Raw genomic sequence first — 113,037 nt, 5'->3', positions numbered from 1 at the left:
GGCTATCGCCACGGCCGCCGAGGCTGATGTGGTGATCACGTCGCATCACCGTCACCACCATCGCGCCGTTGTCTATAATGACGAGGGAGGTCGGCTCCATCATCGCCATCATGGGCATGTCGCATTCTATGACAATGGCGAGCGTGCGTGGCGCCACCGCCATCACCGCCGGGATACGGTCATCGTGACGATGGGTCACCGTCGCCATCACCATCGACATGTCGTCATCGATCAGGGCAACGACTAGGCCGCGTGCGTGCCCGGCTCCGCTATATTGAAAGGCTCGAGCCGGGCGCACCGCAATCTGCCGGGCTTTCTTCTCGCTGGCTTTGTGGCTAAAAACTACTGACCCATCCCGAACTTGTAGGTCAGCCTAGCCATCACGGCATCAACTTTTGCGTCGGTGCGATAGGTCTCAGGATTAGCACCGAGGCTGCCGTTATCGAACACGTTGTTGCCCGTGCTCGTCTTATGACCGAGGTCAATGTGGGTGTAGTCCACGCCGAGCGAGAGGTTGTTCGTAACGGCGTAGTCGATGCCGGCGCCAAGCGCATAGCCGTTCTGCCACTCTTTTTTCTCGTAGGTCACGAGAGCGTCGTTGTCTCGGGCTCGGAAATCCACCTTGCCGCCAGCATAACCCGCCTTCGCGTAAATGAGCACGCGATCGAAGGCATAGCCGACGCGGCCAACGACCGTTGCGTAATTCGAGATTTTGGCGGTCTCGGTGTCACTGTCCGGGAAATAGGGACTGGTGATGGTTTTGCGGATGCCCGTGGCAGTCCAAGTCGCCTCGCCTCCCAGCACGAATTGCCCCCACTGCCATTGCGCGCCTGCATGAATACCTCCAGCGACGCCGGCTTTGTTGAAGTCAAAGCCTTCCGTGCCGGCCGGAACCGCGTCGGTGAAAAAACCACCGTTCGGCTCCGTTACGTCCGTCGCCGTGATGTCACCATTGGCAACGCCGAGGTGGCCGCCGACATAGAAACCGCTCCAGTCGTAGGCCGACCCAGCGATCGGCGCCACCATGTCGGCTGCTGAGGCTGTGCTTGCCGACAAGGCTGCAAAGGCGACAACTGCTAAGAATCTATTCACGATTTTCTCCCAACCCAAGACAATCCCTCACATATAGTAATAGCCGGGTCCGTCCTAAAAGTGTGTGATGTTTTTGCCACAAACACATATTAGTTGCCACCATTAGGCTAGCGGCATTTCGAGGTTGGGTATCACTCCGGCACTTGCGAAAGGCAAGGTGATGCCAAGTATAGCCTGGTGGTCGCCGCTCTTGCCGAGGATCCGCAGGCAGGCCATGTCGACCTTATGTTGGGCGATGGCGACTATCCTTGGGCATGTACGTTTTGGCGTCGACCGGCAGCCAGCGAAGGCAAACGGCATCACCAGCGCCGAAATCGAGGAAGAGACCGGAGGCGTCTATGAAATAGTGCTCGCACGTGACTGCTCTGCCGTCAGGTTTCGCCCCTCACGTAGCTGCTGCCGACCAACAGCGGACAGGGCGGAAGATATAGACGGCGAAATCATCGTGCTGAACGAGGCCGGCCTGTCGGACTTCGGCGCGCTACGCAAAGCCATCACCACCCGGCAACATGACCTTTATTTCGTCGCCTTTGATCTCCTGCATATCAACGGCCATTATCTTCGCGACATGCCGCTGGAGGAGCGTCGCGAGATTCTTTCCGAGATGATCCTCGAGGGCCAGCGCATCCCAGCTCAGCCAGCGGTGTTGGGGTAGCTTCAGCGTGCCCGCTGTCATGAATGCGTTTGCCAAGGCGCACTGATCAGGGCTGAAGGGGAACCCCGCCCGGTGTTGATCAGGCTAGTTGATCCCAGCACAACTCCAGAAGGACTGCCCGTTGCCGGAAGGTGGCGGGCATTTTGTTTTAGCCTGTGCTACAATGCTATTGTCCAACGAGGCTGGCGCCTATGCGGCTTTTGCTGTTTTCAATGGTGGTGCTGCTCTTCATGGGCAGCGGCTTTTGGCTGGCGGCCGAACTTGTGGTCGGGGGCGGTTGACAAGAATTGTCGACGTAATGCAGTTTCTCGCCGAGGGTAAAGCGAGGAGCGCCACTATGAAGAGAGCCTATGAGAAGCCCGCGCTGATTAAGCGCGAGCGCCTGTCGGTTGTGACAGCCGCCCCAAGTCTGTCAGTTCCGCCGCCGCCTCCGCCGCCATGAGTTCTGCCTGACTTTCTATCAAAGCCCGCTTGCCCTGACCGGCAGGCGGGCCTTTCTTATTTTGATCGAGGGAAACTGAGGATTGTCGCGGGCACTGTCTCCAATGGCTCATGGCCAGGAACTTCATGCCACATGACTTGGCGCAAATTGCGCTGATCGACCTTCTGGCCGCAGTTCGGGCATTTGTAGAAATGGTCCGCTTCAGGAATGACGCCGCCTCCGTGCAGTGTGCCGGCGATCGGTGGACCAAGGTCCGAAGGCGTCGTCAATTCCGTGACGTCTGGACGCTGGTCAGGTCCGACGAGGCTGTACTCGTATACGGCCGCCTGCTCTTCATTGACCACGCGGAACCAATGATCCTGCATCGCTCTTGGCGATACTTGTTGTCCGGCCACGACCTCGGCGGCCTTCATCGGATCGTCCTCCAAGACCACGCCAGCTGACACCACCGCGTCGGCGTAAATCTCTTCCACCACGTACTTCGTCGTCGGGTCCTTTAGCTCCACAGATGGGTGGCAACGTTGATTGTCCCCCCTTTGTTGCACTGGCGCACACGAATGGAGTTTGGAGTTTTGGAACCATTTAGATAAAGCTAATTGAATCGCCGGTCGCGAGTGCCGTGTATGCGTTTGAAGTTCATTGAACCGCTGATGCCGACCTTGGTTAACAAACCTCCCGAGGGCGACGCTTGGATTCACGAAGTCAAGTTCGACGGCTACCGCTCTCAGATCATCAAGGATGAAACCGGCGTTCGCGTCTTCACCCGCCGCGGGCTGGACTGGACGGGCAAATACCGAGACCTCGCCAAGGCGGCCGGCGACCTCGAGGTGGAAAGTGCGATCATTGACGGCGAAATCATCGTGTTGAACGACGCCGGGCTTTCTGACTACGGGGCACTGCGCAAGGCGATCACCAGCCGGCAACATGACCTCTATTTCGTCGCCTTCGATCTTCTGCACATCAACGGCCACCATATTCGCGACATGCCGCTGGAAGACCGGCGCGAGATCCTGGCCGAGATGATCCCTGACGGGCAGCGCATCCAGTTCAGCCAGGCGCTCGCGGGCGAGGCCAGCGCCATCTTCCACCTGATCGACCAGGCCGGCATGGAAGGCATGGTCTCGAAAAGGCGCGACAGCAAATATCGCTCCGGCCCGTCAACGAACTGGCTCAAGGCGAAATGCTATACGGTCGAGGAATACGAGCTGTTAGGCGTCGAGCGAGAGCCCGGAAAGCCGGCCTTTGCCTTGATGGCGGATCGGACGACCGGGCGCTATGTCGGTTCGGCCTTCATCAATTCCAGCCGCGCGATCCGCGAGCGCCTGTGGGAGCGCGTCCAAGAGCACGCCGGGCCGGCGCCCAAGGGGATGAAGCGGCCGGCGACGCAATGGGTGAAGCCGGGGATCATCGGGCGCGTGAAGCACTTGCGCGGCGAGGAGGATTTGCGGCACGCTTCGCTGCAGGATTTTCGCGAGGAAGATTGACCCCTGGAGACTCATGCTGGAGCACGGATATGACCCTCGCGCTTAAGAAAGCAAAACCCTATCCGTCAGGTGTCGATCCTACGCAAATCAGTGCCAACAATCGGAGCGTCGAACGACAAGCCGGCTCCCCGTAGTGGAAAGGCGTGAGGAAATCGGCACGCATAAAACCCTCAGTCCCGATAGGCACTACTTGGTACCAAGCGCCGGTATCTCGCGTGTTCCTTCAGTTCGCCGACAACAAAGAAACCCTATTCCCGGGTGGATCTGTCCTCCAAATCCATAACACGTGTTAATATAATAACCACCACAATTACACTTACGGCAATGCCCACCACTAAGCCCCACCAAAACATCTGATCGCCCACTCACACCAATGCCCCAGTAACGGCTCTGCCTTATTCTGCAATAAAACGCAACCTGCCGGCAGCTAAAGTCCTCTGACAAGGCAGGCAAGGCCGCCCGGCCAAAGCACCTCTCGACGGAAGAGACAACTTTCTAAGTGGCCTCGTCCACCAGAGGCGCCTTCCGCGTCGGCGGCTTGTAAGGCGTCACCAGCCTAACGGTCGCGGCATCAACGGTGATGGGAATGCTCAGGTTCACCGTCACTTTTCCCTCGTCGATATGTGTGACGTCGCCGATCAGTTCGATCGGCTGCCCCTTCTGCACCTTCAACGTGCTGTCAACGATGGAATGGGGCTGTCCATAGGATGGGATGGAAACGCTCACGCGGTCCTCGGTGACCCGCCGGCGTATCGTCGCGGTTATGGCGACCTCGTCGCCAATGTGAAAGCCTCTGCCCATGTGCATGATTCTGGAGCAGTGTGCGGCTTCGTCAAGCGATGTCTAATATACTGCGTTCGTGGACGGGAACCCAAAGCGCAGATCGAGCTTATGGCTTAATGAGCGCGCGTGGCATCGATTTCCTGTACCAATGGATCGCGAACAACGTGCCGGAGACGGCAAAACCAGATGTCATCTCCGTGGACGAACTCACCGATCAGCTAATTGCCGATGCAAAGGCGATCGGCATCAAGCGGATGGAGCTCGACGACGAGGTGGAAAGCCTCTATCGAACGCTGGTCGACTGGATTGTGCACTTCCACGATCCTGGCGCGTCGGAGTAACTTGGTGAAGCTATAGATACCGTTCGCCGTCGGCGCGATGCTCGAAACATGTGGGTCTTGGCGGAGCCGGGCAAAACCGAAGCCTGCATGCATGAGGCAGCCCTCGTGCTCACACAGATGCCCCAGCACTTTCGCGCGCCCACGCGGTGCCGATGTGATGCCTTCGGCAAGTTTGATTGGTTCGTCGCTCATAGTGGGTTGATCGGCCCGACCAGGGCAGGGTGGTCATTCGGCTGCTTGTTGACGGCGGCCGAGTTGACGTCGCGCCCAACACGGTCGAATTGCAACTGACCGTCGATGTCGTGGCTCAGAATGTCCTTCAAATAGTCCTTCGGCGTAGCCGGGTCCAGCCAGGCGTCATAATAGGCTTGGTCGAGAATGACCGGTTGCCGGTCGTGCAGGTTCTTCATCGGCTCGCCGGCCGGCTCGGTGATGATGGTGCAACTGGTGACGTCGAGATTTGAATTGTGGGCCCAGAGTCCGGCAAACGAAAAAGGCGCGTGGCCGGGCAGATAGATGTGCCAAGGATCCTTCTTCCCGTCTGCCGGCGAAATCGTCCATTCGAAGAAGCCATCAGCGGGGATCAGGCAGCGCTTGGACTTGAAGGCGTCCCGAAAGGCCGGCGCCGTGTCAATGCCTTCAATCCTGGCGTTGAACATGGCCGCCTTGGGCATCTCCTTCGCCCAGAACGGAACGAGCCACCATCGCCCTTCGCGCAGGCGGTGGTTGCCGTTCTCGCCGGCGGTGACGAAACGCACATCCTGCGTCGGCGCGATGTTGTAGCGCGGCTCGTAGTTGCGACCGACATCCGCCGGCGCCGTCAGCCGGCAGAGCCGATGGATTTCGGACCACGGCAAATACCGGGTGTAGCGACCGCACATGGCGCTTTCCTCTATCGAGCTTCAAAGCTCATCTCCTGTCACCAATTTGCCATCAGTGAACAAAATGAGAACATGAGAGTCAATACCTCTTGACCTGACAGGAATATGTTCCTTATTCCTGATGTATCTGAGCAGGAAAAAGGCCATGGGAAAGCGCCAAAATGCGCCGATTGGCGAAGCTATGTCCGATTTGGAGTTTACTGCCCAGCAGGCCATAGCTGCAGCCGGTGGCGACGTTGTGGTCGCCTTGCTGACCGTCTTGGCCAGGAACGCCAAACTTGAGCGGGAACTCGCTTTGTCACGCGCGGCGGTCTCGAATGGGTTTTCTCGCGGCTGGCTTAAGGCGCGCCCATAGATGGTGGACACCGCCGAAGACAATTTCCGGATCGAGGTTTGGGATCGGGAGGAGAAGACGCATCTCGAAACCATCTGTCGATCGCCGGATGCGATGGTGAGCCAAGCTGCCTGGCATGCCGCCATCAGGCGCCGGCCCGGCATGCTGCTGATCCATTACAACAGCCGCCACGTCATGGAGAAAATGGTCACGCCGGGCGAAGTAAAGCTTCCGCCTCAAACGATCATCGACGGCAGCATACACGCCGGACTCGACGTCTCGCTCGGCGATCTGCGCGAATGGCACACTCTGCGAGCCTGGTGCAAGAATTGCTCCCACCATGCCCCGGTAAAGGCGGCCGGACTTATCCGCCGATACGGGAGGGACGCGCTATTCAGCACTGTTGAGCGAGCGCTTCTCTGCACGAGCTGCGACCGGGGCGGGCCGGTCCGGCTCGAGGTCCACAGCATGCCGCGAAACTAAGGGTGATGACCGATCGCTTGCGACCCGGCTTGCGGCGGGTGTTTCTTTGTATCGAGCCTCGCGGAAGTCGAGCAAGTTCTGAAACACCTCCAGTTGCCCCGCGAAATTGCGCGCCAGATATCGAACCAGCTTGGGGTTGTTCAGCAGTCGGTCGAAATAGCTCGTAGCGGCGATCAGGTTTAGCATTTCTGAGCCGTGGGTGCTGGCAGCGCTCAGATAGTCATGGCTGACCTCGGCAATGTTGGCTTCCATGGCGGCCATTTGCGCCGGGGAAATACCCTCGTATCTTTTTCTGCGAGCCAAGGGATTGGTGAGTTGTGATCGTGGGGTGAGCTCGATCAAGAGCCTCGCTACTCGAAATTCCACGCGGTTCATCGCGAGCATCAACCGGACAACCTCAACCTGCCGGCCCGGCACGACCTCTCGTAACAAGCCGAAAATCTTCAAGGGGGCGCCGAAATCGTTCAGCATGTCGAGAGCTTCGAGGCAGATGCCTTCGACAAGCGGCTCGTCGACGCGCGGCAAGGAAATCTGCCGGTCTTCGCAGATACCCGCTTTCACCCCGGCCTCTGGCGAATTTTGCATCAAGATCGAAGGAAGCGTTGCGAAGCCATTCGATTGAAGCAATCCTTGAAATGCAGCGATGCGCAGGACATGACGAAAGGCATCGACGACGCTTTCCATCTGGTGTTTCACCGCGTCGGCTTCCCTGATGAATTCCTGCATATTGTCGACTTGGCGCCTGTAGGTCTTCAACAAACCGGAGACACGCAGCGGGTTCATCGGCGCCCGCGAATCTACCGTCAGCCGAATGGCATGCCGATTGTTTGTGACGAAGTCGCGAAGCCCGGCTTTCGTAGTTCTCATATATTTGCCGGCATTGGTTCTCGTCTCGCCATCTCAACCACAGGATCAAGCGAAGCGAACAGGAAGGCATCAAGGCGCACGCCATTGTCGGCCTTGAGCATGTGAAGGGCAGAATGCGCTTCATGAGCGGGTGCGATTAGGAAGTCACGAACGGTCTGATTATCGGTCTCCATCCTGATCAAAATCGTCACCTCTGGCCCGATGAGACCCCGCTTCCAGAACGGCCAGCGTGGAAACCCGGCGACGTTCATCCGATATTGCGCAGTCCAAATCGCCACGGAGAATTCATCATTGACACGCATAATCTTTGTTTGGGGATCGTACAGCGCCGAGCCACCGACCCCGCCGATGTCCGAGATCAAGTTCTCGATTGTTTGCTGCCGAATCTGAATGAGCCGCCTTCTGATGTCGAGTTTCCGATAGTTCGCCGACCCGTCGTATCCGATCAACTGGTAGGCGGCGTTCATGCTTCCAAAGCGATGCGCGTAAATGCTGGCTGAATGACAGCCTGGAGCTGCATCAATTATCGGACTCGACAGCCGTCCCCGCTCTTTCCAAAGCTTGGTCAGATCGGCCAGCAACTCCTCATCGGATCTGAGGTAGGTGCGCCCCCGCCTGATAGCTTGCGCACGATCGAACACCGCCCGGGTTACGAGCGGCTTGATGACGTTGTCGGCGCGCACAAATGCGCCTGGCGGATTTCTTACCCGGTTTTGCAGAAGCCTGTGGGATATCCGGTTCCAAACACTGTTGCCGATATATTTTTCGCTGGCCAGTATCGTGCCTACGCACTCTCCGGTCCAAGGCCGGCCAAACTCGGTGACCAGGCCGCGCGCGTTTAGAGCAGCCGCAATTTCGACTGCCGTTTTTCTCCTTTTCACAAACTGGTTGAATATCCATCGGACGGTTGAAACCTCATTTTCAGGCCCGGGAACGAGAACGACGCGGTCGCTGGCCAGGCCTTTTCGCTCATCGTGATGGAGGATTCCCTTCGGATTTCCAGAGCCGTCGACAAGAAGGCGCCTCAACCCATAGCCCGCGGGGCCACCGCCGCTGAAACCGAGTTTGACTATGCGGCTTTGGCCAGCAAAGACCCTCTCTGACAGCATTCGGCTGTATTCTGCTGCCATGCTACGCTTAATAGCCTTCAGCACGTCGGACCCGACGCTCCCATCGTTGACGAACAGTTCCGCGCAGAACTCGATCCGCACTCCGGCTCTTTGGCATCGGTATTCATAAGAGGCGCTTTCATCAGTATTCTGAAAGCGTCCCCATCGGCTGACGTCATAGACCACGACAGTTTCGAAATCGGCCCGCCGGCTTTCGATATCTTCGATCAGCCGCTTCAAGCCCGGGCGTCCCCAGATGTTGAGCCCGCTTCGGCCCGGATCTTCATACGTGGCAACGATCTCATAACCCATGACATCTGCATAGTTACGGATCGCGTCCTTCTGATTGTCGATGGAGTAGATTTGCCTATCCGTCGACATGCGCAGGTATTGAGCAGCGCGAGCCCTTCGCCTTTCAAACTCGGGGTGGGTGGTTGCTTTGTCCATCGCGCGGGCCATGGTACTCAGACCTGATAATAGAGGCCTGTACCGCCTGCGATTTGGTTAGGAAAACATGTCGAGTTTGCTTCGAATGCGAGCCGTCGGCCGCATCCAGATATATATCCGTGCGCAACTATATCGGCCGTTGAGATCAGCGGGTATGCCCGTTTCTTTTCCGCTTTGGAAACCATGGCTTTCAACTCATGGGAAACCCTGACTCACTTCGTGAGAATCCGCGCCGCCGTTCCGCCGCAATGCAACCGCACTCGGGCTTCATTCGCCCCTGTCCGTCAGTCCCCGGGGCTTTGAGTGGAGTTCCAGTGATGATCATCAAGAAGGCTATTCTCGCGGTGCTGGTTACCGCAGCACTTGCCGGCTGCCAGTCGCAGACCGAAGGCCAGCAGCGCGCCACCACGGGTGCGCTCCTCGGCGGCGCCGGCGGCGCGCTGGTCGGCCAGGCGATTGGCGGCAACACCAAGAGCACTGTCATCGGCGCGGCTGGCGGTGCGCTGCTCGGCGCCGTCGTCGGTTCCGCCACCACCCCGCAGCAGCCCCGCGGCGAACAGCTCTGCCGCTACCAGGACCGCTACGGCCGCATCTACACCGCACCCTGCGACGACCGCTATTACAACGGCAACTACTGAGCCGTTGCCGCCCCCTTCTTTGCGAAGGCCCAGACCATCAGCGGGTATTCCTCGTCGTTGCTGAGGTCCCGCCACAGACCGTAGGCGCGCACAGGGCCACCGATGTGGGCCCTGGCGCAGGCCTTGTTGCCCCAGCCATGGACCTTGACATTTGCTTCGGCAAAGCCGCCCTCGACCATCAGCTGCTTCAGGCCGGCGGGCGTCCACCTGTTGTAGTCGTGTGGCCTGGCGTGCACGCGAAACAGGAACGGTGTCGCCACCATCGCCCAGCCGCCTGGCCTGGTCATGGCGTGGATGTTTTGCACGGCCGCCGCCGGCCGCCGGACATGTTCCAGCACCTGATCGGCGATGACGATGGAATATTCTTCTTCCGTACGGTCCCGGCAGATGTCGAAGGCGGGGAAATCGACCGACCGGTAGTTTGGGCACATTGTCCGCCAGTATCGGTTCCAGCCGGGCGAGATCTCGATCACGTCCGAGGCCTTGCGGTTTCCGGCTTCTAGGAAAAGCGTGAACGCCTCAATCTGGCGGATGCGCAGCCAGTTGCGCGAATCATAGCCGAGCAGGCGTTTGGCCACCTGTTTGCTGCGGTTTTTCAGGGTGCCGGCAAGGCTTGTCGTCGTCACATCGACCTCCTCCTGCCCGCCGCGAGATGAGCCTAGCCCAGGCAAGTGGGCAAAAGATGACAGGACAGCCTATCGCACCCAGGACCATAGGCGCGAATAGCCTATTGAACCGTCATCTGTACAGATCGTTGCCGATCAGAGCGACGCCGAACGGCGAGTTGAGATAATCGAGGAACACGCCCTGATATTCTGGCACGCCGTCACCGTTGGTGTCACGCAGCAGGGTTTTCCGGTTGCTCGGTCCACTATCTTCGGCCGAGCTCGCGCAGCCTTGCGTCGCGGTAGCTTCGACCGGAGAGCGACGTGGAAACAGTTGCTCGCGCTGCTTGGTCCAGCCCTGTCGCGCTCTTGAAGGAACGGGCTCGCAAACACTAGGCTGGCGGGCAAGCTGGGCCAGGAGACCGCTTTTCGCCAAGCGGAAATATGGACCATCGAGGTCGAACCCAGAGATGGCCGACACTGCGTGGCGATGCTGCTGCGCGGCAGCGGCCGAGCCACTGTCGTGCTGACGGGACACTACGATACGGTCACCACCCGCGACTATGGCGCGTTGGAGGATATCGCCAACCGACCATCTGCTCACGCCGGCGCTCGGCAAAAGCCTCGCAGATGGTGGCACAGCGGCCGCCCAACGCGCGCGCGCCGATTTTGCCTCGGGGGAATTTCTCGCCGGCCGCGGCCTGCTCGACATGAAAGCCGGCCTCGCGGCGAGATTTGGCCGTCTGCACGCAATTCGCCGAGAGCGCCAATCCGCCGGGGAACATCTTTTTCCTCGCCGTTCCCGACGAGGAGAACAATTCGGCCGGCGCGCGCAAAGCCGCGCAGGCGCTGCCATTCATCGCGCGCGAACGCGATCTCGACTTGGCCGCGGCGATCAATCTCGATGCGATCGCCGACGATGGCGACGGCAGCAAGGGTCGCATCATCGCCCTGGGCACCGTCGGCAAACTACTGCCCACCGCCTATGTGATCGGCATCCCTGCCCACAGCGGCTTTCCGTTGAACGGCTTGAACGCCGCAGCTGGCCGCCGCCATCGCCAAGCGCGTGGAATGGGCGCCGGAACTGACCGACCAGTCCCAGTTGGGGACTGGCACGCCGGCTAGCCTGCTCAGCATCCACGACAGCAAGGCCGGCTATGACGTGACAACGCCGTCACCTTCAACGTGCTGAGCTATCGCTGGGCGCCAGACGAGATGCTCGACCGTTTCGAGCGGCTTTGCGCCGATGCGGTTTCGGCCTGCCTGGGAGATCTCAAGCTGCGCCTCGGCCCAGGCAATGGCTCCGCTGCGGTCAACCTGGTCGATAGCGTTGCGCTACACCGCTTTGAGGCTATTGCTGCCGGCCTCGACGAGGACGCCAAGTCCAAGCTGGGCGAACTCGGCGCTTCGCTTGCCGACGGAGAGCTCTCGCTGCCTGAACAGTGTCGGCTCGTCACGGAAGAAGCGTGGCGATTGAGCCATCTTTCCGAGCCGGCGATCGTCGTCGGCTTTGGCTCGATCCCCTATTTGCCGACAAATCTGTACCAAACACCGGCTGCAAAGAGGTTGCGCGAAATTGCCTTAGAGATCGCCGCCAACGCAACCCGACGCTACGGCTGTGCAATCGGCTGCGCGGACTATTTCGCGGGCATCTCTGATATGAGCTTCTTTGGGGAGGCGGTCGAGTCTTCGCTCGACGTTGTTGCCCGCAACACACCTATGTGGCGCGACGGTGTGCGGTGGCCCCTGCATCGTGGCCTGGCCAACATTCCGACGATCAACATCGGTCCGTGGGGTCGGGACTATCACACGCCGCTGGAACGGCTGCACATCGGCTACTCGTTCAACGTGCTGCCACGCGTCCTTGGCGAAGTCTGTACGGCTTTGCTCAACGAAGGCTGACGCGGACGCAGAGCACTTCGTTTGTCCACTCTAACGGAGGAAGAATTTGGCGAACGCAGAGTTGGACGGCGCTGGGTGGAAGCGAGGGCGCCCGGCCGGATTGACCGGGACCGGGTGGTGATTACGGTGGCCGATTCAGCGCAACTCCTGTTGCGTGACTGGCCGGCGCCGGCCTCGGAAGTTCGTCTCGCGGCACTCAGGGGCTGCCTCGCGGTACTGCGCGGTGAATAGCCGGCGCGATTTGCCAGGCAGGCATTCCTCGTCGGAGGCAGAGACGCCGAATACTGCTGCGAACCGATTTGACCTCGTCCCGCACTTTACTTCACAGCTCAGGGCTTAGACCTAGCCCTCAGGGTTTGGGCAATGTCGGTTGAGTGGGCTGCGTGCCCTGCTGGTCGCCGCCGGTGCTGCTCTGCGGCGTCGGATTGCTGTCGATCTTCGGGTTCTTGTCGACAGGCTGGCTGTTGACCGTATCCGTCTTGGATTTGGCGGGATCCTCATTGCATCCCGTCAAGGCAGCAAGCGCAATCGTCACCAACAGAATGGTTCTCATTCCAAGCCTCCCTTCCGTGCCACTGGCAAGACGTTAGACCAGTGACCCATCCGGTCAAATCGAACCGATAGGCCTTGCCGTGATGCTTTTCTGGCCAGCACCAGATCGAGTGCCGCGTCATCGACCGGACTGCGCATGAAGGGACGGACAGCCTGGCAAGCCGACTCCGTCGAGACAAAATCGCAGGAAGTGCTTCTGGCCACGACATAGTGTTCGATCAGAATACCAACCCGTTTCAGCGCGATGTCTTGGGCATACTGCATCTGCTTCTCCTTGGCTGCCGAACTTCCGGACACGAGTGTTGTTCCACCTGTACAGAAAACTTCGCTTCCGGGCCGCCGCACCATCTGACGCTGGCGCACGGATCCAAGGGACAATCCTGCCGCGCGGTGGTTGGGGCGCAACCAGGAGCGCAAAATATGACCGGCAGCAACAAAACTGGCGGTGGTTACCGGGGCCTCAAGGAGATAGACAAGAAACTCGCCAAACTTTGGGCGAGGGCCGGTTTTAACTTGATCATCGCGGCCGATGAGCCGGCGATCAGGCAAGCGGCCGAGGGCGCTTTCGTCGAAGACGTGGCGGTGAAGCGCTTGAAGTCGATCTGGCAACCCTAGAGGGCGCCGAAAAATTGATCGCCCGGATCGGCGATCGTATCGATCTTCTTTTTCTAAATGCCGGGCGCGGCCTCGGCACGGTTTTCTCGACCAGGACTGGAAAAAAGGCCCGTCGCATCGTCGACACCAACATGACCGGAACAATCTGTCCAGCCCATCAACTGGCGGCGGGGATGCCTTGAGTCGCGTCCGGCGCCAGATGGCCGGGGTTCGTAGGAACAATTGCAGGTGGCGTCCGTTTGTTGGCTATCAGCCATCGAGGAACCCGCATGACCGCACCACGAGCCGTTTGGAAGGGCTTCTTGAAAGTCGGATCCGTTACATGTGGCGTGAAGATCGTCGGCGCGACCAGCGAGGCGTCGAAGAACCATTTCAAAATTCTCAATCGCAGGGACGGCTTGCCGGTAAAAAGCGCCTACATCGATGAAGCGACTGAGGAGGAAGTCGACGCCGAGGACCAGGTGAAGGGTTTCGAGATCGACAAGGACGACTACGTGCATGTCGAGCCCGATGAACTCAAAAAGCTGAAGCTTACCTCGGAGCACACGTTGGAAGTCGGCGAGTTTGTCGACCTCGACGATGTCGACACGCGATATCTTGAAAAGCCGTATTACCTCATTCCGGCCGACGGCGCAGCGGCCGAAGCTTTTGAAATCATCCGCAAGGCCATGGAGGAGAGAAAGGTCGCGGCCCGCTCCTGCGTCGTGCTTTACCAGCGTGGCCGCGAAGTGCTGATCCAGCCCTTCGGCAAAGGCATGCTCTTGACCGAGCTGCGCAGCCACGGCGAGATGATATCTGCGGAAAGCGTGTTCGCCGATATCAAGAAGGTAGAATATGATGCGGACCTGATCGAGGTCGCCAGCCTGCTGATCGACAAGAAAGTGACCCGTTTCGATCCGTCGAAATTTGAAGACACCTACGAGGACGCGCTGATCGCGATGATCGAGGCCAAGCGCAAAGGCAAGCCGCCGCCAAAACCGGCGCCCAAGCCGAAGGAAAATGTCGTCAACCTGGCCGAGATTTTGCGCAAGAGCCTGGCGCAAGCGGACGGCAAGTCGGAGAAAGGCAAAGCCACGGCATCGCGCAAGCGATCGGCCTAGCTAGGGCGCTCGAGCCTGCCCGCCTCAGCCTCGCACTCCAGCGTCCAAAGCCAGGCTGCGAATGTTCGTGCGGGATGTTGCAAGGCTGCGGCCCAAGCTGCGGGAAGCGCATCGGAAGATTATCGAAATAGACTAGCCGAATATCCCGGATCCTTGCTGGGCAAGGTGCTCCGGTTCACTCTTGCCTGCCCCTGCAACAAGCCTCACCGGGAATTTCAGAGTTGCACCTTGGCATTGTCACCAACATCAGGTTTGGCCCCGGTAACTGCAGCGAAAACCATCTTTGCAGTAGCGACGACAAGCCCCGGGCTGTCCCACAATTCGCCTTCGTCCGGGGTCACCTTGATAAGCCGGATTTCAGGATCGCTGGCGCTTTCCCACCAGGCCTTGTCGGTCTTTTCCCAGAGCTCCGCGATTTTCCCTCTGTCGTTTGTCACTGCGGCCGACCCCGAGATCGTAACGTATTTGTAGTGGCTGCTGTCGCTCCAGGCCAATGTCACCTTGGGATATTTCGCCAGCTGCTTGTTCTTGGCGCCGTCGTCATTGACGAGGAAATAGACGGCATCCTCGTCCCTCCTGACGCGAGCCGAGAGAGGACGGGCGCGATTGTATTTCCCGTCCCAGGTCACAAACATGCAGATGTCGATATCCGTGGCGAGTCCCCAGATCCGGTCCGTGGCCTGGGCCGGGGTGAGGTCGCTATCTTGCTCTCGATCGTGGGTCATGAGTTGTCCTTCGGGATAAGGTGATTTTGCTACAACTCCGGGAGGGTCTCCACGTTCCAGTCAATCGCGCGAAGCGACACCGTGCAGACTGGACCCAGCCCGGTGCATTCCATCCGGGAACCCTCATCCCAATCGAGTGTTCTTGTTGGGCGAATTCACCGTTTGAACATGGCAAGAGACGTGCGGCTGAGCAACTTTGGAATGCGATCTGCTATCAGAAAGGCGGTCGCCGTCCGGCCAAGGCTTGGGCGTTGGCTCGATAATCTCAAATATCTTGCCGTTGCTATCACGGCCGGCCTGGTCACGCTGGTGGCGATTAACCTGATGCCGGATCCACGCGCGATGCGCACGATCGTCCCACACGTTTTCAATGCTGAAGATCCCGCATTCGCAAGGAGCATGAGCAGCTATTCAAACGGACAGATGTACGATGCGAATGCCGTACAGACCCTGGTCAATGGCGACGATATCTTTCCCGCGATGCTGCGAGCGATCCATGCTGCTCATTCCAGCATCGATATGGAAACCTACATCTATTGGTCGGGTACGGTCGGCTACGACTTCGCCATCGCTTTGGCTGCGAAGGCGCGAGACGGCGTCGAGGTTCGCGTACTTGTCGACTGGGCCGGCAGCCTCCCCTTCGACGAAGATCTAGTCCACGTCATGACGAGCGCCGGAGTGCGGTTTCAGCGTTATCGACCCGTCCATTGGTACACAATGGATCGGGTGAACAATCGAACCCACCGCAAGCTTCTCATAATTGACGGGAAGATCGCATTTACCGGAGGCGTCGGGATCGCCGACAACTGGCTGGGAGACGCACGCAACCCGAATGAGTGGCGAGACACCCACTATCAGGTAGAAGGACCCGCCGTATCCGCCTTCCAGGCGGCGTTCGCCGAGAACTGGCTCGAGGCGGCAGGCGAGACCTTGCAAGGTGAAAAATTCTACCCGCCACCTGAACCCGCAGGATCACTCAGCGCGCAGTTGATCCTGGCTTCCCAGCCGAATGGCTCTGTAAACATGGAGTTGATGATGTTGGCCGCCATGGCTGCCGCCAAGGATCACCTGCGGATCGGAATGGCCTATTTCGTTCCGGACGACATTGCGATCCAGCAAATCTTGGACGCCAGGAAAAGAGGCGTCGCGGTCGACGTCATTGTCCCCAACTCGCTGACGGATGTCCCCATCGTTCGAAAAGGCTCGCGCTATTTCTGGGGCGAGTTGCTCAAAGCCGGGGTGCGCATCCACGAGTTTCAGCCGACAATGTATCACCCTAAGCTGTTGATCGTGGATGATGTGTGGGCCAGCTTCGGCTCGGCCAACCTGGACGAGCGGTCGCTGCGTCTCAACGACGAGGCCAATCTGAACATTTACGGCAAGGATTTCGCACAGACGCAGATCGATCTGTTCAACCAGGACCTTGGGCGGTCGAGGCAGATCAGTCTTGAGGAGTGGCAAGCGCGGCCGTGGACTGAAAAGGTGACGGACTGGTTGTCGAGCAGACTGCGCTCGCAGCTGTAGTGTCTGTGCAGACAAGCCGCACTATGTAAGCCTCTGATCGAACAGGTGAGAGGCAGCTGATCAATGGCAAAGCATGCCGTTGTCAGTTCATTGGCACCTGCCATGGGCCCATTCCACAAGGTGACCCTGCTCTCGACGGCGACGCGCGCGCTGGTCGGTCATGGAGCAGCAGAACATCCGCCGGTTGGTATGCATCACCGGCCTCGGCGCCGGTGACAGCCGCGGCCATGGCGGTTTCTTCTTCGACCGACTGCTCCTGCCCCTGATGCTGCGGAAGGTCTATGAAGACAAGGATCGCCAGGAAGATGCCATCCGGGGCAGCACGCTCGACTGGACCATCGTTCGACCGATGGTGCTCAACGACAAGCCAGCGCGCGGCCGCATCAAGGCAGTGACCGACCTTTCAGGGGTACATGGCGGGACGATCGCGCGAGCCGATGTCGCGGATTTCGTCGTTCAGCAACTCACCGCGGATACGTGGTTGCGCAAATCGCCCCTGACCGTGAACTCATAAAGGGTCGGGGTGGGCGGGCTCGTGCTCTTACGGTGCTGCAAACTGATCCGCAAGACACTGATGCGCAGCGAGAACGTCGAGATACTATCGGACAAGACCAATGCCGCTGTCATGCGGCATGCTGGTCGCGCCTTCCCGGGCGTTAGGCGGGTGCACCCTTGCACACACGGTTCAGACGCACGACTTCCCCGTCGGAATCGGCATGATACTTTACGCGCTTACGGCGTTTGTTCGTGGCCCCTGTGGGCAGGTCCTTTAAAAGCTTGAAAGCTCTGGCCACTCTCCGCTGGCAGGTCGAAGGCCGACTTCTCCTTCGTGATTCCCTCGATGGGCACACCAGCGGATTTTCTGCATGGCGGCGATGGTTCCCGCGGAGAAGCGAGGGGCGCGGACTGCGTCGTGGCCGGGAAAGAAGAGGCTACGGAACATTAGAAGTCGCCAATTGTTTATAGCATCGGAAAACTGAAAAAGCCCCAGTGGATGCTCGTGAATGAACACTGCCCAGCGCGTCAATTCGTGGATTACTGCTCAGAAGCCAATCGCTATCTGCGACAGCTGCATCGTGGACGAATTGAATGTAACTCCAGCTCAAGTCGGCCAGATCACCGGGGCCCTTGGAACCACGTCCGACTTCGACCGCGATAAAGGAGTATGCGGGCGCTGCTGCGAGAAGACCGTTATACGCGCGAATTAGTCTGGAGCTGAGCGTCGACTGAAGGCAGTCCCCGGCCAAGCAAGGGGTCGATGTGCTGGCCTGCTGAATTGTCATTCGGCTGGTGGGCGAAGTCAGGACGAACTATCAACGTGGGAGCGCAGGTAGGTCCGGCGCCGCCCACCGCCGGGCCATCTTTCGCTTTCGGTTTTACCAACCTTGCCTGCCATACCAGTCATCGATATCGCGTCGCGCGCGATCCTTTTCGATGCCGTAGCGCTCCTGGATTTTGCCTTCGAGCTGGTCGCGCTTACCTGCGATGCGATCAAGGTCATCATCAGTGAGTTTCCCCCACTGTTCCTTGACCTTACCCTTCACCTGCTTCCAATTTCCTTCGACGCGGTTCCAGTCCATGACGACCTCCATTGTTCGAAAAAGGCGGAACGTCGTCGAACCTCCGAGGTTCCCGGCGACCAGGGATTCATAAAATGACCGGGGTCGCAGCAAGACACTGTCGGGGCGCAATTCCTGCTATAAGCGCGATATCGCCAGGATGAGCAAATTCGAAGCGCCGCACCATGTCGGGGATTGTGGCTTTACGAAAACGCGTCCACACATTTTAGGTCATGCTCAATTGTTGCCGTCAGGGATGACCAAAATGGGAACGGACTGCGAACGAGTCAGCCGCCACGGCGATCCGCCATCGCTTCGAAGATCACTTCGAAGACGCTCCCCACTTCTTCAGTCACCTCGCTGGGTGCGATCCCCAGCTTTTCAGCAGCTTTCAACATTTGATCGGGCACGTCGCTAGCAGCGATCGGATTGCCAACCGGTTCGTCCGGCAATGATTTACGACCCAGTCGTCAAGGAACCAGCGGCCGCGCAAACTCACTCGGGAAGACTGGGGTCGAAATGCATGATGGCTTCGATGATGGTGCGGTAGAGGCTGTCGACCTCTTCGTCGATCTCCCCACGCTTAATGCCGAGCGCCTTCGCATCGGCAATTAGCTTATGGGTAAGTTCGTCCACGGTGATGACATCTGCTTTTGCCGTCTCCGCGACGTTGTTCGCGATCCATTGGTCCAGGAAATCGATGCCACGCGCTCTCATTAAGCCATAATTTCAGGACGGCTCTTAGGTTCCTCCTACCGGCCCAGGGGCTGCTTCGAAAGCGATGTCAGCTCGGCTTCATCTTTGATGCCGGCCATGTAATTGGCAATGATACGGGATGCGAGGGCGTCACGAGTACCGGGTGATTGATCATCGCTCTTGAGGCGATGGAAAACGCGAGCAAGCAGGGCCAGTTCCGGTGGCTGAAGAATGCCGGCCTCAGCAGCTTTGTGTCGAATTGGCATGCTCCCAACTCCAACAGCGAGGCCGCTATAAAACCAGGGCGCCGGCTAAAGGCAAGGCTATTCCTCTTCTCGGAAATCCTGCAGCGGGGCGTGACGAAGGTCTTCCTCGCCCCGCAGGTGCTTTACGCGGCCAATGTGCCCAGGCTTTACCCATTGCGTCGCCGGCCGCTTCATGCCCTTCGGCGCCGGTCCAGCGTGCTCCTGGACACGCTTCTATAGGCGCTTGCGGATGGCCCGGCTGGAGTTCATGAACGCCAGCAGCGAGCGCAACCAGGACTGGAAGCCGACGTTCGAGCGGGAAGGATGAAGGATGGCTGTCGCCTTTTGGCGGGGGCGTTGGGGACAAGGCGCCGGCCGGGCGAGCCGATCAGGTTCCGCCGCGTTGTAAGTATGGGCGATGTGTCGGAGCAGAGGATGTGGCGTGATCGCGTAAGGCTGTTCAGCGTAGTGTCATCAGTTTGCTCTTCGAAGTACGCTTGGCAGCCTTCGCTGAAAAATTGGCTGTCCGGTTCAGGCTGCAGGCCGAATGGGTGCCAGGTTTGCAGTCGGGATTGCAGGTGCGACTGACGACATGAATGACCGGCGAGTCGCTGCGGCCTTGAGGGCGATGCCAACGGAGGGGCAGGCCCGATGCCGGTCCTGGCCTTCACCCTGGCCGCTGGCGTCGTCATAGCGTTGCTTGGCCGTTTTAAGGAAAAGGAATTCTCACGCTCGATCTAGGCGGCTCGGCGCCGGGGGCATCGAGAGGAGGCGGCGCCGAGCCTAACCGGTGGGACACAAGGTTGGGATGATATGAGCATCCCGCCGGCTACGGGCGGTTATGCTCTTCCTGAAATAGATCCGAAGCATCCGAACGAACGAAAATAAGAGGCATCCTTGCGCGACCACGAACTGACCGAGCGGCCCGGCAAGGGCTGGACGCCATGGGAACACGGGCCCGCAGCGGTCTGGTGGGATGCGCGGAAGCTGCACTTTGCTCTGTTGAACGTCAGCGTGCTCCTTTCCGGCTCTGAACTTGTTGCGATCGAGCATTGGGATTTTCGCGGCGACAGATGGTGCATGCGCAAGCCGCCGTCCGATCCCCCGCCGCTTCCCGAGGTCAACCGGATCGAGAGGCAACGCGCGGCAGACGAAGCCTATGAGCGATTCCGTGCGCAAGGCGGCAGCGCGCGCAGCTGGGGCCAGCGAGCCTATTTGCGCGGGCGAAATTCAAGAATCGTCGCAGATGGCTCCGGTTCCAAAGGTTCGTGGCCGGGCTCCTCGTGCCACATGATCTGGCGCAAGTCGCGCTGATCGACCGGCTGACCGCATGTCGGACAGTTATAGAAATGATCTGCTTCGCGAATGAAGACGGCGCTGTGCACCTTGCCTGGAATCGGTGGGCCGAGGTCTGATAGCTTTGTCATGGCGATCGAAACAAGCCGTCACGAGTTCCGGACTTATATTAGCATATGCTAATTGAATCACAGTTGCGAGTCAGCGCATGTGTCTAACATCAAGCCTACCCGAAACTATTTTAGCACATGCTGATGGAATCGCGCTTTTGCGAGTCCAGTCATGCGTTTGAGGTTTGTCGCGCCTTTGATGCCGACGCATATCGCTCAGCCATCCGAGGGCGAAAACTGGCTGCACGAGGTGAAGTTCGACGGCTTTCGCTGGCAACTCATTATCGACGAGAATGGCACCCGCATTTACACCCAACGGTCTCGACTGGAGCGTCCAAGTTCGCGAGCCAGAGGCTTAAGCCGCATACCTTGGGCGGAGAGCGCCATAGTCAACGGCGAAATCATCGTTTTGAACAATGCTGGTCTGTCTGACTTCGCGGGCTGCGCAAGGCCACCTCCCCCCGGCAGCACGACCTCTATTTCGTGGCCTTCGATCTGCTGCATCTCAATGTGCATGATTGCGCGACATGGCGCTGGAAGGCCGTCGCGCGATCCTGGCCAGCATGATCGGGACGGCGGTCGGATTCAGTTTACCGAGCCGCTGCCGGGCGAAGCCAAGGCGGCATGCTTCTTTCCACGACTTTCGGGCGGCCGCTCATTGACCAGCGTCTTCGGTGAGGAAAGATGCAGCAATCAGGTCGTCGCCAGCAATCTGACCGTGACCGACATCCATGATGGCCACGACCTTGTGAAAGATTTTGAGTTCGGCCTCAGTTATACGCGCTGCCCGCATTCTCGCCTGCAGATCTGCCAAGCGCGCCACTAGAGCCTCGGTCGTCTCAAGCTCAGGGTTCTTCATCTTCATTTGTCCGGTTGAGGTGTGACGTGCGATGCACGCCTTACACGCCCCGCCACGGTTGGCGGCGGGGCGCGAGTTCGTTCGAACTTTCAGTCGTAGACTTTGACGATCTTGCGGGTGCCCGGGTCGACCAGAACTGTGTGTTTGTCGACCACTACATAACGATACTTGACGTTCGGAACTTCGTGGAGCTCGACCGTGTCAGGTAGAGCCGTGCCGACGTTCAGTTCCACTCCCGGAATCTTGACTGAAGCCAGCGGTTGCTTCTTCACGTATTCGCGCACTACAGTGTCCTGTTCGGGTGTGATGACAACATCCTGCGCTGCCACCGCGCCGACGCCGGCAAGCAGAACGAGCGCCGCGGCGCCGCTGGTTAGGTGCATTCTCATACTTTTTCTCCTCTGACCTGGCGAACGGCACGACCGCCTGTGCGCCAAAAATCCAAACCTGTCGGCAGGCCAGACGTTCCCTGCCGGGACTTCGGTCTGATCTTCTGCATGACCAAGGTCCCTTCGCAGATGCGCAATGGTCGTGCCTCTTCGACACGGCGGAACGGCCTCGAGCCAGGGTAGTTGCTTCTCCAAATTCGGAGAAAGCAGATGGATAGAAGCGTTGGGCAAGCGCGCTGGTTGCTAGCGCCGATTTTCGCGACGGCCGTCACCTTTTTGGTGATGGGCATAATCCTCGGGTGACATTTCATGGATCGGCACAGCTACGTCCCTTCCTGTGCTGATAGGACCCGCGAGCCGCTCCGGCAGGCTGGCGGGTCCTCTATTTGGAGTATGGAAACGATGACATTGGCCCAGATATCGAAGGTGCATGCGAACGCTAACGACGCAGCGAATGACAATCCTTCGCCTGAGCCTGGTTTGCCGAACGCCGTGTCTTTGACTGACGAGGAAAACATTGCCGATCTTGTCAGGCGAACCGAGCGCACGGCTATGTGGGTGCTTCTGGGAATGGGCGGCTGGTTGGCGTTCGTCCCTGTTGTCTACCTTGTGATGACCCACGGAATTTGAACGCGTACGAGCATTGCCCGACCGCCTAGGCCGGCTATGGCTCATTACGTCAGGACCTCGTGTCCGGATTGCAAAGCCGCCGGCCGCGATCGGCGACAGGTGTTTTTCACAGGCATTCCCGACTGCGAAGGCCAGCAGCGGGCGCGCAACCGGGACTGGAAGCCCACATTCGCGCGGGAAGGATGAAGGATGGCCGACGCCTTTTTGGGCGAGGGGCGTTGGGGATAAGGCGCCTGCCGGACGAACGATTCAGGTGGACAGATGGCCGATTTATCCGGGCCAACCCTGGAAGAGCCGGAGATACTCCGAGCCATCGATCCCGGTGCAATTCTAACAGGCGCCCTTGAGCAAGTGCTCCAAAACAGCGAAGTCATCTAGATCCCTATATGGTGTGAGATCCAGATCGCCGGGAACGCGCTTGAGCGCCTCTTCATCGATTTGTTTCTCGTGAGCTTTCATCACCGACTGGTAGGCCCGCCAAGTCAGGCCGGCGCCTCTGACAGCTCCCTGCTCAGCGCGCAACGCAATCTGATGGGCATGGAGGTAGTGCAACCTCAACTCGTCGAGGAGTGCCTTCTCTACAATCTCGTGCGTGACCAGGAAGGGCGTAAGTCGCATGTCGACGCCCTTCCATGCGATCGTGCGCGGTAGATGCCGATCGATGTAGACGGTTTTCGCATCTTCGCTATAGCCAGCAATGTAGGGGATGTCGAAGTCGTGACTAACCGTAACTCGCCTCTGAAGCGCCGTGACAGCGTCCGCTAAGACCCTATCATCCACCTCCTCAGATTTGTGGCGGACTTCGTTTTCAAGCTTCAAGACGTTGCTCCATTTGATCGTGCATTGAGAGCTTTCGCCTCCCGCTCAAGGGTGTCGCGATCGTTGCCGTGCCTTTTGATCAATTCACGGACCTGCGGGATAGACAGGCCGAATTTGCTGGCGAAGTAGCCGACCTCATATTCCTCATCTCCGCTCACGCGGCCGCGATCCTGATAGCCAAGCTTGTTCTTGTCGTCAGTCATCGTTTTCACTCCCGTCTGAGATCGAGCGCAACGTGCTGTGCGCCAGTTTGTTTCGGCCGGCACTGCCAATTTGGGAACTATTTTAGCAAATGCCGATTGAATCGCCGGTTTGTGAGTCCGTTAGTATGCGTTTGAAATTCGTCGCGCCTTTGATGCCGCCCCTTGTCGATCAACCGCCCGACGGCGAGAACTGGCTGCACGAGGTGAAGTTCGACGGCTATCGGTCGCAGCTCGTCATCGATGAGGATGGCACCCGCGTTTACACGCGCAACGGTCTCGACTGGACCTCAAAATATCGCACCCTGGTCGAGGAAGCCGCGCAGCTCGGCGCCGAAAGCGCCATTATCGACGGCGAGATCATCGTTCTGAACGATGCAAAGCGATAACCCGCCGGCAGCACGACCTCTATTTCGTCGCGTTCGACCTGTTGCACCTCAATGGTCATGATCTGCGCGACATGGCGCTGGAGGAACGTCGTGAAATCCTGGCCGGTATGATCGAGCCTGGCCGCCGTATCCATTTCAGCGAGCCGTTGCCGGGCGATGCCAAAGCGATCTTTCACCTGGTCGACCAGGCTGGGCTGGAGGGTATCCGGTTGGTGACAAAGGCGACACGGAGCCACATCGGGCAGGTCGGCACGCCCATGGCCGCAAGGCGACAGTGCCGATCGCGACGCCTGCTTCGGCAAAGGGAGTGGGGTCAGCTTCGGCGTGCGGCCGGAAGATCTCGCGATCGCCAGTGATACGGACTATCTGTTCGAGAGGACGGTCGACTATGTCGAGCAGCTCGGCGAGGTCCAGCTGGTCTATATCGACATCGGCCGTGCCGACCTTCCGCTGGTGACCAAGCTGCCGGGCAATGTCGAGGTCAGGCGCGGCTCGACGCTGCCATGGCTGGACCAATCGGCCGATCGCCGCTGCGGTACCTGCGCTTGGCGCTAGGCGTCTAGGATCCTCAGCTCGACGGCGGCCCAACGGATCCGCGTTCGATGATCGTGGTCGGCAGGATGAGCCTTTCGGGCGATCGTATTTCGCCCTTTAACCGCCGGATGAGCAGTTCCGCGACACTGTTGCCGAGCGCATAAACGGGCTGATCGATGACGGTAACTGGCGGGGTTGTCACGCTCGTCCAATCCGCATCATGGAAGGTGATCAGGGAGATATCCTCGGGGACCTGCAGGCCACGCTGGCGGATCACCCTGAATATCTCCAGTGCTATGACGCTGTCGGAAGCAAGGATCGCCGTCGGCCGATCCGGCCCTGACAACATTTCGTCGGCAACCCTGCGCGTTTCGACATGGCTAGTCGCCCCAAGGCGAACAAAACGTTCCGGCCGGTCAATTCCGGCATCTCGGCACACGGCGAGGAACCCGTCGATACGCTCGCGAACCGACGAGGTGTAGATTTGCCCGAGATCGCGGTACTCACGCCCCTCGGAGGCGACCGCGGTCACATAGGCGATGTCGCGGTGTCCGGCATCCAGAAGAACGCGGGTCGCCCGCATGGCGATGCCGCGATCGTCGACCGTGACTGTATCGACATCCAGATCGGGCAGCGCCCTGTCGAGCAGGGCGAGCGGCCGGCCAGAACGATGGATGTCGCGCAGGTGCGAGATGTCGCGCGATTCCGACGGTGTGACGATCAGCCCGTCGACGCGCTTGCCGATCAAAAGCCGCACGGCTGCCTTTTCAACTTCGATCTTCTCGCCGGAGTTGGCCAGAATGACATTGAAGCCAGCCGCCCTTGCCGCATCGCTGATACCGCGCACTGCCAGGCTGAAGAAGGGGTTCTCAATATCGCCAACCACCACTCCGATGATGCCGGACCTGCCGGTCGTCATGCTACGGGCCAGCTCGTTAGGGCGGTAATCCAGTGTCTTGGCCGCAGCCATAACCTCAGCGCGGATCGCTTCGCTGACCACGCCGTATCCACCCAGCACGCGCGCGGCTGTCGCCTTCGACACGTTTGCCGCGCGGGCGACATCGCTGACTGTTATCGACCGTTTCGGCGCGGTTGTTTTCATCGAATGAGGACTTACAAGAGTTATTGACGGAAGGTCAATCTGACGGTAACCCTTACCAAAGAGACCGGTCTCACGCAATAAGAGACCGGTCTCTAACGAAAGGTGATTCCTGACACGGAGTGACAGCTAGCGTGCGGTGCGCCGACGAACGATGTGCCGCGTGAAATTTTCCGGAACAGACAAAACCAGAAGAACAACTTTCAGAGTGGAGAGAAGACATGAGCAGGATTGGAATTCTCAAGCCGTTGATCTCGCCGGTCCGGGCCGGCGCAATGGCTCTTATGGTTGTATGCATCGGAGCGGGTCTGGTTTCGCGGGCTTCCGCGGCGGATGACAATCCCTTTGGCCTCATTGATGCGAAGGTCATCAGCGTCGGCACCATGGGAGACGCCAAGCCATACGCTTTCACCCAGGCGGATGGCACATTCACAGGGTTCGACCTTGAACTGTTTCGCAACGTCGCTGGTCGCCTTGGATTCAAACCCGACCAGGTGATCTTCACCGGCCAGGAATTCTCGGCGCTTATGCCCTCGGTTGCCAACGGGCGATTCGATGTCGCTGTCTCCGCGATCGGCACGACGGATGCGCGCAAGCACACGGTCGACTTTTCTGACGGGTATCTTGCAGGCTATCTCTCCGTGCTGACCGCCGACAAGGCCATCACGTCGGCGGATGGGCTCAAGAGCAAGCGTCTTGGCGTCGTCCAGGGTACGCTGCAGGAAATCTACGCCGCGAAGAATTTTGTCGGAACCGATCTCGTCAAATTTCCTGACAACAATTCGGCCGTCTCGGCGCTCAATAATGGCACGGTGGACGCTCATTTCCTCGACTACGAGGCCGCCAAGCAGTATGGCGAGCGGTATCCCGGGCTGAAGATCGCAATCAACATTCCGTCCTTTGACGCTCCCGCCGGCTTCGTGATACGCAAGGGCAACGACAAGTTCCGCGATGCATTGAACACCGCGCTTCACGCTGCGATGCAGGACGGTACCTGGAAGACGCTCTACGAAAAATGGTTCCCCGGTTCGCCGATGCCTGACCAATATCTCCCCAAGAAGTAGCCGCGCCCGGCCGTCGGCCTGGGTGCCGGCGGCCGGACCTTACCTGCCGCGCTATGTCTGCCGGTGCCAACAGCGCAACGGAAAGGGGACCGAATGGACTGGCTTGAAAACTTACGGCGCAGTTTCCTCGACTGGCAAGCCATGGCGGACGTGCTGCCAAGCATGATCACCATCGGATTGAAGAACACCTTGATCCTCGCCGCCGCATCCACGGTGCTCGGCATGATCCTGGGCATGATCCTTGCGGTCATGGGCATCTCGCAATCGCGCTGGTTGCGCATTCCGGCTCGCGTCTACACCGATATTTTCCGTGGCCTTCCGGCGATTGTCACGATTCTGCTCATCGGCCAGGGCTTTGCCCGCGTCGGCCGTGAGATCTTCGGGCCGTCGCCCTTTCCGCTCGGCATCCTCGCCCTCAGCCTGATCGCCGGCGCCTATATCGGCGAAATCTTCCGCTCCGGCATCCAGAGCGTCGAGCGTGGGCAGATGGAGGCCTGCAGGGCGCTCAGCATGAGCTACGGCCAGGGCATGCGCCTGATCGTGATACCGCAAGGCATCCGCCGCGTCTTGCCGGCCCTGGTCAACCAGTTCATCGGCAACGTCAAGGATTCGAGCCTTGTCTACTTCCTCGGCCTGCTCGCGTCGGAGCGTGAGATCTTCCGGGTCGGGCAGGACCAGGCGGTGGTCACCGGAAACCTCTCGCCATTGCTTCTGGCTGGTGTCTTCTATCTCGTCATCACCGTGCCGTTGACCCATGTGGTCAACTACATCGACAACTCGCTGCGGGTCGGCAAGCAAAGGCCTGGCCTCGTCACCAGCGGCCTTGCCGAAGTCAGCGAACTGGAAAGCGCCATCGGCGGCCCGCCTTCGGAGACCAGCCCTGAAGACCGCTCGGCGCTGCCCCGGTTCAAGGGCGGCAGTCTCGCCGTCACCGATCTCGACATGGCCTACGGCGATCTCAATGTTCTCAAAGGCGTCAGCCTGACGGTCAAGCCTGGCACGGTCACATGCGTCATTGGTCCATCAGGTTCGGGCAAGTCGACCTTGCTGCGCTGCCTCAACCGCCTGGTCGAGCCCAAGGGCGGCGACGTGTTGCTCGATGGCGCGAGCATCCTGGCGATGAAGACTGAAAAGCTGCGCCGGCGTGTCGGCATGGTGTTCCAGCAGTTCAATCTGTTTCCCGACCACACGGCCCTGGAAAACGTCATGCTGTCGCTGACGAAGGTAAAAGGCCTCCCGGTGCCGGAGGCCGAGCGCATCGCCGAGGCGCGCCTTGCCGATGTCGGGCTGGCTGCCCGCAAGAACCATCGTCCCGGCAGCCTATCCGGTGGTCAGCAGCAGCGGGTGGCAATCGCCCGCGCGCTGGCAATGGACCCGGAGGTCATCCTGTTCGACGAGGTTACGAGCGCTCTCGATCCCGAACTGGTGAAGGGCGTCCTAAATCTGATGGCGGATCTCGGCCGGCGCGGCATGACGATGGTTGTCGTCACCCATGAAATGGGCTTTGCTCGCAAGGTGGCCGATCAGGTCGTCTTCATGGATGAGGGCCGCGTCATCGAGGCCGGCACGCCCGCTGCGATCTTCGATACACCGAAAAGCGCACGCCTGAAGCACTTCCTAGCCGAAGTGCTTTGATCCCACGATCGCGGCCCCCTGAAACGGTCGCCCCACCAACCTCCACCAATCGAAAGAATATCCCATGGCTACCTCACGTTCGGTCTCAAAGGTCGTTGTTGTCGGGGGCGGCATTTTCGGTGTCTCCTCGGCGGTTCATCTTGCGAGGCTCGGGATCGAAACCGTTCTGGTCAATGATGGACCGCTCGCCAATGGAGCTTCCGGCCGCTCGCTCGCCTGGTTGAATTCCGCGCGCAGGCGATCAGCGGAGTATCATCGCCTGCGCATGATCGGTATCGACCGCTACCGCACGCTCTCGGCAAGATATCCGGATGTTGCCTGGCTGCGCTTTGACGGCGGCCTGACATGGGATGCCGATGACGCCTCCAACGAGATCGCGGATATCTTCGCCCATGAAAAGGGCCTCGGCTATGACGCGCAACATCTGTCCGCGGGTGCCATCGCTTCAGCTACCCCCGGCATCGCCGCAAGCGCTGTCACGCCTCAAGGTGCGATCTTCAACCCTGGCGAGGGGTGGGTCGACCTGCCGTCGCTGATCGAGATATTGATCGCGGAATTCCTGCAGCGTGGCGGGCAACTGGTCACCGACGCCGGAAGCGCCGCGGTCACCGTCATTGACGGCCGCGCCACCGGCGTGACCACGACAAACGGCGCCAGCTTCGCTGCCGATGCGGTCCTGCTGGCGACCGGCGGCGACGTGCCGCGAATGGTCGCGGTCACCGGGGAGCATATCGACGACGGATCGCCGATCGCTCTGCTGGTCAGGACCAAATCGGTCGATTTGCCCCTCCGGGCCGTGCTCAACACACCGCGCGTCGCCATCCGCCCGACGCCGGACGGAGCTCTCGCGCTCGATTCCGCCTGGTCGGAAGAAGAGGTGGCCGTCGATTCCGACGGCACCTATGGTGTGAAGGATTCGACCGTACAGGGCCTTCTCGATGAAGCCTCGAAGGTTCTTGAGGGTCATCCGAAACTGGAACTGGAAAGCTACGGCGTCGGCCCCAAGCCGATCCCCGGCGACGGCGAGCCGGTCTTCGGCCAGCTGAAGGACATCCAGGGATATTACGTCGCCTTCAGCCACAGCGGCGCGACGCTTGGGCTGATTGCCGGCGAACTGCTTGCCGGCGAGATCGCCACCGGAAAAGAACATCCGCTCCTTGCAAACTTTCGGCCAACTCGATTTTCTTGAGTACCAAATCCAAGGGCAATTGCGCCAAGCCGAACAATAGCCGGCGGTTGCGGTCGACCGTTGCAGACAATGGTGACTTCGTCCCTCGTCGCGCTGGGTTTGGCTTCAAATTCTCACCTTCTTGGGCATCGGGATCGCGCTGCCGAATATTGTGATCTCCGTCCTGGCGACCGTCATCGGCCATCAGCAAGTAGAGGGTTGAATACTCACCGACGCCGGGCGGTAGCGATATCGCGGAATCGCGGTGGCACCGTATACGCCAGCGCTGGCCAGCCAGTAATTCGGTGAGAAAGGTGGGAAGATTCATGGCCGCCCGCCCTGACTGACTTGGTTGAGCGTTTCGCAACGCCACCGCCCATCCTAAGATTGAGGAGCTTTTCCTAGCTGTCCCACCCAAGATAGACTCCCGGCAGTGCCGCCATGTCATCACTGATCACCTGGACCTCCCGGCCACTAGCCACGGCCCTCAGCTGAAAAGCCCGATCCGATTCAGGTAGTAAAGCGTTTGGAGGCTTGCGCGATGGAGTGCCAAGCATCGAGGAGCCGTACGGGTGGCTCTGACGGTGAAAAACGCCGACTTGCAGCAAACCCGCGCAGCCGCACGATCGCGTGCATCAGCAATCCCCCGCTGGCGGCACTCCCCCCGATCGGGTGTTCCCTGTCCGGAATCCGTTTGCTCGGAGTGACGCTAACCGAATTTGGGCGACACCTGATCCGGGCCAGGTCGGCAAATCTCCCTGACTATCTAGGCCGTAAACTCATAAATACGAGATGGCCGGGATGGGTGGCTAACGGACAAACCAAAAGGGTGTATCTGCTCCAATTTGATATAGCTCTTCAAACATATCTGCACTGATCTTCTCGAGCTTTGCCTCAGCCATGCCTTCGCGCCAGCTGACATCAATCAGCGACGGACAGTGGTCTCCGTTGCGCTGCTCAAGTCCAACACTGTTGCGAGTGACCTGCCCGTTGGGAAAGATCTCCACAGACCGCAAAACATTGTCAGCCGCCTCATCTACCTCATACAGTAGCCAGAGCGGTTCACCTTCCGGCACAATGTCATCCGGCCAGCGTCCACGAAAGTAGGTGTAAGAGTTCTCGCTCATGGGCGAAATTTAGTCTTTCTGCCTTCGTTGTTGAATGTCCGAATGGGTCGTCTATCGACTGGCGGCTTTCATGTTGCGGTGAAATCTGATTCACGCTCGGCATGAGCCGATATGACCTGACTGAGTTCGAGTGGTAAGCGATCCAGCCACATCTGCCCAACAAGTTGCGGGGCGTCCCGCGCGTGGACGACCGCCGTGTGATGAACGGTATTTTCTGGGTGTTGCGCTCAGGCGCTCGCTGGGCCGATCTTCCCGCCCGCTATGGGCCGCCTGCGACAATCTACAATCGGTTCAACCGCTGGCGCAAAGCTGGGGTCTGGGACCGCCTGATGAGGGCCGTCACCAAGACCTATGACGGCGAAGTTCGGAAGATCGACACTTCTATTGTTCGCGTCCACCAGCAGGGTGCGACGGCAAAAAAGGGGGCCGAGATCATTGTCTCGGTCGTTCCCGAGGCGGGCTTACAACTAAAATCCATGCTCTTGTTGACGCGCAAGGCAGGCCGATCAAGCTGTTACTGACGGCAGGCCAGAAGAGCGACATCGCATCCGCAGCGGACTTGATCAAGAATTTGCCTGAAGGGGCCATGCTGCTCGCCGACAAAGGCTATGATGCCGACGCTTTGCGCGCTGCCATCACCGAACAAAATGCTTGGGCCAAATATCCCGCCAAAGGCCAATCGCCAAGACCCGATCTGCTTCAGCCCGTTCCTCTACAAGGCGCGTAACCTCGTCGAGCGCTTCTTCAACAAAGCCAAGCAGTTCCGCTGCATCGCAACTCGATACGACAAGCTGGCCGAGAACTACCTAGCCGCACTCAAACTCGTCTCAATTCGCATCTGGCTACGCGGTAATGAGTCTACGTCCTAGGAAGCAGCATCGTTATCGAATTGCTTTGCGAATGCGGTCAGTCAGCGTTTGCTCAACATCGAAGTAACCCTGCCAGGCGTCGGGCTCTTGAGCCCGCGCGGCAGCGGCAAGGACGTCGAACGTGGTAGCGCTTTTGAAAGTCGGCAACTCGTCCCAGGTGACCGGCACGGCGCAGGAGGCACCGGGCCGCGCACGGGTCGACCAGGGGCAGATTGCCGTTGCGCCTTGTCCGTTGCGTAGGTAGTCAAGAAACATGCGGCCCTTGCGCTTCGCCTTGCTCATGTTGGCCACGAAACGCGAAGGGTCGGTGCGAGCCAGCAGTTCAGCGAAGTCCTGGCAGAAGCTTTTGACCTTCTCCCAGTTTGCTTCGGGAATAATCGGAACGACGACGTGAACGCCCTTGCCGCCGGATAGCAACGGCCACGACTGCAGGCCGAGCGCTTCCAGAATGCTTCGGATATCAAGCGCTGCCTGCTTGACGTCACGGAAGTTCAGGCCCTCGTCCGGATCTATGTCGAAGATCATGCGATGTGGCAGGCTCGGCTGCTGCCGCAGGCTGCCCCAGACATGGAATTCGAGCACGTTCATCTGTACGCCGGCGATCAGCCCGGCCAGGTCGTCGACCCAGAGGATGCGGCTTTCCTTGCCGGACATCTTCTCCAGCTGCCCGTCATGGATGGCCTTCGGCATGCCAGGCAACTAGTGCTTCTGAAAGAAGCTCTGCTGCAGGTCGCCGTCGGTGTCGCGCACCAGCGAAAGGGGCCGATCCTGGATGTGCGGTAGCATCCTCTCGGCAACCGCTGCGTAGTACGCGACGAGCGTCGCCTTTGTCGCCTTGGTTCCGGGGTACATGAGCTTGTCCGGATGCGTGAGTTTGACTCCGACCGCAGCGGCGATCTCCTTGCCGATTGCCGGATCGAGGTCGGCGGAACCAGACGTCTTCGCCACTTCCATGACGACCTGATCGGCTCGCTTGTCTTCACGCATCCCCTCGAAACTGGGATGCCGCAGACTGCCATCTGGCGTCACCTCTGAATAGGTTACCTCGGCAACGAGTTCGGGCTTCACCCAGCGGGCGCGACGCGCGATGTCGAGCGGCACAGAGGAAAAAGCCGGTTTTTCCATTCGCCGTCGTTCAAGCTGGGCAAGGATCTTGTTGCGCATCGCCTCGGTGAAGCCGGTGCCAACACGTCCCCGGTACACCAGCTTGCCATTCTCGTATGTGCCCAGGATCAGCGATGCCATGCCGCGGCCAGTGTCGCTCGGGCGGTAGCCGCCGACCACGAATTCCTGTCGTTTCGTGCACTTGATCTTGAGCCAGGTGGCAGTTCGGTCGCCGACATAGCGGCTGTCCGCGCGCTTGGCGATCACTCCCTCGTGGCCCCCGGCGCACATGGTCTCGAGGATTTTCTCTCCATGATCGGCAATATGGCTGGAAAACTGCAGAGCATCATCCGGGTCGGGTTCGCCCAAAAGCTCCGCAAGCCGCTCCTTGCGCTCGAGGAGCGGTTGGTTCGAGATATCGCCGCCGTTAAGTTCCAGCAGGTCGAAGGCGTAGAACTTGAGCGGCATGCCGGCAGCAATGCCAGTTTTGAGCATGGAGAAATTCGTGCGGCCCTGGCTGTCGATTGCGACGATTTCACCGTCGATCAGCGCCGAGCCTTTGGTGAGTTTCCGCAGCGGTGGGAGGACCACCTTGAACTGGCGGGTCCAGTCGTGACCGTTGCGGGTGTAGACGACGACTTCCGATCCGGAGACAGCGACCTGGGCTCGATAGCCGTCGAACTTCATCTCGAAGAGCCAATCGGCGCCCACCGGAATGTCGTCGGTCAGCGTGCAGAGCTGAAATGGCCGAAACGTGGGGAGTGGGTATCGCGGGGTAGAGTCTGAGTCTCTGCGCCGTGTACGCTTTTTGCCGAGGGCGGCCTCTACGGCCGACATGCCGAACTCGAATACATGGTGCGATTCAATCCTCGCCCTGGGATTTTGTTCCACACGCGCGTCGTTGAATTGAACCGGAAGAGTCCGGCTGCGTTGTTCAGAACTGGAACGCAACCTTGGAGCAAGAAAATGGCAACTACTCAAACAACTCGCGGCCGCAGCCAGGATCGCGCGAAGGTCGCTGGTGGGCAGGATCATGAAAGTCAAGTATGAGGCGGGCAAGACCGGAGCAAGCAAGCCCGAGGTGAAGTCGGCCGTGAAATCGGTTGGTAACAGCCGCAAGAAGGTTGAGGACAAGCTCAAGAAATAGCTGGGTGCGCAAGCGATGATCCGTATCGCCACCTTCAATGTAAACGGTGTTAACGGTCGGCTGCCGGTCCTCCTCGCGTGGCTCAGGGCCACGCGTTATGACGTCGTCTGTCTTCAAGAACTGAAAACATCCGACGAGAAGTTTCCGGTTGAGGCGATCCGCGAGACGGGATACGGCGCGATCTGGCACGGCCAGAAATCCTATAATGGTGTTGCTATCCTGGCTCGCGGAGCAGACCCCGTTGAGCGCCGGCGCGGGCTTCCCGGCGACCCTGACGACAGCCATAGCCGCTATATCGAGGCGGAGGTTAGTGGGCTCGTTGTCGGCTGCCTGTACTTGCCAAACGGAAATCCCGCCCCTGGTCCCAAGTTTGATTACAAGCTGCGTTGGTTCGACCGCCTGATCAGCTACGGCCGGGGTCTCCTCAAAGAGGGCGCACCGACCGTGATGTGTGGCGACTACAATGTCGTCCCAACCCCGATTGATGCAGTGGTGCCGCGACGATGGCTTGGCGATGCAGTGTACTTTCCCGAGAGTCGGCAAGCCTATGCCGGGATGCTTGAGGATGGCTGGGTCGATGCGGTCCGGCGCATCCATCCGCAAAGGGGTGTCTATACTTATTGGAATCACACCTATGGCGGCGGCTACGACAGGAGTTCGGGCCTGCGAATGGACCATCTTCTGGTCAGTCCCTCGCTGTCGCCTCGGCTTGGCGATGCCGGGGTGGATGTAGAGACCCGGGCCTGGGAGAAGCCGAGCGATCATGCGCCGGCGTGGATAGAGCTTGAGTAGCCCGAGTCGAGGCGATCCCGCCAGCGATTCAGACGGCGTTCGTTGCTGCGGGCTGCTAACTTCGCCACTCTTTGTCAGAAATTTGTAGCATTCGTCGGAAGGGCGGCGGGTCTTGCAGCATTACTACGCCTTGCACTGCCTCAGGTAGTCGAAACCAGCCGCCGAACTAGATCGCGGCGCTGATTGCGTGCGTCACCCGATGTTTTTCGATCTGCCCGACTATGATCACGCTTTGGCAGTGCCGGAGAACTTTTGCGATCGAGCCAATTCCAAAGCGGTCGATGCGCTTGCGCGCGACTACGCCAATAAGATATCGACGTAGCAAGCATGAAGGATCTCTGGATCGACTGCCTCACCGTCGCAACCAACAAAGACGACCACGCCATACGCAGACGTCGTTACTGACAGGCCAAAGGGCGGTATCTTCCCGGATCTAGCGGATAGCGTCAGCCAGCGCGTCCCGTGAGCAAATGCTATGCAATCCCGGTCTATCTCCACCGGCACCGCAAGTCCGGGCACCACTTTCACGCCTTCCTCATCCAGCTCGAAACTCGAATCGACGATCGTGACGACCGTCGCATGGATCCGTCCGGTGCGAACCGTCGTGCGTAGCAATTGGCCAACTGCCGACGATTCATAGACGATTGTGCTGTCCTTCTGCGCCTCTAGGACGTCAATGCCACTCCGGTTACAAGCGAAAGCGGCAAACCCCGTTTCGCCTGCGGCCCGCGGATTTCTTTGGACTTTCCACCCCTGTCGATGCCGAAACTCTTCAAGAGGACGGTATGTCCGCTTCGGCTTTGATTAGGGCAGGATCGCCCTTATTCCAGAAACATCAGGGCTGTGGCCAGAAATCCCATTCCGAAGCAAGAGGCCATCGAATAGGCGATCATCCCAACAGCCAGATAAGCGCCGCTGCCTGCCGGTATATGGCTGCCGATAGCGCCAAAGGCCACGAGGCAGCCCGCCACCGTCAATCCGATGATCGCGCCTGCAGCAAGGTTTTTGATCACAAAAAGCACCAGTGGAGGCATGGACTGTGCTCCCGGAAAGAGTCGCGGGCGTTTGCCGCCGGCTGAAATTCAGCAACTGACACCTAACGGCAAGACACGCGTCCGGGTTGCCTCCTGTCTGTTTTCTTTCGGGACCGGGTCGACACTGAGGTCCTGTGCAATGGACAGCCGATCGGGCGCACAGGGTTCCGATCGAGTGGTCGAGCTCCAGCGCCACAGCGGCCGTAACCCGTGAGCGCTTCAAGGTTCTCAGCAACCTACCCTTCAGCCGACTGGATCATCACGAAATAGCGGCGGGAACGCTCTACGTGACTCGGGTTGGAACAATGCCGGGGAAATCATCTAAAACAGAAGAGAACAATATGCACAAACAGGCGGGTAGCCGACCCATACAGTGAGCGGGCTTTTAGCCTGCAAGGCTATTTTCACGGTATCAAGCGGTCCAGGGATGGCTATCTCCTTAGGTTCAAATCGCGAACGGTCACATCGGGAGCAGCAGCCGGGATCGCGATGCTGCCTCCCCGCGACGCTGTCAAAGCCACGCTAATTCGGCGTAACCAGCAAACGTGTGGCTAGCTGCAGGTCAGCTGTCTCCAAACCCTCTCCCAGAATCGGGCGAAAATTGGCCGAAGGAGTGCTTGGGCGGCCTCGTGTCGTCCGCGTATCGCCAACAGCGAAGCGAGGTCAATAGCGCTCCGCAGCCCCCATGCGCGAGCCCCCTGACGATCGCTGCACCGCGCGTTGACGGGCGGCGGTCGACCACCGCCTTCCCGAGCCCAACCGGGAACCAGGCCCCAGCGCGCCGAGACAAGGCCGCCCATGCTGGTCGACAACTCCTCACGCATGATGATCGGATAGGTCAGGCTCGGCGCGCTGTTTCACAGCGGGAAGCTGTTGCTCAGTCGTTCGACATCGCCCGGATGGGCGAATTCGAACCGACGAACCATGTCGGGGATTGTCGTCTTTACGAAAACGCGTCCACACAGATTACGTCATGCTCAATCGTTGCCGTCAGGGAAGACCAAAATGGGAACGAGTCAAGGCGACGATTGCCTTCGCAGCCAAGCCTCAGACTGCTCGTTGTTGAACGCAACCGCTTCCTCCAGCGAGGGAAACTGCCGCGCCGTTATCGATCCGTCCGGCATCATCTGGACTGCCAAAAAAGGCAGGCCCTTGATGGGTGGTGGGTAAATTACGAAGGTTGGCGCAACCTGCTGATTCACTCAGGGAGCCCCGGTTCGAAATGTATGATCGCGTCGAGGATCGTGCGGTAGAGACTGTCGACCTCTTCGTCTATTTCGGCCCGCTTAATTCCGATCGCCTTGGCGTTGGCAATGAGCTTGTGGGCGAGCTCGTCCACCTCCGCATGGGCAGTTTCGGGAACAGTGTTGGCGATCCACTGGTCCAGGAAGTTGCTGCCGCGCGCGCTCATTGACGCTTAAGCTTCGTCGCCGGCTTTGGTTCCTGCGAGGACAATTGCGCGGCTTTAAGCCGCTGCTCTCTCAATCGAGCGGTCTTATCGGCCCTTGCCTTCCGCTCCGCATCCAGCACAAGCTTGCTTTCCCGGTCGGCTCTTTCGATCCTTTCGCGATCGACCTTGCGTTGCGTCATGACAGCCTCCTTTGGAAGGACAAGCCAAGAAAGAAATGAGTCTGAAAAGGTTCAACACGAAATTCAGCCGTCCAATGTCAAACGTTATTGCCGTGGCCTTCGGTCCAGGCGTCTTCGCGGACCCTCACCCTCCACTGAGAGTTTATGCAGGCCGAGGCCGATCCGTTGGCCCTCTGCGAAGGCCCGCGCATACGATTCGATCTCGAACGACTTGATTGTCGCGTTGCCATTCCGCACAACGCGAACGAACCACTCGCCGAGGTTCTCGGTTATTTCGACGGAATCGGGGGGTATTTCTGAAGCCATGCTTCCTCCCAAGATTGGGCGAAAGCACCGGAGTTGGCTTCCAAGCGACCGTTTGCCGTGCAGTTGCGGGCGACTTAAGGATCCTACGCTATCTGGGAGATCCCGGACACAACATTTGTGTGTCACGGCCTAAGAATCAATCTGAATATGAAAAGTCATAGCCACTTGCAGAAGCTGGCGGCCCCTCTCGTCCCGGACCTTGAATGGCAGCTCCCGATGGGGGCCATCCGGCAACACTTCCTTTATCACCTGGCGGCCTCACGCTTGACGGCATCGAAACTGGATAAGTCTGTCCCCACCTCGTCGGGCTGAGCTACGCCATTATCCAAAAAGTCGAAGAATAGAGCGCCATAGGCGTTCAATCTCACAACCATGAAAAAGTTTCCTGAAAGCGAGAATTTCGTGAGCCGCCCTGTGCGAAAATCCTCGACCAGGGTGCGATATTTTGAGGTCCAATCGAGACCGTTGCACGTGTAATACGAGTGCCATCCTCGTCGATGACGAGCTGCGAGCGATAGCCGTCGAACTTCACCTCGTGCAGCCAGTTCTCGCCGTCGGGCAGCTGGTCGACAAGGGTCGGCACTCGGACCTCGGTCCTACGGTTCCGACGGCCTGGAGGGTGAGTTCGAGGACGAACTCACCCTCCAGAAGCTATATGAAGCTCACGAGCTCAAGCCGGCGATCGAGGAAGCGTCGGTGCGGGTCAGCGGCTGATTGCATCCCCGTTCACTTGCCTGCGTGGAATCTATCGTTCGGGCGTCAACCAATCCTGTTCGACGAGATCGCGCAATTTGTTGGCGCGGTCGAGCGCCTGTCTGCTGGCGGCTTGTCACGAAGCGTCCCATGAAGCTTTTGCGATTTCGGGCAACCGCGTCATTGTTGCAGACGCGATCTGCTCCGGAGCGGACTGCACGACGCCATGCTGGCCATCTACGAGAGCCGCTTTGGGATGCAAGTGGAGACGGTCACCCCTGCCGATCTCGTGGCGGCGGGAATCGATGGAATGCTTTGAGCAGGAGTGAGCGCGCATGAGAAAGCAGCAGTGCATCATCGAGACGCTAGGAGTATCGTCCCGTTTCGATTTCGCACAGGAAGGCCGGCAGCGCATCGACTTCCTCGCTTCCTATCTGCGGGCATCGGGTCTCGGCACTTATGTGCTCGGGATCAGCGGCGGAGTTGATTCGTTGGCTGCGTTCCTGGCGCAACGCGCCGTCGATGATCACGGCTGGCCGGAAACGAGGCAGAGTTTCTGGCCGTTCGGCTTCCTTATGGAACCCAGGCTGACGAGAGCCACACACAGCGGACACGATACAGGCGGACGAGGTCCTCCGCATCGACATCCGGCCGGCTACCGACGCGATGTTGGCGTCTATAAGGTTCGCCGGCGCTCATCTTAGGATGCCGGCCGTTAGGATTTCGTGCTCGGCAACATCAAAGCGCGTCAGCGCATGATTGCCCAATTCGCGCTGGCCGGCGCGCCCGGATCAGCGCCTGGAAGGCCGAGAGGTCGACGACGCCGACTACAGTCGGATACTTCACATGCTTCGGGCAACGCACACAAGCGCGCGCTTCCGGTCGCGCTTATCCGCCTGCCCTCTTCTGCCTGATCAAAGCCGGCATTTACCGCGAACCCGCACACCTTTGCCCCAAGAAGTGGACGACGGACGCCCCCGGCAATGGGCGACCGATGCAATTCTCGCAGCGGCGAATGTCACTTCTGTACTAGGATTTCGGAACAACGAGGCGCGCCAGAGCTTAGGCTTTGAATTCAGCGAGAGGTTACGATGCGCGCACTCACCTGGCACGGCAAACATGACATTCGTTGCGAGAGCGTGCCCGACCCCACGATCGAAGCGCCTACGGACGCGATTATCAAGGTCACCTCCTGCGCCATCTGCGGCTCCGATCTCCACCTCTACAATGGCGTTATTCCCGACATGCACAGCGGCGATGTGCTCGGCCACGAGAACATGGGCGAGGTTGTCGAAGTCGGATCCAGCGTCTCCAACCTAAAGGTTGGCGACCGCGTCGTGGTGCCGTTCGTCATCGCCTGTGGCGAGTGCTTCTTCTGCAAGCGCGGCGCCTTCTCCGGCTGCGAGCGGTCCAATCCGCAGAAAAGCAAGGAAAAGGCTCAGACATTGTGGGGTCATTCGCCAGCTGGCCTTTTTGGCTACTCGCACCTCCTCGGTGGTTTCCCTGGCGGCCAGGCGGAGTATCTTCGCGTACCCTACGCCGATGTCGGGCCGATCAAGGTGCCGGCAGGCCTGAGCGACGAACAGGTGCTATTCCTCTCCGACATTTTTCCAACTGGCTACATGGCGGCGGACTTCTGCGACATCCAACAGGGTGACACGATCGCCATTTGGGGCTGCGGCCCGGTGGGACAGATGGCGATCAGGAGCGCGTTTCTGCTTGGGGCAGAGCGCGTTATCGCCATTGATACGGTTCCGGAGCGATTGGAACTGGCGCGCGCCGCCGGCGCCATCACAGTCGATTTCCTGGATGAAGATGTCTACGACCGCATCCAGGAGTTGACCAAAGGGCGCGGAGCAGACGCCAGTATCGATGCGGTCGGTACCGAGCCGCTGGCCAATTCCAGCTTCTACGCGATGGTCGACCGGGTGAAGGTCGCGACCTTCATGGGCACGGACCGGCCGCATGTCCTGCGTCAGGCAATCCACTGCACGCGCAACTTTGGCACGGTCTCCATTGTCGGCGTCTACGGCGGATTTCTCGACAAGATCCCATTTGGATCCGCCATCAACCGGGGTCTGACGATGCGCATGGCCCAGACGCCGGTACAGGGCTATTTGTCGAAACTTCTTGTTCATATCGAGAACGGCGACATCGACCCATCCTTCGTGATCACCCACACGGCGAGCCTCGAGGAGGGCCCTGACCTCTACAAGATGTTCAACGACAAGAAGGACGGCTGCATCAAAGTCGTTCTCAAGCCCTGACGACGGAGGTAGCACATGTCTGATCCCTCACGACCCCTCGCCATCGTCACCGGCGCCTTTAGCGGCATTGGCCTCGAACTTGCGAAACTCGCGATTGAACAGGGATATGATCTTACCATCGCTGCCGACGAACGCGATATCCACGAGGCCGCCAGGACGCTCAAGGCCCAGGGAGCCAAGGTTCAAGCCGTTCAGGCTTCCACCACCGAGGGTGTCGACCAACGCTATGATGCCCCGCGCGACCTAGGGCGTCCGGTCGAAATCCTGATCGCAAACGCCGGATGTGGCCTCGGCCACGCCTTTCTCGACCAGGATATTGACGAGGCCAAGCGCGTTGTCGACATCAACATCGTCGCGATCTACCTAACGCAAAAGGTCGGATGTGACATGCGCGAACCAAACCGGGGCAAAATACTTCTCACCGGCTCGGTTGCCGGTTTCATGCCGGGCTCTCGCTTCTTCGAAAGGGCCGATATGCTCGATACCAACGTCGGTCAGCAGGAGAAAGTCGATCCCGCCGATGTCGAAAGCAGGTTGGGACGCGATGATGCGGGGCGATGGCGACACTGTCAGCGGCCTGAAACAAAATCCAGTCCGCAGTCGCCAACGGTACGCCAGCGCGCCTGCTTGCCGAGCAGCATCGGAAGATGGCCGAGCCCGGTTCGGCTGACGACTAGTGCGTGAGCCCAATCCGCCGACTCTTGCGTGTCCCCGAGACAACGAGGATTCGAACTACAACATGAGGTGCGACTGTCTCATAGTCGGCGGCGGCCCGGCCGGGTTGGCGGCGGCGACATACCTCGGGCGGTTTCGCCGTCGGGTCATCGTCGTCGACGCCGGGGAAAGCCGCGCGAAATGGATTCCCGTCAGTTACAATTGTCCTGGTTATCCCGACGGCATCGTCGGCGTCGACCTGCTTGAACGCCTGCGGCAGCAGGCGCTGATGTGTAACGTTGACCTCATCAACGATACAGTGACGGCGCTGCTGCGCGAAGGAGATGATTTCGTCGCCGCGGCATCCTTTCCTATTCGGGCGCGCGCGGTGCTCATCGCCACCGGCATAGTCGATACGCTTCCTCCCATTCCGGATGTGGCCAACATGATCGCAAGTGGCGCGCTGCGGCTATGCCCGATTTGCGACGCCTACGAGGTTGTCGATAAACGCGTCGCCGTAATCGGCCCTGCAGACCGGGCTGCAAAGGAGGCCGTCTTCCTGCGGACTTATTCCAGAGACGTCACTTTGCTCGTGACTGATCCGATATCTGACCTTAACCCCGCCGCGTGTGAACTGCTCCACGGGGCTGACGTCACGGTGCAAGAATGCCTCCCGGATTCGATACGCGCAGAGGACCAAAAGGTTCGTGTAAGTCTTCTAGACGGGAGGACGCTTTCCTTCGACACGATCTATCCCGCCATGGGTTGCACCATGCGCTCAAAGCTCGCCATCGATCTCGGCGCGGCATTCGACGAGGCCGGCAATCTGGTCGTGGACTCACACCAGCGCACCGGCATAGCGGGCCTCTATGCAGCAGGCGACGTCGTCGACGAAATCAACCAGATCGCGGTGGCCTTTGGGCACGCGGCGATCGCCGCCGTCGCCATGCACCGCTATCTTGCGACCACCGACTAGGAAAACTGGGCGCGTTGCGGGCGGAAATGGTCGGTTCGGGGGTCGGCCCTCATGTTGAACGTTTCGGAACTTTTGGTTCGCTGGGCGCTTGTTGAGCATGCTCTTCACGACTCGGTGAACGGCAGCGCACATAAACCTCTCGACACTGATTTGCAGATCGGCCGGTCCGTAGGGCCGGCCATTGTCCCATTCAAGTCTGTCTCCATTGTTATTGTGCAGTGCAGCAACGATATTGCTGCGAGTGCGTTGCACACACGCCGTCCAATCCCGGGCGTCAAAAACAAGGACGGCTCAATTGCGAAAAGTCTCCGATAAGATCGCGCGCCTTGCAGCACTGCGCGGGCTACAAGGCACACATCCCACCTCTTTCACATCCGCCGATCGCCTCTCCCCCCTAGTAAATTTCGGCTCCAATCCTGGTGTCTTGCAGGCACAATATTATATGCCCGCTGACCTCCCGGATGGGGCGCCGCTGGTCGTTGTGCTGCACGGTTGCACCCAGAATGCAGCCAGCTACGACCATCAGTCGGGGTGGTCGCAACTCGCTGACGAGGCCGGTTTCGCGCTTCTCTACCCCGAGCAGCAACGCGCCAACAATCCGAACCTCTGCTTCAACTGGTTCCTGCCGGCAGACATTACGCGCGATCGTGGCGAGGTCTTCTCGATCCGGCAGATGATCGAGACAGTGGTCGTTGCCCACGGCCTGGACCGAAAGCAAATATTCGTCACCGGTCTTTCAGCCGGCGGCGCAATGGCCGCCGCGATGCTCGCTACTTATCCTGAGGTGTTCGCCGGCGGCGGCATCATTGCCGGGATGCCCTTCAGCTGCGCGACAACCATTCCGGCAGCGTTCGATCGGATGCGTGGCCACGGCATCCCTTCTGATCAGGAGTTGCAGCGGCTCTTGCGAAAAGCTTCCAAGCACAATGGGCAGTGGCCCAAGATTTCGATCTGGCACGGCTCCGGCGATCATATTGTGGCCTCTACCAACGCGGAATCCATCGCGGCCCAGTGGCGCGACGTGCACAAACTCGACACGGCGCCCACGCATTCGACAAGCGAGCGCGCACGAAGCCGGCGGGTCTGGGCTGACGAAGCAGGCGAGGCGAAGATCGAGATCAATATGATTGCAGGTATGGGCCACGGTACCCCCATCGGCAACGGCGTTGGCACGGCCGGGCCTTACATGCTCGATGTAGGAATTTCATCAACCGAGGAGTTGGCGCGGTTCTGGGCTCTCGGCGATGCCGTTGACGCGAGAGGGTCAGCGAGGGCTAGGTCCGCGCCGAGGCCTGCTGAGCCGAGGGTCGAGAGAAAGCCATCAGCATTTGATCTTCGGCCAGCGGCCGTGGAGCCGGCTAAGGCCAGGCTTGCAGAACCAGATCGCATAGATGTGGGGTTATCGAAGGGTCGAGCGGTGAGGAAGGTCATCGAGGACGCTCTGCGTGCCGCGGGCCTGATGCGGTAGGAGAGCGCAAACCCTTAAGGTTCCGTAAGCACGGCTAAGCGCAGTAGAGGCTCTGAACTAAGGAACGCGGTAGCTTTGTAATCGGATCCTTCTCGCCCGCGCCGACAACACCGGCCAGCCTTTCGACGTTCGGATATTTGTCGCCCATTTTTTTGCCTCTATCGGTGGAAAGCGCACCCTGGACGCGGGGTTGCGAGCCCGTCACCTACGCATTCCACAAAGCAGTAGTCAACCTCCCTGCACGACTTCCTCGGCCACTCGGTGAACAACCCCTGCGCCGCTTTTGTCCCATGAGAAGAATGGTCGCGACCGTCGAATAGCGGCATTGCCCATCAGTCGGCCGGTCGTTGCTGTCCGGTAGGCGTACGGTGCCCCCGGATAACTCTGCGTAATCATCGATGGCGAGGAAGGGCTTGTGCACCATTTGGGGAGCCAAGCGCTCATCTACCCCAGGCAGTAGAAACCTAAGCAGACCGAGAAGGCTGCGGGAGCCTCTCATGTGGCGCTTGCAACGACGCGGTGGCCGGCGGCGCTGGCGTAGCCAATGACCCAGTCTCTTGGCCGTCCCCAAAAAGGCGGCCTAGGCGAGATGGCCGCGCAAGGTCACTTCCAAGGCCAGCGAGACGGTGGAAATCAAGGCAGGCGCACGGTCAAATTTTCTCGGCGATGGAACTTCCCGACGGATTGCGGGTTCGCCGGTATAGGGACGACTGAGGCCCATTCCGGCCTGTGCAATTTGCAGGCAAGCGCCTCGCCAACAGGAGACGTCCATGAAACATCAGACACTTGAAGAACTGCATGGGGTCGCGGAAGTCGAAGAATCCTTCCCGGCCATGACGCGGCGTGAGCGTTTGGAACATTGGGCCATGCTGCTCGAACGAAATCCCGAGCGGTGTCTCGCCGCCTTCCCCGGGACGGAATACATGACCTTGGGTGTGCGCGAGAAAGCCCAGTCCCTCGGCTCCGCGATCAGCATCGCTTTCGCCGATCCAATGTTGTGCGCGCAAGGATTGAAGAACGATACGTATGGCGAAGCGAAGCGCTTCTTCGACCTAGCGGATTGGCAGTTGCACGCTATAGTTTGCCATTGCCATGTCGGCGGGAGGATGAAAGCCGGATGGGCCGCAGTTCAAGTCCGATCTGCCATCGACAAGGAAGGCAAGGCTTTCAGCAAATTGCGCGACGCCATGGCGCATTGGCCAGTATTCCGCATCCTAACTCACGCAAGTGAGTAAGAGACGCCTCAGGAAACTGAAAGAGGCAGCGGTCGGAAAAGGTCCAAGCACGTGACCGACGGTATTTTGGACCTGAGATCGCCAACCGTGAAAAAACGGGCGAGCGTCGCTCGTTTCCTTTTGCCTCATGGAGCTAGCTGCCGAGCATGTTCCTCGGAAGTGGTCCGCTGAGATCCGCAGCGTAGCGTGCTTGCTATGTATCTTGTCCAAATACTGTTGCCCCGCTCAGACAACCAGGGTGAACCCTTCCCCCGAACGGATTTCGACCGCGTGAAAGAAGAATTGGCCGCCCGCTTCGATGGGGTGACCGCCTATCTCCAGGCGCCTGCGGAGGGTCTTTGGAAGGACGGCGGAGAAACAGACCGGGACGATATCGTCGTCTTCGAGGTGATGACGCCGAAGGTGGACGCTTTGGAATGGCAGCGTCGACGCAGCGATCTAGAGCGCCGCTTCCGGCAGGATAAAATTGTGGTCCGCTACTCGAAGATAACGGTCCTTTGAAGCTTATTGTCTTGGGCTCGTCGGCCTCGGATACGTTCCAGACTGCCCTTTTATGCGACCTTCGAAACACGAATGGCGAACGTTGAGAGGGCGTTCTGTGTTTTGACGTCAACAAGCCTGCCCATTCCGCAGTTCCCTGATCATCAGCAATGGCATGAACGGCGCCGAAAGCCGAATGACAGTTCGCGACTTCGGGATGGCGATAGCGGACGTTTCGCATGGGGGGCTTGGAAGTCCCGCCTGACCCTCGGGATCCGGAACTATCGGACCAGACGACATGCCAATTCAACGGAATTGGTGGGCCCACGCTTGCTCAGCCAGCAACCCGAGCGGGCAGCAAAGCACTTGCCTATTTGGTATGCTGGTATAATATGTACCTGACATAGCGTGTTCCCGAGGTACCGTGGGCACGATCCCCAAGGCTGCGCAGCAGAAGGCAGCGTTGATCTCTGCCACGAGTTCCTCGAACGCATATTTTCTGGAGCCGGAAGGGCCGGAGCAGTCACGGGCCAAGCGTGAACTGTGACCGGTGGCATGACCGAGCTCATGCAAGGCTGTGCGGTGCCAGTTGATCGGCTCGAAATAAGCTTGGGGCGGAGGCACCTGTATATAATCGCGGGCAGGCATATAGAACGCCCTGTCGCCACCAATACGGAAGTCGATACCGGTGGCCTTGATCAGAGCCTCGACCCGCGGTTCGATCAAGCTAGCCACCGGCAGCGGAGCCGAAACCGCGACTTCATCAGGCAGTCCTTCACATTGCTCGATATTGAAAACGGTGAAGCGCTTGAGGAAAGGGATCGCCTGGGCATCCTCGCCTGTCTCGCGAGCCCGCTTCCTCTCATGATCCGGGACAAAACGATCGGCATAAACGACCGTTGTCCCACGCTCGCCTCTGCGGACGTTCCCGCCGAGCGCGGCAGACTGTCGATAGGTTAGCCAACTCTGCGATGGGAACCCGCGTTCGACGACGGCACCCCAGAGGATAAGCACGTTGATCCCGCTGTAGGTGCGATGCGTGCTGGCATTCTTCGGCAGGGAAAGCGACGCGACGAGTTCGCCCTCCGAAGCCGAGGCCAGGATCTCGTTGCAAGCATCACCCGTCATCCTTCCTTCGGCGAAGCAGATATTGTTCTCCCCTATCATCCCGCCGAGCCAGACTCGGCATTGGCCCTTGCTGGCGCCATCGAGATACAGCTCGGCCCTAAAATCCGTAGCCGTGGCATCGGTGAGGTGAAGTCGACGCGGTCATTCTCCTCAGCGACTTGTTTGAGATTGTCCTCGAAAGTTTTGCGGATGGCGGCGAAGGCGCCTTTGGCAAACCTGCGACGGTCCGCATCGGTCGCCGTTGCGTGCAGCCTGGGCAGCAAGTCCCGGACTGACCTCGCAGGCGCAGACTCCACGCCTGGGAAATCCTTGTGCTCCGGGGCCAATGGAGCACCAGGAAAGCTAGGGCGGTTTGAGGGCTTTGCCCGCTTCATGTCGACGCCATTCAGGATCGCCTGTCTCGCCACTACCTCGTCCATACCGACTATGCGGATCTGGACAATGGCCGTCAGCAATCCTTCTGGTTTGCAGTTGTGGACCATGACAGGCACAACGCGCCGGTTAAGTCCTTGAGGATCCCGCGCGAATGCACTGGCCCATTCGGCCGCCGCCATGCCGGACTTCAGGTAGTCGGGCGAGAGCACCATGATCGTTCGTTCTGCGGCGCTGGAAGCTTCCTGCATCTCGAGGACGAAGTTGCTGCCCGGGCGGAAATCCCAAGCCTGGAGGATAGTAGTGAAACCCGCCTCTTCGAGGATGAAGGCTATCCATTCGGCCCATTCTTTGTCCGAGCCGGTATAGCTGATAAAGAAATCGGTCATTTCCAATTCCTGGCTGGTGCCGGCAAATTCGAGGCGTTGAATGTCTCGGATGGGTAGTCTGCGGACTGGAAAAGTCTATACGAACGGGGTGGATCGAGGTTCTACACCCCGTTATTGACGAACATTGACGGGCGGCGTGCGGCAGTTCACTTTTCGCTCGACTTGCCCATTTGAGTGCCTTCACATCGGAATTCCATCACAGCCCATATGCAAGACAACACAACCCAGGTGACAAAGCAGGCTCAAAGGAACAGTCAGAGCCATGCCGTCAGCGCGGACCTGATCGCCGTTGTCATCGCGGTGACCGACGGTAAGCCACGCGTCCTCACCATCGAGCAGGCTCAGGCTTTGCCATCCGGGCTTTTTGAGCTCGGCCATCGCTCCTTGCAGTCGGGTCTGCGAGCGTGGGTGGAGCGGCAGACCGGTCATCAACTGGGCTATATTGAACAACTCTACACCTTCGCCGACCGCGACCGGACCGACGACGAGCGCGTGCAGATCTCGATCAGCTATCTTGGCCTGACGCGGGAAGAGCAGGCAGAACATTCGCAAACACATGGCTGGCACGGATGGTACGACTATTTTCCATGGGAAGATCACCGCGCCGGCGTGCCTTCTATCCTGCCTGACATCGTCCTGCCGCGTCTTTCGGCGTGGTCCGACGACGCGGAAGACCCAAGCATACACCGCGACCGCCGGCAGCGCGTGGCATATGCTTTCGGTCTGGATGATCGCGACTGGAATGAGGAACTCGTCCTGCAGAGATACGAGCTGCTCTACGAAGCCGCGCTGGTGGCCGAGGCCACACGCGGACGGGACAACGGCAATCCGCCGTCCATCCCTGGCCTTCCGATGATCGCAGATCACCGGCGTATTCTGGCAACGGGAATGTCCAGACTGCGGACCAAGATCAAGTACCGCCCCGTCGTCTTCGAGTTGATGCCAGCAACGTTCACATTGCTGCAGCTGCAGCGAACCGTGGAGGCTCTGGCTGGCAGGCTCGTTCACAAGCCGAACTTTCGGCGTCTGATCGAAGAGCAGGATCTGGTCGAGGAGACAGGCGAGACGATGTCCGACACCGGGGGGCGCCCAGCGAAGCGCTTCCGCTTTCGCCAAACGGTCTTGGTGGAGCGAACCGTCGCAGGGACGAAATTGCCACTCTCACGCGGTTGACATTTCTTATACTCAAGATAAGTATATGTCAGTTATACTCATTTGGAGAATAATTGGCTATGCCTGTCACTTCCGCGCGCACGGCCGCGCTGTACGACCGCGTGCGGCAAGTCATTCCGTCAATCGAGTGGCCGGCATTCGCCGATGGTATCGAAGCCATCCTCGATCTGAAACGGCGGCGCAATGCCGTTATCCTGGCGCACAACTACCAGACGCCTGAGATCTTCCACTGCGTTGCCGACATCGTCGGCGACAGCCTGGCGCTTGCCCGCAAGGCGATGGCGGTCGAAGCGGATGTCATTGTGCTGGCTGGCGTGCATTTTATGGCCGAAACGGCGAAGCTGCTCAACCCGCAAAAGACGGTGCTCATTCCCGACCTACGGGCAGGCTGTTCGCTGGCGGGCTCCATCACCGCCGAGGACATCCGCCTGCTACGGCTACGCTGTCCCGGCGTGCCTGTCGTCACCTATGTCAACACGTCGGCCGAGGTGAAGGCCGAGTCCGACATCTGCTGCACCTCGGGCAACGCGAAGGCCGTCGTCGAGTCCCTGGGTGTTCCTCGGGTGATCATGTTGCCGGACGAATATCTCGCCCGGAATATAGCCGCCCAGACCGACGTGGAGATCATCGCCTGGTCGGGACATTGCGAGGTGCATGAGCGCTTCACGCCGGCCGACATCAGGGAATTGCGCGAAAGCCATCCGGGCGTGACGGTGCTCGCGCATCCCGAATGTCCGCCCGAAGTGGTGGCCGTAGCCGATTTTTCCGGCTCGACGGCCGCCATGTCCGACTATGTCGGAAGACAAAAGCCAGCGCGGGTCGTGCTGATGACCGAATGTTCGATGAGCGACAACGTTGCGGTGGAGCATCCCGAAGTCGAGTTCATCCGGCCTTGCAACCTCTGCCCGCACATGAAGCGGATAACGCTCGCCAACATCCGTACTGCGCTCGAACAGAACCGCCATGTCGTAACCATCGAATCGGAGATTGCAGGGCGTGCGCGGCTGGCCGTCGAGCGGATGCTGGCGGTATGAGCATGGACGTTCGCGATCTCGCCCGCCGGCCGGTCATCATCGGCGGCGGCATAGCCGGGCTGATGACCGCGCTGCACATGGCGCCTGAGCCGGTGCTGCTCCTGTCGAGATCGCCGCTTGGCGCGGAGGCGTCGAGTGCGTGGGCGCAGGGCGGGCTGGCCGCCAGCCTGGGCGGCGATGATGAACCGGCGCTCCATCTTGCCGACACGCTCGCCGCAGGGGACGGCCTTTGCGATGCGGATACAGCAAGGCGCATCGTGTACGCCGCGCCCGCGGCGATCGAGGATCTGACGCGCCTTGGGGCTCGCTTCGATCGCACATCTGCAGGAGTTCTGCGTCTCGGGCTGGAAGCCGCGCATAGCAGGCGGCGCATCGTTCATGCCGGAGGTGACGGCAGCGGAAGGGAGGTGATGCGCGCCCTGATCGCGGCCGTGCGCTCCACGCCTTCGGTTCTTGTCGTGGAAGGAGTCGAAGCACGCCGGCTGGCCGTCGAGGACGGCAGAATCGCCGGTGTTGTGGCGAGCGGTCCGACAGGTCCGGTGTTCTTTGCCACGGGACGGGCCGTTCTCGCCACGGGCGGCATCGGCGGCCTGTTCCGCGACTCAACCAACCCACTGGGCAGCTGCGGACAGGGTCTGGCGCTTGCGGCGCGCGCGGGTGCCGTCCTTGCCGATCTGGAGTTCATTCAGTTCCACCCGACCGCGCTTGACGGGCCCGGCCGTCCGATGCCGCTCATCAGCGAGGCGGTTCGCGGAGAAGGTGCAACAATCGTCGACGAAACAGGGCGGCGCTTCCTCGATGGCCTGCTCGGGGCGGAACTCGCACCGCGCGACATCGTCGCGCGCGCCGTCTGGCGACATCTTGCCGACGGCCATCGCGTCTTCCTCGACGTCCGCGAGAAGCCAGGCACGATGTTCGCGCAGCAATTTCTGACAATCGCATCAGCCTGCGGCAAGGCCGGCATCGATCCGGCGCGAGACCTCATTCCCATCCGGCCGGCCCAGCATTACCACATGGGTGGTGTCGCCGTGGATCTGGCCGGGCGAACATCGGTTCCTGGACTTTGGGCATGCGGCGAAGTCGCGTCGACCGGGCTGCACGGCGCCAACCGGCTCGCCAGCAACTCGCTGACCGAGGCCGTCGTTTGCGCGCGCTGGGTTGCCGAAAGCGTCGCTGGTGCACCGGACGGCGGTGGGAAGCCAGCGATGGCAGCTAACCTGCCCGCGCCGGATCCGAGGCCTGTGCGCCCTCTCCTGTCACATGCCCTTGGCGTCACGCGGGATGGCGAAGGTTTGAAAGAGGCTGCGCGCGCCTTGTTGCTGCTGTTGCATCGGCACGACACAGCGTCCGATCCCGCCGCCGTAGGGCTGATGATCGCGGTTGCCGCCTTGCTGCGCCGCGAAAGCCGTGGCGCTCACTACCGGAACGACTTTCCCCATCAAGCGGCCGTCGCCCGCCGCTCCGAAATCAGGCTCGACGCGGCCATGTTTGCGGCGCGGGAACTCGGCAACTCTCCAATGCTCGAAAGCGTCGCTTGATGAACCTATCCCCCCTTCCAACGATCATGCTCGAGCCTCTGGTGCGGGCAGCTCTGCTCGAGGACCTTGGCAAGGCCGGTGATTTGACCACTGATGCCATCGTACCGAAGGACCATCATGCGACAACGGTGCTGACTGCGCGCGAGGCCGGAACTATAGCCGGTCTCGACCTGGCGATGCTCGCTTTCAGGTTGATCGACCAGGATGTCGAGATGACAGTGGAGCGAGCGGACGGCAGCAACATCGCGCAAGGTGAGACCATCGCATCGGTCAGCGGTCCGGCCCGGGCCATACTCACCGCGGAACGGACGGCGCTCAATTTTCTGTGCCATCTGAGCGGTATCGCCACCGCGACGGCATTGATCGTCGCGGCGGTCCGCGGCCACGGCGCAAGAATCGTCTGCACGCGCAAGACGACGCCTGGATTGCGAGCGGTCGAAAAATATGCCGTGCGCGCCGGTGGCGGCTCCAATCATCGTTTCGGTCTCGACGACGCCATCCTGATTAAGGACAACCACATCGCCATCGCTGGCGGAATTCGCATGGCAATCGAGCGCGCGCGATGCAGCGTCGGCCACCTAGTCAAGATCGAAGTCGAGGTCGATACGCTAGCCCAGTTAGAAGAGGCTATGGCCCTCGCCCCAGACGCCGTCCTGCTCGACAACATGTCTGTCGACGAATTGCGCCAAGCAGTGGCGATGGTTGCCGGCCAGGCGATTACCGAGGCGTCGGGCAGGATAACGCCGGCGACGGCTCCAGCCGTCTCCGCGACCGGTGTCGACCTGATCTCCATCGGCTGGTTGACCCACAGCGCGCCAATCCTCGATATCGGGCTCGACTCCGCGAAATTTGTCCGTCGGGCCTGACAATCGGCGGTCGACCGGACGCTTTTTCGACCCAGCCCGCCAAGTTCAAAGGTGCCTAGGTCGCCCAATGCAAGGGGAACAGGATGGAAATGCACGCAGCGATTTCGGAAAAACCATGCGTGAAGCTCAATCCTTCGACGGCCACCGGATGTGGACCGTGGAAGCTGCTCGGGCGCTGCATGACGCGCCTTTCAACGACCTGCTGTTTCAAGCGCAAACCGTTCACCGCCGGAATTTCGATCCCAACAGGCGGCGGCGGGCGCTGGTCTCAGCGGCGGCGCCCTCGTCGTCGGAATCTAGCGGGGTAACCCGGCCACCCAGAGGATGGCGGGACGATTCATCCATGATGATAGGAAACAGGACCATTGCGAAAACTAGTCGCTGGCAAGCTGCACGGCATCTACGTCACCGAAGCGAACCTCAACTACCATGGATCGATAACGCTGGACCCTGACCACTGCGAAGCAGCCGGGATCCTGCCGATGGAATTTGTGGAGATTTGGAACAAGAATTCCGGTGCGCGGATTTCGACCTATGTCATTTTCGGCGAGCGCGGCTCACGATGCTGCATCCTCAATGGTGCGGCTGCCCGCACCTGCCAGCCAGACGACCAGATCATTGTTTGCAACTCCATATACCTGGACGAAGCGAATATCACCTCGTTGAAGCCGCGGATCATCACCTTCGACCAGGACAATCACATACTCGATCGCCTGAGCTACTCCGTCGATCTTGACGCACATGGGCGTTACAGTTTCTCGATCCTTGACGAGGCGAATGAGCCTTTGGCCATTCCTGCGCTGGTCTCCGGCGCGTGACTTCCTCTCGAGATTTGCCCGTGCTTTGCGCGGGGTTTCATTAGTCGCCGATCACCGCCGCAGGTGGAAATGCGCTTGACAAAGCAGTGTCGGCTCGGTCAATTCGAAAACATTCACCAGGGGAGTCCCGGCAAGGGGCTGAGATACTGCTGGCTATCGCGGCGCAGTGACCCGTTGAACCTGATCCAGTTCATACTGGCGTAGGGACGGTGCAAGCGCTTTGCGGGAGTTTACGCCCGAAGACCTGTTTTCAAGCAGGTCGACCAAAGCGTCTTTTCATCCTTCCGGCACAGAACTGGGTCTCCAATGCATGAGCAAAGGAGCCTCAAGATGAATGCCCTAACCCCAGCCGTCTCAACGGGACCGCTGCCTGCCTCACGGAAAATCCACAAGCCCGGCGTCCTCCATCCGCACATCAAAGTGCCGATGCGCGAAATCTCCGTCCATCCGACAGCGGGCGAGCCGCCCATCACCGTCTACGATCCGTCCGGCCCCTATACCGACCAGACTGTCGAAACCAGCATCGAAAAGGGCCTCGCCCGGCCTCGCCACGAATGGATCACGGCGCGGGGCGATGTCGAAGCCTATGACGGCCGCCATGTGCGGCCGGAAGACAATGGCTTCGTCACGGGTGAGCGCCTGACGCCGGAATTTCCCATTCGCAACCGGCCGCTAAGGGCCAGGGCCGGCAAGGCGGTGACACAGCTTGCCTATGCGCGCGCCGGCATCATCACGCCCGAGATGGAGTTCGTCGCCATCCGCGAAAACCTCGGCCGGGAAATCGCCCGCGGCAAGCTGCAACGCGACGGTGAAAGCTTCGGCGCGGCTATTCCCGATTTCGTCACGCCGGAATTCGTACGCGACGAGGTGGCGCACGGGCGGGCGATCATTCCAGCCAACATCAACCACCCAGAGAGCGAACCGATGATCATCGGGCGCAATTTCCTCGTCAAGATCAACGCCAATATCGGCAATTCCGCTGTCACTTCCTCGATGGCCGAAGAGGTCGAAAAAATGGTCTGGGCGATCCGCTGGGGCGCCGATACGGTGATGGACCTGTCGACCGGCCGCAACATCCACAACATTCGCGACTGGATCCTGCGCAATTCACCGGTGCCGATCGGCACGGTGCCGCTTTACCAGGCGCTCGAGAAGGTCGGCGGCATCGCCGAGGACCTGACCTGGGAGGTGTACCGCGACACGCTGATCGAGCAGGCCGAACAAGGCGTCGACTATTTCACCATCCATGCCGGTGTGCGGCTGCATTACATCCCGCTGACCGTCGACCGGGTCACGGGCATCGTCTCGCGCGGTGGCTCGATCATGGCCAAATGGTGCCTGCACCATCACCGGGAAAGCTTCCTCTATGAGCATTTCGAGGAGATCTGCGACATCTGCCGCGCCTATGACGTATCCTTCTCGCTCGGCGACGGCCTTCGTCCGGGCTCGATCGCCGATGCCAATGATGCGGCGCAATTCGCCGAGCTGGAAACGCTCGGCGAATTGACGCAGATCGCCTGGGCCAAGGATTGCCAGGTGATGATCGAAGGTCCCGGCCATGTGCCGATGCACAAGATCAAGGAGAATATGGACAAGCAGCTCGCTGTCTGCGGCGAGGCGCCCTTCTATACGCTTGGACCACTGACGACCGACATTGCGCCGGGCTATGACCATATCACCTCAGGCATTGGTGCTGCCATGATCGGCTGGTTCGGCACCGCCATGCTCTGCTATGTCACGCCCAAGGAGCATCTCGGCCTTCCCGATCGCAACGACGTCAAGATTGGCGTGATCACCTACAAAATCGCCGCCCATGCCGCCGATCTGGCGAAGGGCCATCCGGCAGCGAAAGTCAGGGATGATGCCCTTTCCCGCGCGCGCTTCGAGTTCCGCTGGGAAGACCAGTTCAACCTGTCGCTCGACCCCGAAACCGCGCGGTCCTTCCACGACCAGACCTTGCCCAAGGAGGCGCACAAGCTGGCGCATTTCTGCTCGATGTGCGGGCCGAAATTCTGCTCCATGCGTATCTCCCACGACATCCGCGCCGAAGCCCAGAAGGAAGGCATGGCGGCGATGGCGGCGAAATACCGCGAGGGCGGCGATCTCTACATGCCGGCTGACGAGACCGGCGTAGCGCTCATGCCAGAGGCGCCGGAGCCATCATGAGGGTGTTGGTCAAAGGGGCCGGCGTCGCCGGCCTCACCGCCGCCTTCGAACTCGCCGCCCGCGGCGCGACGGTCACAGTCGCTGAGATCCGGCAGACCCTTGGCGGCAATGCCTCGTGGTTCGCCGGCGGCATGCTGGCGCCATGGTGCGAGCGTGAAAGCGCCGAGCAGCCGGTGCTGGATCTCGGACGCGTCGCCGCCGACTGGTGGGATGCGGCACTGCCGGATCAGGTGACACGGGCCGGAACACTGGTCGTGGCCATGCCGCGAGATGCCGGTGAGCTTGACCGGTTCGCCAGTCGCACGTGGGGGCATCGGCGTGTCGACGGAGATGAAATCGCGTTCCTGGAGCCCGACCTTGCCGGCCGCTTTCGCCGCGGGCTGCTGTTCCCCGACGAAGCCCATCTCGACCCGCGCCGGGCGATGGCGGCACTCCATGACAGGTTGTCGGCCATGGGTGTCGAATTCCAGTTCGATGTCGATATCAGGCGGATTTCCGGTTTCGATCGTTGGATCGACTGCACGGGAATGGCAGCAGCCGATGACAGGCTGCGCGGCGTTCGCGGCGAAATGCTGATCCTGCGCGCGCCTGATATCTCGCTGTCTCGCCCGGTCAGGCTGCTGCATCCGCGCTTTCCACTCTATGCGGTGCCGCGCGCCGACCACCGTTTCATGATCGGCGCGACAATGGTTGAAAGCCAGTCCGCCGGTCCGGTGACGGCACGTTCGATGATGGAGCTGCTGAGTGCCGCCTATGCCCTCCACCCGGCCTTTGGCGAGGCCGAGATCGTCGAAACCGGTGTCGGCGTTCGTCCGGCCTTTGCCGACAATCTGCCGCGGGTCGAAACGAACGGCGGGATCATCGCGATCAACGGGCTTTATCGACACGGTTTTCTCCTCGCCCCCGCCATGGCGCGCCAGGCCGCCGACCTGGTTTTCAGCCAGGACAGAACCAAGGAGCTTGCTCATGAAACTGACCGTCAACGGCGAAGCGCGTGAGGTTGCCACCGCCACCACGCTAGCCGAATTGCTTGCCGCGCTCGACTATGAGGGCGACTGGCTCGCCACCGCCGTCAACAGCGACCTGGTGCACAAAGCCAGCCGGACGGCGTTCTGCTTGAACGAAGGCGACCGGATTGAAATCCTCTCGCCCATGCAGGGAGGCTAGCATGTTCGACCTTCTGGGGACGACGCTTCAATCCCGCCTGCTGCTCGGCACGGCTCAATATCCTTCGCCGGCCGTCCTTGCCGATGCAGTCAGGGCGTCGGGCACGTCGGTGGTGACCGTCTCTTTGCGGCGTGAGATGGCGGGCGGCAGGGCCGGCGAAAAATTCTGGTCGCTGATCCGCTCGCTCGGCACGAGAATCCTGCCCAACACGGCCGGCTGCCACTCCGTCAAGGAAGCGGTCACCACCGCGAACATGGCGCGCGAGGTCTTCGGCACGACCTGGATCAAACTCGAAGTGATCGGCAACCACGACACGCTGCAGCCGGACGTGTTCGGCCTGGTCGAAGCCGCCCGTATCCTGTGCGAGGACGGCTTTGCGGTATTCCCCTATACCACCGACGATCTCGTCGTCGCCGAGCGGCTGCTGGAAGCGGGCTGCAAGGTCCTGATGCCGTGGTGCGCACCGATCGGTTCCGCCTTGGGACCGGTCAACATGACGGCGCTGCGCTCGATTCGCGGACATTTCCCAGGCGTCCCCCTGATCGTGGATGCGGGGCTGGGACGGCCGTCGCACGCTGCCACCGTCATGGAACTCGGCTTTGACGCCGTGCTGCTGAATACGGCGGTCGCCAGGGCGGCCGATCCCGTCGGCATGGCGCGTGCTTTCGGCAAGGCGGTCGAGGCCGGTCGTGAGGCTTTCAGCTCAGGAATGCTCGAACCGCGCGACGTCGCCGTGCCATCGACGCCGACGATCGGCAGGGCCGTTTTTTCATGAAGCTCGATCCCTTCTACCTGATCGTCGACAGCGCTGCCTGGATCGAGCGGCTGGTGCCGCTCGGCGTCAATCTGGTTCAGCTTCGCATAAAGACCATGGATGAGGCCGGATTACGCGCGGAGATCCGCTCAGCGAAGGCTTTGTGCGCTCGATACCGGTGCCAGCTGATCATCAATGATTACTGGCGGCTGGCGATCGAGGAAGGCTGCGACTTCGTTCATCTCGGTCAAGAGGATTTGCAAGCCGCCGACCTGACGCGGATACGGGCAGCCGGCGTGAGGCTCGGATTGAGCACCCATGATCATATCGAACTGGAAACGGCGATAAAAGCCGAACCCGACTACATCGCGCTTGGCCCCATCTACCCGACCATCCTGAAGAAGATGAAATGGGCGCCGCAAGGGCTCGAACGGGTCAGCGAATGGAAGCGTCGGGTCGCGCCTGTTCCACTGGTGGCCATCGGCGGCCTTAACCCGGACCGGCTCGATGGTGTCTTCGCGGCTGGCGCCGACAGCGCGGCAGTGGTGACTGACATTACATTGAATGCCGATCCCGAAGCACGCACCAGAGAGTGGATGGAAAAGACAGATCGATGGCGCTGAGGCGAGAACCGCATGTGCTTGTCGTTGGCGGATCGGACTCCAGCGGCGGGGCTGGAATTGCACGTGATATCGAGACGATCTCTTCCATTGGCGTGCGCACCTGCCTTGCTGTCACCGCGCTGACAGTGCAGACGCACGAAGCTGTCATGGAAATCCATCATTCGCCATCTCGCCTAGTGGCCGAGCAGATGCGCGCCGCGCTGCAGGCCAACGAGGTGGCCGCCATCAAGATCGGCATGCTCGCGGCGGCTGAGATCGTCGTTGCCGTTGCCGGCGTGCTGCGCGAGAATCCGCAGGTGCCGGCAGTACTTGACCCGGTGCTGGCCTCGACCTCAGGCCGGGCGCTCCTGGAAGCAGGCGCCATCACCGCCATGAAGCGCAATCTGATGCCGCTTTGCCGTCTCGTCACCCCCAATCTCATCGAGTTGGCGCTCCTTGTCAGCTCGGAATTGGCGATGGATGAGGGAAGCGCGCTTCAACAAGGACAAAGACTGCTGGCCGCCGGACCTCAGGCCCTGCTGATCAAGGGCGGCCACGCATCGGGACCTAGATCAACCGATATTTTATTGCGCTCCGATCAAGAACCAATCCACTTCGACTTGCCACGCCTTGCCGTATCGATGCGCGGGACGGGTTGCGTGCTGGCCAGCGCGATCGCGGCGCATCTGGCGAAGGCGAGCCCACTCGAAGACAGCGTGCGCAAAGGCAAGCGGTTTGTTTTCGAGAAGCTCCAGAGGCAAACAGCCGAATGACAGTGGCTTTATGCCAAGTCGATCTGCCCGCATGAGCGGCGCCATCTTTCGACACATCGGCGCTGTGCGTATCAGTAAGGAGGTCGGTTGGGGGCAATCCCTGGTCCCAATGGCATTCACTAGCGTGTCGGCTATGATGATCCGTACACGATTTATCTGACGCGACAGCCATGATCCCAACCGCCCGGCGACCGAGTCGGCCCTGTGCTAGCGCAACGGTCGACCCTGTGCGGGATGACATATTTTACAACAGCGCCTGGCGGACCACTTCCAAAGCCGGCATACTTCCAACCCTCGCCACGCAAAAAACGAGTTGACAAATGCGAGTATAAGGAATCGCTTAACATGGGAACTATCTTGGTCGGCAATGGGCAGGGTGGCTCGACGGTCTTTGGGAGAAGACGCCATGCAGCAGCTGCAGCACCTAGCGGAATTCGGTGGGATGACCGCCACGCAATGGCCTATACATTCCCTTGAGGAGTGGACTGCGGAACTGAAATCGATCTGCGGAAATTTCAACACGCAACGGGCCGAGCACACCCTCGTAACCGGCAATGCCACCATACTGGATGCAGGCGGGCTCGACCTTGCTCAGGTGGCGAACGATCTCGACGTGATCCGCCGCGACGTCGCCGATATCAGGATCGACTATAGCGAAAATCTCTTCCTGTTGCTGCAACTCGAAGGGAGTTGCGGTATCGAACAGAACGGAAGGCAATCTATCATTACCCCGGGCGACTGCATTCTCGTCGACAGCTCCAGCCCATCGATCTTCCATTTCGGCGGCCGTTTTTCCAACCACCTCTCGGTGCATCTCCCCCGCCAGTTGATCTTCGCCGACAAATCAGCACGGGTCGAAGTTTCACGCAGGGTAGAAGCGGAAGACCCGATGTCGGCGATGCTGCGAGCGGTCGTTGCCAAGCTTCTGAAAACAGACGCAAGCGACAAGCGAGCACCGCATCTGCGCGACCTCCTCTTCAGCACGACACGCCAGGCTTTCGCGACCGATAGTGAGATGGATGAGCCGCTGCTCTCGGACAGTTCCGGCGGCAGGTTGGAAGTCGTGCAGATACTCATCGACAGATATCTCACTGACGAGCATCTGACGCCGCAATGGCTTGCCGACAAGGTTGGTATTTCGCTGCGCACGCTGCAGGAGGACTTCAATGCACTTGGCACGACGGCGACATCGCTGATACGAATGCGCCGCCTGCATCTTGCTCACGAACAACTGGCGCAGATGAAGAACACCACGAAGGCGACCACGATCGCCGAGGTCGCCTATTCCGCTGGTTTCAACGATATCTCATATTTCAACCGCTGCTTCCGAAAGGCCTTCGCCTGTTCGCCAAAGGATATTCTCCAGCAGTGATAGCGCTGCGCTTTTGTCCTATTCGCGCCGCGTTCGAATCCAAGACAGAAACGGCGGCTTCAATATGAATGCTCCTCACAAATTGCTTTGGGAGGAGCTCGGATATGAAGCGCTACACGCTGTTCATCGGCGGCAAGCCGGTGGAAACCGCACGCCACGCCGATATCCTTAATCCTTCGACCGGGGAAGTTGTCGGCGCAATGCCCCTGGCCACGGTGGGGGACCTCGACGCAGCTGTTACTGCGGCAGCGGCTGCGTTCGAAAAGTGGCAGTTGAAATCGAGTCTGGAGCTGGCCGACGCCTGCCGCGCCATTGCCGCCAAGATAGAAGAAAATTCAGAAGAGCTTGCGCGCCTGTTGACGCTCGAACAGGGAAAGCCACTCAATGGTCTCGGCTCTCGCTTCGAGATCGGTGGTGCTGTCGCGTGGACCCGCCACACCGCGGAAATCGAGCTTCCTGTCGAAGTCCTGCAGGATACGCCTGAAGGTCGCGTGGAGTTGCATCGCAAGCCCATCGGCGTTGTCGGCTCGATCACACCATGGAACTGGCCGGTGATGATTGCCTGCTGGCACATCATTCCCGCAATCCGCGCCGGCAACACCGTTGTCATCAAGCCATCACCCCAGACACCATTGTCGACCATTCGCCTTGTTGAGCTGATGAACGAGGTTCTGCCGGCGGGCGTCGTCAACGTCGTCACTGGCGAGAACGAGATTGGCGCCGCCATGTCCGCCCATCCAGGCATCGCCAAACTGACCTTCACCGGCTCCACCTCCACTGGCAAGAAGGTCATGGCCAATGCCGTCGATACGCTCAAGCGGCTCACATTGGAATTAGGCGGCAACGACGCCGGCATCGTGCTCCCCGACGCCGACCCCAAGGAAATCGCCGAAGGGCTGTTCTGGGGCGCCTTCATCAACAACGGCCAAACCTGCGCCTGCCTGAAGCGCCTGTATGTCCATGACAGCCTTTATGACGCCGTGTGCGAAAGCCTCGTCGCCTATGCAGCCCACATTCCGGTTGGCGACGGCCTGTCGGAACAATCGATCCTTGGTCCCGTGCAGAATCGGATGCAACTCGACATCGTAGCTTCCTATGTCGAGGATGCACGCGCCAAAGGCGGCCGCGTTCTGATCGGCGGCCAGAGCAACGGTGGAACCGGTTACTTCTATCCGATCACAATCGTTGCCGATGTCGACCATGGCTGCGAGCTCGTCGATCGCGAGCAATTTGGCCCCGCCCTGCCAATCATCCGCTACACCGACCTCGCCGACGTGATCGCGAAGGCCAACGACAATCCGGCGGGCCTCGGCGGCTCCGTCTGGGGCCGGGATACGGCAAAGGCGAAACAGGTGGCCGGCCAACTGGAATGCGGCACCGTGTGGATCAACAAGCATGGAGCAATCCAGCCGAATGCGCCCTTTGGTGGGGTAAAGCAGTCCGGGATCGGCGTTGAATTCGGCGTCGACGGGCTGAAGGAATTCACCACCATTCAAACGATCTTTTGCTGACACCAACGCTGTCGCGAGCGTCTGCCCGCCCGCATCGGAGCAACCCATGAACGAATTCGACTATATCATCGTCGGTGGCGGCTCGTCCGGCTGCGTCGTTGCAGCCCGGCTGTCGGAGAATCCGCAGAACAAGGTCCTGCTCATTGAAAGCGGCGCGCGCGACACCGACAAATTCATCCATATCCCGGCGACGTTCTTCAAGGTGATCGAGAAGGGCAAGGATGTGCACTTCTACGTGTCCGAGCCGGACAAGGGGTTGAACGGCAAGCCCAACGTCGTGCCACAGGGCAATGTGATCGGCGGCGGCAGTTCCTTGAACGCCATGATCTATATTCGTGGCCAGCAGCAGGATTACGACACCTGGGCGCAAATGGGATGCCGCAACTGGTCCTATGACAAGGTTCTTCCTGTGTTTCGCGACGTTGAGGCCAATCAGCGCCTTTCGGGCGAATTCCATGGAGCAACCGGCTATCTCAAGGTCTCCGATCGCCGCTTTGGTCATCCCCTGTCCTGGGCCTTCATCCGGGCAGCACAGGAGGCCGGCCTTCCGTATAACGAAGACTTCAACGGCAAGGTGCAGCAAGGCGTCGGCTTCTACCAGACGACAACGCACAACGGCCGGCGCTGGAGCGCTGCGCAAGCCTTCCTGCGCGATGCCGAGAAGCGCGCGAACCTGACCATACTAACCGAAACCCGCGTCCACAAAGTTCTGTTTGTAGGCAGGAAAGCGGTCGGTGTGCTGACCGAGAATGGCGTCACCTATAAGGCTCGGCGCGAGATTGTTCTAACGGCAGGCGCGCTTGCCACACCCAAGATCCTGCAACTCTCGGGCATCGGCGAGGCCGAACATCTGAAGAGCCATGGGATCGACGTGATCGTGGATCTGCCGGGGGTCGGGGAAAATTATCAGGATCACCTCGAGGCCACGGTTCAGGCGGAGGTCAAGGATCCGATCTCGCTCTTCACCCAGGACAAGGGGCTGAAGGCGGCGGGCCACATGCTGCAATATCTTCTCACCAAGACCGGCCTCCTCACATCCAATGTTGTGGAGTCGGGCGGCTTCGTCGATACGGCCGGGACCGGCCAGCCGGATATCCAGTTTCATGTCCTGCCAACCTTCATCGGCTTTGCCGACCGGGCCGTGGAACCAGGTCACGGGATTGCCATCGGTCCTTGTTTCCTGAGGCCGCAATCACGGGGCACGGTCAAGCTGCGTTCGGCCAATCCTAGGGATAGTGCCCTGTTCAACGCGAATTCCTTCTCCAGTCCTGCCGATCTCGACACGCTCGTACGCGGGGTGGAATGGGCGATCCGGATCATTGAAGCCCCATCGCTCGCCCGCATCGTGAAGCGGCGTGTCCTGCCCACGCCCGGACTCGAGCGAGATCCCGAAGCCCTGCGGGACTATATCCGCTCGATTTCGAAGACGGTTTTTCATCCTTCGGGCACGGCCCGGATGGGCAGGCCGGACGACCGCATGGCCGTTGTTGGCGAGGATCTCGCGGTCCGCGGCGTAGAAGGGCTACGCGTGGCGGACGCCTCCATCATGCCAACCCTTGTCTCGGGCAACACCAATGCACCGGTCATCATGATCGGCGAGCGCGCCGCCCGCTTCATGCTGGGTAGGGACCTCGTCGCATGAAGTGACGGGATTTCGGACGACCTACTGATTTCAACAGTTCTTTGGGAGGAGAAAGCATGAAACGCACAACGATACTTCTGTCGGCATCGACGGCCGCGCTTATCCTGGCGAGTGGCTCAGCCATGGCTGCAGCGCAATGTGGATTGAACAACGGTCAGAAGGCGACCGGCGAGCCGATCAGGGTTGGTGCCCTGGTCGGTCAAACTGGCCCTGACGACTTCTCGTCTTCAGCCGACGCCGCGCGCGCCTATTTCAACTGTCTCAATGCCAATGGCGGTATCCACGGCCGCCCGATCGAATATCTGGTTGAAGACGACCAGTGGAACCCGGAAGTCGCGAGCCAGGTTGCGACCAAGCTGGTAAAGGACAAGGGCGTCGTCGCGCTGGTTGCCAACGGCTCTTTTGTTGAGATGGGCGTCAACGCCAAGCTCTACGCAGAGGAGGATGTCATGGCGATGGCGGCAGCTTGCGCCGTCGCCGAATGCTTCGAATCGAAGAACATTGTTTCGACCAATGAGGGACCCCTGCCCTCGAGCGTCGGAGCAGCCCAATGGGCCGTCGCCAATCTCGGTTCAAAGAACGTCGTTTGCATCGGGCTCACCATCCCCTCGGTCGGTCCCTATTCCTGTGGCTGGACCGAGAAGTACATGCAGTCCAAAGGACTCTCCGGCTCCAGTCTTTTGCTCGATCCGGGCGCGGCAGATATGAATGCCTCCGTTCTGGAAACCGTAGCGAGCGGCGCCGACACCGTTCTCGTGAACCTGCCGCGAGGAATGGCCGCAGCCTACCTCAAGGCCGTCGAGGAACAGAACCTGCGCGATAACTTCAAGTGGATATCCTCGACACCCCTCTATGATGCCGCGGTTCCCGCCATGCTCGGCGCCTATTGGAATGGTGTCATGAACGTCAATATCGAGCTCACGCCGATCGATGGCACCGGTCCAGACGCCAGCAACTGGCGCGCGATCATGGACAAGTATGCTCGCCCGGAGGATCCGCGCGACACCTTCAGCCAGTCGGGCTATCTCTCCGCCCGCTTCTTCACCGATGCCCTCCTGAAGCTCGATCCGGCGACCATTGATCGCAAATCGGTCTCAGAGGCGATCCGGGGAATCAAGAACGAGACCTCGGACCTGCTCTGCGGCCCCTACTACGTTGGCAAAGCCGACCGGCACATGCCCAACCATGCGAACATGATGGTTCAGATTTCGGGCAACGGCTTCAAGGTCGTCGGCGGCTGCACTGACGTCGACAGCGCGTATCTCGATCCTATCCGCTCCGCGGAAAAAGCCCTCGGCATAGCAAACTGATCGGCGAAGACATGAACGTCCTTGGCCTGTTCCTCGTATCCGGCCTTGCCGTCGGCGCACTCTATGCACTCGGCGGGGTTGGGCTGGTGCTGCTCAACCGCGCCACCGGCGTGCTCAATTTTGCCTACGGCGCCATCGGCGCCGTGGGCGCCATGGTCGCCTGGCAACTGCTTGAATGGCAATGGCCCGAGCCCGTTGCTTGGGTAGCCTGCATCGGGATCGCCCTCGCCCTGTCCGTCTCCTATGGCCGGCTGATCGCGCCGGGCCTCGCGCATCGCGAACCCATCGTCAAGGCGGTCGCTACGCTCGGGTTTGCCCTCGCTTTGCTCGGCGCCATGAACCTCCTGTGGGTGGTTACACCGCGCAAGCTGACACTCACCCTCGACGGGGCCTCCATGTCGATCCTAGGTCTGAGAATCACCGGAATCCGGATTTTGTCACTGCTTGCAGCTTTCAGCATTACCATCGGAATGGGTGTCTTCCTGATACGCACCCGCATTGGTTTGATGATGCGTGCGCTCGCCGACAACCGTGAGGTCGCATCGATCCTGGGTACGCCGGTAATCAGGGTGGAGACGATCGCCTGGGCCATTTCAGGCGTGCTCGCTGGTTTCACTGGCTTGATGTTTGCATCCCTCGTGCGACTTGACCCCGCAGTGCTGACCTTCCTCGTCATTCCCATCATCGCGACCACCATCCTCGGTCGCCTCACATCCATACCCGCGACTTTTGCCGGCGGCCTTGCCATCGGCGTCCTTGAAAGCGTGGTCACACTCTACAAGCCGTTCGCGCCGTTCCGCGTCGCAACGCCCTTTATCGTGGCTATCCTTGCCATGATGTGGCTCCAGCGCGGCCGTAGGCTGACCTTTGCCGGACAGGACTGAGAGCATGCAAGCAGAGCAAAAGCCTCTTTCCGGAATTCTGGCGCCTTCTGGCATGAGCCCAGCCGGCTTTTCGTTCGGCCGCTATGCACCGCAGCTTTTTTTCGTCGGCGCGGCCATCGTGGTGCCGTTTGTCGCAAGCGCCTTATGGCTCAAAGTCTTGACCGCCGTGGCGATCTACACACTGACCTCCGCCAGCATCGCGGTCCTCTATCGGCGTCTCGGCCTTGTGTCTCTGGCCCAGGTCTCGCTCATGGGGTGCGGCGGCTGGGTGGCGCTCCGTTTCGGCCATGGCTTCAAACTGCCATTCGAACTGAACCTTCTTGCCGGCGGCCTCTTTGCCGGACTGATCGGCATGATCCTCGCCTATCCGGCGCTGCGAATGCGCGGCCTTTATCTGGCGCTCATCACGTTGATGGCGGCGGGTGGCTTCGGTATCCTCATCAATGTCATTCAGTTCCCCAATGGGGGTGGCGGCTTTGCCGGTTTCGAAGTCAAGGCGATCGGTTATCTGCCACGGCCGGCGATCGCACAATCGGACGCGGCCTTCTTCAGCTATTGTCTGATCGTGGTGGCCGTCGGCTTCCTGTTGATCGACATCCATGAACGCAGCCGCGCCGGCCGTGGTTGGGCGCTTATTCGCAAAAGCGAGGCCGCCGCCATGGCCGCGGGTGTCAATGTGACGCTCTATAAAGTATGGGGCTTTGCCCTTTCCGGGTTTCTCGCCGGCATTGCGGGTGCCTTGCTCGCGGGCAATCTCCAACTGCTTGATGCACGCTCTTTCCCGCCCGCGGAATCGGTGATGATCTTCGCGCTGACGGTCGTCGGCGGCGCCTGGCACTGGTATGGCGCCGTGATCGCGGCACTGCTCTATCGGCTCCTCCCGGCCTTCCTCAACAACCTCGGCGTGGACGGCAACGCGGCCTACATCATCTTCGGATTTGCCCTTATTCACGCGCTTTCCACGGCTCCCAGGGGGCTGGCCGGACAGCTGTCGGATGGTTTGAAGCGGTTGCGCAAGACGGAGCCCTCCGCATGATCTCGATCGAGAATCTATCCGTTGCCTTCGGGGGAGTTACCGCGCTCAATGCGGTCACCGTCGAACTCACACAGCCGGTCTGCGGTATCATCGGGCCAAACGGGGCCGGCAAAACGACCCTTCTCAACGTATTGTCCGGCTTCGTTCTGCCCCAAAGCGGCTCAATCCACATGATGGACACCGACATACTGCCGATGAAACCACATCGGCGGGCTCGCTGGGGCCTGCGCCGTTCCTTTCAGAAGGAACAGGTGGTGGACGAACTGACGGTGGAGGACAACGTCCACGTCATGATCGACCAACTCGGACTGTCGGCGGCTGAACGGCTCCGTGCGACAGCTGCCGCGCTCGATTTTGTCGGGCTCACGGCGCTACGCCGAGCCTCGGCTGGAGGGTTGAATGCTTTTGAGCGTCGGATGATCGAAATCGCGCGCTGCGTCGTGGGACGCCCACGGGTGATCCTTCTGGATGAACCGGGAGCAGGCTTTTCCCAGGGCGAGGTCGAGAAATTGCGGCAAGTCATCTCCAGTATTCACGACGTAACCAGATCCATAACCCTGCTGATTGATCACGATGTCGATCTGATCCAGGCGGTTTGTCGGGAAACCATGGTGCTCGATTTTGGTTCGTTGATCGCCGTTGGCGACACCGCCAGCGTGCTGACCGATGAGAAAGTCCGCGCCGTCTATCTCGGCATGGAAGACGCTGCATGAGCACCCTGACAGTTCGTGATCTGGCGATTGATCGGGGCGGCAAGCGTGTCGTCAAGGACCTGTCCTTCACGCTGGTAAGCGGCCAGATTACTGCCCTTCTCGGGCCGAACGGCGCCGGCAAGAGCTCACTCGTCTTGGCGCTCGCCGGTGCGATCCCGATCGCGGCAGGCACAGTCGAAATCGACGGCAAACCGCTCACCGGCAAATCGCCCGAAGCCATCCGCGCGGCTGGCGTCGCCGCCGTGCCGGAGGGGCACCGGGTGCTCAACGGCCTCAACGTCGACGACAATTTGAAAGCCGCCGGTTTTCAGCTGTCTGCACGGGGTGCCGCCGAAGCCGTCGAGGAAGTCTACACGATCTTCCCTGAACTGGCCGAGCGAAAGCAACAGCGCGCGGGTACGCTCTCTGGTGGACAGCAACAGATGCTGTCGCTCGGCCAGGGTCTGGTCGCGCAACCAAAATTCATTCTCGCCGACGAGATGTCGCTCGGCCTTGCACCGCTGATCGTCAAGCGGCTGATGGATGTGCTGAGCAGACTGGCCCAGCACGGTACCGGCATACTCCTGATCGAGCAGTTTACCGCGCTCGCGCTGAAAAATGCTCAGGCGGCCCACGTGATGTCGCGTGGCCGTTTCAGCTTCAGCGGTACCCCCGCGAATCTTCAACAGCAACCGGATATCCTTCATCGGGCCTATCTCGGTTGAAGAGCAACGTCTTGGTATTGATGCGTTGTGCTCCACGAAGTGCCGCAGGGCTGGCCAACATTCGCTTTCCAGAGCGCAGCTGACCATTCAGACTAAGCCGAGACGACGAAACCCGGCCCGGCGATGACAGGGCCGCTGCATTGCATTCCGCCTCCGCTGGCCGCGATCGTTTTTCAAAGTGGCGTCGCAGCATCGAGGTGCCGACAGTGGTGGCGCCGACGCGCGCTCTGGCGCGTCCCGCAACGGCCTGATTACCACAATGCCATGCGCTGGACGCTCCCCTGACGCGGCCGCCGTCTTCGCCAAATAGCCGCGCCGATCCAGGCGCGAAATGGAGCGTGATCTGTCAGCTTTCCGCCGTCAGACGTAGCGGTTGACGATGTTTTCCAGCAATTCCTGGCGTCCGGAGCGCGGCTGCGGCTCGATCTTCTTCTTCACCACGCGTTCGGCGATGTCTTCCAGCGTGCGCTTGCCGGAAAGCATCGCCTTGGCCTCGGTGCTGTTCCAGCCGGCGTAGCGCTCGGCCAGCGGCGCCGACAACGCCTTGTCCTCGACCATGCGAGCCGCAGCCTTCAAGCCACGTGCGCAAGAGTCCATGCCGCCGATATGGCCGATCAGCAGGTCCTGCGGATCGAGCGACTGGCGGCGCAGCTTGGCGTCGAAATTGGTGCCGCCGGTCTTGAAGCCACCGGCCTGCAGGACCTGGTAATAGGCCAGCGCCATCTCCGGAACGTTGTTGGGGAACTGGTCGGTGTCCCAGCCCGACTGGTAGTCGTTGCGGTTCATGTCGATCGAGCCGAACACGCCGAGCGCATTGGCCAGCGCCAGTTCGTGCTCGAAGGAATGGCCGGCCAGGATGGCATGGCCCTGTTCGATGTTGAGTTTTACTTCCTTTTCCAGGCCGAAGCGCTTGAGGAAACCGTACACCGTGGCGACATCGTAGTCATACTGATGCTTTGTCGGCTCCTGCGGCTTCGGCTCGATCAGGATGGTGCCCTTGAAGCCGATTTTGTGCTTGTAGTCGACGACGAGGCTGAGGAAGCGGCCGGCCTGTTCCTGCTCGCGGCCAAGGTCGGTGTTGAGCAGCGTCTCATAGCCCTCGCGCCCGCCCCACAGCACATAGTTCTCGCCCTTCAGCCGCTTGGTGACGTCGATGCAACTCTTCACCGTCGCCGCCGCATAGGCGAACACATCCGGATCGGGGTTGGTGGCGGCGCCCGACATGAAGCGGCGATTGGAGAACAGGTTGGCCGTGCCCCAGAGCAGCTTGACGCCGGTCTGCTTCATCTTGGTGGCGAAATAATCCGCGATCTCGTCGAGGCGGGCAGCGCTTTCCGAAAAGTCCTTGCCCTCGGGCCGCACGTCGGCGTCGTGGAAGCAGAAATAGGGCGCGCCGAGCAGCGAGAACATTTCGAAGGCGACATCGGCCTTGAGGCCAGTTCCATCGTGTCGATGCCGCCGGCCTTGGGGAACCAGGGACGGTCGAAGGTCTGGCCACCGAACGGATCACCGCCCGGCCAGGCGAAGGAATGCCAGTAGGCGACAGCGAAGCGCAGATGGTCTTCCAACCGCTTGCCGGCCACGACCTCATCGGGGTTATAGAAGCGGTAGGCCAGCGGATTGGTCGAATCCGGCCCCTCATAGCGAATGGACTCGATTCCCCCGAAGAAATCGGTGGTCATTGGAAAACTCCTTTAAATGGCGCGAGATATCGCACGGTAGCGCCGGAAGCCTTTGGAAAGAGCGGACCGTCCTCGGGGCCAGCTGCAGTTTCTACATTGCGGGACAAAGTCAGTTTACAGCCGAAATTCGCCGGCCGTTCTCATCGAAGCGATGCAGGTGCAGCCGGTCAGGTGTCATGCGTAGCGTCCCGTCCGTGAGGCCATGATGCCCTGCGAGGCGTATGATAATTTCGCCCTCATCCGACTCCACATAGGCGATCGTCTCGTTGCCGAGATGCTCGGCGAAACGCAACCTGCCCGTCCAGATGCCATTGGCGTCGTCTATTGCGATATGTTCGGGGCGTACGCCGATCGTGGCGGCGCCTTCGGCTTTTGCACTCTCTCCCGATATCAGGTTCATGCGCGGAGATCCGATGAACGTAGCGACAAACAAGGTGTTTGGCGCGTCGTAGAGTTCCATCGGCGACCCGACCTGCTCGATACGCCCGGCATTCATCACGACGATCTGGTCTGCCAGTGTCATCGCCTCGACCTGGTCGTGGGTGACATAGATCATCGTCGCGTTAAGCCGCTTGTGCAGATCCGCGAGTTCAACACGCATTTGGGTACGCAGTGCCGCGTCGAGATTGGAAAGCGGTTCATCGAACAGGAAAACCTCCGGGTTTCGGACGATCGAGCGCCCGATGGCGACGCGCTGGCGCTGGCCGCCGGAGAGTGCCGCCGGCTTGCGTTGCAGCAGAGGCTTGAGGTGCAGCACCTCGGCAGCGGCTGCGACGCGCGCTTCACGTTCCGCCTGCGGAACCTTGGCGAGCCGCAGACCGAAGTCGATGTTCTGTTCCACGGTCATGTGTGGAAACAACGCATAGGACTGGAAGACCATCGAGATGCCGCGTTTCGACGGTTCCTCGTGGGTGACGTCACGATTGCCGATGGCAATCGATCCCTTCGTCGGTTGTTCCAGGCCGGCGACCATCCGGAGCAGTGTGGACTTGCCACAACCGGACGGACCGACCAGCACGGTGAAAGAGCCATGGGGAATGGAGAGCGTCAGGTTGGGTATGGTCTCGACAGAACCAAAGGTCTTGTTGATGCTCGAAAGTTCGACGGCGGCCATGAATTCCTCCCTAGGTTTCTTTGGTGTCCGACAGAAACGGTCAGCCTTTGACCGCCCCTCCCGTCAGTCCGGCAACGATGTATTTCTGGGCCGCGATGAAGAAGGCGACCGCAGGCAGAATGGTCAGGGATATGAAAGCCAGGGTGCGGTTCCACTCCGAGAGATATTCGCCTCGAAACTGCATCATTCCGAGTGGCCAGGTGAACAGTTCCCGCGAGTTGATGACGACGAGCGGCAGCAGGAAATTGTTCCAGCTCTGAACGAACACGAACACCCCGACGGTCGCCAGAATCGGCGTCGAGAGGGGCAGCGTGAATTGCCAGAAGAACCGGACATAGCCGCAGCCTTCGACATGTGCCGCCTCGAAGAGATCCTTCGGCAACTGTTCGAAGAACGTCTTGAACAGCATGATCGAAAGCGAAAGGCCAAAAGCTGTCTGGGGCAGGATAACGGCCCAGTAGCTGTCGAGCAGCCCGAGGTCACGCACCTTGATGAATAGCGGCAGGATCGCGGTGGCGAACGGAAAGACAAGACCCGCCAGCAGATAGGCTTGCATCATTCTCGACCCAAGAAAGCGGATCTGGGCGAAGACATAAGCCGCCGCCGCTGAGACGATCAGGGTCAAAAACACGGTCAACAGCGAGATGATCAGCGAGTTTCCCATGTAGCGCCAGAACGCCGGATCGCCCAGCATGGCCGCGTAGAACTCGAAGTCCCATTGCTGCGGGATGCCAAAGGGATTGACGCGGAGTTCGCCATTGGTCTTGAAGCCGCCAAAGACGGCGACCGTTAACGGCCCCAGCACGAAACCGGTAAAGACCAGCAGGACGGCGGCCTTTCCAAGCGCTGGAAGAAATCTGAACGCATTCATGACCGGCTCCCCTTGCTAATCTGGCGTTGGTAGAGAACGGCGAAAGCGACAGCGGTGACGAACAGCATGACGCCGACTGCACTTCCGAAGCCGATACGCGTTCGGGTGAGGCCGAAAGTGTAGAGATAGGTGACAATCGTATGCGTGGAGTTGGACGGGCCACCATTGGTGAGCGGGATCACAACGTCGAAGAGTTGCAAGGAGCCGACGATGGAGAAAAACACCGACACGCCGATGGCCGAGGCGATCATCGGCACCTGGACATGGCGCACGATGGCCCAACGCCCAGCGCCTTCCAGCCGCGCCGCCTCCAGCATTTCCCTGGGCACGCCCTGCAGGGCGGCGATATAGATCATCATGTGAAACCCGAAGTATTTCCAGACGACGACCAGCGTAATGGCCGCGAATGCCCAGTGGCGATCCGCGAGAATGAAGACGGGCTCCATTCCCAGCGCGTGGAAGAGAGCGGCGGCCACCCCGGTGTTGCCGTCGAATACGAAACTCCAGATCAGGCCCGAAGCCACCTCGGCCAGGATGAAAGGCAGAAAGAAGATGAGGCGAAACAACGTATTGGCAGGGGTCTTCTCGTAGATCAGCAAGGCGAGGCCCAACGCGATGGGCAGCTGAATGAAAACGGAAACCGCAAGCACGATCAGCGTATTGCGTACTGCTTGCCAGAAGACGGCATGGCCCAGGGCCTGCTTGAAATTGTCCAGACCGATGAAATCTGTCGGTGTGCCGTAGCCGTCCCACTTGAACAGGCTGTAGTACGCGGCGTCGAACAGAGGTAACGCCACAAACAATGTGAAAAGCACCAGCGCGGGCGGCAACATCAGAAGGAGGGCGCTGGTTTGGCTGGTGAAGCGCCTTCCACTACGCATGCTCGGAGCTAGTCCGGGCGCAGCAAGCTCGGTCATTTTCATCCTCCCTGGATGGATTGAAAGACCGGGCGCGTGGTTCGCGCCCGGTCAAAGCCATCAGCGCATGGACCAGGCGTCCTGCACGGTCTTTGCCGCCGCCTCTGGCGTGACGACGCCTTGGGCCAGATCCGCGGCCACGTCCGTGACCGTGGCCCCGACATCGGATCCGAGCGCCTGATCGAGAAAGATCTGATGGAACTTCGAGACAGCGAGCGCCTCGGACATCTTGCGGAAGAAGGGATTCGCAATGCTCTCTTCCACGCCCTTGGCGATCGGTATGAAGAGACCCTGGGCGCCCGCCAGCTTCTGATTTTCGGTGTCGGTCATGTATTTCAGGAATTCGACCGCTTCCGGTGGTGCTCCGGCAATGACCGCGTAACCGTTGATGCCCCCGAACGTGTCGGTGGCCTCGCCGGCCCCACCTGCAACCGCAGGGAAGCGTATGGTTCCGAGCTTGTCGTCCGGAATGCCCTTGCCGCTGACCGAATTCTGCTTCTCGGTCCCGTACTCCCAATCGCCCATGAGATGAAACAAGGCCTTGCCGTCCCCGAACTGGCCCGTCGCCTGCTCGAACGTGGTATCCATGAAACCAGCCTCGAAGGGCTGCAGATCGACGAGTTTCTTGAAGTCCTCGCCAGCCTTCACGAAGGGCGCGGCAGAGAAACCGTCGCCTTCGCCGCCCATGGCCGCGGCCATTCCGTCCTTGCCCGCCTCACGCACCCACAGATAGCCGTAGTAGAAGTGCAGTGGCCATTTGTCCTTGCCGCCAACCATGATCGGCGTGACACCAGCCTCCTTTGCCTTCTTGACCGCTGCCAGAAAATCATCCCAGGTCTTGATGCTTTCAGGGTCGACACCAGCCTTCTTTGCGAGATCGAGATTGGTCCAAAACACCACATCGCTCGCGTTGACCGGCATGCCATAGACTTTTCCGTTGACGGTGAACGCCGACAATCCGGCGCTAGCGATCGACGCCGACCACTGGCTGGTGACGGATGCGGAGATGTCCTGGAGAACGCCGGCTTTGGCCTGTTGCGTGAGCACGCCCCCCGCCCAACTGAAAATGAGGTCCGGTTTCTGATCCGACTGCAGCAGCGTCGTAAGCTTCTGCTTGTAGGCCTCGTTGGCGATGTATTCGAAAGCGATATCGACACCTGGATGCGACTTCTCGAAGTCCGTGGCCATCTTTTGGTGATAGGCCTTTTCGGTATTCGGTACCTCTGGCCGAAGAACGTGGACCGTCACATCCGCGAACGCCGCAGATGCAAAGAATGTGGCCAGAAGCGATGCTGCCCCCAGCATGGGCAAGCCTGACAATTTTTTCATTTCGGTTTCCTCCCTAGAGAACGGGCTTGGCGCCCGCCGCTTGGTTTCAAAGAGTGAGCGTACTTATGGAAAAGGGGGCGAGGTTCAAAGTTGCCGATTCACGGCTGCCCCGGACCGTGATCGTCCTCTCGATATCCTGCGCGTTCTGCACGACGAAGACTTCGCCGCCATCGAGGTTGCGGAAAGCCAGGGTGTTTGCGGCCATCGGGCCACCGGTCTTCAATACGGCCGCGCCCGGTCGCACGAAGCCGGCGAAGTGCTTCATGACGTAGAACTCGGGATTGAAAATGGCGCTGCGCGTGGTGGGATCGACGGTCACCATGGCGTTCTGGCGCCAGCCCCAGGTGCTGACGCCTCCGGGCTCCAGCACCATGTTCCAGTAAAGGTAAGCCTCGGCTCCATTGCTCAGGTAATGCTGGATCAAGTCGAAGACGTAGTGGGCTTGATCCCAACTGTTGGCGCCGTCACCGCATTCGTTTTCGGTCTGAATAATCGGCAGATCTGGAAAGGCCTGGCGCGTTCGCTGCACGCCGTGCTTGCCGGCCCATTGGAATCCCATCCCCTTCACGAAAGAGGCCGCAGCCGGATCCGACAGAATGGTGCCCGCCCAGTCATTGAAGTCGCCGCGCTCGATCGTGCCCGCCCATATCTCGGCATCAAGGCCGGCAGACCTGAAGGCAGCTCCCAGATCGTCGCGGATGAAGTCGCGCATTTTCGCGCCTGTCCAAATGCAGGAAGGAAATTTCTGATCCGAGTTCGGCTCGTTCTGGACGTGCACCGCATTGATCGCGATCCCCTCGTCCTCGTATGCCTTGACGAAACGGACGAAGTAATTCGCATAGGCGTGGCGATAGCGCGGCTCCCAGATCAACGTTCCGTGGTTATGCGCCCGCGGGAACTTCATCCAGGTCGGCGGGCTCCACGGCGAGGCGAAGAGATGGAAATCGTCGCCACGCACCGCGCGCGCGGCCCTGATGTAAGGGATCAGATATTGCCGGTCGCGGGCTATCGAGAAGGTCTCCATGGCGAAGTCCCCCTCGGTCTCGTTGTGGCTGTACCAACTCTCCGCGTAATCGTTGGCCCCGATCGGGAGCCGGCAATAGTTGAAGGCGCAGCCATCGTCCGAGAACAGGGCACCGAGCACCTCGCCGCGCTCGTTTTCGTCGAGATGCGAAAGGGCCTTCCACCCAAGCTCGTTGAAGCAGCCGCCGAAACCCTTGAAGTCGGGCGTAACCACGCCATCCGCCCAGACGGATGGACTGTCCGACGCCTGATGCGCGTCGACGCGGATCGTAGCCCATTGGGCGCTTGGCGAAGACGATCTGAGTTGTGGTGCCATAGCCGCCTGTTCTCCGCGCACAGCTCCGCCGTCGAGGGCAAACTGGAGACGATGCTCCATGCCCTCGCGGGAAAGAGGCGTGCATTGCAAAAATCACCTGCTGTTGCTGCCCATGGGCGGCAACAGTCGTGTTAGCTCGGTCCGGAACCCCTCCCCGGGAGCGATCTGCCGCATCGTTACGCGGCTTGATCTCTTCAGCCTTCATAGGGCATCATGCGCGCTAATGCAATACTTAATTCACAGAATGAAGTAAGTCATGAAACTCAAGGCGGATCAAAATACGACGCGGGCGATGAACCGGCGCCTGATACTCAACTGCCTGCGTCGGGAAGGTGATCTAAGCCGGGTCGAGATAGCTGCGATGACAGGTCTGAGCCCAGCCGCGGTTACCGGTGTCACGGCCGCACTGATCGACGAAGGCATCGTCTTGGAAGGCAAGAGCACCCAAAGCAGCGGCGGCCGCCGGCCGATACCACTCAGCATCGACTATGCCAGACATTGGTCCATCGGGTTCAAGCTGACGGAGGGCCGGCTGGAGGGCACACTCACGGACCTTTCCACCCGTACGCTTGGCGCCTGCGAACTGCCGCTCCCCGACCACGGCCCCGTGGCCGTCGCCCATGCCGTCAAGGAGGGCGTGGCCACGCTTATGGGTGATCGGCGCGAAGGCCGGCAGAAACTTGTCGGCATCGGCATGGCGATGCCAGGATTGGTCGACGTCAACCGTGGCGTCTGTCTGGTTTCGCAGCGCCTGGGATGGTGGGACGTGCCGATCGCGGAAATGATCGCGTCGCAGATCAGCGTACCCGTCTGGGTCGACAACGACGTCAATGCGTTCGCCATAGCCCAGCAGCTCTTCGGACACGGACGGCGACGCAGTTCGGTGCTGGTGTTGATCATAGGCACGGGCGTCGGGGCGGCGCTGATTTTCAATGGCCAGATCCATCGTGGGGCGCGATCCGCGGCTGGCGAGATCGGGTTCCCCGTCAAGGACGGCGATGACTCGATTGCGACGCAGGACCGCTTGAATTGGGATCGGCGTCTCTCCGAGCCAGCCATGGACAGCGCCTGGATTGAAATCAGCAAGCGCTCCCGCAAGCTCCCTGCCGACCTACAGCAGGCCATCGAAGCAGGCGAACGGCTCGCTCTGGACTATCTCAGCGAAGTCGGCCGCGAGATCGGTCACCGGCTCAGCGGCCTGATCGATCTCATCGACCCGGAAGTCGTCATCGTCGGCGGAGAAGCGGTTCGTTTTGGCCCGGCGCTTATCGAGCCCCTCATTGCCGCTGTCCGCGAATCCTCGTTCGCGACCCCGCCGCCGATCGAAATTGACTGGGACAACAACGTCTGGTCCCGAGGCGCTTCGGCACTCGCGATTCAGAAGTTCTTCGACTTCGAAGGCACTGCGGGGTTTGAGCGCGAGAGTGGTGCGCGCCCAACCGGAAACGAACCCTTCACCGAAAGACGCGGCTAGCAATATCTGTGAGGCTGCCGTCGCGGGTGATCGCACCCGCCCGTAGCGACCTGCCCGGTCGTCTTCCGGCCTTTGTCGAAATCCATTGTCGGCCATTGAAGAGGATGCAGCGAGTCCTTGGTGCAGAACGTCTGATTTTAAGTTGGCAGCGAGAGTCACCGGATTGCCGGGCCATTACTGGTTCCGAAGTGAACTCTGGAGACCAGACCAAGTTCAGGCCAGCATGTTATGCAAGTTTGACCCCCTCAGGGGCAGTTCGATGTGGCCGCAATGAACTCAGAGCAGTCCGCCGATCTGCACGCCATTCCATGCCGCCGCCGTCCCGTGCTGCGAAGATTTGCTCTGCAACATTCCGGCCGCTCAGGGGCGTCCGCTCTGCTGCCGGACGCTTTCTCCTCAGACTCATCCGACTAGGATGAGCCCACACGCCGAAGTATATGAGATCGCCGGGCAGTGGGCCCCGACCTTTGTTCCTCATCCAAGGCCTGTGTGGCGTTCTAAATTCCGATTGCGCAGCCATCCTTGCGTGGTTTCTGCATCTGGAGTTGATCAGCAAACCGATCGATCTCAACCACACACAGTCACGCACCTGCTCGGAGTCGGGCAGGTGCAGGATGGCTGTTGTCGGCAAGGCCGTGTGCTTAGAAACGAGCACCCTGAAACCCGCCCAAGGAGCACCCAATTCGCCGACGACCAGTTGAGAACACTCCCCAGAGGCACCATCCAAATGTTGCGACCTCGAACCGAGAAACACGCGGAGCAATCGACTTGACCTCTCGTTTGACACGGAGGCGGGACACAAACCGCCACGCGCATGTTTTGGTGTCAGGCCTCGATTACATGCCAACCGAAACCTTCTTGACAGGCCGGAAAGACCAAGTATTCTCCTCACAGTGAAATTTTTTTCTTACCAGCAATCATCTGGTGAGGGGGATCTGGGGACTTTGCTGCGCCGCGACCGGCGGATCCTGCCTGAATTAACAGCGATCAGAACGAACAATCCCTAGAGGAGGCATGCTCTGATCCACATGATGTGTGCTTTGCGGTCATTCCAGCAACTCTGGGTTGATTAAGTGAACCGACACGCAACGTGGTAGGGCCTGTGCCAGGATGAGATCTACAACAATGGGAGCTAGCAAATGAGTTCACTCGTCGACACAAGCCCTGCAGAGCCGGCGGGGCAACTGCACAGAACCATCGACTGGCGTGGCGCATTCTGGGTGGCCAGCGGCGTGCCACCATTGGTCCTGTTTTCGATCGGCGGCATTGCGGGGACGGCCGGCAACGTCGCCTTCGCGATCTGGATCGCATCCATGACGATGGGCTTTATTCAGTCTTTTACCTATGCCGAAATCGCGGGCCTTTTTCCCAATAAGTCAGGCGGCGCCTCGGTCTACGGGGCAACGGCCTGGCTTCGCTATTCCAAATTCGTGGCACCGTTGTCCGTATGGTGTAACTGGTTCGCTTGGTCACCGGTGCTGTCGCTTGGTTGCTCAATTGCTGCGGCTTACATTCTCAATGCCCTGACGCCCGTGCCCATTTTCACAGCTGCCTCGCCAGAAGTCGCCCAATATCTTGCCGCGAACGTTGGCGCGAGTGCTACAGATGCCCTCGCAGCAGTGACCGCTGCCGCAACGCCCGCCATTCGTACATGGACGCTCTACAGTCATAATCTGGGACCGGTCGGTTTCTCTCTCAACGCCACGTTCTTCATCGGCGCAGTGCTGATGCTCATCACCTTCGCCATCCAACACCGAGGCATTCTTGGAACAGCGGCGGTTCAAAAAGTCGTAGGACTGCTGGTCATCGTTCCACTGCTGATCGTTGGCGTCGTGCCTATCATCACAGGTCAGATCAATTGGGCCAACTATGCTCCCTTCGTTCCGCTCGCCGCCCCCTATGCACCCGCCCCCGGCGCATGGAACATTGGCGGTTGGACGCTTGTTCTTGGAGGTATGTTCATCGCGGCATGGTCCACTTATGCATTCGAAACTGCCGTCTGCTACACGTCTGAGTTCAAGAACCCGGCTACTGATACATTCAAGGCCATTTTCTATTCCGGGCTGTTGTGCATGCTGCTCTTCGTGCTGGTCCCGTTCACCTTTCAAGGCGTGCTCGGATTGAATGGCATGCTGGCTACGCCGATCGTGGACGGCTCAGGCGTCGCCGATGCTCTCGCGGGCATGGTCGGCGGTGGCGGCTTGGTAAAGACCTTGCTCGTCATGCTGATGATCTTGGCGTTGCTGCTCGCCATCATGACGGCAATGGCTGGGTCCTCACGCACGCTTTATCAAGGTTCCGTCGATGGGTGGCTGCCGCGCTATCTTAGCCATGTCAACGAGCATGGTGCCCCCACGCGCGCCATGTGGACCGACCTGATATTCAATCTGATCGTACTGGCCATCGCCTCCGCTGACGCGACAAGCTTCTTCTTTATCCTGGCTGTGTCGAACTGCGGCTACATCATCTTCAACTTCCTCAACCTGAACTCCGGCTGGATACATCGCATAGACAATGGCGCCATCAAGCGGCCGTGGCGGGCACCGACTTGGCTGATTACGCTCGGTGCGCTTTTTGCCTATTGCAATGCGGCCTTTATGGGTGCCGGCGCAAAGGTCTGGAATCCAATGGCTCTATGGGCCGGTTTGATCACCGCAGCTTTGATCCTCCCGGTCTTCTGCTTCCGTCACTATGTCCAGGACGGCGGGAAATTCCCCGAGCACATGCTTGACGACCTTGGCATGACGCCGAGCGACCTGAGCGTCAGGAAAGCTGGCATCCTGCCATACCTGACCCTTCTAGCCGGCATAATGGTGGTGCTGCTTGCCAACTGGTTCTTCGTTCTCTGAGCCAGCCAACCGACGAGGAGGGACCGGCGCGAGCTGGCCCCTCCTAAAAGTTTCGGCAGTCCGAAACCCGCAAGCCGGCGCCAGTCAAATATTCTTGTGATGAATATTTATTGCATCTTAGTTGACATTTGCGTTGCTCCGCTGATACGACTCCGCCCGAGAAATCAGCGACCTTTAGGCCAAAGCTCGGATTTCGAGTCACCCCCGCAATGCGGAATCTGGCGCCCTGGACGCAAAGGGATTTCCTGCCTTGCACGAACGATGAGGAGTCATCCGACCGATGGCGAAAGTGATGGACGGTAAGCTCGCTTCGGCCGACGTGGTCAATCAAGTTAAGGCTGCGACCGCTGACTTGATAGCCTCCAGCGGCGTCACGCCAGGTATTGCTGTCGTTATCGTGGGCGAGGACCCGGCGAGCCAGGTCTACGTCTCCTCAAAGGGCAAGAAGGCCAAGGAGTGCGGCTTCCACTCGGTGCAACACACATTGCCAGCCGATATCAACGAGGCAGAGCTTGTCGAGCTCATCGAAAAGCTCAATGCGACCGCTTCGGTCCACGGCATTCTGGTGCAACTGCCTCTGCCGTCTCACATAGACACAGGGCGGATCATTCAAACGATCGCACCAGACAAGGATGTCGACGGCTTCCATTTCATCAATGTCGGCAAACTCGGCACCGGTGAGCTCGACACAGCTTTCGTGCCGTGCACGCCAGCTGGATCCATGCTGCTGATAGAACGTGCACGCGGCCGTGACCTTTCTGGTCTCAATGCTGTGGTGGTGGGTCGTTCCAACATCGTCGGCAAGCCAATGGCGAGCCTGTTGCTCAACGCGAATGCCACCGTAGCTGTTGCCCACAGCCGAACCAAGGATTTGCCCGCGCTTTGCCGGACCGCTGACATATTGATCGCTGCAGTTGGCCGAGCGGAAATGATCAGAGGTGACTGGATCATGCCGGGGGCAACCGTCGTCGACGTCGGGATCAACCGTGTCTTTAATGGCGAGGGAAAGCCCCGGCTGGTTGGCGATGTGGCCTACGCAGAAGCCGAACTTGTGGCGGGCAACATTACCCCGGTTCCAGGCGGTGTCGGGCCGATGACGATCGCCATGCTCATGGCCAATACCTTGACCGCTGCCCGCCGCGCAGCCGGGCAGGCGCCGCTATCACTTTCCGCTACATCGCGCGCTCAATAGGCGCATCGTCCGCTCAATCCGAACCCTCATTAAGGCAGAACCCATGGCCGAAGTATCATCCGACATCGAGATCGCGCGCGGTGCCAAGAAAAAGCAGATCCAGGAGATCGGCCAGAAGATCGGCATCCCGACCGAGCATCTGCTGCCCTACGGCCACGACAAGGCCAAGATCTCAGCCGAATTCATCAAGTCGGTAAAGGGCAACAAGGACGGCAAGCTGATCCTAGTCACCGCCATCAACCCGACGCCGGCCGGCGAAGGCAAGACCACCACCACGGTCGGCCTCGGCGATGGCCTGAACCGCATCGGCAAGAAGGCGATCGTCTGCATTCGCGAAGCTTCGCTCGGCCCGAATTTCGGCGTCAAGGGCGGCGCTGCCGGCGGCGGCTACGCGCAGGTCGTGCCGATGGAGGACATGAACCTCCACTTCACCGGCGACTTCCACGCCATCACCACGGCGCACAATCTGCTTTCGGCGCTGATCGACAACCACATCTACTGGGGCAATGAGCTCGGCATCGACACCCGCCGCGTTGTCTGGCGCCGCGTCATGGACATGAACGACCGGGCGCTGCGCGAAATCATCTGCTCGCTCGGCGGCGTCGCCAACGGTTTTCCGCGCGAGGCCGGCTTCGACATCACTGTCGCCTCGGAAGTCATGGCTATCCTGTGCCTGTCGAACGACCTGAAGGATCTGGAAAAGCGCCTCGGCGACATCATTGTCGCCTACCGCCGTGACAAGACGCCGGTCTACGCCCGCGACCTCAAGGCCGACGGCGCCATGGCCGTTCTGCTCAAGGACGCCATGCAGCCCAACCTCGTGCAGACGCTGGAGAACAACCCGGCCTTCGTCCATGGCGGCCCGTTCGCCAACATCGCCCATGGCTGCAACTCTGTCGTCGCCACCACCACGGCGCTGAAGCTCGCCGACTATGTCGTCACCGAAGCCGGCTTTGGCGCTGATCTCGGCGCTGAAAAATTCTTCGACATCAAGTGCCGCAAGGCGGGCCTCAAGCCGGCAGCCGCCGTCATCGTCGCCACCGTGCGCGCCATGAAGATGAATGGCGGCGTCAAGAAGGAAGACCTCGGCAAGGAAAACGTCGAGGCGGTGAAGAAGGGCTGCGCCAACCTCGGCCGCCACATCGAGAACATCCGCCAGTTCGGCGTGCCGGCGGTGGTTGCCATCAACCACTTCTATTCCGACACCGACGCCGAAATCCAGGCGATGAAGGACTACGTCGCCTCGATGGGAGAAGAGGCGATCCTGTGCAAGCACTGGGCCAAGGGCTCGGCCGGCATCGAGGAACTCGCCAAGAAGGTGGTGGCATTGGCCGAATCCGGCGCCTCGCAGTTCGCGCCGCTCTATCCCGATGCCATGCCGCTGTTCGAGAAGATCAACACCATCGTCCAGCGCATCTATCGCGGCTCGGAAGCGATCGCCGACAAGTCGGTGCGCGACCAGCTCAAGGCCTGGGAAGACGCCGGCTACGGCAATCTGCCGGTCTGCATGGCCAAGACCCAGTATTCCTTCTCGACCGACCCGAACCTGCGCGGCGCGCCGACCGGCCACACCGTGCCGGTGCGTGAGGTCAGGCTTTCGGCGGGCGCCGGCTTCGTCGTCATCATCTGCGGCGAGGTCATGACCATGCCCGGCCTGCCTAAGGCGCCATCTTCGGAAAAGATATTCCTCAACGAGGCCGGCCAGATCGAAGGCCTGTTCTGAGATGCACGGGTTAGCGGCGACGATTGCTGTGCAAACCGTCATGTGTTCGCCGCACTCCACCGGACTTGCTGCCAGCCAAGACCCGCTGGCAGCAATGCCGTTTTATCCGCACAACGAGGATGTCGCAGGCATGCCGCCGACGGGAGTTGGAAAAGTTTCCGACGAAAATTTCAAGGCCTCAGGAAGCTTCCCGAAATCGCGGGAACTGGAACGGGCGGTCAATTGAACGTCCCGTTCGCATCTCCCACCACCCGTCACTCAGCCGGTCTGCTTGAGGATTCGCCGAGGCCCAGCATCGCGGCGGTGACCGACCGGGTTTTTGTGTCCAACCTCTGCGTACACGGGTATCATGGAGTGCTGAGCGAAGAGACGCGTCTGGGGCAGAAATTTTTCATCGATATCGATTGCGTGTCGGATCTTGAACAATGCGTGCGTGACGACGACTATTCGAAGGCCGTCTGCTACGCCACGCTATGCAACCTCGCGGTCGAGGTGTCGGCTTCCGGCCCCTTTAGGTTGATCGAAACGCTCGGTGACCGTATCGCCGAGAGAGTTCTTGTCGGATTTCCATCGGTGTCTGAGGTGCTGGTCCGGATCCGCAAGCCTTCTGCCCCGATTGCCCACGCCTTGGATCATGTCGGAATCGAAGTACGCCGCGCGCGCAAGTCGCGGGTAGCCTTTGCCCTTGGCAGCAACATAGGCAACAAACAGGCGAACCTTCGCGCCGCATTGTCATTGCTCAGCCTCGAAGAAGGCGTGGAAATCGATGCCGTCTCACATTTCTACAAGACGGCTGCCTGGGGCGCGACGGACCAGGATTGGTTTGTCAACGGCTGTGCAATCGGCTTGACCAGTCTGTCTCCACGCCATCTGCTGCAACGTTGCAAAGCGATCGAAAGCCAGATTGGGCGTACACCAGAGAGACCGTGGGGGCCTCGTCTCATTGATATCGACGTTCTGTTCGTTGGTGACGCGGAAATTCGCCTCCCAGGCTATGCCCTGCCTCATCCGGAAATGTTCAATCGTGCATTTGTGCTGGTACCCTTGGCCGAGATCGCATCGGAGCAAAAAGTAATGGGACGACTTGTCGGGAACGCTGTGGCGCAGCTCCAGCGCATTGCCGGCGACGTCGTTAGACTGGATGACCCCTCTTGATCGATTTCAGCCGGATGTTTGATCCCGAGCTTTGATGGTTCATGATTGTGGTCCGAGTGCATGGGAGCGCCACAACTATAGAGGCGATCCGTTGAGCGATACAGCCTAGTCAAGCGAGCTTCGCTCGGGGGAGACAGGTTATCGATGCGCCGTCCTACAAAGGCTCTGCCCCTCGTGCCGACCGAGATTCACGTCAGTACGGTCGAGGATGACACTTAAAGCGGCAGTGCTGCATTGATGTCTCCACCAGGCGACGCGCTTGATTTGGGTTGACTGCAGGCAGTCGACCGCCAAAAATGAAGTTTCCGCTAGAGCCCATGAGAAGCGACGATCTCAGTGCCATATTCGGCCGATGCGTCCAAGATGCTATGCCAGATGCTATCGGCAAAGCTGGTGAAAACCAGGACGTTGAAGATTGGCGATCCATCGGCGGCGTTGGCGCCGCGCCACAAATTGACGCCGGTGTGGTCGATCGAGGTCGCGGCAGCCGCACCGACGGGGAAGACCGTATCGTCCAGATCGAGCGATGACAGCTTGGCCAGCATCTTGCGCGCGCTTGGGCCGGATATCCGGATCAGCGCCCGGCCGTCTGACTGATCGGAAAGCGACGCCTTGCCTGCAAAACTTTCGCGTAGCGCGTCGACCGGCGATTGCCCCTCCGCGTTGGCAAACAGGGCATAGAACTGGTCGGCCCCTGACCAGATCAGCGTGGCGGACTCGCCCGCGACGGCCTGGGGCGTTGACGGCGCTTCTACATCAAACCGTGCCTTGGCGGCCTTGGCGGTGGCCGGCCCCTGCCCGCGCCGGGCGAAGACCAGGACCAGGCTGAAGTCGCGCACCTCCGACAAGACGATGCCAGGTTGAAGCACGGCCGCGCCTCGGCGACCAGGAGCGGCTGCATGCTGCAGCGGCGAACTGGCGGTCCAGGTAAAATCAGCCACGCTGGCGTCCTCCCTCGGGATCGTAGAAGACCGGATTGCAGATCTCGACGTCGTAGTCCTCGCCGCGCAATGGGTCATGCACACGGACGATTTCGCCAAAGCGCTCGCGGCCGCGCTCGACCAGGCCAAGGCCGATCCACTGGCCAAGCATCGGCGAGTGGCAGACCGAGGTTGCGTAGCCCTGGTCGGTGTCGGGTCCCGGTATCGCGCCCTTGGGGATGATGTGCGCGCCCGAACGCAGCCGTCGTGCCTTGTCGACCGGCTTCAGGCCGACCACAACCTGGCGGTTCGGATCGACGAGGCCTTCGCGAGCGGCGAGAACGCGGCCGACGAAATCCTTCTTCTTCGACGCCATCTTGCCGAGGCCGAGATCACCCGCCGTCGTCGTGCCGTTGAGTTCGGGACCTGCGACGTGGCCCTTCTCGATGCGCATGACGCCGAGCGCCTCGGTGCCATACGAGATGACGCCGAACGGCTTGCCGGCAATCATCAGGTTGCGCACCAGGGCGTCGCCATAGCGCGCCGGCACGGAAATCTCGAAGGCCATTTCACCCGAGAAGGAAATGCGGAACAGCCGGGCCGTGACGCCGCCGCGCAGCTTCACCTCGCGCACGCCCATGAAGGGGAAGCCTTCATTGGACAGGTCTTCGGCCGGGTCGACGATCTCGCGCAGCAGATCGCGGGTTTTCGGCCCGGCGATCGAGAATTGCGCCCACTGGTCGGTGCACGATGTCAGTTGCACGTCGAGTTCAGGCCACAGCACCTGACGGCAATATTCGAGATATTGCATCACCGGACCTGCCTTGGCCGTGGTGGTGGTCAGGAAGAAATGATCCTCGGCCAGCCGCGACGTGGTGCCGTCGTCCATGACGATGCCGTCGTCGCGCAGCATCAGGCCATAGCGCGCCTTGCCGACGCCGAGCGAGGAGAAGATGTTGATGTAGACGCGGTCGAGGAAGGCGCCGGCGTCGGGACCCATTACGTCGATCTTGCCGAGCGTGGAGACATCGCAGAAACCAACGCCGTTGCGCACCGTCAGCACTTCGCGGTCAACCGACGTCAGCCAGTCCTTTTCGCCGGGCAGCGGATACCATTGCGCGCGCTTCCACAGGCCGGTGTCGACGAATACGGCGCCGCGCTCGGCGGCCCAGCGGTGCGAGGGCGTCAACCGAGTCGAATGGAATTTTTCATCGCGATGGTGGCCGGCAAGGGCACCGATGGCAACCGGAACCTGCGGCGGCCGGTAGATGGTGGTGCCGGTCTGCGGGATCGTGCGCCCGCTGACTTCGGCCATGATGGCAAGACCGGTGACGTTGGAGTTGCGGCCCTGGTCCGTCGCCATGCCAAGCGTCGTGTACCGCTTCAGATGCTCGACCGATTCAAAGCCTTCGCGCTGGGCGAGCGCAATGTCCGACGCCGTGACGTCATGCTGGAAGTCGACGAATGCCTTGTGCTTGCCCTCGACATGCCACAGCGGCGCGATCGAGAATACCTCCGCGACGGCCGCGGACGCGGCGCCGGCCTTTTGCTTGTGGCCGCATTCGGCGGCGGCCTCGATGCCCGAGGCATGACCGCCACGCAAGCAGGCGCTGAGCGAAAAGTCACCGTTGGCCGCACCAGAAACAGTCATTCCAGGCGGACAATCGCCCGGCACGAAGGCGGCAATGTCGTCGCGCCAGGTGGGTCGGCCGCGCTGATGCGAGGACAGGCCGACCGACGGGTTCCAGCCACCGGACATGGCCAGCGTGTCGGCGGCGATCTCCGCTGTCCCGCCACTGGCTTGGGCGATGCTGATCCTGCTTATTCCCGACACGCCGCCGCTGGCGTCACTGACGACGCCGTTGAAGACGCGGAAGCCGGAAGCCTCGGCAACCGCCCGGAACTGGTCGGGAATGTGCGGGCGTGAATCGATGACGCCGGATATCTCGATGCCGGCACGCAGCGCTGCTTCGACGGTTTGCCAGCCGTCATTATTGTTGGTGAACAGCGCGATGCGCTTGCCCGGCGTCGCGGCGAAACGGTCGATATAGGTGCGGACCGCCGAAGCCATCATCACCCCTGGGCGATCATTACCCGAAAACACGATCGGGCGCTCGATGGCGCCGGCCGCCACCACGCAACGCTTGGCGACGATGCGCCAGAGCCGCTGGCGGACCCGATGCTTGGCGGGCGTCGCCACATGGTCGTTGACGCGTTCGAGGGCGCCATAGGTTCCACCGTCGTAGACGCCGAACACCGCCGTGCGGGTCATGATGCGAACGTTGGGCAAGGACGAGAGCTCGGCAAGCGCATTGGTCAGCCATTCGCGCGAAAACAGCCCGTCGATCTCAGCGTGATCGGACAAGAGCCTGCCGCCGACGCGGCTGTCTTCCTCGGCGAGAATGACGCGGGCGCCGGCGCGGCCGGCGGCGAGTGCGGCGGAGATGCCGGCCGGGCCACTGCCCGCCACCAGCACGTCACAATGCGCCCAGGCCTTGTCGTAGTGATCCGGATCAGCCAGGCCGCTCGATCGGCCAAGGCCGGCGGCGCGACGGATGGCGGGCTCATAGATCATCTCCCAGAACTTCGCCGGCCACATGAAGGTCTTGTAGTAGAAGCCAGCGACGAAGATCGGCGACAGGAGCTGGTTGACCGCCATCACGTCGTGGCGCAGAGATGGCCAGCGGTTCTGGCTCAGCGCGTCGAGGCCGTCATAAAGCTCGGTGGTGGTCGCCTTGGTGTTGGCTTCGCGACGGGCGCCGCTGCGCAATTCGACCAGCGCGTTCGGCTCTTCCGACCCCGCCGTCAGGATGCCGCGCGGGCGATGGTATTTGAACGAGCGGCCAACCAGCCTGACGCCGTTGGCGACGAGCGCGGAGGCAAGCGTGTCACCAGCAAAGCCAGTCATCGTCTTGCCGTCGAAGGCGAAGTTCAGCGGTGCGGCGCGGTCGATCAGGCCGCCGGTGACGAGGCGGTTGGATTGGGCGCTGCCGGAAGCCGCCGTGGGAACCTTGGCACCTGCCGCGGGCTTGCCTTGCGCGGAGGTGAGCGTCAGCGAGCCGGTCATGATCTAACGCCTGCGGTTGGAGCCGGCGAAGAGCTGGCGCCTGCGCCGGGCGCCGCCTCGACCGATGTGATTTCATGCGTGGCGGTGTTGCGGGTAACGCGGAGCCAGGAGCGGCAACCACCGCCGTGGTACCAGTATTCGTTCATCTCTCCGGAGACGTTGTCGCGCAGATAGACGTAATCGTAGAACGCCTCCGCCTCGCCGACGGCACCGCCGGCAACGTCGAGTGCCACCATGGCTGGGCGCTTCGGCTTGGCGTCACCGAGATAGGTGAACTCGCCAACTTCGCGCGTTCCACAAAATGGACATGCTATGCGCATTTCCCGATAGTCCTGTTCTGGTCTTCAGTGAAGGTTAGGCTGGGGCCCCTGCCCCTTTTCGTCGATCATAAAGCCGCGCTGGAAGCGGTCGAGGCGGAAGCGTTTGGCTTCCTCATGCGGTTCGTCGCGGGCGAGCAGATGCGCGAAGGTCAGGCCTGAGGCAGGTGTCGCCTTGAAACCGCCGTAGCACCAGCCGGCATTGATGTAGAGGCCGTCGACCGGCGAGCGATCGATGATCGGCGTGCCGTCCATGGACATGTCCATGATGCCGCCCCACTGGCGCAGCATGCGCACCCGGCCGATCATCGGCATCAGCGCCATGCCGCCTTCGCAGACATCCTCCATGACCGGCATGTTGCCGCGCTGGGCATAGGAATTGTAGCCGTCGAGATCACCGCCGAAGACCAGGCCGCCCTTGTCGGACTGGCTGACGTAGAAATGGCCGGCGCCAAAGGTGATGACGCCGGGAATGAGTGGCTTGATCGCTTCCGACACGAAGGCCTGCAGCACGTGGCTTTCGATCGGCAGGCGCAGGCCGGCCATCGCCGCCACCTTCGAGGAGCTGCCAGCGACCGCCATGCCGACCTTGCCGGCGCCGATCCTGCCACGCGACGTCTCGACACCGGTGATCGCGCCGTTCTGGTCGCGGATGAAGCCGGTCACTTCGCAGTTCTGGATGACATCGACGCCAAGCTTGTCAGCCGCGTGGGCATAGCCCCACACGACGGCGTCGTGGCGCGCCGTGCCCGCGCGGCGTTGCAGCAGTCCGCCCTGGATCGGGAAGCGTGCATTGTCGTAGTTGAGGAACGGCAGCATCTTGCGGATCTGCGTGGCGTCGAGCAGATCGGCGTCGATGCCGTTGATGCGCATGACGTTGCCGCGCCGCGCGAAGGCGTCGCGCTGGGCGTCGGAATGGTAGAGGTTGATGATGCCGCGCTGGCTGACCATCGTGTTGTAGTTGAGGTCCTGTTCCATCCGCTCCCACAGCTTCATCGACAGCTCGTAGAAGCCGGTATTGCCGGGCAGCATGTAGTTGGAGCGGATGATGGTGGTGTTGCGGCCGGCATTGCCGGAGCCGATCCAGCCCTTTTCCAGTACGGCGACATTCCTGATGCCGTATTTGTGGGCCAGGAAATAGGCAGTGGCCAGCCCGTGGCCGCCGCCGCCGATGATCACGACGTCATAACGACTTTTAGGCGCCGGGTCACGCCAGGTACGGGACCAGTTTTTGTGCCCGGACAATGCCGCACGCGCCAGGGAGAAGATGGAGTATTTCATCGGGTCAATTCTGCGAAAGTTGCACTTCCAAAATGTTCGAAAACGGCTCCGCCGGGCCCTGGGAGGTAGCGGAGGCGGCAACGGAGCCGTTTTCCACGCGGACTCTTTGGATTTAGACGTCCAGTGTGTGATCGCGTTCCCATTGCGTGAAATGGGAGGCATAGGAGTTCCATTCCTGATGCTTCAGCTTGAGAAACGCCGTCGAAAACTCCTCGCCCATCGCGGCCTTGAGTTCGATGTCCTTGTCGTATTGGCGCAGCGCGTCGAGCAGGTTTAGCGGTAGCTTCGGACCGTTGGTTACGCTGTGGCCGTCCTTGTACATGTCGATGTCGGAGCGTTCGCCCGGATCGGCTTTCGTGCGAATTCCGGAAAGACCAGCAGCGAGAATGACGGCCTGCATGAGATAAGGGTTGGCGGCGCCATCGGGCAGGCGGAGTTCGAAGCGGCCAGGGCCAGGCACGCGCACCATGTGGGTTCGGTTGTTGCCGGTCCAGGTCACCGTGTTGGGAGCCCATGTCGCGCCGGAGATCGTGCGTGGGGCATTGATGCGCTTGTAGGAATTGACCGTGGGATTGGTGATCGCGGCAAGTGCCGAGGCATGCTTCATGATCCCGCCGAGGAAATGCCGGCCCTGTTGGGAAAGGCCCAGCTCCATGCTCTTGTCTGCGAACGCATTGGTTTTGCCGGCAAGGTCCCATACCGAGATGTGGGCGTGGCAGCCATTTCCGGTCAGACCCTGGAATGGCTTCGGCATGAAGGTGGCGCGCAAGCCGTTCTTTTCTGCGATCGACTTGACCATGAACTTGAAGAACGAGTGCTTGTCCGCGGTCGGCAGCACGTCGTCATACTGCCAGTTCATCTCGAACTGGCCGTTCGCGTCCTCATGGTCATTCTGATAGGGGTTCCAGCCAAGCTCCAGCATGGCGTCACAGATCTCGGCGATGACATCGTAGCGACGCATGACGGCCTGCTGGTCGTAGCAGGACTTCGCCGCGGTATCGTACTCGTCGGAGATTTTTTCTCCCCCCGGCGTCGTCAGGAAGAACTCCGGCTCGACACCGGTCTTGACGCGCATGCCCAATTCGGCCGCGTCCGCCACCAGACGCTTGAGTGTGTTGCGTGGCGCCTGTTCGACGCCTTTGCCTTCCATCACGCAGTCTGAGGCGACCCAGGCTACATCCCGCTTCCACGGCAGTTGGATGACGGAGGAGGCATCCGGAACCGCCAGCATGTCGGGATGTGCCGGCGTCAGGTCGAGCCAGGTGGCGAAGCCGGCAAAACCGGCACCATCCTTCTGCATGTCGGCGATTGCTTGAGCGGGAACCAGCTTGGCGCGCTGCCCACCAAAAAGGTCGGTATAGGAGATCATGAAATACTTGATGCTCCGCGCCTTGGCGAATTCACCCAGATCGGTTGCCGCCTTAGGCTCCAGTTTGCTCTCGAAAGCCGTTCCCATAGCTTGTCTCTCCCAGCTTTGCTGAATCAGAAGGTGTTTTTGCCCGGTACCCAGTTCGTGCCAGCCAAAGGCACGCCGGCCATGGCTGCTGACTCAAGCGTCAGGGCACAAAGGTCCTCCGGCTCCAGATTGTGCAGATGATTCTTCCCGCACGCACGCGCGATCGTCTGCGCTTCCAGCGTCATCACCTTCAGGTAGTTGGCCAACCGTCGCCCCGCCGCGATCGGATCGACCCGCTTCATCAGCTCGGGGTCCTGCGTGGTGATACCGGCCGGATCCTTGCCTTCGTGCCAGTCGTCATATGCGCCAGCAGTGGTTCCAAGTTTCTGGTACTCGGACTCCCAACGCGGATCGTTGTCGCCTAGAGCAATAAGCGCCGCCGTTCCGATCGACACGGCATCGGCCCCCAGCGCCAACGCCTTGGCGACATCGGCGCCGTTGCGGATGCCTCCAGAGACGATGAGTTGCACCTTTCGGTGCATGCCGAGATCTTGCAACGCCTGGACGGCGGGCCGAATGCAGGCAAGTATAGGCTGGCCCACGTTTTCAATAAACACTTCCTGGGTTGCGGCGGTGCCGCCCTGCATTCCATCAAGCACGACCACGTCGGCACCCGCCTTCACCGCAAGCGCGGTGTCATAATAAGGACGTGCGCCACCGACCTTGACGTAGATAGGCTTTTCCCAATCGGTGATCTCACGGATCTCGAGAATCTTGATCTCAAGATCGTCAGGTCCTGTCCAGTCAGGATGCCGGCAAGCCGAACGCTGGTCGATCCCCTTGGGCAACGTGCGCATTTCGGCAACACGGTCAGAGATCTTCTGGCCAAGCAGCATGCCGCCGCCGCCGGGCTTAGCGCCCTGGCCTACAACGATCTCGATTGCGTCGGCGCGGCGAAGATCGCGCGGGTTCATTCCATAACGCGAGGGCAGATACTGATAGACCAGCGTTTGCGAGTGGCCTCGTTCTTCCTCGGTCATCCCGCCATCGCCGGTAGTCGTTGATGTTCCCGACAGCGTGGCACCGCGTCCCAGCGCCTCTTTGGCTGGGCCAGACAGCGAGCCAAAACTCATGCCGGCAACAGTGATCGGGATCTTCAATGTAATCGGCTTCTTGGCGTTGCGTGCGCCGAGTATGACGGTCGTGTCACACTTTTCACGGTAACCTTCGAGCGGATAGCGGGAGATTGACGCGCCGAGGAACAAAAGGTCATCGAAGTGCGGGAGCTTGCGCTTGGCGCCGCTACCGCGAATATCGTAGATGCCCGTGGCCGCGGCGCGGCGGATTTCCGACATCGTATAGTCGTCGAACGTCGCGGATTTGCGCGGGATGGTTGGCGGATTCTGATAGGTCATGATGCTGGCCTCAATACGCGGCGGCGTTGTCGATGTTGAAATTGTACAAGGTGCGCGCGGAGCCGTAGCGCGTGAACTCCTCCGGCTTCACGCCCTTGACACCGGCGCGGTCGAGCAGTTCCTGCAGCTTGGCGATGTGCTCGGGACGCATTTCCTTGGCGATGCAGTCGGCTCCAAGGCTCTGGACCTTGCCCCTGACGAACAACTTCGCTTCGTAGATGGAGTCTCCGAGCGCGTCTCCCGCATCGCCGAGTACCACCAGATGCCCTGATTGCGCCATGAAAGCCGACATGTGTCCGATATCGCCATGAACGACGATATCGATGCCCTTCATGGAGATCCCGCAGCGCGAAGAGGCATTGCCTTCAATAACCAGCAAGCCACCCCTGCCGGTAGCGCCAGCGTACTGGCTGGCGTCACCCTTCACGATGATTTCACCCGACATCATGTTTTCGCCAACACCAGGTCCGGCCGACCCATGTACCGTAATGGTGCCCTGGCTATTCATGCCGCCGCAGTAATAGCCAACGCTGCCCCTGATATCGACAGTGATTGGCTGGTCCACTCCAGCAGCGACAGCATGGCCGCCGCCGGGGTTTAGAATTTCCCAAGCCGTCTCGTTGGACCCCGGCTTGATGTTGTGGAGCGCATGGTTGAGTTCCCGTAGCGGCGTCTTGGCAAGATCGAACTTAACCGCTGAATGGTCCGAACTGCGCGGCGCTGCGGCCGTGGCAAGATTGGTCGTATGCATACCTCAATGCTCCCAGAAATAAACAGTTGCTGGCTCAGGTTCCCAAACCTTGGCGTTTTCTATGCCAGGCAGCATCGCGAGAGCGCGATATTCCGACCCGAACGCCACATACTGGTCGGTTTCGGCGAGAACTGCCGGCTTGCAGGCGATGGGGTCGCGGACCACGCCGAAGCCTGATTTGGTGCCCACGACAAAAGTGAAGAAGCCATCCAGATCGCCGAGTGTGTGCTCCAGCGCTTCGCCAAGCTTCATACCGTGAGCCATCTTCGATGAAAGATAAGCAGCCGCCACCTCGGTATCATTCTCGGTTTCGAACTTCATGCCTTCGCGCTTGAGTTCACGACGAAGGTTGTTGTGGTTCGACAGCGAGCCGTTATGAACCAGACACTGGTCCGGCCCCGTGGAAAACGGATGGGCGCCCATGGTCGTCACCGCCGATTCGGTGGCCATACGGGTATGACCGATGCCGTGCGTTCCAATCATCTTGGACAGGCCGAAACGATCGACCACGTCCCCAGGCAAGCCCACTTCCTTGTAAATTTCGACGTTATCGCCCGAACCCATGACGCGGATCGATGGCCTGATCTCGCCAAGCGCCGCACGGGTCGCATCGATCTGGTCTGAGGGGACGTCGATGACGGCATGCGTCGAATTGACAGCGACCTTGACCTCGACGCCAAGCTTCTTGCGCAGCTCCGCTGCCAATCCGGCAAAATCGGACTGCGGCGACTGCGACTGAATGGTGACCTTGGCGCGGCCAGGGGTGGCAGGTCCGTAGATAGCGATGCCCGCACTATCAGGTCCGCGATCCGTCATAGAGATCAACATCTCGGACAACATCGCACCCAATTGGGATTGAAGCGATTTGTCCTTCAAAAAAAGCCCCACGATTCCGCACATGACGGCCACTCCATAGTGATTGCAGCTGACAATTTTGGTAGCAGGTCCAAATTGCCAAATCAACTGTCATGAATTTTTTTTTCCTCAGGGAGAAATAGGCGGACACCACTTTTTTCTCGCATACAGGCCAGAACCATACCCAACTGATGATAGCAGCGAGAGCCAACTATCTGCTTTTTATAGAAATTCTCGAAGGCTGCCTGACAAGGCTGGCGAAGGCGTTGACGAGAATAGGCAACGCCGCTGGGTTTAGGGCCTCAGTCGGCCACAAAATAAACCCGTGTTCCCGTGGTCCTCTGCCCAGCTAATCCTGTCCGCCGCTCTGCGGATACGAGATGATGGAAAGGTAGCGCATTGGAAGTTTGATCAGTTCTTCCGGTCCGTGCGGGGCATCAGCATCGAAGAACAAGCTATCGCCAGGCAACATGCGGTAGAGCTTGCCGCCGTGGCGATACACAACCTCGCCCTCGAGCATGTAGAGAAATTCCATGCCATCATGCTGGAACATTGGAAAGACGTCGGAGTCTTCCGTTAAGGTAATGAGGTAGGGCTCGACCTCGACTCCGCTGGTGTTCGAACCGATATGGCCAAGCAAGGTGTACTGATGACCTGCCCGGGTGCCACGCCGTTCAACGTCCATGCCCTCGCCTGCCTTGACGAAAACAGCGTTTCGATCCTCCTCGAAGCGTCGAAAAAAAGCCGTGATCGGCACGCCCAGGGCATTGGAAAGCGTCTGTAGCGTCGTCAAGGACGGTGATGTTATCCCGTTCTCGATCTTCGACAGCATGCCGAGCGAGATATTCGTGGTGCTCGCAAGGTCCGCGACAGTAATGCCCAGTTTCTTGCGAAAGGCTCGGACCTCGCGACCGATCGCAAGCTCAAGGACTTTCTCCCTGGCATCGCGAACGGCATGGGGATCCTGGGACAAGACAGCAGAACGTGCGACGGCTGGCGCCGCGGGCGGTTTGCCCTCTGGCTCGTTGACAGACACCTTGGCGGCCGTCACAAGCTTTTTGACTTTTGCCATTTCGAACCGCCCAAATCCCAGACCCTACGATTTCACTTTAGGTAAACATATTTGCCACACCTTACAATACGCCGACTCCTGGCACGGGGCACGGCTGGCTGTCATCGAAGCGTTGTCAAAGGGTGCCGGCACTATCCGGGCGCCCGAGGACACTGAAGGTCAGCGCATCAGGACAATCTGAATATCGGCAGCATTGGTGCCGGTCGCGCCGGTAATCAACAAGTCGCCTGAGCCAGCAAGCGCCCGGTAGGAATCGTTGTTCTCGAGGCTGCTGACGGGATCGAGGCCCGTCTTCCGCATCCGGTCAAGCGAGCCAGCATCAACTATGCCGCCCGCTGCATCCGTCGGTCCGTCAAGACCGTCGGTTCCAGCACTGAGAAGAACCCATGGTCTGCCTATAGGCAAATGTTCGTTCAGCAGAGCAAAGCGTAAGGCGAGCTCCTGATTACGCCCGCCGGTTCCACTACCCCTCACCTTTACGGTGGTTTCCCCGCCAAAGACCAGTGCCACAGGCGCATTGTGTTCGGCGGCCGTGCGTGCGCGTTTGTGGAGCGTGGCTGCAGCAGCAAGGACATCTCCGCAAAGCCAGTCATTTGGGTGAACCACGGAATGAAACCGGATGCGGGCCTTGTCAGCTACCCTTCGCTGACTGATCAGATTGCTCCCGACAATGACATTCTCGACATTGTCGAAATCATACGCGGCCTCGTCAGGTACCGCTTGGAACTCATCAAGCCGGCAATTCAAAGCGGTGGTTAACTTCGGCCGCAGTCCATATTTATCAAGCACCTCAACTGCTCGTCGGGCCGAGACATCGGGCATCGCGGTAGGTCCGCTGGCGATTGCCGAGACGTTGTCGCCACGAACGTCCGAGAGAATTAAGGATAATACGCGGGCTTTTCCCGCCAAACGGGCAAGCTGGCCGCCTTTAAGTCGCGAGAACAATGGCCGGACGGAATTGATCTCGCCAATGTCCGCCCCGGAGTGAACCAATACTTTGTTGAGGGCTATCTTGTCGGCGAGTCCGATGCCCAACGGCGGCGCACACAGCAAGGCCGAGCCGCCACCGCTGACCAAAACAAGAACCAGGTCGCCGTCCCGCGCGTCCGCAACGGCATTCTCGATCGCCGCTGCGCCCGCAATGCTGCCCTGATCCGGGATCGGGTGGCCGCCAGTCATCACCTGGACCCCATCAATGGGGTCCATGTTCTCGTGATTGGTGAGGGCGGTGGCCGTCTCCAACTTGTCGCGGACAAAAGGCAGGGCAGCCCGCGTCATGGAGCAGGCTGCCTTGCCGAAGGCGACCAGAATGATCCGCGACGCCCGCTCGAGCAGTTCACTGCGCTCAAGCAACGCCACGGACACTGCGTGTTCAGGATTTGCCGCCGCCACGCCCTCGCGAAACAGGGCTACAGCCTCTTGCCGAAGGGCCTTGAGCACGCCCGCCGATCGGATGACCACCTAGGTCACCCTGTCGGGCGGTTGGCGCCCCTCGGAGAAGGCGATCAAGTTGTCCACCGCCTTCATCCCCATCGCCACGCGTGTCTCTTCGGTGGCAGAGCCTAGGTGCGGAAGTAGAACAACATTGTCCAATCGCAAGAGCCGTTCGGGGACGAGAGGCTCTTCGGCAAATACATCCAGGCCGGCGCCAGCGATGGTGCGGTTCTCGAGCGCCTGAATAAGCGCATCCTGATCGACAACGTCACCCCTGGCCGTATTGATCAAAAATCCACCCGGCTTCATTGCGCCGATGCGCCTGCCGTCGATCAAGTGTCGATTTTCGGCCCCTCCGGGGCAATGCAGCGACACGAAATCCGATCGATTGAGGACTTCTTCGATGCTTGATACCTGCGTGGCAGCCATCGCCCGGAGCTCATCATCATCCACGCGCGAGCGATTGAAGAATATGATGTCCATGCCAAAGCCGAAACGGGCACGCTTCGCAACTGCCTTGCCTATGCGCCCCATCCCGATGATGCCTAGCGTCTTGCCCGAAACTTTGGCGCCAATCATATGGGTCGGACACCATCCCGACCATTTTCCCGCCCGCAATTGGCGTTCGCCCTCGCCGGTGCGCCTCGCAACCGCGAGCAGCAAGCTCAGGGCAATATCGGCGGTGCAATCCGTCAGTACGCCTGGCGTGTTTGTCACTAGGATGCCGCGCTGCCTGGCGGCATCGAGATCGATGTGACTGAACCCAACTCCGAAATTTGCGATCAACTTGGTGCGCCCGTCCTCATCGGGAAAAACAGACGCGGGCAGCTTGTCGCTGACCGTCGGCAGAATCGCATCAAAGCCCGCCATCGCGGCCTTGAGCTGCGTCGATGTGAAAGGAATATCTCCCTGGTTCAGCGTGACGTCGAAGCGTTCCGCAAGGACGCGCTCGACAGCGTCGGGCCAACGCCTCGTCACAATTATGCGCGGCTTCATGCGAGTTCCTCGCCGGTTGGATAAGGATCGCCCGTCAAAACCAATCCCGATTGCACGAACTCGGATCAGGCGGCTTTCATTTGCTCGGCGAGCACGCCGGCCACTGTAGCGCCGAACGCGGCGGGTGTCGGCACAATGGTCACGCCGGCGTCACGCAGGATCTCCACCTTCTCCTGTGCAGACTCGCCGAAGGCGGAAATGATTGCTCCGGCATGGCCCATACGTCTTCCCTTCGGCGCAGAGAGCCCGGCGATGTAGGCGATCAACGGTTTCTTCATATTCGATCTGGCCCACTCGGCGGCCTCGGCTTCTTGCGATCCGCCGATTTCACCAATCATGACCACCGCGTCGGTGTCATCATCCTTCTCGAACAGTTCAAGAATGTCGCGGAAGGACGACCCATTGATCGGGTCGCCGCCGATGCCGACGCTGGTCGATACACCGATGCCGAGCGCCTTCATCTGCGAGGCCGCCTCATAGCCGAGCGTGCCGGAGCGGCCGACGATGCCGACGCGGCCGGGCAGGTAGATGTTGCCCGGCATGATGCCCATCAGCGCCTGTCCCGGCGTGATCATGCCGGCGCAGTTCGGGCCGATCAGCCGCATGCGGTCCTCGAAGCGGTAGCGGCGCATGTAGCGCTTTACCTGCATCATGTCCTGCGAGGGGATGCCGTCGGTGATGCAGACGCAGAGTTTGATGCCGGCGTCGGCGGCTTCCATGATCGAATCTGCGGCGAAGGGCGGCGGCACGAAGACGATGCTCGCTTCCGCGCGGGTCTCACGCACGGCGCCCTTGACCGTGTTGAAGACGGGCAGGCCGAGATGCGTCTGGCCGCCCTTGCCGGGCGTGACGCCACCAACCACCTTGGTCCCGTATCGCTGCATATCCTCGGCATGAAAACTGCCGATCTTCCCGGTAAACCCCTGGACGATGACGCGGGTGCTGCGGTTGAGCAGGATTGCCATTTTCTCGACCTCCCTCAGGCTGCTTTTTTCTTGGTGGCCGCGCGCCAGGCGGCGACGGCCTTTTCGGCGGCTTCCGCCAGCGTGTCGGCGACAATCACCGCCTCGCCTGAATCGGCCAGGATGCGGCGCCCTTCCTCGACCTTGGTGCCGGCAAGCCGCACCACCAGCGGCACGTTGACGCCGACTTCCCGTATTGCCTTGATGACGCCCTCCGCAACCCAGTCGCAGCGGTTGATGCCGGCGAAGATGTTGACCAGGATGGTCTCGACATTCTTGTCGCCAAGCACGGCGCGGAAGGATTTCGCGACCCGCTCCGGCGAGGCGCCACCGCCGATGTCGAGGAAGTTGGCCGGCTCGCCGCCGGCGATCTTGATCATGTCCATCGTCGCCATGGCGAGGCCGGCGCCGTTGATGATGCAGCCAATATTGCCGTCGAGGCCGACATAGGAGAGGCCGCGGTCGCTGGCGAAGGTTTCGCGTGGGTCTTCCTGGCTCTTGTCGCGCAGTTCGGAGATTTCCGGCCGCCGGAACAAGGCGTTCTCGTCGAACGACATCTTGGCGTCCAGGGCCATCAGATTGCCGTCTCCGGTGATGACCAATGGGTTGATTTCCAGCATCGCGGCGTCATAGTCGCGAAACACCCGATAGCAACCCAGAAGCGTCTCGGTCGCCTTTCCGATCAATTTGGTTTCCAGGCCCAGACCAAAGGCGATTTCGCGCGCCTGGTATTGCTGCATACCCGTACCGGGATCGACTGTTGCCCGAATGATCGAGTCAGGCTTTTTCTCCGCGATTTCTTCGATCTCCATGCCGCCAGAAGCGGAAGCTATGATCATGACCCTCTCGGCCTTACGATCCAGCACAAAGGCGAGATAGATTTCCTGTTGGATCTCGACCGTCTCCTCGATATAGAGCCGCGATACCAGCTTGCCGCGTGGGCCGGTCTGGTGGGTCACCAGCTTCCTGCCCAGCATGGACTCGGCGGCATCGCACACCTCCTGGTCGGAAGCACAGACTTTGATGCCGCCGGCCTTGCCGCGAGCGCCGGAATGAACCTGCGCCTTGACGACCCATTTGCTGCCGCCGATTTCGCTGGCACGATACGTTGCCTGCTCGGGGCTATAGGCCAGCCCGCCGCGCGGCACATGGATCCCATGACGGGAGAGCAATTCTTTCGCCTGATATTCGTGGATGTCCATGTCGAACTCCTCCTCAGTTCTGTGCGGCTTCGCGTAAATGCATCGGACGCTCGATGGCTTCGTGCGTGACCAGGACGTTGCGCGCCATGCGTTCCGATGCAGCGTCGATCATCTTGCCATCCAGAGACGCAGCACCCTTGCCCTGCTCCTCCGCTTCCTTGAGCACTTCAATGATCCGCCTGGCCCGCGTCACCTCCTTTTCCGGCGGTGAGAAGACGTCGTTGGCGAGCGCGACCTGCGAGGGGTGGATCGCCCATTTGCCTTCGATGCCGAGTGCGGCGGCGCGCCGGGCGGCCGCCTTGTAGCCTTCCGGATCGGAGAAATCGCCGAACGGCCCGTCAATGGCGCGCAGGCCATAGGCGCGGCAGGCGACGGTCATGCGCGACAGGGCGAAATGCCACTGGTCGCCGGGATAATCGGGGTTGAGGCCGCCAATGTTGACGGTCCGCGCCTTGTTGCTGGCGGCATAGTCGGCGACGCCAAAATGCATGGCCTCCAGCCGGCCGGGCGTCGCGGCGATGGCCTCGACATTGGCCATGCCGAGCGCGGTCTCGATCAGCGCTTCGAGACCGACCCGGGTCTTGTAGCCCTTGGCCATCTCGATCTGGTTGACCATGGCTTCGACCATGTAGAGGTCGGCCGACACGCCGACCTTCGGAACCAGAATGGTGTCCAGCCGGTCCCCGGCCTGTTCCATGACGTCCACGACGTCGCGGTACATGTAGTGCGTATCGAGACCGTTGATGCGCACCGATACGGTCTTGCCCTTGGCGCGCCAGTCGATGTCGTTGAGCGCCTGGATGATGTTCTTGCGGGCGCGCTCCTTGTCGGGCGGGGCGACGGCGTCCTCGATGTCGAGGAAGACGAAGTCGGCGGCGCTGTTGGCCGCCTTGTCGATCATTTCCGGGCTGGAGCCGGGAACCGCCAGTTCGCTGCGCTGCAGCCGCAATTTTTTCAAATGGTTGATGGTGTGGCTCATCGTCGGTTCCCCTCAGGCGGCTTCGGCGACCGGCATCGCGGCCGAGGCGCGGAAATGCTGGATGGCGGCGCCGACGCCGGAGCCCGGCGCCAGCTTGACGCCGCAGTCGAGCAGCGCCAGTTCGGCGGCGGACAGTGACGCCAGAACCATCACCTCGTTCAGCCAACCGAGATGACCGATGCGGAAGACCTTGCCCATCACCTTGTTGAGGCCGCCGCCGAGCGAGGTCTGATAGGTGCCGTAGGCGCGCTTGACGACGTCACCGCTGTCGATGCCTTCCGGCACCAGGATGGCGCTGACGGTGTCGGAGTGCCATTTCGGCGCCTTTGCGCACAGCTTCAGGCCCCAGGCGTCGACCGCCTTGCGCACGCCTTCGGCGAGGCGATGGTGACGGGCGAAGATGTTGTCGAGCCCTTCCTCAGCGATCAGATCGAGCGAGGCGCGCAGGCCGCGCAGCAGCTGTGTCGCCGGCGTGTAGGGGAAATAGCCGGCATCGTTGGCGCGGATCATGTCCTCGAACGAGAAATAGCAGCGCCGATGGGTCGCCTCTCTAGAGGCGGCGATGGCTTTTTTGCTGACCGATAAGAATCCGAGACCCGCAGGCATCATGAAGCCCTTTTGGGAACCGCTGACGGCGCAGTCGACACCCCATTCTTCCTGTCGGAAATCGATTGAGCCGATCGATGACACACCGTCGACGAAGAGCAGCGCAGGATGACCAATCGCGTCGAGTGTGGCACGGCAACCAGCGACATCACTGGTCACGCCGGTGGCGGTTTCGTTTTGCGTACAGAACACCGCTTTGATCTGGTGCCCCTTATCGGCCTTCAGCCGCTCGGCGTAGAGCTCGAGCGGAACACCGGTCCCCCACTCGCAATCGATTGCATCCACAACGAAGCCGAGACGTTCGGCCATGTCGATCCAAAGGTGCGAGAACTGGCCGAACCGTGACATCAGCACCCCGTCGCCGGGGCTCAGCACGTTGGTCATCGCCGCTTCCCAGGCGCCAGTGCCTGACGAGGGGTATATGAAGACGCGGCCGGTCTCGTTCTTGAACACCTTCTTGATGTCTTCAAACAACGGCAGCGTGAATTCCGGAAATGATCCGGCGCGCATGTCCTCCATCGGAACATTCATCGCCTGCCGGACCCGTTCAGGAACGTTGGTCGGTCCTGGGATGAAAAGATGGTTGTATCCGGCCATGACAGATTCTCCTCATATCGGCTTGGCGAATCCCGGCTCTGAAGGCATCGCCTGCTTCCGATTGGAGCATAGATATCTCGGCCCATTCGAAACAACACCCATCCGGGGAGAAAATACAAAGATCCCGCCTCGAAATAGGCCCATATGAGCACTCCATCATGACCCAAAAGGGTAGGACAAACCTACCCTTTTCAATTATACCGCACGCAAGACCACTGACAGTTATCAGTATGACTGTCTGTACTAGCCAGAGAAATTTGTGAATGACTTCGATGTCTTTTTTTACAACTAGAATTTTAAATAATATTGACCTGAGGTGCGGATATCTCTTTGGAACAATAAATCCGAGATAATATTTTTTGAATTATATTTTCCATCCGGAGCGAATCGACGTGATTGAGCGCCAGCTCGTCACTATGCATCTGTCGACGACAGGTGCGGCGTTGATGGCACATGGCCAACAACAGTCGGCTCCCGTTTGCAAACGTGGTCCGACCCGCTTCAAGCGATCTCTGAGCCTCTGGCGGAACCAGAACGACCAGTGCATCGAGCATGCGCCGGGGAAGCAGGTCCTTGCAATCACTCATTCGGCAGAAAACGGAGCTGATCGTCACATGCTGACCATCAACCGCAACCGACGGTTCGTCGGCCTCAGCCGCCCATTCTTCGTAAGAATCCAATGCATCCTGGAAAGACAAATGAAGCCCGAATGGGGCATGCCCGTCGTGAAGCGGCGGCAGAAAGCGCGACGCCTCGCATGAGCCACGTTGATGAAATCCGCCTGGGCAAACGTTGGCAATTTCCATGGAAATGACGAACTCCGCGCTCGGCGTTTCGCAAAAACATGCCTGCATATAGCACCTGTCTCGCAGGACGTTCTGCCTTTATCGGCCCAACCATAGCTTAACCAAACGAATACTACAAATAATATTTCTTTCCTAAAAGGAATATTTCTAAATCACCGGCGGGTGCGTGTTCGACCCAAAAGCGTGCTGCATCGCGGGCGTCTGGCGCGCGAAATCGGACAGGCGCATGCTGGAGCCTGATGGCAAGAACAAACCCTGCGTGAAGCGGCCTTCTTCAATGACCGACCGCCTGCGCCAGAACGTGGAGTGAATGACACCAGGTCGTCTGCCGGACTTAGCGGATAGTTTGCGGCACGCCCCGCTTCTTCTCTGCAGCATACAGCGCCACGGCCATAGCACGATTGCGTGCATCGAGCTTGTCGTAGAGATTTTTCAGATGGTATTTGACCGTGTTTTCGGAAAGACCGGTGCGCGTCGCGATCTGTAGATTGGTCCAACCGTCCGCCAGAACGGCCAGCAACTCTCGCTCCCGCGGTGTAAGTTTTGACAACGGTGTATCGTTAATTTTGGCGACATCGATGAAAGGTATGCAGATCCTGCCTCTCGCGACGACGAGTAACGTTTCGAAGAGAATACATGGATCGTCGAACTGATAGCAAAAGCCTTGTGCTCCCATGCGAACGCACTGTTTCAAAATGGCGGTGTCGTGCTCATTGGAGAAGACCACGACACGCACGTGAAGCTCGAGCCTTCGCAACGCGGCTAGGACCTCGCCACCATCCATATCTGACAGCTTCCAACCGACGACCGCGACATCAAAGGCGCAGACCGGCTCGGAAGCCGCCTTGATGAAGGCTTCCCCGCTCTGAACGCATTGTGCGAGTTCAAAACGCTGATCCTTGTTTATCATGTCGCAAAGGGCACTTAAGACCAGCGGGTTGCGGTCCGCGATCATAACCTTGAATCTGTTCACTTCGGCCATGGGTATTGTCGATCCTGAACCCGGTTTAATCGTAGATGGGGAACCTGCGCACCAGCGTGCCCACTTCTTCGCGAACTTCGTTCTCGACGGCCTTGTTGCCTTGTTCCCCGTTTGCCAGAAGCCCGTCGACAACCTTCATCGTCAATTTCCCTACCTGACGAAATTCTTCGGCCATGAAGCCGCGCGTCGTACAAGCGGGGGTCCCGAGCCTGATCCCAGAAGTGACTGCAGGGGTCTGCGGATCGAAGGGGATACCGTTCTTATTGCAGGTGATGTGAGCGCGACCGAGAGCGGCTTCCACAGTCTTTCCGGTCAATTGCTTGCGGCGCAGATCGACGAGCATCAGATGGGTGTCCGTGCCGCCGGACACGATGTCCACCCCACCAGCCGCGATGGTTTCGGCCAGAGCCTTGGCATTTGCGACAACATTGGCGGCATAGGTTTTGAACGCGGGCTTCAACGCCTCACCGAATGCAACCGCCTTGCCTGCGATAACATGCATCAAGGGTCCCCCTTGGATGCCTGGAAACACCGACGAGTTGATCTTCTTCCCAATCTCCTCGTCATTGGACAGCACCATGCCACCGCGCGGACCTCTCAGCGTCTTGTGCGTGGTGGTGCTCACGACATGCGCGTGCTGCAACGGATTGGGATGTACCCCGCCTGCAACCAGACCGGCAAAATGGGCCATGTCGACAAAGAGTTTGGCGCCAACTTCGTCACAGATGTTGCGGAAGATTTCGAAATCGATGATGCGAGGATAGGCCGAGCCGCCAGCCAGAATGAGTTTCGGCCGATGCTTGATTGCGAGATGACGCACCTCATCATAGTCAATCCGCTGATCCTGCGGCCTCACGCCATAGGAGACAACGTTGAACCACTTACCCGATTGGCTGACTGGAGATCCGTGAGTGAGGTGGCCGCCGGCGGCAAGGTTGAGCCCCATGAACGTGTCACCCGGCTGCATCAGCGCCATGAAGACCGACTGGTTCGCCTGGCTGCCAGAATTGGGCTGCACGTTGGCATAAGTGCAGTCGAACAGCTCCATGGCACGATTGCGGGCCAGTTCTTCTATCTCGTCGACATACTGGCAACCGCCGTAGTAACGCCGGCCAGGATATCCCTCGGCGTATTTGTTGGTCAGGACAGACCCTTGGGCCTCCAGCACCGCCTTTGAAACGATGTTTTCCGAAGCGATCAGTTCGATCTCGTCCCGCTGCCTTTGCAGTTCACGATTCATCGCGGCGTCGACGGCCGGATCGGATTCTGCAACGCCTGTGCGAAAGAACTGGCCGAGGCTGCCAAGGTCCGGTCTTGTCGGAATATTCATTTGTGTCCTCCTTATTCAGCACAATAGCGAGCTCTGATGCTAGCCGGTCCATCCAAGGCCAGCGGATATGCAGTTGATCGACAACAGAAGCGCATTGATTGCCCGCTTAGGACTTGGCTTCGAACCATCATGCGTTCGGACCTCATGCAGTAACTTCACCTGAAGCTTGTGGATGTCGTCCATCTGCGGTCGGGTTCGGTCGAAGTGGCGCTTAAACGCAGGAAAGCGTCGCGACAGGTCGACCGGGCCGGTGATCTCCCCGATTATGCGGCGCGTCAGCTGATATTCGGCAGCAATCTTCTTATGGATGCGCTCGCCTGTCTCAGGATCAGTGACAAGCCCGGCATATAGGCGGCCAATTTCCATGTCAGCCTGGTATAGCGTCTTGTCCACCTCATCGACGATCAGGCGGAAGAAACGCGAACGCTCGAACATCTGCTTCAGCAGATTAATGCCATGATCGCCTCGCACGGAGACGAACGAATTCAATGCGCTGCCGATACCGTACCATCCCGTCAGAAGATGACGGTTCTGGCTCCAGGCAAAGACCCACGGTATGGCTCGAAGATCAGCAAGGCTGCTTGCACCAAAACGACGCGGAGGTCTCGACCCGATCTTCAGGAGGGCGAGCTCTTCGACGGGACTCGCCTGGTTGAAATAGTCGATGAATCCCGGCTCGTTGATCAGGCTGGCATAGGAGGCCTGCGACATGCCGGTCAGGGCATCGAGCGCTTCTTCGAATTCCGGATTGTCCTTAAGTTCGGCCTCGTCGGCCGACTTGACGCTGTGGGCCAATACACTCGCGGCGAGGATTTCGAGCTGATAGAGCCCTGTTCCGCGATTGGCGAATTTCGAAGACACCACCTCGCCTTGTTCAGTCACGCGCATCACGCCACCAACTGTTTGCGCGGGCTGGGCCGCGATCGCCCTTCCAGTCGGCGCACCGCCACGGCTGACCGATCCACCACGACCATGGAAGAAGCTGATCTTGATCTTGTTTTTCTGACCCGTCCGCGTGAGTCGTTTCTGGGCTTTGCTCAATTCCCAGTTAGAGGCGAGGAACCCGCCATCCTTGTTGGAGTCAGAATAGCCGAGCATGATCTCCTGACGGTTGGCGAAGTCACGTATCGATCGACGAACAATCGACGTCGCCAGCAATTGATCCATGATCTCTGGTGCTGAGCGCAGATCGCCAATCGTTTCGAACAGGGGCACGACCTTGAGCCTGATCGTGCCAGATCCATCGAGAGCGGTCGCCAGACCGCAATACTGGGCAAGGAGGTATACCGCCAGAATGTCCTCGGGAGACTGTGTCATGGACAGGATGAAGGTGCCGATCGACGTGTTACCACTTTCAAGCGCAGCGTCGCGAATGACATCAAACAGATCGAGGAGTTCACGTGCTTCCTCACCAAGATTGTCTCGTTTGATCTCGAGCCGTTCGCCGGCGTGAAGGCTTTCGCGTATGCGCGCCGACCACTGTGGGCTTCCAGGTTGACACGCCGGAACATGCGGCGAGGCTGCTGCGAACAGTTCCGCCAGGACGCGATTGACCACCGTCGAATTCTGTCGGATATCCAGCGACACGGTGCGAAAACCAAAAGTATCGAGCTGCCTCACCAGCGGATGGACGAAGCGTTTGGCAATCAGATTGCCTCCGATGGCGTCAAGCACCTTCGAAAGCGTTAGCAGGTCCTTCCTGAAACCCTCTTCATTCTGATAGGCAACACCACTTCCCCTGCCATGCAGCGCATCAAGCCGACACAGCATGGCTGCAGCGAACTGCCGAAGAGGTTCATTCGAATTCCTCGTCGCGATCTGCTGTCCATCACCGCTTTTATCAAGCGCCACCGTCAGCGCAGATCCAAAGAACTCCGGCATATCGACAACATTGGAACTGGCACTCAAAACTGTGACCAGCCGCCGTACCTTTTCCCGGTACCATTCGATGGCCGCGTTGCGACACTCAGACAAGGCAAATGCAGTGATCTTTGCCGTCACATAGGGGTTGCCATCGCGATCGCCCCCAATCCAGGAACCATAGCGCATGAACGACGGCGTCTTGAGATCATGCTGCGGATAGTGCCGGCGCAATGCTCCCTCCAAGGTCTCATAGAGCTGCGTCGTCGCCTCAAAAATCACCTCACGAAAAAAATGCAATCCCCAGGCAATCTCTCGCTCGACGGAAGGGCGCTCCAGCCTTAGCTCGCCGGTCATCCACAGGATTTCGATCTCACTCTTCAGATCGCGGACCAGAGTATCGCGCTCACGTGGCGCCCATCGCTGCTGCTCCAGTTCCGTCAATTTGCGGTAGATGCGCCGGTGAATCTCAAGCACCGTCACGCGCTTTGCTTCGGTAGGGTGCGCCGTCATCGTCGGTCCGACACAGAGCCCGTTCAGGACCTCCTGTACAGTCGCGGCCGAGTAGCCTTGCGCTGCGATCTGGCCAACCACATTGGAGAATGACCCGATCACCTCGTCGGCCCCGCCGGCCTGCTCAAGCTCCCGGCGTGAGCGCATTGCAGCCAGTTCTCTGGCAATGGCCAGGAGCTGAAACCAGATGCCAGCGGCCTGCAGAGCGGCGATGCGCCGTTCCTTTGGCAATGTGTCGAGATCGACTTGCCCATTCAGCACTTCGGCTATGTCTGGCTCGCGTTCGGCCACAACCGACAAGAGCAGTCGGAACAGCAAGCTGCGGGCATCTTCACGGAAATTCATTGGCCGATTTTCTTCCAAAACATCGCCCTGCTCGTCTCTTGGGCGATGGTCCTGTTCCGGGAGCATGATCATCTTCGTGACCCTTCGGCCCCTGGGGCATACTTGAGGGGTTTCTGATATTCCTGCAATGAATTTTATATTCATATCAGTGTAAAAGCAACGCTTCAAGTAGCATATTGTCGGCGGCGTAGGATATAATTAAATGTAATTTTTTCAGATGCTTACAGCCTATGTCCCGCTCAGCAGCACCAGCCATCCTCCGGATGGAGTCCCCGACAGGAGCGACACAGGGATCCAGCAGATCAGCTGCGGGTCTGACGCCGTTCGCCGCGCATTTGGCACATCGCCAAGCAGTTGTGTCGACGCGAACGACGAACTTTTCGCCGGACCATCGCCATTTCCCCTTTTTCAGATGACAGAGGTGGCAAGCCCCTTGGCTGTTTGCGAAGCTCCCGTTGAGGCCAGACAGATGCATCCCACTTGGCCAGAACGGTTCTTGTCGACTCTAGCTCAAAGGGGGGCGCGTCCATCCTGCTGGGGAAGGACGCCAACGAACTCATTCGCCATCATCAGGATCGTTTCCCGCACGCGAGTTTTCTAGCAATCCACAGGGAATACGAAGGCCTCGTCAACTGCCTGGCGGACATGATTGAGGGCTCGCGGCGGTGCCCCGCAGCCGCGCGCTTCCACTTTCAAGACCTTGAATTTAATGGCTTTCATAGTCGTCACAGGAACTACGAGGTCACTCCAACCATCTCGACGCTCTAGCCTCATTTCTGAAAGCGCATAACTGTTCCTTTAGGGCAGGCATTCTTTACGAGTTCGGCGGTAGGCTCGCAAACCGAAAAGTTGCCTTACAGTAAACTTTATTGCATATGGGTATTGCACTGCGCTCGAATTTCAGTTCAGTATGGTTTACTTGGCGCCAGCCTTAGGCAAAGCGCGGACGCGATTGAGACAGTTTCGGAGGAGGACTACTGATGACGGCATCCTGGAGATTTTCGACCCTGGCGGATCGCCACCGGGCGCTGGGTTCGAAACTCGAAGACTGGAGCGGCATGGGAACCGCCTGGACCTACGACAAGGATGCCGACGAGGAGTACATCGCCATCCGCACCAAGGCCGGACTTATGGATGTGTCGGGCCTGAAGAAGGTGCACATCACAGGGCCGCACGCCTCGCATCTCATCGATCTCGCAACCACCCGTGATGTCGAAAAAATCTATCCCGGCAAATCTGTCTATGCGTGCATGCTGAATGACCAAGGCAAATTCACCGATGATTGTGTCATCTACCGGATATCCACCAATTCCTGGATGGTCGTCCATGGCTCAGGGTCTGGTCATGAAGAACTGACCCGGGCGTCGATCGGCCGCGATGTTTCCGTTCGCTTCGACGACAATCTGCATGATTTGTCGCTGCAGGGTCCGACAGCGGTCGACTATCTGGCCAAGCACGTGCCGGGCATCCGCGACCTCAACTATTTCCACCACATGCAGACGCAGCTGTTCGGCTTTCCCGTGATGATTTCGCGCACCGGCTATACAGGCGAGCGCGGCTACGAAATCTTCTGCCGCGGCCAGGATGCCGGCACGATCTGGGACAGAATCCTCGATGAGGGCAAAAGCCTCGGCATCATTCCTTGCCGCTTCACCACGCTCGATATGCTGCGCGTCGAAAGTTATTTGCTTTTCTACCCCTACGACAATTCGCAGAAATACCCGTTCGAGAATGAAGGCCCTGGCGACACGCTGTGGGAACTCGGCCTCGACTTCACCGTCAGCCCTGGAAAGACCGGTTTTCGTGGCGCCGAGGAGCATTACCGCCTCAAGGGCAAGGAGCGCTTCAAGATCTATGGTGTGCTACTCGAAGGCAAGGAGCCGGCCGACGAAGGCGCGCCGGTCTATCGCGACGGCAGACAAGTTGGCGTGGTGACCTGCGCCATGTATTCGCCGCTGGTCAAGAAATCGATGGGCATCGCCCGGCTCGACGTCGACTGCGCGGTCAAGGACACCAAGCTCGAGATTCGCAACAAGAGCGGTGCCATCAAGGCCACCGCCCAGCCATTGCCGTTTGACGACCCCAAGAAGATCAAGCGCACTGCGAAGGGATGAGGCGTTGGACACCACGCCGGTAAAGACGATTCTCAGTCGGCCGGTCTTCGGAACATTGTCCCCGCAGACCGGAAGCCACCACCTTTTTGTTGCTGACGCGGAAGGAGCTCTTGCTATTTCAGATATGGCCGCAAGAGCGCCGGCCGGATTTTTCGAAGGCGCCGAAATCGTCTATATCCCGGATCCGGACGGCAAACACGTCGCCGCTCTCGAAGCGCTGAAGCCGGGGCAGTTTCATCAGGCGCCGTCCTTCGCCAGCCTGTTGCCGCGATTGAAGCAAACGCTGGCCAACGCGCATATGGGCTTGCGTCTCTACCTTGCCGGTACCGAAGGCCTGATTGGCCAGGCCATGCAGGTGGCCCTCGAAGCCGGCATCGACCACACCTCGATCCAGACCGAGCATCGGGGCTCGCTGGCGCGGCGCATGCAGTGCGTCCACTGCAAGGGCATCACCGAGAACGTGACGACGCAGCCGGCGACCTGCGCACATTGCGGCTTGCTGCTTCTGGTGCGCGATCATTATTCGCGGCGCCTTGCCGCGTTCCAGGGTGTTTGCATCAACGCCGAGGATCGCAGCGAAATCCCTCCGATGGAGGAGATCTTCCGATGAGCACCGGCACCACCAAGCTCGATGTCGTGGTCAGCGATGTCGTCCCGGTCAACGAACTGGTCACGCGCTTCCATTTCCGCCGCCGTGACGGGGAGCTTTTGCCGACCTTTTCCGGCGGCGCCCATGTCGTGGTCGAGATGCGCGACGGCGACCTCACAAGGCTCAATCCTTATTCACTGATGGGCTCGCCGCTCGACACGCGCGAATACACCATCTCGGTGCGCCGCGACGATGTCGGCCGCGGCGGCTCGCTGTTCATGCACCGGTCGGTCAAGCCCGGCCTGGAGATGGTGGTCAGCTACCCCGTCAATCTGTTCTCGCTCGACCTCAGGGCGAAGAAGCATCTGATGCTGGCCGGCGGCATCGGCATCACGCCGTTCATGGCGCAGACCGCGCAGCTCGCCGGGTCCGGCGGCAATTTCGAACTGCACTACACCTGCCGCACCGCCTCGCTCGGCACCTATGCCGACGTGCTGCAGGAGCGCTATGGCAACCGCATCAGGCTCTATCACGACGATCGCGACGAGCGCATCGAGCTGGACCGGCTGTTGTCGTCGCAGCCGCTGGGCACGCATCTCTATGTCTGCGGCCCGGCCGGCATGATCAACTGGGTCCGCGCCCGCGCTGCAGAGCTGGGCTGGCCCTCGGAGACCGTACACTACGAGCATTTCGCGGCGCCCCAGCCCGGCCTGCCTTTCGACGTGACACTTGCCGTCAGCGGCAAGACCATCCGCATCGGCGAGCAGCAAAGCCTGCTTGAAGCCATCGAAGCCGCCGGTGTCGATCCGCCCTATCTCTGCCGCGGCGGCGTCTGCGGCCAGTGCGAGACCAACGTCATCTCGTATGACGGCAAGTTCATCCACAACGACCATTGGCTGAGCGAGGAAGACCACCGTTCAGGCTGCAAGATCATGCCATGCGTCTCCCGCTTCGAGGGCAAATCGTTGGTGCTTGAACGCTGAGGCATATCGGCGCGTTCGTCGGTCAGGAGGAGGATGTTATGGGAATTGACTTTAGAAAAGAGACGTTCCGGGGCGACTTTACCTTCAGGAACAGCCCGGAGCAGATCAAGCGCTTCCCGTTTCCGTTCCACGAAGACAGCTACATGTATGCGGTCAATATCGAGCCGCATGTTGTTGGTCCCAAGGGCAGCGTGTTGGAAAACCTGATCGACGTCGACGAGCACTATGTCGCCGAGATGCAGGACCGCGCTTTGGTGCTGGCCGAGGACCCGCTGCGCTGCCAGTCGCTGCCGCACATGACGCTGGCCGGCTGGGACCTGCTTGAGCTTCTGATGGAACAGCAGGCGCTGGGTTACCCCGAGCATTTCACCCTGGAGCGAAACGGCGATCGCTGGCGCTGGATCAACCGGCCGCTCGGCATCGATGACACCTTCACCTTCGGCGACACCTCGACGCTGCCTTACGGGCCGATGGAATACATCACCCGCCAGAGCCAGGGCGATTTCTGCATCCTCGACCAGCGCGACGGCAATCTGTGGATGGATGCCGGCATGGTCACCACCCAGGCCGACTGGTCGCTCGATTTCGACATCGGCATGAACTTCTTCGAGTGGCACGCGCCAGTGCCGCTGGCGCACGAGAAGGGGATTTTCGTCAGGGCGCTGAAATTCCTCACCAATATCCAGCAGGGCAAACCGGCCAGGCGACTGAACTGGACGATGACCGTCAATCCGCGCCTCGATACCAGCCCCGAAAACTACCACAAATGGGGCCCGGACCGGGCAACGGTGACGCCCGAGAACGTCGGCGACAAGGTGCATCTGCGGGTCGAATTGCAGAGCTTCTGGCGGCTGCCGCGCTCCAACGGCATCGTCTTCCCGATCCGCTGCTACCTGATCAAGATGGACGAACTGGTGACGCAGCCGAAATGGGCGCGGCGCCTGCACCGCGTCATCCGCGACCTGCCCGAAGAACTTGCAACCTACAAGGGCCTTACACGCTACCGCCCGGCCCTGATCGATTGGCTGTCTAAACTCGACGACGGGAGCCCGACTTCGCCCGGGTTTGGGCCGAACTGACCCTACCGACGCAGTCGCAGCAAGACATCAGCCGGAAAGGTATCGAACTCTTGTCGATGCACTGGGTCGTGTCGGAACTTGCTTTGGAATAACGCCAAACGGACGGTTTTGATCATCTGATTTGTCTCCCCAGCTGGGGCCGCTCCAACAAAGAGTGGCCCATTTTTTACGGATTCGATCTTGCCACGATCTGACCTAGACCATTTTGTGAACACAAACACGGGCCGCAGCGGGATGATTGGCCAGAGCTAAGGTGGGATCGCAAAGCGTCATGCCAGCCCGGATGGGCGCTAACTAGGTCTTCGTCGAGGAGGTGACGGCGGCATCGGTCATCCGCTGTTTAGCGCGCCCTGTTTCTTGTTAGTCTCGAAAACCTCGGTCCCGATTGCCGGGCGCGAGATATTCTCTCACCATCAGCTCATTTGGCACAAAGCGCACTCGCATAGCGGCACGCAAGTCGAGTGGCATCTTCGCCCGCCACGCCCGGAGCCGCCGCGCATGCTCGAATTCGACACCTCCGACGCACTCGCCGCCAGAGTGGCGACCGGCGTCTGTGTCGCCATTACGCCCCCTCTCTGCCTGCACCAGGGCGCTGCCCGTATCGAGAGCGTCGAGTTGATGCCGCTGGTGGGACCCGGGTTCTCGCGCGAGCTGACCTTTCACCCGCCGCGAGAGCGGGTTACCACGGCTTCTGAAGCTTGCTGCCTAGCTCGAGCACAAGGTGGAATGCATAATGTTGAACCCTGTAGGCGAAGGTTGATTCGAAACATCGCCCGAGGCAGTGCTCCAGTTTATGAACAAGACCTCCGCCCTATTCACGAGTTGCCGGCATGGCTCCTGCCTTTAAGGCGATGGCGAAGCTCCGCATTCAAGCCATTCAAGCCAACCGCCACGTGCAGCGCGAGACGTCCCTGGGAGATAGCTCGTTGTGCGCGCAGGGAAGCCGTTACCTACAACGATGTTCTATCATGAAATGTTATTCGCTCACATGTCTTGACTTCTGCGGTCTGGATGTTAGCGTGACGGTGGACAGCGAGGAGCATATACCGCCCCGCCATTGGATTGGCTGCATTTAACGGTCGTCTAAGCGTCGTCCCCAATCTTCGTTGAGCGATCTCCTGAAGCAACCGCGGTTCAAGCAACGTTTAAGATGGACGGCGACTTTGCACCTGCTCAGGCGATGCACCCCTTGATATGTTTTGCAGTTCGTCGAGGATAGGTTGGTTGATTTTTGGAGGTAGCATTTGACCGGATCGTCGAAACGCCTGATTGTGGGAATTAGCGGAGCTTCGGGCATTATCTACGGGATACGGGCGCTTGAGATCGCACGCCGTCTGAATCTTGAAACTCACCTTGTTATGAGTAAATCAGCGAAGCTGACGGCCACGCATGAGGTCTCACTCAAGATCAAAGAGATTGAGGAACTGGCTAGCGTTGTTCATCGCAACGAAAATGTTGCCGCTTCGATTTCAAGTGGCTCATTCGAAACAATTGGCATGATTGTGGCGCCCTGCTCCATCAGGAGCCTCTCGGAGATAGCGCATGGCACTACTTCGAGCTTATTGACGCGCGCGGCAGACGTCGTCCTGAAGGAACGGCGACGGCTGGTCCTGTTGGTGAGAGAGACCCCGCTTCATCTTGGGCATCTTAAAAGCATGGTGCAGGTGACTGAAGCTGGTGCTATCGTTATGCCACCGGTTCCCGCATTCTATATTCGCCCTCAGACGATTGATGACATTGTTGATCATACCGTGGGCAGGGCGCTCGATCTCTTTGGAATGAGGCCTCCGGATCTCGTCAGGTGGTCCGGAGCATAGGTTCCAGCACTATACGCACCCCTCGCGCACAAATGACAGCGTGAACAGTCCTGCTCGCGGCTTGCCCACTGCTGGTTTAACTCGCACCCGATCGAACTTGGGAGGACGGAATGCCTCACGTCGCAGAGAAGGACTTGTGGAGTTTTTCTCTAGAACTCT

108 protein-coding genes, 10 pseudogenes and 1 riboswitch (2 of these 119 running past the window's edge) are annotated in these 113,037 nt (G+C 60.0%); of the genes and pseudogenes, 65 read left to right on the top strand and 53 right to left on the bottom strand.

Annotated features, from left to right (window positions below; genetic code table 11):
* On the bottom strand, positions 1-220 hold the 5' portion of the coding sequence (locus EN851_RS37890; RefSeq protein ID WP_167531277.1) for a hypothetical protein. Its footprint begins 68 nt before the window's first position; only the first 220 of its 288 coding nucleotides appear in the window; it begins with the start codon at positions 218-220; the stop codon falls past the left edge of the window.
* A gap of 122 nt (positions 221-342) precedes the next feature.
* Entirely contained in the window at positions 343-1,092 is a 750-nt protein-coding gene (locus tag EN851_RS23300; protein WP_245511661.1) for an outer membrane beta-barrel protein, read from the bottom strand.
* Between the two features lie 427 nt (positions 1,093-1,519).
* Between EN851_RS23300 and EN851_RS23295 the strand changes: the two are divergent.
* Positions 1,520-1,720: pseudogene (locus EN851_RS23295) on the top strand (ATP-dependent DNA ligase); the annotation flags it as partial.
* A 525-nt stretch (positions 1,721-2,245) separates the two neighbouring features.
* Here EN851_RS23295 and EN851_RS37310 read toward each other — a convergent pair.
* Complete coding sequence (locus EN851_RS37310) at positions 2,246-2,662, bottom strand: hypothetical protein (RefSeq protein ID WP_245511660.1); 417 nt, start codon at positions 2,660-2,662, stop codon at positions 2,246-2,248.
* 150 nt (positions 2,663-2,812) lie between these two features.
* On the opposite strand from EN851_RS37310, the gene EN851_RS23280 reads away from it, so the two are divergent.
* The gene (locus EN851_RS23280) at positions 2,813-3,673 is read left to right on the top strand and encodes an ATP-dependent DNA ligase (protein ID WP_135880737.1); all 861 of its coding nucleotides are present in this window, start codon (positions 2,813-2,815) and stop codon (positions 3,671-3,673) included.
* A 495-nt stretch (positions 3,674-4,168) separates the two neighbouring features.
* Here the strand turns inward: EN851_RS23280 and EN851_RS23275 are convergent, their stop codons facing one another.
* The gene (locus tag EN851_RS23275) at positions 4,169-4,474 is read right to left on the bottom strand and encodes a hypothetical protein (protein WP_135906992.1); all 306 of its coding nucleotides are present in this window, start codon (positions 4,472-4,474) and stop codon (positions 4,169-4,171) included.
* Between the two features lie 98 nt (positions 4,475-4,572).
* On the opposite strand from EN851_RS23275, the gene EN851_RS23270 reads away from it, so the two are divergent.
* On the top strand, positions 4,573-4,797 hold the full coding sequence (locus EN851_RS23270) for a DUF768 domain-containing protein (RefSeq protein WP_135880739.1): 225 nt from the start codon (positions 4,573-4,575) through the stop codon (positions 4,795-4,797).
* Positions 4,798-4,985: 188 nt separating this feature from the next.
* Here the strand turns inward: EN851_RS23270 and EN851_RS23265 are convergent, their stop codons facing one another.
* Positions 4,986-5,678, bottom strand: coding sequence for an SOS response-associated peptidase (locus EN851_RS23265; RefSeq protein ID WP_135906990.1), 693 nt, complete (start codon positions 5,676-5,678; stop codon positions 4,986-4,988).
* A gap of 145 nt (positions 5,679-5,823) precedes the next feature.
* Between EN851_RS23265 and EN851_RS23260 the strand changes: the two genes are divergently transcribed.
* Together EN851_RS23260 and EN851_RS23255 are read left to right on the top strand one after the other, a co-directional pair.
* A complete protein-coding gene (locus EN851_RS23260) occupies positions 5,824-6,033 on the top strand; it encodes a hypothetical protein (RefSeq protein ID WP_135880741.1) in 210 nt (69 codons plus the stop codon).
* On the top strand, positions 6,034-6,495 hold the full coding sequence (locus tag EN851_RS23255; protein WP_135880742.1) for a hypothetical protein: 462 nt from the start codon (positions 6,034-6,036) through the stop codon (positions 6,493-6,495). It begins immediately after the preceding gene.
* Here the strand turns inward: EN851_RS23255 and EN851_RS23250 are convergent.
* Together EN851_RS23250 and EN851_RS23245 are read right to left on the bottom strand one after the other, a co-directional pair.
* Positions 6,403-7,278 (bottom strand): plasmid partitioning protein RepB C-terminal domain-containing protein, encoded by an 876-nt coding sequence (locus EN851_RS23250; protein WP_245511659.1) that lies wholly within the window; start codon positions 7,276-7,278, stop codon positions 6,403-6,405. The two genes, EN851_RS23255 and EN851_RS23250, sit on opposite strands and share 93 nt — an antisense overlap.
* An 80-nt stretch (positions 7,279-7,358) precedes the next feature.
* On the bottom strand, positions 7,359-8,918 hold the full coding sequence (locus EN851_RS23245) for a recombinase family protein (protein WP_135880743.1): 1,560 nt from the start codon (positions 8,916-8,918) through the stop codon (positions 7,359-7,361).
* 317 nt (positions 8,919-9,235) lie between these two features.
* Here EN851_RS23245 and EN851_RS23240 point away from each other — a divergent pair, with 317 nt between their 5' ends.
* Entirely contained in the window at positions 9,236-9,556 is a 321-nt protein-coding gene (locus EN851_RS23240; RefSeq protein ID WP_135881133.1) for a YMGG-like glycine zipper-containing protein, read from the top strand.
* On the opposite strand, the gene EN851_RS23235 is transcribed toward EN851_RS23240, so the two are convergent.
* Complete coding sequence (locus EN851_RS23235) at positions 9,550-10,182, bottom strand: methyltransferase domain-containing protein (protein ID WP_135880744.1); 633 nt, start codon at positions 10,180-10,182, stop codon at positions 9,550-9,552. The genes EN851_RS23240 and EN851_RS23235 overlap by 7 nt on opposite strands.
* Positions 10,183-10,300: 118 nt before the next feature.
* A pseudogene (locus tag EN851_RS36460) lies at positions 10,301-10,447 on the bottom strand (sorbosone dehydrogenase family protein); the annotation flags it as partial.
* 449 nt (positions 10,448-10,896) lie between these two features.
* Between EN851_RS36460 and EN851_RS23225 the strand changes: the two are divergent.
* From EN851_RS23225 to EN851_RS23215, 3 genes are all read left to right on the top strand, one after another.
* Positions 10,897-11,286, top strand: a complete 390-nt coding sequence (locus EN851_RS23225; RefSeq protein ID WP_135930069.1) for a hypothetical protein — start codon at positions 10,897-10,899, stop codon at positions 11,284-11,286.
* Positions 11,287-11,376: 90 nt separating this feature from the next.
* Entirely contained in the window at positions 11,377-12,063 is a 687-nt protein-coding gene (locus EN851_RS23220) for a hypothetical protein (protein WP_135906984.1), read from the top strand.
* Positions 12,064-12,138: 75 nt separating this feature from the next.
* Positions 12,139-12,294: a DUF982 domain-containing protein gene (locus EN851_RS23215; RefSeq protein ID WP_135907085.1), complete on the top strand. Its 156-nt coding sequence runs from the start codon at positions 12,139-12,141 to the stop codon at positions 12,292-12,294.
* A 118-nt stretch (positions 12,295-12,412) separates the two neighbouring features.
* Here the strand turns inward: EN851_RS23215 and EN851_RS23210 are convergent, their stop codons facing one another.
* Together EN851_RS23210 and EN851_RS23205 are read right to left on the bottom strand one after the other, a co-directional pair.
* On the bottom strand, positions 12,413-12,616 hold the full coding sequence (locus EN851_RS23210; RefSeq protein WP_135880749.1) for a hypothetical protein: 204 nt from the start codon (positions 12,614-12,616) through the stop codon (positions 12,413-12,415).
* Positions 12,613-12,879: a hypothetical protein gene (locus EN851_RS23205; RefSeq protein ID WP_135880750.1), complete on the bottom strand. Its 267-nt coding sequence runs from the start codon at positions 12,877-12,879 to the stop codon at positions 12,613-12,615. The genes EN851_RS23210 and EN851_RS23205 overlap by 4 nt, the downstream gene beginning before the upstream one ends.
* A 156-nt stretch (positions 12,880-13,035) precedes the next feature.
* Between EN851_RS23205 and EN851_RS23200 the strand changes: the two genes are divergently transcribed.
* The 3 genes from EN851_RS23200 to EN851_RS23195 all read left to right on the top strand — a co-directional run bounded on the left by EN851_RS23200 (position 13,036) and on the right by EN851_RS23195 (position 14,330).
* Positions 13,036-13,230, top strand: a complete 195-nt coding sequence (locus EN851_RS23200; protein ID WP_135906982.1) for a hypothetical protein — start codon at positions 13,036-13,038, stop codon at positions 13,228-13,230.
* A gap of 14 nt (positions 13,231-13,244) precedes the next feature.
* On the top strand, positions 13,245-13,412 hold the full coding sequence (locus EN851_RS36455; RefSeq protein ID WP_167531276.1) for a hypothetical protein: 168 nt from the start codon (positions 13,245-13,247) through the stop codon (positions 13,410-13,412).
* An 87-nt stretch (positions 13,413-13,499) separates the two neighbouring features.
* The gene (locus EN851_RS23195) at positions 13,500-14,330 is read left to right on the top strand and encodes a Ku protein (RefSeq protein WP_135906980.1); all 831 of its coding nucleotides are present in this window, start codon (positions 13,500-13,502) and stop codon (positions 14,328-14,330) included.
* A gap of 215 nt (positions 14,331-14,545) precedes the next feature.
* Here the strand turns inward: EN851_RS23195 and EN851_RS23190 are convergent, their stop codons facing one another.
* A complete protein-coding gene (locus EN851_RS23190; RefSeq protein ID WP_135906978.1) occupies positions 14,546-15,055 on the bottom strand; it encodes a pyridoxamine 5'-phosphate oxidase family protein in 510 nt (169 codons plus the stop codon).
* 180 nt (positions 15,056-15,235) lie between these two features.
* On the opposite strand from EN851_RS23190, the gene EN851_RS23185 reads away from it, so the two are divergent.
* Complete coding sequence (locus EN851_RS23185; protein ID WP_245511656.1) at positions 15,236-16,579, top strand: phospholipase D-like domain-containing protein; 1,344 nt, start codon at positions 15,236-15,238, stop codon at positions 16,577-16,579.
* Between the two features lie 160 nt (positions 16,580-16,739).
* Entirely contained in the window at positions 16,740-17,093 is a 354-nt protein-coding gene (locus tag EN851_RS23180) for an NAD(P)H-binding protein (RefSeq protein ID WP_348630730.1), read from the top strand.
* An 862-nt stretch (positions 17,094-17,955) separates the two neighbouring features.
* Here EN851_RS23180 and EN851_RS23175 read toward each other — a convergent pair.
* From EN851_RS23175 to EN851_RS23155, 4 genes are all read right to left on the bottom strand, one after another.
* The gene (locus EN851_RS23175; protein WP_091586081.1) at positions 17,956-18,159 is read right to left on the bottom strand and encodes a CsbD family protein; all 204 of its coding nucleotides are present in this window, start codon (positions 18,157-18,159) and stop codon (positions 17,956-17,958) included.
* A 266-nt stretch (positions 18,160-18,425) separates the two neighbouring features.
* The gene (locus tag EN851_RS23165) at positions 18,426-18,590 is read right to left on the bottom strand and encodes a DUF768 domain-containing protein (protein WP_167531275.1); all 165 of its coding nucleotides are present in this window, start codon (positions 18,588-18,590) and stop codon (positions 18,426-18,428) included.
* A 43-nt stretch (positions 18,591-18,633) separates the two neighbouring features.
* Entirely contained in the window at positions 18,634-18,855 is a 222-nt protein-coding gene (locus tag EN851_RS23160) for a DUF768 domain-containing protein (RefSeq protein WP_135906974.1), read from the bottom strand.
* Positions 18,856-18,890: 35 nt separating this feature from the next.
* Positions 18,891-19,100 carry a hypothetical protein gene (locus EN851_RS23155; RefSeq protein WP_135880757.1) on the bottom strand — a complete coding sequence of 70 codons (210 nt, stop codon included), beginning with the start codon at positions 19,098-19,100 and terminating at the stop codon, positions 18,891-18,893.
* Positions 19,101-19,976: 876 nt separating this feature from the next.
* Here EN851_RS23155 and EN851_RS36450 point away from each other — a divergent pair.
* Both EN851_RS36450 and EN851_RS37885 read left to right on the top strand, forming a co-directional pair.
* On the top strand, positions 19,977-20,393 hold the full coding sequence (locus tag EN851_RS36450; protein ID WP_167531274.1) for a hypothetical protein: 417 nt from the start codon (positions 19,977-19,979) through the stop codon (positions 20,391-20,393).
* A 264-nt stretch (positions 20,394-20,657) separates the two neighbouring features.
* Positions 20,658-21,311 carry a hypothetical protein gene (locus EN851_RS37885; RefSeq protein WP_167531273.1) on the top strand — a complete coding sequence of 218 codons (654 nt, stop codon included), beginning with the start codon at positions 20,658-20,660 and terminating at the stop codon, positions 21,309-21,311.
* A gap of 122 nt (positions 21,312-21,433) precedes the next feature.
* On the opposite strand, the gene EN851_RS23135 is transcribed toward EN851_RS37885, so the two are convergent.
* A complete protein-coding gene (locus EN851_RS23135; RefSeq protein ID WP_135880760.1) occupies positions 21,434-21,733 on the bottom strand; it encodes a DUF1236 domain-containing protein in 300 nt (99 codons plus the stop codon).
* A 402-nt stretch (positions 21,734-22,135) separates the two neighbouring features.
* On the opposite strand from EN851_RS23135, the gene EN851_RS23130 reads away from it, so the two are divergent.
* On the top strand, positions 22,136-22,363 hold the full coding sequence (locus tag EN851_RS23130) for a hypothetical protein (RefSeq protein ID WP_135880761.1): 228 nt from the start codon (positions 22,136-22,138) through the stop codon (positions 22,361-22,363).
* 330 nt (positions 22,364-22,693) lie between these two features.
* Here EN851_RS23130 and EN851_RS23125 read toward each other — a convergent pair whose 3' ends face one another.
* Together EN851_RS23125 and EN851_RS23120 are read right to left on the bottom strand one after the other, a co-directional pair.
* A complete protein-coding gene (locus tag EN851_RS23125) occupies positions 22,694-23,182 on the bottom strand; it encodes a hypothetical protein (RefSeq protein ID WP_245511655.1) in 489 nt (162 codons plus the stop codon).
* Entirely contained in the window at positions 23,179-23,385 is a 207-nt protein-coding gene (locus EN851_RS23120) for a DUF3606 domain-containing protein (RefSeq protein WP_135880762.1), read from the bottom strand. Before EN851_RS23120 ends, EN851_RS23125 begins: the two co-directional genes overlap by 4 nt.
* An 89-nt stretch (positions 23,386-23,474) precedes the next feature.
* On the opposite strand from EN851_RS23120, the pseudogene EN851_RS37880 reads away from it, so the two are divergent.
* Positions 23,475-23,917 (top strand): annotated as a pseudogene (locus EN851_RS37880) (ATP-dependent DNA ligase); the annotation flags it as partial.
* A 113-nt stretch (positions 23,918-24,030) separates the two neighbouring features.
* Positions 24,031-24,272 (top strand): annotated as a pseudogene (locus tag EN851_RS23110) (TOBE domain-containing protein); the annotation flags it as partial.
* Positions 24,273-24,339: 67 nt separating this feature from the next.
* Here EN851_RS23110 and EN851_RS23105 read toward each other — a convergent pair.
* Positions 24,340-25,407, bottom strand: a complete 1,068-nt coding sequence (locus EN851_RS23105) for a LacI family DNA-binding transcriptional regulator (protein WP_135907083.1) — start codon at positions 25,405-25,407, stop codon at positions 24,340-24,342.
* Between the two features lie 218 nt (positions 25,408-25,625).
* Here EN851_RS23105 and EN851_RS23100 point away from each other — a divergent pair, with 218 nt between their 5' ends.
* The 3 genes from EN851_RS23100 (at position 25,626) to EN851_RS23090 (ending at position 29,292) form a co-directional block, all read left to right on the top strand.
* Positions 25,626-26,468: an ABC transporter substrate-binding protein gene (locus EN851_RS23100; protein WP_135930068.1), complete on the top strand. Its 843-nt coding sequence runs from the start codon at positions 25,626-25,628 to the stop codon at positions 26,466-26,468.
* A gap of 93 nt (positions 26,469-26,561) precedes the next feature.
* Positions 26,562-28,103 carry an amino acid ABC transporter permease/ATP-binding protein gene (locus EN851_RS37720; RefSeq protein ID WP_135906966.1) on the top strand — a complete coding sequence of 514 codons (1,542 nt, stop codon included), beginning with the start codon at positions 26,562-26,564 and terminating at the stop codon, positions 28,101-28,103.
* A 64-nt stretch (positions 28,104-28,167) separates the two neighbouring features.
* The gene (locus EN851_RS23090) at positions 28,168-29,292 is read left to right on the top strand and encodes an FAD-binding oxidoreductase (protein ID WP_135906964.1); all 1,125 of its coding nucleotides are present in this window, start codon (positions 28,168-28,170) and stop codon (positions 29,290-29,292) included.
* Positions 29,293-30,080: 788 nt separating this feature from the next.
* On the opposite strand, the gene EN851_RS23085 is transcribed toward EN851_RS23090, so the two are convergent.
* Entirely contained in the window at positions 30,081-30,398 is a 318-nt protein-coding gene (locus tag EN851_RS23085; RefSeq protein WP_135880767.1) for a hypothetical protein, read from the bottom strand.
* 140 nt (positions 30,399-30,538) lie between these two features.
* Here EN851_RS23085 and EN851_RS23080 point away from each other — a divergent pair.
* Positions 30,539-31,267, top strand: a pseudogene (locus EN851_RS23080) (IS5 family transposase).
* A gap of 12 nt (positions 31,268-31,279) precedes the next feature.
* On the opposite strand, the pseudogene ligD reads toward EN851_RS23080, so the two are convergent.
* A pseudogene (ligD, locus tag EN851_RS37875) lies at positions 31,280-33,208 on the bottom strand (DNA ligase D).
* Between the two features lie 129 nt (positions 33,209-33,337).
* On the opposite strand from ligD, the pseudogene EN851_RS23070 reads away from it, so the two are divergent.
* Together EN851_RS23070 and xth are read left to right on the top strand one after the other, a co-directional pair.
* A pseudogene (locus tag EN851_RS23070) lies at positions 33,338-33,518 on the top strand (DUF3606 domain-containing protein).
* A gap of 15 nt (positions 33,519-33,533) precedes the next feature.
* Positions 33,534-34,310, top strand: coding sequence for an exodeoxyribonuclease III (gene xth / locus EN851_RS23065; RefSeq protein WP_135880769.1), 777 nt, complete (start codon positions 33,534-33,536; stop codon positions 34,308-34,310).
* 297 nt (positions 34,311-34,607) lie between these two features.
* On the opposite strand, the gene EN851_RS23060 is transcribed toward xth, so the two are convergent.
* The 5 genes from EN851_RS23060 to EN851_RS23030 all read right to left on the bottom strand — a co-directional run bounded on the left by EN851_RS23060 (position 34,608) and on the right by EN851_RS23030 (position 37,823).
* Positions 34,608-34,925, bottom strand: a complete 318-nt coding sequence (locus EN851_RS23060; protein WP_135906962.1) for a hypothetical protein — start codon at positions 34,923-34,925, stop codon at positions 34,608-34,610.
* A 206-nt stretch (positions 34,926-35,131) separates the two neighbouring features.
* Entirely contained in the window at positions 35,132-35,344 is a 213-nt protein-coding gene (locus EN851_RS23055) for a hypothetical protein (protein ID WP_135906960.1), read from the bottom strand.
* A gap of 1,198 nt (positions 35,345-36,542) precedes the next feature.
* Positions 36,543-36,755, bottom strand: coding sequence for a DUF768 domain-containing protein (locus EN851_RS23045; RefSeq protein ID WP_135879692.1), 213 nt, complete (start codon positions 36,753-36,755; stop codon positions 36,543-36,545).
* Positions 36,752-36,934 carry a hypothetical protein gene (locus EN851_RS23040; RefSeq protein WP_135880771.1) on the bottom strand — a complete coding sequence of 61 codons (183 nt, stop codon included), beginning with the start codon at positions 36,932-36,934 and terminating at the stop codon, positions 36,752-36,754. The genes EN851_RS23045 and EN851_RS23040 overlap by 4 nt, the downstream gene beginning before the upstream one ends.
* A gap of 670 nt (positions 36,935-37,604) precedes the next feature.
* On the bottom strand, positions 37,605-37,823 hold the full coding sequence (locus EN851_RS23030) for a hypothetical protein (RefSeq protein ID WP_245511653.1): 219 nt from the start codon (positions 37,821-37,823) through the stop codon (positions 37,605-37,607).
* 445 nt (positions 37,824-38,268) lie between these two features.
* On the opposite strand from EN851_RS23030, the gene EN851_RS23025 reads away from it, so the two are divergent.
* From EN851_RS23025 to EN851_RS22995, 7 genes and pseudogenes are all read left to right on the top strand, one after another.
* Positions 38,269-38,637, top strand: a complete 369-nt coding sequence (locus EN851_RS23025; RefSeq protein WP_135880774.1) for a hypothetical protein — start codon at positions 38,269-38,271, stop codon at positions 38,635-38,637.
* Positions 38,638-39,024: 387 nt separating this feature from the next.
* Entirely contained in the window at positions 39,025-40,200 is a 1,176-nt protein-coding gene (locus tag EN851_RS23020) for a zinc-dependent alcohol dehydrogenase (protein WP_135880775.1), read from the top strand.
* A gap of 15 nt (positions 40,201-40,215) precedes the next feature.
* Positions 40,216-40,877: pseudogene (locus EN851_RS23015) on the top strand (SDR family NAD(P)-dependent oxidoreductase).
* 62 nt (positions 40,878-40,939) lie between these two features.
* Positions 40,940-41,830, top strand: coding sequence for an NAD(P)/FAD-dependent oxidoreductase (locus EN851_RS23010; RefSeq protein ID WP_135906959.1), 891 nt, complete (start codon positions 40,940-40,942; stop codon positions 41,828-41,830).
* Positions 41,831-42,125: 295 nt separating this feature from the next.
* Positions 42,126-43,298 carry a PHB depolymerase family esterase gene (locus EN851_RS23005; RefSeq protein ID WP_135906957.1) on the top strand — a complete coding sequence of 391 codons (1,173 nt, stop codon included), beginning with the start codon at positions 42,126-42,128 and terminating at the stop codon, positions 43,296-43,298.
* A 770-nt stretch (positions 43,299-44,068) separates the two neighbouring features.
* Positions 44,069-44,533, top strand: coding sequence for a hypothetical protein (locus EN851_RS23000; protein ID WP_135906955.1), 465 nt, complete (start codon positions 44,069-44,071; stop codon positions 44,531-44,533).
* 270 nt (positions 44,534-44,803) lie between these two features.
* The gene (locus EN851_RS22995) at positions 44,804-45,034 is read left to right on the top strand and encodes a hypothetical protein (RefSeq protein WP_335930848.1); all 231 of its coding nucleotides are present in this window, start codon (positions 44,804-44,806) and stop codon (positions 45,032-45,034) included.
* Between the two features lie 285 nt (positions 45,035-45,319).
* Here the strand turns inward: EN851_RS22995 and EN851_RS22990 are convergent, their stop codons facing one another.
* On the bottom strand, positions 45,320-46,180 hold the full coding sequence (locus EN851_RS22990) for a zincin-like metallopeptidase domain-containing protein (RefSeq protein WP_135906954.1): 861 nt from the start codon (positions 46,178-46,180) through the stop codon (positions 45,320-45,322).
* Positions 46,177-46,902: a toll/interleukin-1 receptor domain-containing protein gene (locus tag EN851_RS22985; protein ID WP_135880782.1), complete on the bottom strand. Its 726-nt coding sequence runs from the start codon at positions 46,900-46,902 to the stop codon at positions 46,177-46,179. Before EN851_RS22985 ends, EN851_RS22990 begins: the two co-directional genes overlap by 4 nt.
* Positions 46,903-47,109: 207 nt before the next feature.
* On the opposite strand from EN851_RS22985, the gene EN851_RS22980 reads away from it, so the two are divergent.
* The 20 genes and pseudogenes from EN851_RS22980 (at position 47,110) to EN851_RS22885 (ending at position 66,965) form a co-directional block, all read left to right on the top strand.
* Entirely contained in the window at positions 47,110-48,075 is a 966-nt protein-coding gene (locus EN851_RS22980; RefSeq protein WP_135906952.1) for a hypothetical protein, read from the top strand.
* A 59-nt stretch (positions 48,076-48,134) separates the two neighbouring features.
* Positions 48,135-49,109 carry a quinolinate synthase NadA gene (nadA, locus tag EN851_RS22975; RefSeq protein ID WP_135906950.1) on the top strand — a complete coding sequence of 325 codons (975 nt, stop codon included), beginning with the start codon at positions 48,135-48,137 and terminating at the stop codon, positions 49,107-49,109.
* Entirely contained in the window at positions 49,106-50,647 is a 1,542-nt protein-coding gene (locus EN851_RS22970; RefSeq protein WP_135906948.1) for an L-aspartate oxidase, read from the top strand. The genes nadA and EN851_RS22970 overlap by 4 nt, the downstream gene beginning before the upstream one ends.
* Positions 50,647-51,513, top strand: a complete 867-nt coding sequence (gene nadC, locus EN851_RS22965) for a carboxylating nicotinate-nucleotide diphosphorylase (RefSeq protein ID WP_135906946.1) — start codon at positions 50,647-50,649, stop codon at positions 51,511-51,513. Before EN851_RS22970 ends, nadC begins: the two co-directional genes overlap by 1 nt.
* A gap of 148 nt (positions 51,514-51,661) precedes the next feature.
* Positions 51,662-51,763 (top strand): annotated as a pseudogene (locus EN851_RS37290) (biotin synthase); the annotation flags it as partial.
* A 115-nt stretch (positions 51,764-51,878) separates the two neighbouring features.
* Positions 51,879-52,331, top strand: a complete 453-nt coding sequence (gene panD, locus EN851_RS22955; protein WP_135880787.1) for an aspartate 1-decarboxylase — start codon at positions 51,879-51,881, stop codon at positions 52,329-52,331.
* 108 nt (positions 52,332-52,439) lie between these two features.
* Positions 52,440-52,556: riboswitch (TPP riboswitch) on the top strand.
* Positions 52,557-52,661: 105 nt separating this feature from the next.
* A complete protein-coding gene (gene thiC, locus EN851_RS22950; RefSeq protein ID WP_135906944.1) occupies positions 52,662-54,497 on the top strand; it encodes a phosphomethylpyrimidine synthase ThiC in 1,836 nt (611 codons plus the stop codon).
* Positions 54,494-55,495, top strand: a complete 1,002-nt coding sequence (thiO, locus tag EN851_RS22945; protein WP_135906942.1) for a glycine oxidase ThiO — start codon at positions 54,494-54,496, stop codon at positions 55,493-55,495. The genes thiC and thiO overlap by 4 nt, the downstream gene beginning before the upstream one ends.
* Positions 55,464-55,664 carry a sulfur carrier protein ThiS gene (thiS, locus tag EN851_RS22940; protein WP_135880790.1) on the top strand — a complete coding sequence of 67 codons (201 nt, stop codon included), beginning with the start codon at positions 55,464-55,466 and terminating at the stop codon, positions 55,662-55,664. The genes thiO and thiS overlap by 32 nt, the downstream gene beginning before the upstream one ends.
* 1 nt (position 55,665) lies before the next feature.
* Positions 55,666-56,439, top strand: a complete 774-nt coding sequence (locus tag EN851_RS22935) for a thiazole synthase (RefSeq protein ID WP_135906940.1) — start codon at positions 55,666-55,668, stop codon at positions 56,437-56,439.
* A complete protein-coding gene (locus EN851_RS22930; protein ID WP_135906938.1) occupies positions 56,436-57,041 on the top strand; it encodes a thiamine phosphate synthase in 606 nt (201 codons plus the stop codon). The genes EN851_RS22935 and EN851_RS22930 overlap by 4 nt, the downstream gene beginning before the upstream one ends.
* On the top strand, positions 57,032-57,793 hold the full coding sequence (locus EN851_RS22925; RefSeq protein WP_135880793.1) for a hydroxymethylpyrimidine/phosphomethylpyrimidine kinase: 762 nt from the start codon (positions 57,032-57,034) through the stop codon (positions 57,791-57,793). Before EN851_RS22930 ends, EN851_RS22925 begins: the two co-directional genes overlap by 10 nt.
* A gap of 442 nt (positions 57,794-58,235) precedes the next feature.
* Positions 58,236-59,165 carry a helix-turn-helix domain-containing protein gene (locus EN851_RS22920; RefSeq protein WP_135881135.1) on the top strand — a complete coding sequence of 310 codons (930 nt, stop codon included), beginning with the start codon at positions 58,236-58,238 and terminating at the stop codon, positions 59,163-59,165.
* A gap of 104 nt (positions 59,166-59,269) precedes the next feature.
* Positions 59,270-60,676: an aldehyde dehydrogenase family protein gene (locus EN851_RS22915; RefSeq protein ID WP_135906936.1), complete on the top strand. Its 1,407-nt coding sequence runs from the start codon at positions 59,270-59,272 to the stop codon at positions 60,674-60,676.
* Positions 60,677-60,722: 46 nt separating this feature from the next.
* The gene (locus EN851_RS22910) at positions 60,723-62,318 is read left to right on the top strand and encodes a GMC family oxidoreductase N-terminal domain-containing protein (RefSeq protein WP_135906934.1); all 1,596 of its coding nucleotides are present in this window, start codon (positions 60,723-60,725) and stop codon (positions 62,316-62,318) included.
* Positions 62,319-62,440: 122 nt separating this feature from the next.
* Positions 62,441-63,628: an ABC transporter substrate-binding protein gene (locus EN851_RS22905; protein ID WP_167531270.1), complete on the top strand. Its 1,188-nt coding sequence runs from the start codon at positions 62,441-62,443 to the stop codon at positions 63,626-63,628.
* A gap of 11 nt (positions 63,629-63,639) precedes the next feature.
* The gene (locus EN851_RS22900) at positions 63,640-64,512 is read left to right on the top strand and encodes a branched-chain amino acid ABC transporter permease (protein WP_135880797.1); all 873 of its coding nucleotides are present in this window, start codon (positions 63,640-63,642) and stop codon (positions 64,510-64,512) included.
* A 52-nt stretch (positions 64,513-64,564) separates the two neighbouring features.
* Positions 64,565-65,548 (top strand): branched-chain amino acid ABC transporter permease, encoded by a 984-nt coding sequence (locus EN851_RS22895; protein ID WP_135906930.1) that lies wholly within the window; start codon positions 64,565-64,567, stop codon positions 65,546-65,548.
* The gene (locus EN851_RS22890) at positions 65,545-66,261 is read left to right on the top strand and encodes an ATP-binding cassette domain-containing protein (protein ID WP_135906928.1); all 717 of its coding nucleotides are present in this window, start codon (positions 65,545-65,547) and stop codon (positions 66,259-66,261) included. Before EN851_RS22895 ends, EN851_RS22890 begins: the two co-directional genes overlap by 4 nt.
* On the top strand, positions 66,258-66,965 hold the full coding sequence (locus EN851_RS22885) for an ABC transporter ATP-binding protein (RefSeq protein WP_135906926.1): 708 nt from the start codon (positions 66,258-66,260) through the stop codon (positions 66,963-66,965). Before EN851_RS22890 ends, EN851_RS22885 begins: the two co-directional genes overlap by 4 nt.
* Positions 66,966-67,325: 360 nt before the next feature.
* Here EN851_RS22885 and xylA read toward each other — a convergent pair.
* From xylA to EN851_RS22855, 6 genes and pseudogenes are all read right to left on the bottom strand, one after another.
* Positions 67,326-68,647: pseudogene (xylA, locus tag EN851_RS22880) on the bottom strand (xylose isomerase).
* A gap of 109 nt (positions 68,648-68,756) precedes the next feature.
* Positions 68,757-69,761 carry an ATP-binding cassette domain-containing protein gene (locus EN851_RS22875; protein ID WP_135906924.1) on the bottom strand — a complete coding sequence of 335 codons (1,005 nt, stop codon included), beginning with the start codon at positions 69,759-69,761 and terminating at the stop codon, positions 68,757-68,759.
* 40 nt (positions 69,762-69,801) lie between these two features.
* Positions 69,802-70,632, bottom strand: a complete 831-nt coding sequence (locus EN851_RS22870) for a carbohydrate ABC transporter permease (RefSeq protein ID WP_027030997.1) — start codon at positions 70,630-70,632, stop codon at positions 69,802-69,804.
* On the bottom strand, positions 70,629-71,549 hold the full coding sequence (locus EN851_RS22865) for a sugar ABC transporter permease (protein WP_135906923.1): 921 nt from the start codon (positions 71,547-71,549) through the stop codon (positions 70,629-70,631). Before EN851_RS22865 ends, EN851_RS22870 begins: the two co-directional genes overlap by 4 nt.
* A gap of 60 nt (positions 71,550-71,609) precedes the next feature.
* Entirely contained in the window at positions 71,610-72,878 is a 1,269-nt protein-coding gene (locus EN851_RS22860) for an ABC transporter substrate-binding protein (protein WP_245511650.1), read from the bottom strand.
* Between the two features lie 46 nt (positions 72,879-72,924).
* A complete protein-coding gene (locus EN851_RS22855) occupies positions 72,925-74,217 on the bottom strand; it encodes a glycoside hydrolase family 30 beta sandwich domain-containing protein (RefSeq protein ID WP_135880802.1) in 1,293 nt (430 codons plus the stop codon).
* 256 nt (positions 74,218-74,473) lie between these two features.
* Between EN851_RS22855 and EN851_RS22850 the strand changes: the two genes are divergently transcribed.
* From EN851_RS22850 to folK, 6 genes are all read left to right on the top strand, one after another.
* Positions 74,474-75,691 carry an ROK family transcriptional regulator gene (locus EN851_RS22850; RefSeq protein WP_135906921.1) on the top strand — a complete coding sequence of 406 codons (1,218 nt, stop codon included), beginning with the start codon at positions 74,474-74,476 and terminating at the stop codon, positions 75,689-75,691.
* Positions 75,692-76,830: 1,139 nt separating this feature from the next.
* Positions 76,831-78,540, top strand: a complete 1,710-nt coding sequence (locus tag EN851_RS22845) for an APC family permease (protein ID WP_135880804.1) — start codon at positions 76,831-76,833, stop codon at positions 78,538-78,540.
* 280 nt (positions 78,541-78,820) lie between these two features.
* Positions 78,821-79,732: a bifunctional methylenetetrahydrofolate dehydrogenase/methenyltetrahydrofolate cyclohydrolase FolD gene (gene folD / locus EN851_RS22840; RefSeq protein WP_135906917.1), complete on the top strand. Its 912-nt coding sequence runs from the start codon at positions 78,821-78,823 to the stop codon at positions 79,730-79,732.
* A 43-nt stretch (positions 79,733-79,775) separates the two neighbouring features.
* The gene (locus tag EN851_RS22835) at positions 79,776-81,455 is read left to right on the top strand and encodes a formate--tetrahydrofolate ligase (RefSeq protein WP_135906914.1); all 1,680 of its coding nucleotides are present in this window, start codon (positions 79,776-79,778) and stop codon (positions 81,453-81,455) included.
* A gap of 1 nt (position 81,456) precedes the next feature.
* Positions 81,457-81,681, top strand: a complete 225-nt coding sequence (locus EN851_RS36430; RefSeq protein WP_167531269.1) for a hypothetical protein — start codon at positions 81,457-81,459, stop codon at positions 81,679-81,681.
* Entirely contained in the window at positions 81,678-82,610 is a 933-nt protein-coding gene (folK, locus tag EN851_RS22830; RefSeq protein ID WP_167531268.1) for a 2-amino-4-hydroxy-6-hydroxymethyldihydropteridine diphosphokinase, read from the top strand. The genes EN851_RS36430 and folK overlap by 4 nt, the downstream gene beginning before the upstream one ends.
* Positions 82,611-82,918: 308 nt before the next feature.
* Here the strand turns inward: folK and EN851_RS22825 are convergent, their stop codons facing one another.
* The 15 genes from EN851_RS22825 to EN851_RS22755 form a co-directional block, all read right to left on the bottom strand.
* Positions 82,919-83,551, bottom strand: coding sequence for a sarcosine oxidase subunit gamma family protein (locus EN851_RS22825; protein WP_245511649.1), 633 nt, complete (start codon positions 83,549-83,551; stop codon positions 82,919-82,921).
* The gene (locus EN851_RS22820; RefSeq protein ID WP_135906908.1) at positions 83,544-86,597 is read right to left on the bottom strand and encodes a sarcosine oxidase subunit alpha family protein; all 3,054 of its coding nucleotides are present in this window, start codon (positions 86,595-86,597) and stop codon (positions 83,544-83,546) included. Before EN851_RS22820 ends, EN851_RS22825 begins: the two co-directional genes overlap by 8 nt.
* Positions 86,594-86,917: a sarcosine oxidase subunit delta gene (locus EN851_RS22815; RefSeq protein WP_135880809.1), complete on the bottom strand. Its 324-nt coding sequence runs from the start codon at positions 86,915-86,917 to the stop codon at positions 86,594-86,596. The genes EN851_RS22820 and EN851_RS22815 overlap by 4 nt, the downstream gene beginning before the upstream one ends.
* Positions 86,918-86,941: 24 nt before the next feature.
* Positions 86,942-88,195, bottom strand: a complete 1,254-nt coding sequence (locus tag EN851_RS22810) for a sarcosine oxidase subunit beta family protein (protein WP_135880810.1) — start codon at positions 88,193-88,195, stop codon at positions 86,942-86,944.
* Between the two features lie 112 nt (positions 88,196-88,307).
* Entirely contained in the window at positions 88,308-89,651 is a 1,344-nt protein-coding gene (gene glnT, locus EN851_RS22805) for a type III glutamate--ammonia ligase (RefSeq protein WP_135906906.1), read from the bottom strand.
* A gap of 26 nt (positions 89,652-89,677) precedes the next feature.
* The gene (locus EN851_RS22800) at positions 89,678-91,006 is read right to left on the bottom strand and encodes an FMN-binding glutamate synthase family protein (protein WP_135880812.1); all 1,329 of its coding nucleotides are present in this window, start codon (positions 91,004-91,006) and stop codon (positions 89,678-89,680) included.
* A 10-nt stretch (positions 91,007-91,016) separates the two neighbouring features.
* Complete coding sequence (locus EN851_RS22795; RefSeq protein WP_135906904.1) at positions 91,017-91,757, bottom strand: GXGXG domain-containing protein; 741 nt, start codon at positions 91,755-91,757, stop codon at positions 91,017-91,019.
* Positions 91,758-91,760: 3 nt separating this feature from the next.
* A complete protein-coding gene (locus EN851_RS22790; protein ID WP_135906902.1) occupies positions 91,761-92,657 on the bottom strand; it encodes a glutamine amidotransferase family protein in 897 nt (298 codons plus the stop codon).
* A gap of 304 nt (positions 92,658-92,961) precedes the next feature.
* A complete protein-coding gene (locus EN851_RS22785; RefSeq protein WP_135880815.1) occupies positions 92,962-93,684 on the bottom strand; it encodes an XRE family transcriptional regulator in 723 nt (240 codons plus the stop codon).
* A gap of 159 nt (positions 93,685-93,843) precedes the next feature.
* Entirely contained in the window at positions 93,844-95,145 is a 1,302-nt protein-coding gene (locus EN851_RS22780; protein ID WP_135906900.1) for a DUF4147 domain-containing protein, read from the bottom strand.
* Positions 95,146-96,114: a D-glycerate dehydrogenase gene (locus EN851_RS22775; RefSeq protein WP_135906898.1), complete on the bottom strand. Its 969-nt coding sequence runs from the start codon at positions 96,112-96,114 to the stop codon at positions 95,146-95,148. It lies immediately after the preceding gene.
* A gap of 65 nt (positions 96,115-96,179) precedes the next feature.
* Positions 96,180-97,079, bottom strand: coding sequence for a succinate--CoA ligase subunit alpha (gene sucD / locus EN851_RS22770; protein WP_135880818.1), 900 nt, complete (start codon positions 97,077-97,079; stop codon positions 96,180-96,182).
* 14 nt (positions 97,080-97,093) lie between these two features.
* The gene (locus EN851_RS22765) at positions 97,094-98,278 is read right to left on the bottom strand and encodes a malate--CoA ligase subunit beta (protein WP_135880819.1); all 1,185 of its coding nucleotides are present in this window, start codon (positions 98,276-98,278) and stop codon (positions 97,094-97,096) included.
* Positions 98,279-98,291: 13 nt separating this feature from the next.
* Entirely contained in the window at positions 98,292-99,257 is a 966-nt protein-coding gene (locus EN851_RS22760; RefSeq protein WP_135906896.1) for a CoA ester lyase, read from the bottom strand.
* 12 nt (positions 99,258-99,269) lie between these two features.
* Positions 99,270-100,460 carry an aminotransferase class V-fold PLP-dependent enzyme gene (locus tag EN851_RS22755; RefSeq protein ID WP_135906894.1) on the bottom strand — a complete coding sequence of 397 codons (1,191 nt, stop codon included), beginning with the start codon at positions 100,458-100,460 and terminating at the stop codon, positions 99,270-99,272.
* A gap of 359 nt (positions 100,461-100,819) precedes the next feature.
* On the opposite strand from EN851_RS22755, the gene EN851_RS36425 reads away from it, so the two are divergent.
* Positions 100,820-101,221, top strand: coding sequence for a hypothetical protein (locus EN851_RS36425; protein ID WP_167531267.1), 402 nt, complete (start codon positions 100,820-100,822; stop codon positions 101,219-101,221).
* 379 nt (positions 101,222-101,600) lie between these two features.
* Here the strand turns inward: EN851_RS36425 and EN851_RS22745 are convergent, their stop codons facing one another.
* Genes EN851_RS22745 through EN851_RS22735 form a run of 3 tightly spaced genes read right to left on the bottom strand, consistent with a single transcriptional unit; the run spans position 101,601 to position 106,368 of the window.
* Positions 101,601-102,248 carry a response regulator transcription factor gene (locus tag EN851_RS22745; RefSeq protein ID WP_135906892.1) on the bottom strand — a complete coding sequence of 216 codons (648 nt, stop codon included), beginning with the start codon at positions 102,246-102,248 and terminating at the stop codon, positions 101,601-101,603.
* Between the two features lie 25 nt (positions 102,249-102,273).
* Positions 102,274-103,578 (bottom strand): serine hydroxymethyltransferase, encoded by a 1,305-nt coding sequence (glyA, locus tag EN851_RS22740; protein WP_135906890.1) that lies wholly within the window; start codon positions 103,576-103,578, stop codon positions 102,274-102,276.
* A gap of 39 nt (positions 103,579-103,617) precedes the next feature.
* Positions 103,618-106,368: a phosphoenolpyruvate carboxylase gene (locus EN851_RS22735; protein ID WP_245511648.1), complete on the bottom strand. Its 2,751-nt coding sequence runs from the start codon at positions 106,366-106,368 to the stop codon at positions 103,618-103,620.
* A 908-nt stretch (positions 106,369-107,276) separates the two neighbouring features.
* On the opposite strand from EN851_RS22735, the gene EN851_RS22730 reads away from it, so the two are divergent.
* The 6 genes from EN851_RS22730 to EN851_RS22700 all read left to right on the top strand — a co-directional run.
* Positions 107,277-108,410, top strand: a complete 1,134-nt coding sequence (locus EN851_RS22730) for an aminomethyltransferase family protein (protein ID WP_135906889.1) — start codon at positions 107,277-107,279, stop codon at positions 108,408-108,410.
* 4 nt (positions 108,411-108,414) lie between these two features.
* Positions 108,415-109,020: a dimethylamine monooxygenase subunit DmmA family protein gene (locus EN851_RS22725; protein ID WP_135906887.1), complete on the top strand. Its 606-nt coding sequence runs from the start codon at positions 108,415-108,417 to the stop codon at positions 109,018-109,020.
* The gene (locus EN851_RS22720; RefSeq protein ID WP_135906885.1) at positions 109,017-109,982 is read left to right on the top strand and encodes a PDR/VanB family oxidoreductase; all 966 of its coding nucleotides are present in this window, start codon (positions 109,017-109,019) and stop codon (positions 109,980-109,982) included. Before EN851_RS22725 ends, EN851_RS22720 begins: the two co-directional genes overlap by 4 nt.
* A 38-nt stretch (positions 109,983-110,020) precedes the next feature.
* A complete protein-coding gene (locus EN851_RS22715) occupies positions 110,021-111,061 on the top strand; it encodes a DUF3445 domain-containing protein (RefSeq protein WP_135906884.1) in 1,041 nt (346 codons plus the stop codon).
* A gap of 1,244 nt (positions 111,062-112,305) precedes the next feature.
* Positions 112,306-112,878: a UbiX family flavin prenyltransferase gene (locus EN851_RS22705; protein ID WP_135880828.1), complete on the top strand. Its 573-nt coding sequence runs from the start codon at positions 112,306-112,308 to the stop codon at positions 112,876-112,878.
* Positions 112,879-112,988: 110 nt separating this feature from the next.
* On the top strand, positions 112,989-113,037 hold the beginning of the coding sequence (locus EN851_RS22700) for a TIGR02444 family protein (RefSeq protein WP_135906882.1). The gene runs 524 nt beyond the window's last position; only the first 49 of its 573 coding nucleotides appear in the window; its start codon is at positions 112,989-112,991; its stop codon lies off the right edge, out of view.

The sequence above is a fragment of the Mesorhizobium sp. M8A.F.Ca.ET.208.01.1.1 genome, assembly GCF_004791315.1.
GTDB lineage: Bacteria > Pseudomonadota > Alphaproteobacteria > Rhizobiales > Rhizobiaceae > Mesorhizobium.
This window is presented reverse-complemented; position numbering and strand designations above follow the sequence as displayed.

What these genes read in the sequence shown, in the direction of transcription:
- EN851_RS23190 (WP_135906978.1), bottom strand. Translation starts at nt 15,055, where the DNA reads ATGACCCACGATCGAGAGCAAGATAGCGACCTCACCCCGGCCCAGGCC.
- EN851_RS22785 (WP_135880815.1), bottom strand. Translation starts at nt 93,684, where the DNA reads ATGGCAAAAGTCAAAAAGCTTGTGACGGCCGCCAAGGTGTCTGTCAAC.
- EN851_RS22980 (WP_135906952.1), top strand. Translation starts at nt 47,110, where the DNA reads ATGCAAGACAACACAACCCAGGTGACAAAGCAGGCTCAAAGGAACAGT.
- EN851_RS22800 (WP_135880812.1), bottom strand. Translation starts at nt 91,006, where the DNA reads ATGACCTATCAGAATCCGCCAACCATCCCGCGCAAATCCGCGACGTTC.
- EN851_RS22775 (WP_135906898.1), bottom strand. Translation starts at nt 96,114, where the DNA reads ATGAAGCCGCGCATAATTGTGACGAGGCGTTGGCCCGACGCTGTCGAG.
- EN851_RS22850 (WP_135906921.1), top strand. Translation starts at nt 74,474, where the DNA reads ATGAAACTCAAGGCGGATCAAAATACGACGCGGGCGATGAACCGGCGC.
- EN851_RS23195 (WP_135906980.1), top strand. Translation starts at nt 13,500, where the DNA reads ATGACCGCACCACGAGCCGTTTGGAAGGGCTTCTTGAAAGTCGGATCC.
- EN851_RS23120 (WP_135880762.1), bottom strand. Translation starts at nt 23,385, where the DNA reads ATGACTGACGACAAGAACAAGCTTGGCTATCAGGATCGCGGCCGCGTG.
- EN851_RS22795 (WP_135906904.1), bottom strand. Translation starts at nt 91,757, where the DNA reads ATGCATACGACCAATCTTGCCACGGCCGCAGCGCCGCGCAGTTCGGAC.
- EN851_RS22835 (WP_135906914.1), top strand. Translation starts at nt 79,776, where the DNA reads ATGGCCGAAGTATCATCCGACATCGAGATCGCGCGCGGTGCCAAGAAA.
- thiS (WP_135880790.1), top strand. Translation starts at nt 55,464, where the DNA reads ATGAAACTGACCGTCAACGGCGAAGCGCGTGAGGTTGCCACCGCCACC.
- EN851_RS23025 (WP_135880774.1), top strand. Translation starts at nt 38,269, where the DNA reads ATGAGAAAGCAGCAGTGCATCATCGAGACGCTAGGAGTATCGTCCCGT.
- EN851_RS22735 (WP_245511648.1), bottom strand. Translation starts at nt 106,368, where the DNA reads ATGATCATGCTCCCGGAACAGGACCATCGCCCAAGAGACGAGCAGGGC.
- EN851_RS22790 (WP_135906902.1), bottom strand. Translation starts at nt 92,657, where the DNA reads ATGTGCGGAATCGTGGGGCTTTTTTTGAAGGACAAATCGCTTCAATCC.
- EN851_RS23275 (WP_135906992.1), bottom strand. Translation starts at nt 4,474, where the DNA reads ATGGGCAGAGGCTTTCACATTGGCGACGAGGTCGCCATAACCGCGACG.
- EN851_RS22890 (WP_135906928.1), top strand. Translation starts at nt 65,545, where the DNA reads ATGATCTCGATCGAGAATCTATCCGTTGCCTTCGGGGGAGTTACCGCG.
- EN851_RS22865 (WP_135906923.1), bottom strand. Translation starts at nt 71,549, where the DNA reads ATGACCGAGCTTGCTGCGCCCGGACTAGCTCCGAGCATGCGTAGTGGA.
- EN851_RS22910 (WP_135906934.1), top strand. Translation starts at nt 60,723, where the DNA reads ATGAACGAATTCGACTATATCATCGTCGGTGGCGGCTCGTCCGGCTGC.
- EN851_RS22900 (WP_135880797.1), top strand. Translation starts at nt 63,640, where the DNA reads ATGAACGTCCTTGGCCTGTTCCTCGTATCCGGCCTTGCCGTCGGCGCA.
- glnT (WP_135906906.1), bottom strand. Translation starts at nt 89,651, where the DNA reads ATGGGAACGGCTTTCGAGAGCAAACTGGAGCCTAAGGCGGCAACCGAT.
- EN851_RS22815 (WP_135880809.1), bottom strand. Translation starts at nt 86,917, where the DNA reads ATGCGCATAGCATGTCCATTTTGTGGAACGCGCGAAGTTGGCGAGTTC.
- EN851_RS23260 (WP_135880741.1), top strand. Translation starts at nt 5,824, where the DNA reads ATGGGAAAGCGCCAAAATGCGCCGATTGGCGAAGCTATGTCCGATTTG.
- EN851_RS23055 (WP_135906960.1), bottom strand. Translation starts at nt 35,344, where the DNA reads ATGCCTCCACTGGTGCTTTTTGTGATCAAAAACCTTGCTGCAGGCGCG.
- EN851_RS22870 (WP_027030997.1), bottom strand. Translation starts at nt 70,632, where the DNA reads ATGAATGCGTTCAGATTTCTTCCAGCGCTTGGAAAGGCCGCCGTCCTG.
- EN851_RS23205 (WP_135880750.1), bottom strand. Translation starts at nt 12,879, where the DNA reads ATGCAGTATGCCCAAGACATCGCGCTGAAACGGGTTGGTATTCTGATC.
- EN851_RS23000 (WP_135906955.1), top strand. Translation starts at nt 44,069, where the DNA reads ATGAAACATCAGACACTTGAAGAACTGCATGGGGTCGCGGAAGTCGAA.
- EN851_RS22970 (WP_135906948.1), top strand. Translation starts at nt 49,106, where the DNA reads ATGAGCATGGACGTTCGCGATCTCGCCCGCCGGCCGGTCATCATCGGC.
- EN851_RS23045 (WP_135879692.1), bottom strand. Translation starts at nt 36,755, where the DNA reads ATGAGCGCGCGCGGCAGCAACTTCCTGGACCAGTGGATCGCCAACACT.
- EN851_RS22920 (WP_135881135.1), top strand. Translation starts at nt 58,236, where the DNA reads ATGACCGCCACGCAATGGCCTATACATTCCCTTGAGGAGTGGACTGCG.
- sucD (WP_135880818.1), bottom strand. Translation starts at nt 97,079, where the DNA reads ATGGCAATCCTGCTCAACCGCAGCACCCGCGTCATCGTCCAGGGGTTT.
- EN851_RS22715 (WP_135906884.1), top strand. Translation starts at nt 110,021, where the DNA reads ATGGGAATTGACTTTAGAAAAGAGACGTTCCGGGGCGACTTTACCTTC.
- EN851_RS37720 (WP_135906966.1), top strand. Translation starts at nt 26,562, where the DNA reads ATGGACTGGCTTGAAAACTTACGGCGCAGTTTCCTCGACTGGCAAGCC.
- EN851_RS22760 (WP_135906896.1), bottom strand. Translation starts at nt 99,257, where the DNA reads ATGAGCCACACCATCAACCATTTGAAAAAATTGCGGCTGCAGCGCAGC.
- EN851_RS23175 (WP_091586081.1), bottom strand. Translation starts at nt 18,159, where the DNA reads ATGGACTGGAACCGCGTCGAAGGAAATTGGAAGCAGGTGAAGGGTAAG.
- EN851_RS22810 (WP_135880810.1), bottom strand. Translation starts at nt 88,195, where the DNA reads ATGAAATACTCCATCTTCTCCCTGGCGCGTGCGGCATTGTCCGGGCAC.
- nadC (WP_135906946.1), top strand. Translation starts at nt 50,647, where the DNA reads ATGAACCTATCCCCCCTTCCAACGATCATGCTCGAGCCTCTGGTGCGG.
- EN851_RS23090 (WP_135906964.1), top strand. Translation starts at nt 28,168, where the DNA reads ATGGCTACCTCACGTTCGGTCTCAAAGGTCGTTGTTGTCGGGGGCGGC.
- EN851_RS23010 (WP_135906959.1), top strand. Translation starts at nt 40,940, where the DNA reads ATGAGGTGCGACTGTCTCATAGTCGGCGGCGGCCCGGCCGGGTTGGCG.
- EN851_RS22895 (WP_135906930.1), top strand. Translation starts at nt 64,565, where the DNA reads ATGAGCCCAGCCGGCTTTTCGTTCGGCCGCTATGCACCGCAGCTTTTT.
- EN851_RS23135 (WP_135880760.1), bottom strand. Translation starts at nt 21,733, where the DNA reads ATGAGAATGCACCTAACCAGCGGCGCCGCGGCGCTCGTTCTGCTTGCC.
- EN851_RS22925 (WP_135880793.1), top strand. Translation starts at nt 57,032, where the DNA reads ATGGCGCTGAGGCGAGAACCGCATGTGCTTGTCGTTGGCGGATCGGAC.
- nadA (WP_135906950.1), top strand. Translation starts at nt 48,135, where the DNA reads ATGCCTGTCACTTCCGCGCGCACGGCCGCGCTGTACGACCGCGTGCGG.
- EN851_RS23270 (WP_135880739.1), top strand. Translation starts at nt 4,573, where the DNA reads ATGAGCGCGCGTGGCATCGATTTCCTGTACCAATGGATCGCGAACAAC.
- EN851_RS22720 (WP_135906885.1), top strand. Translation starts at nt 109,017, where the DNA reads ATGAGCACCGGCACCACCAAGCTCGATGTCGTGGTCAGCGATGTCGTC.
- folD (WP_135906917.1), top strand. Translation starts at nt 78,821, where the DNA reads ATGGCGAAAGTGATGGACGGTAAGCTCGCTTCGGCCGACGTGGTCAAT.
- EN851_RS23265 (WP_135906990.1), bottom strand. Translation starts at nt 5,678, where the DNA reads ATGTGCGGTCGCTACACCCGGTATTTGCCGTGGTCCGAAATCCATCGG.
- EN851_RS22845 (WP_135880804.1), top strand. Translation starts at nt 76,831, where the DNA reads ATGAGTTCACTCGTCGACACAAGCCCTGCAGAGCCGGCGGGGCAACTG.
- EN851_RS22820 (WP_135906908.1), bottom strand. Translation starts at nt 86,597, where the DNA reads ATGACCGGCTCGCTGACGCTCACCTCCGCGCAAGGCAAGCCCGCGGCA.
- EN851_RS23020 (WP_135880775.1), top strand. Translation starts at nt 39,025, where the DNA reads ATGCGCGCACTCACCTGGCACGGCAAACATGACATTCGTTGCGAGAGC.
- thiO (WP_135906942.1), top strand. Translation starts at nt 54,494, where the DNA reads ATGAGGGTGTTGGTCAAAGGGGCCGGCGTCGCCGGCCTCACCGCCGCC.
- EN851_RS23220 (WP_135906984.1), top strand. Translation starts at nt 11,377, where the DNA reads ATGCTCGACCGTTTCGAGCGGCTTTGCGCCGATGCGGTTTCGGCCTGC.
- EN851_RS22755 (WP_135906894.1), bottom strand. Translation starts at nt 100,460, where the DNA reads ATGGCCGGATACAACCATCTTTTCATCCCAGGACCGACCAACGTTCCT.
- EN851_RS22930 (WP_135906938.1), top strand. Translation starts at nt 56,436, where the DNA reads ATGAAGCTCGATCCCTTCTACCTGATCGTCGACAGCGCTGCCTGGATC.
- EN851_RS23040 (WP_135880771.1), bottom strand. Translation starts at nt 36,934, where the DNA reads ATGACGCAACGCAAGGTCGATCGCGAAAGGATCGAAAGAGCCGACCGG.
- EN851_RS37885 (WP_167531273.1), top strand. Translation starts at nt 20,658, where the DNA reads ATGCGTTTGAGGTTTGTCGCGCCTTTGATGCCGACGCATATCGCTCAG.
- EN851_RS22885 (WP_135906926.1), top strand. Translation starts at nt 66,258, where the DNA reads ATGAGCACCCTGACAGTTCGTGATCTGGCGATTGATCGGGGCGGCAAG.
- EN851_RS23155 (WP_135880757.1), bottom strand. Translation starts at nt 19,100, where the DNA reads ATGCCAATTCGACACAAAGCTGCTGAGGCCGGCATTCTTCAGCCACCG.
- EN851_RS22765 (WP_135880819.1), bottom strand. Translation starts at nt 98,278, where the DNA reads ATGGACATCCACGAATATCAGGCGAAAGAATTGCTCTCCCGTCATGGG.
- EN851_RS36430 (WP_167531269.1), top strand. Translation starts at nt 81,457, where the DNA reads ATGCACGGGTTAGCGGCGACGATTGCTGTGCAAACCGTCATGTGTTCG.
- EN851_RS23105 (WP_135907083.1), bottom strand. Translation starts at nt 25,407, where the DNA reads ATGAAAACAACCGCGCCGAAACGGTCGATAACAGTCAGCGATGTCGCC.
- EN851_RS23255 (WP_135880742.1), top strand. Translation starts at nt 6,034, where the DNA reads ATGGTGGACACCGCCGAAGACAATTTCCGGATCGAGGTTTGGGATCGG.
- thiC (WP_135906944.1), top strand. Translation starts at nt 52,662, where the DNA reads ATGAATGCCCTAACCCCAGCCGTCTCAACGGGACCGCTGCCTGCCTCA.
- EN851_RS23240 (WP_135881133.1), top strand. Translation starts at nt 9,236, where the DNA reads ATGATCATCAAGAAGGCTATTCTCGCGGTGCTGGTTACCGCAGCACTT.
- EN851_RS23130 (WP_135880761.1), top strand. Translation starts at nt 22,136, where the DNA reads ATGACATTGGCCCAGATATCGAAGGTGCATGCGAACGCTAACGACGCA.
- EN851_RS22730 (WP_135906889.1), top strand. Translation starts at nt 107,277, where the DNA reads ATGACGGCATCCTGGAGATTTTCGACCCTGGCGGATCGCCACCGGGCG.
- EN851_RS23180 (WP_348630730.1), top strand. Translation starts at nt 16,740, where the DNA reads ATGGAGCAGCAGAACATCCGCCGGTTGGTATGCATCACCGGCCTCGGC.
- EN851_RS22915 (WP_135906936.1), top strand. Translation starts at nt 59,270, where the DNA reads ATGAAGCGCTACACGCTGTTCATCGGCGGCAAGCCGGTGGAAACCGCA.
- EN851_RS23245 (WP_135880743.1), bottom strand. Translation starts at nt 8,918, where the DNA reads ATGGACAAAGCAACCACCCACCCCGAGTTTGAAAGGCGAAGGGCTCGC.
- EN851_RS23160 (WP_135906974.1), bottom strand. Translation starts at nt 18,855, where the DNA reads ATGAGAGCGCGTGGCATCGATTTCCTGGACCAATGGATCGCGAACAAC.
- xth (WP_135880769.1), top strand. Translation starts at nt 33,534, where the DNA reads ATGATCCGTATCGCCACCTTCAATGTAAACGGTGTTAACGGTCGGCTG.
- EN851_RS22860 (WP_245511650.1), bottom strand. Translation starts at nt 72,878, where the DNA reads ATGAAAAAATTGTCAGGCTTGCCCATGCTGGGGGCAGCATCGCTTCTG.
- glyA (WP_135906890.1), bottom strand. Translation starts at nt 103,578, where the DNA reads ATGAATATTCCGACAAGACCGGACCTTGGCAGCCTCGGCCAGTTCTTT.
- EN851_RS22935 (WP_135906940.1), top strand. Translation starts at nt 55,666, where the DNA reads ATGTTCGACCTTCTGGGGACGACGCTTCAATCCCGCCTGCTGCTCGGC.
- EN851_RS22875 (WP_135906924.1), bottom strand. Translation starts at nt 69,761, where the DNA reads ATGGCCGCCGTCGAACTTTCGAGCATCAACAAGACCTTTGGTTCTGTC.
- EN851_RS22905 (WP_167531270.1), top strand. Translation starts at nt 62,441, where the DNA reads ATGGCTGCAGCGCAATGTGGATTGAACAACGGTCAGAAGGCGACCGGC.
- EN851_RS22745 (WP_135906892.1), bottom strand. Translation starts at nt 102,248, where the DNA reads ATGGCCGAAGTGAACAGATTCAAGGTTATGATCGCGGACCGCAACCCG.
- EN851_RS22990 (WP_135906954.1), bottom strand. Translation starts at nt 46,180, where the DNA reads ATGATAGGGGAGAACAATATCTGCTTCGCCGAAGGAAGGATGACGGGT.
- EN851_RS23100 (WP_135930068.1), top strand. Translation starts at nt 25,626, where the DNA reads ATGAGCAGGATTGGAATTCTCAAGCCGTTGATCTCGCCGGTCCGGGCC.
- EN851_RS22855 (WP_135880802.1), bottom strand. Translation starts at nt 74,217, where the DNA reads ATGGCACCACAACTCAGATCGTCTTCGCCAAGCGCCCAATGGGCTACG.
- EN851_RS22985 (WP_135880782.1), bottom strand. Translation starts at nt 46,902, where the DNA reads ATGACCGATTTCTTTATCAGCTATACCGGCTCGGACAAAGAATGGGCC.
- EN851_RS23250 (WP_245511659.1), bottom strand. Translation starts at nt 7,278, where the DNA reads ATGAACCCGCTGCGTGTCTCCGGTTTGTTGAAGACCTACAGGCGCCAA.
- EN851_RS23200 (WP_135906982.1), top strand. Translation starts at nt 13,036, where the DNA reads ATGACCGGCAGCAACAAAACTGGCGGTGGTTACCGGGGCCTCAAGGAG.
- EN851_RS23210 (WP_135880749.1), bottom strand. Translation starts at nt 12,616, where the DNA reads ATGAGAACCATTCTGTTGGTGACGATTGCGCTTGCTGCCTTGACGGGA.
- EN851_RS23280 (WP_135880737.1), top strand. Translation starts at nt 2,813, where the DNA reads ATGCGTTTGAAGTTCATTGAACCGCTGATGCCGACCTTGGTTAACAAA.
- EN851_RS23085 (WP_135880767.1), bottom strand. Translation starts at nt 30,398, where the DNA reads ATGAGCGAGAACTCTTACACCTACTTTCGTGGACGCTGGCCGGATGAC.